This is a genomic window from Staphylococcus caprae (genome assembly GCF_003966625.1).
Taxonomy (GTDB): domain Bacteria; phylum Bacillota; class Bacilli; order Staphylococcales; family Staphylococcaceae; genus Staphylococcus; species Staphylococcus caprae.
In genome coordinates, this window is sequence record NZ_AP018587.1 from 1,557,130 (window position 1) to 1,672,472 (window position 115,343).

The 115,343-nt window shown below is 32.1% G+C and carries 106 protein-coding genes and 4 pseudogenes (1 of these 110 running past the window's edge); 30 read left to right on the forward strand and 80 right to left on the reverse strand.

The genetic code is table 11. The annotated features are described in order from the left end of the window. Positions 1–274 precede the first annotated feature (274 nt). The 8 genes from JMUB898_RS07425 to phoU all read left to right on the forward strand — a co-directional run bounded on the left by JMUB898_RS07425 (position 275) and on the right by phoU (position 7,659). Positions 275–910 carry a DUF443 family protein gene (locus JMUB898_RS07425; protein ID WP_080981438.1) on the forward strand — a complete coding sequence of 212 codons (636 nt, stop codon included), beginning with the start codon at positions 275–277 and terminating at the stop codon, positions 908–910. 119 nt (positions 911–1,029) lie between these two features. Next, positions 1,030–1,674, forward strand: coding sequence for a DUF443 family protein (locus JMUB898_RS07430; protein WP_268748836.1), 645 nt, complete (start codon positions 1,030–1,032; stop codon positions 1,672–1,674). Between the two features lie 13 nt (positions 1,675–1,687). Continuing rightward, positions 1,688–2,347, forward strand: coding sequence for a DUF443 domain-containing protein (locus tag JMUB898_RS07435; RefSeq protein ID WP_044466270.1), 660 nt, complete (start codon positions 1,688–1,690; stop codon positions 2,345–2,347). A gap of 659 nt (positions 2,348–3,006) precedes the next feature. Continuing rightward, on the forward strand, positions 3,007–4,008 hold the full coding sequence (locus tag JMUB898_RS07440; RefSeq protein WP_126501967.1) for a PstS family phosphate ABC transporter substrate-binding protein: 1,002 nt from the start codon (positions 3,007–3,009) through the stop codon (positions 4,006–4,008). A 200-nt stretch (positions 4,009–4,208) separates the two neighbouring features. Next, complete coding sequence (gene pstC / locus JMUB898_RS07445) at positions 4,209–5,135, forward strand: phosphate ABC transporter permease subunit PstC (protein ID WP_002442792.1); 927 nt, start codon at positions 4,209–4,211, stop codon at positions 5,133–5,135. A 1-nt stretch (position 5,136) separates the two neighbouring features. Further along, complete coding sequence (gene pstA / locus JMUB898_RS07450) at positions 5,137–6,042, forward strand: phosphate ABC transporter permease PstA (protein WP_002442790.1); 906 nt, start codon at positions 5,137–5,139, stop codon at positions 6,040–6,042. A gap of 87 nt (positions 6,043–6,129) precedes the next feature. Next, positions 6,130–7,008 carry a phosphate ABC transporter ATP-binding protein PstB gene (gene pstB / locus JMUB898_RS07455; protein ID WP_002442788.1) on the forward strand — a complete coding sequence of 293 codons (879 nt, stop codon included), beginning with the start codon at positions 6,130–6,132 and terminating at the stop codon, positions 7,006–7,008. Between the two features lie 3 nt (positions 7,009–7,011). Continuing rightward, on the forward strand, positions 7,012–7,659 hold the full coding sequence (phoU, locus tag JMUB898_RS07460) for a phosphate signaling complex protein PhoU (RefSeq protein WP_002442786.1): 648 nt from the start codon (positions 7,012–7,014) through the stop codon (positions 7,657–7,659). A gap of 67 nt (positions 7,660–7,726) precedes the next feature. Here phoU and pepF read toward each other — a convergent pair whose 3' ends face one another. Then, positions 7,727–9,535 carry an oligoendopeptidase F gene (pepF, locus tag JMUB898_RS07465; RefSeq protein ID WP_002442784.1) on the reverse strand — a complete coding sequence of 603 codons (1,809 nt, stop codon included), beginning with the start codon at positions 9,533–9,535 and terminating at the stop codon, positions 7,727–7,729. 275 nt (positions 9,536–9,810) lie between these two features. Between pepF and JMUB898_RS07470 the strand changes: the two genes are divergently transcribed. The 5 genes from JMUB898_RS07470 to JMUB898_RS07490 all read left to right on the forward strand — a co-directional run bounded on the left by JMUB898_RS07470 (position 9,811) and on the right by JMUB898_RS07490 (position 13,637). Continuing rightward, entirely contained in the window at positions 9,811–10,161 is a 351-nt protein-coding gene (locus JMUB898_RS07470) for a membrane protein (protein WP_002442782.1), read from the forward strand. Between the two features lie 193 nt (positions 10,162–10,354). Beyond that, on the forward strand, positions 10,355–11,359 hold the full coding sequence (nikB, locus tag JMUB898_RS07475) for a nickel ABC transporter permease (RefSeq protein ID WP_002442781.1): 1,005 nt from the start codon (positions 10,355–10,357) through the stop codon (positions 11,357–11,359). After that, positions 11,349–12,194, forward strand: coding sequence for a nickel transporter permease (gene nikC, locus JMUB898_RS07480; protein ID WP_126514791.1), 846 nt, complete (start codon positions 11,349–11,351; stop codon positions 12,192–12,194). Before nikB ends, nikC begins: the two co-directional genes overlap by 11 nt. Continuing rightward, complete coding sequence (locus tag JMUB898_RS07485; protein ID WP_037541438.1) at positions 12,166–12,939, forward strand: ATP-binding cassette domain-containing protein; 774 nt, start codon at positions 12,166–12,168, stop codon at positions 12,937–12,939. Before nikC ends, JMUB898_RS07485 begins: the two co-directional genes overlap by 29 nt. A gap of 2 nt (positions 12,940–12,941) precedes the next feature. Next, positions 12,942–13,637 carry an ATP-binding cassette domain-containing protein gene (locus JMUB898_RS07490; RefSeq protein WP_044466339.1) on the forward strand — a complete coding sequence of 232 codons (696 nt, stop codon included), beginning with the start codon at positions 12,942–12,944 and terminating at the stop codon, positions 13,635–13,637. Between the two features lie 85 nt (positions 13,638–13,722). On the opposite strand, the gene JMUB898_RS07495 is transcribed toward JMUB898_RS07490, so the two are convergent. The 12 genes from JMUB898_RS07495 to JMUB898_RS07550 all read right to left on the reverse strand — a co-directional run bounded on the left by JMUB898_RS07495 (position 13,723) and on the right by JMUB898_RS07550 (position 26,941). Next, on the reverse strand, positions 13,723–14,499 hold the full coding sequence (locus JMUB898_RS07495; protein WP_002442775.1) for an HAD-IIB family hydrolase: 777 nt from the start codon (positions 14,497–14,499) through the stop codon (positions 13,723–13,725). A 1,048-nt stretch (positions 14,500–15,547) separates the two neighbouring features. Further along, positions 15,548–16,801 carry an aminoacyltransferase gene (locus JMUB898_RS07500; protein ID WP_002442772.1) on the reverse strand — a complete coding sequence of 418 codons (1,254 nt, stop codon included), beginning with the start codon at positions 16,799–16,801 and terminating at the stop codon, positions 15,548–15,550. Positions 16,802–16,829: 28 nt separating this feature from the next. After that, a complete protein-coding gene (locus JMUB898_RS07505; protein ID WP_037541437.1) occupies positions 16,830–18,083 on the reverse strand; it encodes an aminoacyltransferase in 1,254 nt (417 codons plus the stop codon). Positions 18,084–18,353: 270 nt separating this feature from the next. After that, the gene (locus JMUB898_RS07510) at positions 18,354–19,013 is read right to left on the reverse strand and encodes a type 1 glutamine amidotransferase domain-containing protein (protein WP_002442767.1); all 660 of its coding nucleotides are present in this window, start codon (positions 19,011–19,013) and stop codon (positions 18,354–18,356) included. A 92-nt stretch (positions 19,014–19,105) separates the two neighbouring features. Next, on the reverse strand, positions 19,106–19,837 hold the full coding sequence (trpA, locus tag JMUB898_RS07515; protein ID WP_002442765.1) for a tryptophan synthase subunit alpha: 732 nt from the start codon (positions 19,835–19,837) through the stop codon (positions 19,106–19,108). Continuing rightward, positions 19,830–21,038, reverse strand: a complete 1,209-nt coding sequence (trpB, locus tag JMUB898_RS07520) for a tryptophan synthase subunit beta (protein ID WP_037541436.1) — start codon at positions 21,036–21,038, stop codon at positions 19,830–19,832. The genes trpA and trpB overlap by 8 nt, the downstream gene beginning before the upstream one ends. Position 21,039: 1 nt before the next feature. Further along, positions 21,040–21,663 (reverse strand): phosphoribosylanthranilate isomerase, encoded by a 624-nt coding sequence (locus JMUB898_RS07525; protein ID WP_002442762.1) that lies wholly within the window; start codon positions 21,661–21,663, stop codon positions 21,040–21,042. Beyond that, positions 21,660–22,442 (reverse strand): indole-3-glycerol phosphate synthase TrpC, encoded by a 783-nt coding sequence (gene trpC, locus JMUB898_RS07530; RefSeq protein ID WP_002442760.1) that lies wholly within the window; start codon positions 22,440–22,442, stop codon positions 21,660–21,662. The genes JMUB898_RS07525 and trpC overlap by 4 nt, the downstream gene beginning before the upstream one ends. Beyond that, positions 22,439–23,440, reverse strand: coding sequence for an anthranilate phosphoribosyltransferase (gene trpD / locus JMUB898_RS07535; protein ID WP_002442759.1), 1,002 nt, complete (start codon positions 23,438–23,440; stop codon positions 22,439–22,441). Before trpD ends, trpC begins: the two co-directional genes overlap by 4 nt. 2 nt (positions 23,441–23,442) lie before the next feature. After that, positions 23,443–24,009: an anthranilate synthase component II gene (locus tag JMUB898_RS07540; protein ID WP_002442758.1), complete on the reverse strand. Its 567-nt coding sequence runs from the start codon at positions 24,007–24,009 to the stop codon at positions 23,443–23,445. Continuing rightward, on the reverse strand, positions 24,006–25,412 hold the full coding sequence (locus JMUB898_RS07545) for an anthranilate synthase component I (protein WP_002442757.1): 1,407 nt from the start codon (positions 25,410–25,412) through the stop codon (positions 24,006–24,008). Before JMUB898_RS07545 ends, JMUB898_RS07540 begins: the two co-directional genes overlap by 4 nt. Before the next feature lie 491 nt (positions 25,413–25,903). Continuing rightward, on the reverse strand, positions 25,904–26,941 hold the full coding sequence (locus JMUB898_RS07550) for a M42 family metallopeptidase (RefSeq protein ID WP_002442756.1): 1,038 nt from the start codon (positions 26,939–26,941) through the stop codon (positions 25,904–25,906). A gap of 148 nt (positions 26,942–27,089) precedes the next feature. Here JMUB898_RS07550 and JMUB898_RS07555 point away from each other — a divergent pair, with 148 nt between their 5' ends. Continuing rightward, positions 27,090–28,181 (forward strand): prephenate dehydrogenase, encoded by a 1,092-nt coding sequence (locus JMUB898_RS07555; RefSeq protein WP_002442755.1) that lies wholly within the window; start codon positions 27,090–27,092, stop codon positions 28,179–28,181. A gap of 81 nt (positions 28,182–28,262) precedes the next feature. Here JMUB898_RS07555 and JMUB898_RS07560 read toward each other — a convergent pair whose 3' ends face one another. Beyond that, positions 28,263–29,525 (reverse strand): Y-family DNA polymerase, encoded by a 1,263-nt coding sequence (locus JMUB898_RS07560; RefSeq protein ID WP_044466273.1) that lies wholly within the window; start codon positions 29,523–29,525, stop codon positions 28,263–28,265. Between the two features lie 157 nt (positions 29,526–29,682). Here JMUB898_RS07560 and JMUB898_RS07565 point away from each other — a divergent pair, with 157 nt between their 5' ends. Further along, positions 29,683–29,868 (forward strand): 2-hydroxymuconate tautomerase, encoded by a 186-nt coding sequence (locus JMUB898_RS07565; protein ID WP_037541435.1) that lies wholly within the window; start codon positions 29,683–29,685, stop codon positions 29,866–29,868. 96 nt (positions 29,869–29,964) lie between these two features. Here the strand turns inward: JMUB898_RS07565 and JMUB898_RS07570 are convergent, their stop codons facing one another. After that, the gene (locus JMUB898_RS07570) at positions 29,965–30,957 is read right to left on the reverse strand and encodes an LCP family protein (RefSeq protein WP_002442751.1); all 993 of its coding nucleotides are present in this window, start codon (positions 30,955–30,957) and stop codon (positions 29,965–29,967) included. Between the two features lie 136 nt (positions 30,958–31,093). Here JMUB898_RS07570 and msrA point away from each other — a divergent pair, with 136 nt between their 5' ends. After that, entirely contained in the window at positions 31,094–31,597 is a 504-nt protein-coding gene (gene msrA / locus JMUB898_RS07575; protein WP_037541434.1) for a peptide-methionine (S)-S-oxide reductase MsrA, read from the forward strand. A gap of 51 nt (positions 31,598–31,648) precedes the next feature. Here the strand turns inward: msrA and mprF are convergent, their stop codons facing one another. From mprF to parE, 6 genes are all read right to left on the reverse strand, one after another. Continuing rightward, positions 31,649–34,171, reverse strand: a complete 2,523-nt coding sequence (mprF, locus tag JMUB898_RS07580) for a bifunctional lysylphosphatidylglycerol flippase/synthetase MprF (protein WP_002442749.1) — start codon at positions 34,169–34,171, stop codon at positions 31,649–31,651. Between the two features lie 318 nt (positions 34,172–34,489). Beyond that, entirely contained in the window at positions 34,490–35,704 is a 1,215-nt protein-coding gene (locus JMUB898_RS07585) for an AI-2E family transporter (protein ID WP_002442748.1), read from the reverse strand. Positions 35,705–35,866: 162 nt separating this feature from the next. Next, complete coding sequence (gene glcT, locus JMUB898_RS07590) at positions 35,867–36,718, reverse strand: glucose PTS transporter transcription antiterminator GlcT (RefSeq protein WP_126501968.1); 852 nt, start codon at positions 36,716–36,718, stop codon at positions 35,867–35,869. 187 nt (positions 36,719–36,905) lie between these two features. After that, on the reverse strand, positions 36,906–38,369 hold the full coding sequence (locus JMUB898_RS07595; protein WP_002442744.1) for a glutamine transporter AlsT: 1,464 nt from the start codon (positions 38,367–38,369) through the stop codon (positions 36,906–36,908). Positions 38,370–38,585: 216 nt separating this feature from the next. After that, entirely contained in the window at positions 38,586–40,988 is a 2,403-nt protein-coding gene (gene parC / locus JMUB898_RS07600) for a DNA topoisomerase IV subunit A (protein ID WP_126514792.1), read from the reverse strand. Further along, positions 40,985–42,979, reverse strand: coding sequence for a DNA topoisomerase IV subunit B (parE, locus tag JMUB898_RS07605; RefSeq protein WP_044466340.1), 1,995 nt, complete (start codon positions 42,977–42,979; stop codon positions 40,985–40,987). The genes parC and parE overlap by 4 nt, the downstream gene beginning before the upstream one ends. Positions 42,980–43,187: 208 nt before the next feature. On the opposite strand from parE, the gene plsY reads away from it, so the two are divergent. After that, a complete protein-coding gene (gene plsY / locus JMUB898_RS07610) occupies positions 43,188–43,796 on the forward strand; it encodes a glycerol-3-phosphate 1-O-acyltransferase PlsY (protein ID WP_002442738.1) in 609 nt (202 codons plus the stop codon). Positions 43,797–44,000: 204 nt separating this feature from the next. Beyond that, complete coding sequence (locus JMUB898_RS07615) at positions 44,001–44,297, forward strand: HesB/YadR/YfhF family protein (RefSeq protein WP_002442736.1); 297 nt, start codon at positions 44,001–44,003, stop codon at positions 44,295–44,297. 47 nt (positions 44,298–44,344) lie between these two features. On the opposite strand, the gene menI is transcribed toward JMUB898_RS07615, so the two are convergent. From menI to JMUB898_RS07630, 3 genes are all read right to left on the reverse strand, one after another. Continuing rightward, positions 44,345–44,812: a 1,4-dihydroxy-2-naphthoyl-CoA hydrolase MenI gene (menI, locus tag JMUB898_RS07620; protein ID WP_037541430.1), complete on the reverse strand. Its 468-nt coding sequence runs from the start codon at positions 44,810–44,812 to the stop codon at positions 44,345–44,347. Positions 44,813–44,945: 133 nt separating this feature from the next. Then, positions 44,946–47,651, reverse strand: a complete 2,706-nt coding sequence (gene acnA, locus JMUB898_RS07625) for an aconitate hydratase AcnA (protein ID WP_002442733.1) — start codon at positions 47,649–47,651, stop codon at positions 44,946–44,948. Positions 47,652–47,943: 292 nt separating this feature from the next. Continuing rightward, complete coding sequence (locus JMUB898_RS07630) at positions 47,944–49,584, reverse strand: BCCT family transporter (protein WP_002442731.1); 1,641 nt, start codon at positions 49,582–49,584, stop codon at positions 47,944–47,946. Between the two features lie 214 nt (positions 49,585–49,798). Between JMUB898_RS07630 and mscL the strand changes: the two genes are divergently transcribed. After that, positions 49,799–50,155 (forward strand): large conductance mechanosensitive channel protein MscL, encoded by a 357-nt coding sequence (mscL, locus tag JMUB898_RS07635; RefSeq protein ID WP_002442730.1) that lies wholly within the window; start codon positions 49,799–49,801, stop codon positions 50,153–50,155. 53 nt (positions 50,156–50,208) lie between these two features. Here the strand turns inward: mscL and sbcC are convergent, their stop codons facing one another. The 7 genes from sbcC to sosA form a co-directional block, all read right to left on the reverse strand. Further along, complete coding sequence (gene sbcC / locus JMUB898_RS07640) at positions 50,209–53,238, reverse strand: exonuclease subunit SbcC (RefSeq protein ID WP_002442728.1); 3,030 nt, start codon at positions 53,236–53,238, stop codon at positions 50,209–50,211. 3 nt (positions 53,239–53,241) lie between these two features. Further along, the gene (gene sbcD / locus JMUB898_RS07645; protein ID WP_037541429.1) at positions 53,242–54,366 is read right to left on the reverse strand and encodes an exonuclease subunit SbcD; all 1,125 of its coding nucleotides are present in this window, start codon (positions 54,364–54,366) and stop codon (positions 53,242–53,244) included. A 113-nt stretch (positions 54,367–54,479) separates the two neighbouring features. Then, positions 54,480–54,947 (reverse strand): CcdC family protein, encoded by a 468-nt coding sequence (locus JMUB898_RS07650; protein WP_037541428.1) that lies wholly within the window; start codon positions 54,945–54,947, stop codon positions 54,480–54,482. Positions 54,948–55,256: 309 nt separating this feature from the next. After that, positions 55,257–55,493 (reverse strand): YneF family protein, encoded by a 237-nt coding sequence (locus tag JMUB898_RS07655; RefSeq protein WP_037541427.1) that lies wholly within the window; start codon positions 55,491–55,493, stop codon positions 55,257–55,259. 228 nt (positions 55,494–55,721) lie between these two features. After that, entirely contained in the window at positions 55,722–57,710 is a 1,989-nt protein-coding gene (tkt, locus tag JMUB898_RS07660; RefSeq protein WP_002442720.1) for a transketolase, read from the reverse strand. A 124-nt stretch (positions 57,711–57,834) separates the two neighbouring features. Continuing rightward, positions 57,835–58,080, reverse strand: a complete 246-nt coding sequence (locus JMUB898_RS07665) for a DUF896 domain-containing protein (protein WP_002442718.1) — start codon at positions 58,078–58,080, stop codon at positions 57,835–57,837. A gap of 177 nt (positions 58,081–58,257) precedes the next feature. Further along, on the reverse strand, positions 58,258–58,491 hold the full coding sequence (gene sosA / locus JMUB898_RS07670) for a DNA damage-induced cell division inhibitor SosA (protein ID WP_002442716.1): 234 nt from the start codon (positions 58,489–58,491) through the stop codon (positions 58,258–58,260). A 142-nt stretch (positions 58,492–58,633) separates the two neighbouring features. On the opposite strand from sosA, the gene lexA reads away from it, so the two are divergent. Further along, positions 58,634–59,254: a transcriptional repressor LexA gene (lexA, locus tag JMUB898_RS07675; protein WP_002442714.1), complete on the forward strand. Its 621-nt coding sequence runs from the start codon at positions 58,634–58,636 to the stop codon at positions 59,252–59,254. 230 nt (positions 59,255–59,484) lie between these two features. Here lexA and JMUB898_RS07680 read toward each other — a convergent pair whose 3' ends face one another. The 5 genes from JMUB898_RS07680 to JMUB898_RS07700 form a co-directional block, all read right to left on the reverse strand. Next, on the reverse strand, positions 59,485–60,510 hold the full coding sequence (locus JMUB898_RS07680; RefSeq protein WP_002442712.1) for a CAP domain-containing protein: 1,026 nt from the start codon (positions 60,508–60,510) through the stop codon (positions 59,485–59,487). Positions 60,511–60,523: 13 nt separating this feature from the next. After that, the gene (guaC, locus tag JMUB898_RS07685; protein ID WP_002442711.1) at positions 60,524–61,501 is read right to left on the reverse strand and encodes a GMP reductase; all 978 of its coding nucleotides are present in this window, start codon (positions 61,499–61,501) and stop codon (positions 60,524–60,526) included. 160 nt (positions 61,502–61,661) lie between these two features. Next, complete coding sequence (gene rpsN, locus JMUB898_RS07690; RefSeq protein ID WP_002442709.1) at positions 61,662–61,931, reverse strand: 30S ribosomal protein S14; 270 nt, start codon at positions 61,929–61,931, stop codon at positions 61,662–61,664. A 218-nt stretch (positions 61,932–62,149) separates the two neighbouring features. Next, the gene (gene rpmG, locus JMUB898_RS07695; RefSeq protein WP_001831295.1) at positions 62,150–62,299 is read right to left on the reverse strand and encodes a 50S ribosomal protein L33; all 150 of its coding nucleotides are present in this window, start codon (positions 62,297–62,299) and stop codon (positions 62,150–62,152) included. 93 nt (positions 62,300–62,392) lie between these two features. Further along, on the reverse strand, positions 62,393–63,907 hold the full coding sequence (locus JMUB898_RS07700) for a catalase (protein ID WP_126501970.1): 1,515 nt from the start codon (positions 63,905–63,907) through the stop codon (positions 62,393–62,395). A gap of 219 nt (positions 63,908–64,126) precedes the next feature. On the opposite strand from JMUB898_RS07700, the gene JMUB898_RS07705 reads away from it, so the two are divergent. Next, on the forward strand, positions 64,127–65,575 hold the full coding sequence (locus tag JMUB898_RS07705; RefSeq protein WP_002442705.1) for an amino acid permease: 1,449 nt from the start codon (positions 64,127–64,129) through the stop codon (positions 65,573–65,575). Positions 65,576–65,744: 169 nt separating this feature from the next. Continuing rightward, positions 65,745–66,059 (forward strand): hypothetical protein, encoded by a 315-nt coding sequence (locus JMUB898_RS07710; RefSeq protein ID WP_002442704.1) that lies wholly within the window; start codon positions 65,745–65,747, stop codon positions 66,057–66,059. A gap of 119 nt (positions 66,060–66,178) precedes the next feature. On the opposite strand, the gene JMUB898_RS07715 is transcribed toward JMUB898_RS07710, so the two are convergent. The 4 genes from JMUB898_RS07715 to JMUB898_RS07730 form a co-directional block, all read right to left on the reverse strand. Further along, the gene (locus JMUB898_RS07715) at positions 66,179–66,982 is read right to left on the reverse strand and encodes a Cof-type HAD-IIB family hydrolase (protein ID WP_002442702.1); all 804 of its coding nucleotides are present in this window, start codon (positions 66,980–66,982) and stop codon (positions 66,179–66,181) included. A 63-nt stretch (positions 66,983–67,045) separates the two neighbouring features. Continuing rightward, positions 67,046–67,966: a homoserine kinase gene (gene thrB, locus JMUB898_RS07720; RefSeq protein ID WP_044466275.1), complete on the reverse strand. Its 921-nt coding sequence runs from the start codon at positions 67,964–67,966 to the stop codon at positions 67,046–67,048. A 1-nt stretch (position 67,967) separates the two neighbouring features. After that, entirely contained in the window at positions 67,968–69,032 is a 1,065-nt protein-coding gene (gene thrC / locus JMUB898_RS07725; RefSeq protein WP_002442698.1) for a threonine synthase, read from the reverse strand. Between the two features lie 5 nt (positions 69,033–69,037). Then, a complete protein-coding gene (locus JMUB898_RS07730) occupies positions 69,038–70,318 on the reverse strand; it encodes a homoserine dehydrogenase (protein ID WP_002442696.1) in 1,281 nt (426 codons plus the stop codon). A 188-nt stretch (positions 70,319–70,506) separates the two neighbouring features. Between JMUB898_RS07730 and JMUB898_RS07735 the strand changes: the two genes are divergently transcribed. Next, positions 70,507–71,883 carry an aspartate kinase gene (locus JMUB898_RS07735; RefSeq protein ID WP_002442694.1) on the forward strand — a complete coding sequence of 459 codons (1,377 nt, stop codon included), beginning with the start codon at positions 70,507–70,509 and terminating at the stop codon, positions 71,881–71,883. A 76-nt stretch (positions 71,884–71,959) separates the two neighbouring features. Here JMUB898_RS07735 and JMUB898_RS07740 read toward each other — a convergent pair whose 3' ends face one another. Continuing rightward, positions 71,960–72,553: a hypothetical protein gene (locus JMUB898_RS07740; protein ID WP_002442692.1), complete on the reverse strand. Its 594-nt coding sequence runs from the start codon at positions 72,551–72,553 to the stop codon at positions 71,960–71,962. Positions 72,554–72,888: 335 nt separating this feature from the next. Between JMUB898_RS07740 and JMUB898_RS07745 the strand changes: the two genes are divergently transcribed. Next, positions 72,889–73,761, forward strand: coding sequence for an NERD domain-containing protein (locus JMUB898_RS07745; RefSeq protein ID WP_002442690.1), 873 nt, complete (start codon positions 72,889–72,891; stop codon positions 73,759–73,761). Between the two features lie 91 nt (positions 73,762–73,852). Here JMUB898_RS07745 and nucI read toward each other — a convergent pair whose 3' ends face one another. Beyond that, the gene (gene nucI / locus JMUB898_RS07750) at positions 73,853–74,389 is read right to left on the reverse strand and encodes a thermonuclease NucI (protein ID WP_002442688.1); all 537 of its coding nucleotides are present in this window, start codon (positions 74,387–74,389) and stop codon (positions 73,853–73,855) included. A gap of 164 nt (positions 74,390–74,553) precedes the next feature. Between nucI and JMUB898_RS07755 the strand changes: the two genes are divergently transcribed. Together JMUB898_RS07755 and JMUB898_RS07760 are read left to right on the forward strand one after the other, a co-directional pair. After that, entirely contained in the window at positions 74,554–74,742 is a 189-nt protein-coding gene (locus JMUB898_RS07755; protein ID WP_002442686.1) for a hypothetical protein, read from the forward strand. Positions 74,743–74,941: 199 nt separating this feature from the next. Continuing rightward, the gene (locus tag JMUB898_RS07760) at positions 74,942–75,121 is read left to right on the forward strand and encodes a hypothetical protein (protein WP_002442683.1); all 180 of its coding nucleotides are present in this window, start codon (positions 74,942–74,944) and stop codon (positions 75,119–75,121) included. A 31-nt stretch (positions 75,122–75,152) separates the two neighbouring features. On the opposite strand, the gene JMUB898_RS07765 is transcribed toward JMUB898_RS07760, so the two are convergent. From JMUB898_RS07765 to JMUB898_RS07790, 6 genes are all read right to left on the reverse strand, one after another. Continuing rightward, positions 75,153–75,755 carry a response regulator transcription factor gene (locus JMUB898_RS07765; protein WP_002442681.1) on the reverse strand — a complete coding sequence of 201 codons (603 nt, stop codon included), beginning with the start codon at positions 75,753–75,755 and terminating at the stop codon, positions 75,153–75,155. Then, on the reverse strand, positions 75,752–76,852 hold the full coding sequence (locus tag JMUB898_RS07770; protein ID WP_002442680.1) for a sensor histidine kinase: 1,101 nt from the start codon (positions 76,850–76,852) through the stop codon (positions 75,752–75,754). Before JMUB898_RS07770 ends, JMUB898_RS07765 begins: the two co-directional genes overlap by 4 nt. Further along, positions 76,853–77,584, reverse strand: coding sequence for an ABC transporter permease (locus tag JMUB898_RS07775; protein ID WP_002442678.1), 732 nt, complete (start codon positions 77,582–77,584; stop codon positions 76,853–76,855). Then, complete coding sequence (locus JMUB898_RS07780; RefSeq protein WP_037541425.1) at positions 77,578–78,459, reverse strand: ABC transporter ATP-binding protein; 882 nt, start codon at positions 78,457–78,459, stop codon at positions 77,578–77,580. Before JMUB898_RS07780 ends, JMUB898_RS07775 begins: the two co-directional genes overlap by 7 nt. A 178-nt stretch (positions 78,460–78,637) precedes the next feature. After that, positions 78,638–80,110, reverse strand: coding sequence for a cardiolipin synthase (cls, locus tag JMUB898_RS07785; protein WP_002442674.1), 1,473 nt, complete (start codon positions 80,108–80,110; stop codon positions 78,638–78,640). A gap of 60 nt (positions 80,111–80,170) precedes the next feature. After that, positions 80,171–80,368, reverse strand: coding sequence for a hypothetical protein (locus tag JMUB898_RS07790; RefSeq protein WP_037541424.1), 198 nt, complete (start codon positions 80,366–80,368; stop codon positions 80,171–80,173). 321 nt (positions 80,369–80,689) lie between these two features. On the opposite strand from JMUB898_RS07790, the gene JMUB898_RS07795 reads away from it, so the two are divergent. Beyond that, complete coding sequence (locus JMUB898_RS07795; protein WP_002442670.1) at positions 80,690–81,715, forward strand: threonine aldolase family protein; 1,026 nt, start codon at positions 80,690–80,692, stop codon at positions 81,713–81,715. A 321-nt stretch (positions 81,716–82,036) separates the two neighbouring features. Here JMUB898_RS07795 and JMUB898_RS07800 read toward each other — a convergent pair whose 3' ends face one another. The 5 genes and pseudogenes from JMUB898_RS07800 to JMUB898_RS12865 form a co-directional block, all read right to left on the reverse strand. Continuing rightward, positions 82,037–82,315 carry a hypothetical protein gene (locus JMUB898_RS07800; RefSeq protein ID WP_002442668.1) on the reverse strand — a complete coding sequence of 93 codons (279 nt, stop codon included), beginning with the start codon at positions 82,313–82,315 and terminating at the stop codon, positions 82,037–82,039. Between the two features lie 92 nt (positions 82,316–82,407). Beyond that, a complete protein-coding gene (locus JMUB898_RS07805; RefSeq protein WP_002442666.1) occupies positions 82,408–82,794 on the reverse strand; it encodes a capsid assembly scaffolding protein Gp46 family protein in 387 nt (128 codons plus the stop codon). After that, positions 82,782–82,878, reverse strand: a pseudogene (locus JMUB898_RS12780) (hypothetical protein); the annotation flags it as partial. The pseudogene JMUB898_RS12780 and the gene JMUB898_RS07805, both read right to left, overlap by 13 nt. Positions 82,879–82,957: 79 nt before the next feature. Beyond that, positions 82,958–83,209: a hypothetical protein gene (locus JMUB898_RS07810; RefSeq protein WP_037541423.1), complete on the reverse strand. Its 252-nt coding sequence runs from the start codon at positions 83,207–83,209 to the stop codon at positions 82,958–82,960. Positions 83,210–83,300: 91 nt separating this feature from the next. Beyond that, positions 83,301–83,960: pseudogene (locus tag JMUB898_RS12865) on the reverse strand (minor capsid protein); the annotation flags it as partial. Between the two features lie 382 nt (positions 83,961–84,342). On the opposite strand from JMUB898_RS12865, the gene JMUB898_RS12870 reads away from it, so the two are divergent. Continuing rightward, the gene (locus JMUB898_RS12870; RefSeq protein ID WP_080981435.1) at positions 84,343–84,453 is read left to right on the forward strand and encodes an Ltp family lipoprotein; all 111 of its coding nucleotides are present in this window, start codon (positions 84,343–84,345) and stop codon (positions 84,451–84,453) included. 54 nt (positions 84,454–84,507) lie between these two features. Here JMUB898_RS12870 and JMUB898_RS07825 read toward each other — a convergent pair whose 3' ends face one another. The 7 genes and pseudogenes from JMUB898_RS07825 to hflX all read right to left on the reverse strand — a co-directional run bounded on the left by JMUB898_RS07825 (position 84,508) and on the right by hflX (position 90,601). Further along, on the reverse strand, positions 84,508–84,903 hold the full coding sequence (locus JMUB898_RS07825; RefSeq protein ID WP_002442660.1) for a type II toxin-antitoxin system HicB family antitoxin: 396 nt from the start codon (positions 84,901–84,903) through the stop codon (positions 84,508–84,510). A gap of 115 nt (positions 84,904–85,018) precedes the next feature. Then, a pseudogene (locus tag JMUB898_RS07830) lies at positions 85,019–85,229 on the reverse strand (helix-turn-helix domain-containing protein). Positions 85,230–85,534: 305 nt separating this feature from the next. Then, positions 85,535–85,934 (reverse strand): annotated as a pseudogene (locus JMUB898_RS07835) (N-acetylmuramoyl-L-alanine amidase); the annotation flags it as partial. 182 nt (positions 85,935–86,116) lie between these two features. Beyond that, entirely contained in the window at positions 86,117–87,457 is a 1,341-nt protein-coding gene (gene glnA / locus JMUB898_RS07840; RefSeq protein ID WP_037541422.1) for a type I glutamate--ammonia ligase, read from the reverse strand. A 19-nt stretch (positions 87,458–87,476) separates the two neighbouring features. Continuing rightward, complete coding sequence (locus JMUB898_RS07845) at positions 87,477–87,845, reverse strand: MerR family transcriptional regulator (protein WP_161792476.1); 369 nt, start codon at positions 87,843–87,845, stop codon at positions 87,477–87,479. A 262-nt stretch (positions 87,846–88,107) separates the two neighbouring features. Continuing rightward, on the reverse strand, positions 88,108–89,346 hold the full coding sequence (locus JMUB898_RS07850) for a methionine gamma-lyase family protein (RefSeq protein WP_044466342.1): 1,239 nt from the start codon (positions 89,344–89,346) through the stop codon (positions 88,108–88,110). Between the two features lie 16 nt (positions 89,347–89,362). Beyond that, on the reverse strand, positions 89,363–90,601 hold the full coding sequence (gene hflX / locus JMUB898_RS07855) for a GTPase HflX (RefSeq protein WP_044466276.1): 1,239 nt from the start codon (positions 90,599–90,601) through the stop codon (positions 89,363–89,365). A 112-nt stretch (positions 90,602–90,713) separates the two neighbouring features. On the opposite strand from hflX, the gene JMUB898_RS07860 reads away from it, so the two are divergent. Continuing rightward, positions 90,714–91,190 carry a glutathione peroxidase gene (locus JMUB898_RS07860; RefSeq protein WP_037541421.1) on the forward strand — a complete coding sequence of 159 codons (477 nt, stop codon included), beginning with the start codon at positions 90,714–90,716 and terminating at the stop codon, positions 91,188–91,190. Positions 91,191–91,537: 347 nt separating this feature from the next. On the opposite strand, the gene hfq is transcribed toward JMUB898_RS07860, so the two are convergent. The 17 genes from hfq to JMUB898_RS07945 form a co-directional block, all read right to left on the reverse strand. Beyond that, positions 91,538–91,777 (reverse strand): RNA chaperone Hfq, encoded by a 240-nt coding sequence (gene hfq, locus JMUB898_RS07865; RefSeq protein ID WP_002442642.1) that lies wholly within the window; start codon positions 91,775–91,777, stop codon positions 91,538–91,540. After that, positions 91,731–92,729 carry a tRNA (adenosine(37)-N6)-dimethylallyltransferase MiaA gene (gene miaA, locus JMUB898_RS07870; protein ID WP_044466343.1) on the reverse strand — a complete coding sequence of 333 codons (999 nt, stop codon included), beginning with the start codon at positions 92,727–92,729 and terminating at the stop codon, positions 91,731–91,733. Before miaA ends, hfq begins: the two co-directional genes overlap by 47 nt. Positions 92,730–92,733: 4 nt before the next feature. Further along, complete coding sequence (locus JMUB898_RS07875; RefSeq protein ID WP_002442637.1) at positions 92,734–93,669, reverse strand: alpha/beta hydrolase; 936 nt, start codon at positions 93,667–93,669, stop codon at positions 92,734–92,736. 247 nt (positions 93,670–93,916) lie between these two features. Next, positions 93,917–95,590, reverse strand: coding sequence for a glycerol-3-phosphate dehydrogenase/oxidase (locus JMUB898_RS07880; RefSeq protein ID WP_002442634.1), 1,674 nt, complete (start codon positions 95,588–95,590; stop codon positions 93,917–93,919). A gap of 176 nt (positions 95,591–95,766) precedes the next feature. Continuing rightward, positions 95,767–97,266, reverse strand: coding sequence for a glycerol kinase GlpK (glpK, locus tag JMUB898_RS07885; RefSeq protein WP_002442632.1), 1,500 nt, complete (start codon positions 97,264–97,266; stop codon positions 95,767–95,769). Positions 97,267–97,422: 156 nt separating this feature from the next. Continuing rightward, positions 97,423–98,241 carry an MIP/aquaporin family protein gene (locus JMUB898_RS07890; RefSeq protein WP_037541420.1) on the reverse strand — a complete coding sequence of 273 codons (819 nt, stop codon included), beginning with the start codon at positions 98,239–98,241 and terminating at the stop codon, positions 97,423–97,425. A 330-nt stretch (positions 98,242–98,571) separates the two neighbouring features. Continuing rightward, on the reverse strand, positions 98,572–99,105 hold the full coding sequence (locus JMUB898_RS07895) for a glycerol-3-phosphate responsive antiterminator (RefSeq protein WP_037541419.1): 534 nt from the start codon (positions 99,103–99,105) through the stop codon (positions 98,572–98,574). A 13-nt stretch (positions 99,106–99,118) separates the two neighbouring features. Beyond that, positions 99,119–101,089, reverse strand: coding sequence for a DNA mismatch repair endonuclease MutL (gene mutL, locus JMUB898_RS07900; RefSeq protein ID WP_002442626.1), 1,971 nt, complete (start codon positions 101,087–101,089; stop codon positions 99,119–99,121). A 15-nt stretch (positions 101,090–101,104) separates the two neighbouring features. After that, positions 101,105–103,723, reverse strand: a complete 2,619-nt coding sequence (gene mutS / locus JMUB898_RS07905) for a DNA mismatch repair protein MutS (RefSeq protein WP_037541418.1) — start codon at positions 103,721–103,723, stop codon at positions 101,105–101,107. Positions 103,724–103,925: 202 nt separating this feature from the next. Continuing rightward, on the reverse strand, positions 103,926–104,420 hold the full coding sequence (gene thiW / locus JMUB898_RS07910) for an energy coupling factor transporter S component ThiW (RefSeq protein ID WP_002442623.1): 495 nt from the start codon (positions 104,418–104,420) through the stop codon (positions 103,926–103,928). Between the two features lie 23 nt (positions 104,421–104,443). Continuing rightward, a complete protein-coding gene (locus JMUB898_RS07915) occupies positions 104,444–104,809 on the reverse strand; it encodes a YlbF/YmcA family competence regulator (RefSeq protein WP_002442622.1) in 366 nt (121 codons plus the stop codon). 1 nt (position 104,810) lies between these two features. Continuing rightward, entirely contained in the window at positions 104,811–106,355 is a 1,545-nt protein-coding gene (miaB, locus tag JMUB898_RS07920; RefSeq protein WP_002442620.1) for a tRNA (N6-isopentenyl adenosine(37)-C2)-methylthiotransferase MiaB, read from the reverse strand. Positions 106,356–106,556: 201 nt separating this feature from the next. Continuing rightward, entirely contained in the window at positions 106,557–106,853 is a 297-nt protein-coding gene (locus JMUB898_RS07925; protein ID WP_002442618.1) for a thiamine-binding protein, read from the reverse strand. Positions 106,854–106,936: 83 nt separating this feature from the next. Further along, complete coding sequence (locus JMUB898_RS07930) at positions 106,937–107,557, reverse strand: poly-gamma-glutamate hydrolase family protein (protein WP_002442616.1); 621 nt, start codon at positions 107,555–107,557, stop codon at positions 106,937–106,939. Between the two features lie 157 nt (positions 107,558–107,714). Continuing rightward, the gene (locus JMUB898_RS07935) at positions 107,715–108,581 is read right to left on the reverse strand and encodes a 2-oxoacid:ferredoxin oxidoreductase subunit beta (RefSeq protein ID WP_002442615.1); all 867 of its coding nucleotides are present in this window, start codon (positions 108,579–108,581) and stop codon (positions 107,715–107,717) included. Then, positions 108,582–110,342: a 2-oxoacid:acceptor oxidoreductase subunit alpha gene (locus JMUB898_RS07940; protein ID WP_002442613.1), complete on the reverse strand. Its 1,761-nt coding sequence runs from the start codon at positions 110,340–110,342 to the stop codon at positions 108,582–108,584. 134 nt (positions 110,343–110,476) lie between these two features. Next, complete coding sequence (locus JMUB898_RS07945; protein WP_044466279.1) at positions 110,477–111,271, reverse strand: TIGR00282 family metallophosphoesterase; 795 nt, start codon at positions 111,269–111,271, stop codon at positions 110,477–110,479. A gap of 162 nt (positions 111,272–111,433) precedes the next feature. Here JMUB898_RS07945 and JMUB898_RS07950 point away from each other — a divergent pair, with 162 nt between their 5' ends. Beyond that, positions 111,434–111,649 carry a hypothetical protein gene (locus tag JMUB898_RS07950; RefSeq protein ID WP_002442610.1) on the forward strand — a complete coding sequence of 72 codons (216 nt, stop codon included), beginning with the start codon at positions 111,434–111,436 and terminating at the stop codon, positions 111,647–111,649. A gap of 310 nt (positions 111,650–111,959) precedes the next feature. On the opposite strand, the gene rny is transcribed toward JMUB898_RS07950, so the two are convergent. The 3 genes from rny to JMUB898_RS07965 all read right to left on the reverse strand — a co-directional run. Further along, entirely contained in the window at positions 111,960–113,519 is a 1,560-nt protein-coding gene (gene rny, locus JMUB898_RS07955) for a ribonuclease Y (RefSeq protein WP_002442608.1), read from the reverse strand. A 242-nt stretch (positions 113,520–113,761) separates the two neighbouring features. Further along, positions 113,762–114,814, reverse strand: a complete 1,053-nt coding sequence (gene recA, locus JMUB898_RS07960) for a recombinase RecA (RefSeq protein WP_037541417.1) — start codon at positions 114,812–114,814, stop codon at positions 113,762–113,764. A 164-nt stretch (positions 114,815–114,978) separates the two neighbouring features. Then, positions 114,979–115,343: the final stretch of a CinA family nicotinamide mononucleotide deamidase-related protein gene (locus JMUB898_RS07965; protein WP_002442605.1), read on the reverse strand. 787 nt of this gene lie beyond the right edge of the window; only the last 365 of its 1,152 coding nucleotides appear in the window; its start codon lies off the right edge, out of view — the gene reads right to left on this strand; the stop codon is at positions 114,979–114,981.

Here is a 115,343-nt window from a genome sequence, read left to right on the forward strand (position 1 = left end):
GTATCACGTATAATGATTGGTACAATATTTATATAAAATATTATATATACGTTTTACAGGTTTCAATAAAATCAAGATAAATAACAACTAAGTAAAGTAATTTAGGGAGAGCGACTAGTATTTTTACAATAATACAAAGTACTTAGCAAAAGAACTTGAGGATGTTTAAAATTTTTTAACCAATCCGAAAAACAGTGTCATCATCATTTTAAGATAATAAATTTTAATAAGGGGAGAGGAGGATACATGTATTAATAAAATTACTATAGAGACAATAGAGAAAAATAGTAAATACAAAATTATAAATTTTGATAATTCATATTACATTATAAATCTCAATAGAAATAAAATATTCTACATATTTCCGTTGTTGAATTATATTACACGTCAACCACTTATAGAAGTTAATAAAAATGAGTTGAAAGATATAAGGACAGCATTTATTTCTAAAAATGAGAAAAATAAACGTGACTCATTAAATATCTTAGGGGCTGGGGTAGCTGTTTTAATTGCAACTTTAACAAGGTCATTAATTGATTACTTGAACTTTTCTACAAATATTTTAATTAATATTATGTTTGTATTAATCGCAATTATTCCAATTGTCTTAATAAAAAGTATCGTTGATAGAAAAAAGAAAACTAAGTTAGGTATAGAATTAAGTTATGCTGAAAGCAAAGCATTTATACTGCCAAATTCTAAAGTTTTATTTCAAAATATCATTTATAACTTACCTATTACATTTATTTTCATTGCTACAACATATGGATTTCTGTGGTTAAAACAAACAAATATAATATTTGTTTTGGGAATAATGATATTTCTAACTTTTATCCTATTTCAAAATGTTATTTTATATGCGCAAACGACAATTGATGGAAAGATAGGGGAAATCAAATTGAACCGATAGCAGTATGGATTATAGTTAACTCAATTTTATTTTTCTTAAGTTAACTTATTTGAAAGATAATATTGGGGTTGTATTAAACATAGATATAAAAGGGGAGAAAAACAATCAATTCTATAACAATTGAATCTCTTAAAAAGAACAACAAATACAGATTGATACACAATAACGGAAAACACTATATAATAAACTTAAATCGTAATAAACTATCATTTATCTTGCCATTAATCAATTACATAACGCCTCACCCACTAAAAGAAATTAACGAACGGGAACTAAAAGATATAAAAACTGCGAACATTTCAAAGGAAGAAAAAGATAAAAATGATTCACTGATAGGGTGGACTGCTGGGATTGGCTCATTAATCGGAATATTAACTAAATCTATAGGTGATTATATGGATTTTTCAACTAACTTTATCTTAAATTTAGTAATAGTATTGCTAGTTATCGTACCTTTATTAATATTTAAAATTGTCATCAATAAAAAAGATGAAAGAAAAATTGATATTTCAATAGAAAATGCTCAACGAAGTGCATATGTATGGCCTCATTTTTCTATTTTACTAGCAAATATTTTAATTAGTATATCTTTCTCTATTTTTTTACTAGCTATAATTTATGCGTTCTTATTTATGACTATTTCAAACTTTAGTTTTATTTTCTTAATAGCATTTTTATTTTTTATTATTTTATTTCAAAACAACATGCTTTACTCGTATGTTGAAATCCACGGCAAGATGGGGGAAATTAAATGGAAACGATAGTAGGGAATTCATTATGGACAAAAAATTAAAAAGACAAATAGAAATTATAAGCATAAAAGGTAACAGTAAATATAAATTAATTAAATATGAGGGGAAAAACTATGTTATAGATCTCAATTCTAATAAATTGTCGTACATTTTCCCACTGCTAAATTACTTTACTCCTCATAAATTAATAGAAGTATCATTAAATGATATAAATAATGAAAAAAGTATAACTAAAAATGAAGATAAATTAAATGACGCTTTATTAAGCTTAAGTGTTGGTATAACTGTTATTTTAGGAGTTTTATTAAGACCTTTATTTGATTATGGAAACTTTCCATCAAGTAGAATTTTCAACTTATTGATAATTCTACTAACAAATTTTGCTTTAATATTAACGAAATTTATTTTCGACAAAAGAAAACGTGATGTTTTAGCCTTAAGAAATGGAACTAATGTAAAACTTGCATACATTTTACCTAATTTTAAAATCGTTATTAAGAATACGGTACTTTATTTGATACTTTCTTTTCTATATTTGATGTCTTTAATTGCATTTTATTCTATGGAAAATTCTAATATATTTTTCATACTAACAATGATTATATTTTTGTTACTTATTTTATTTCAGAATATTAGACTATATGGAAAAATAAAGATTTACGGAAAGATATCTGAAATAAATTGAATGAGCTAAGTTATATAAACAAGATTTTGTTCACAAAACAAAGAGTGAAAAATAATCCTTATTATTTTTACTTCTTCTATATGAATTTTTATTTTCAAAGATGTCCAACTATTTATACATCTTTGGTATTATCGTATTTTTCTTTATAATATTATTTCAAAATTCTATTCTCTACGGTCAAACTAAAATTGAAGGCACAATGGGAAAAATTAAAGGAAAATGATAGTTAGTACTGTTTATTTAAAAGAAGGTTCTCAAAAATTAATAATTATAAATTTTAAACACCTTATTTTAGTTTAGACTAATTGCCAAAACGCATTGCAGGATTAATGTCTTGTGATGCGTTTTTTCTAACTCGACATAGTTTTCAATTTCCCAAATTTTTGTATAATCCTCTCCTTTATTACTAGTATTTTATTTAACTAACTCCACTCCAAATTCATTAGCTCACGATAGCCATATTTGGTGGTTCCTTTTCAACTAAATCCCATAAATATAAACTCCATCTATATCTCTATAAAACACGTCATATCAACCTTTAAACATTCTTAACAAAAGATTTACAATTACTCTATTTTTAATTAACAAAAGGTATGTATCATAAAAACTGTAAGAAATACATATAACATTAGGGTTATTTATATTAGGAGGATGTATCAATGAAAAAGTGGCAATTAGTCGGTACTACTGTATTAGGAGCTTCGTTCTTACTAGGCGCTTGTGGCGGTAATAATGGAGGTTCTGGAAGTGGAAGCGATCTTAAAGGTTCTGCAAAAGGTGAAGGTTCATCAACAGTAGCTCCAATCGTTGAAAAATTAAACGAAAAATGGGCTAAAGATCATAAAGACGCTAAAATTTCTTCTGGCCAAGCTGGTACAGGTGCTGGATTCCAAAAATTCATTGCTGGCGAAACTGATTTCTCAGACGCTTCAAGACCTATTAAAGATGAAGAAAAGAAAAAATTAGAAGATAAAGGTATTAAATACCACGAATTCAAAATTGCACAAGATGGTGTAACAATTGCAGTTAACAAAGATAACGACTTTGTTAAAGAATTAACTAAATCTCAATTAAAAGAAATTTACTCTGGTAAAGCTAAAACATGGAAAGATGTTAACTCTAAATGGCCAGACAAAAAAATCAATGCCGTATCACCTAACTCAAGTCATGGTACTTACGACTTCTTCGAAGAGGAAGTAATGGACAAACAAGATATCAAAGCTGAGAAAAATGCTGATACAAACGCTATCGTTTCTTCAGTAACTAAAAACAAAGAAGGTATCGGTTACTTCGGTTATAACTTCTACGAACAAAATAAAGATAAATTAAAAGAAGTTAAAATCAAAGACGATAACGGCAAATTAACTGAACCAACTAAGAAAACAATCAAAAATGGTTCATACGCTTTAAGTAGACCATTATTCATCTACGTTAAAGATAAATCATTAAAAGATAACAAAGTAATGTCAGAATTTATGAAATTCGTTCTTAAAGATGAAGGTAAATCAGCTGAAGATGCTGGTTATGTAGCTTCACCTAAGAAAACTTACAAATCTGAGTTAAAAGAATTAAATAAATTCGTAGACAAACACAAAAAATCAGATAAGAAATCTGATAAAAAATCAGATGACAAAAAATCTGACGAAAAAAATAATAAATAACGTACGAATTTTAAAGGGTTGGGAATTTGTGAAGGTATTTGACAAAGCGGTTAATCAACCGCTTTGTCTGTACTATTCAGCTTCAGGGAAGAGAATTGAGTCATTACTAAATGGTAATTTAATTAGTACTCAACAATTCCCTTTAGCAATTCCCAATCTTTTTTTAAATTATTTTGGGAGATTAAGAAAGAGGGTTTTACATGGCTTCACAAACGAATGTTAGAGAAATGATAGCTAAGAATAATGCTAAAAAGGGTGGAGCAAGCGATAAAATCGTTCCAATTATTCTAGGTATTATTTCAGCTATTTCAATCTTAACGACAATTGCTATTTTATTCACTTTGTTAACTGAGACGATTACTTTCTTTACACGCGTACCATTTTCTAAATTCTTTTTATCTGGTACATGGAATCCTACAGGTTCTTCACCAGAATATGGTATTTGGGCTTTAATCATTGGTACCTTAAAAATTACAATCATTGCCACTATCGTTTCTGTTCCTATTGGTTTAGGTGCAGCTATTTACCTTAATGAATATGCAAGCGATAAAGCACGTAGAATTATTAAACCAATTTTGGAAATTTTAGCAGGTATTCCTACAATTGTATTCGGTTTCTTCGCCCTTACATTTGTAACACCGCTTTTAAGAAGTTTTATACCTATATTAGGTGAGTTTAACTCTATCAGTCCTGGAATCGTTGTTGGTATTATGATTGTTCCAGTTATTACAAGTATGAGTGAAGATGCAATGTCTTCAGTGCCAAATAAAATACGTGAGGGTGCTTACGGCTTAGGTGCAACTAAATTTGAAGTTGCTACTAAAGTTGTTTTACCTGCAGCCACTTCAGGAGTTGTTGCATCAATCGTATTAGGGATTTCAAGAGCAATTGGTGAAACAATGATCGTTTCACTAGCGGCTGGTAGTTCGCCAACTTCATCTCTAAGCTTAACAAGTTCAATTCAAACCATGACTGGATACATTGTAGAAGTCGCAACTGGTGATGCACCATTTGGTTCTGATATCTACTACAGTATCTATGCAGTAGGTTTCACTTTATTCATCTTTACTTTACTTATGAACCTACTTTCACAATGGATTTCAAAACGCTTCAGAGAGGAGTATTAATATGACAGCGACAACAAATTCTAATAATAAAACGTTAATCGACAAAAACAAAGTCGACAAAAATATTTCTACTCGAGATACTAAGAATAAAGTTAACAAATGGTTATTCTTCCTCTGTACGTTAATCGGTCTTGTTGTGTTAGTAGCATTATTAGCACAAACCATCATCAAAGGAGCCGGCCATTTAACACCTGAATTCTTTACTAATTTCTCTTCTTCAACACCTGCAGATGCTGGTGTTAAAGGGGCAGTCATTGGTTCAATCTGGTTAATTGTTAGTATCATTCCAATCACTATTATTTTAGGTATTGGCACAGCTATTTATTTAGAGGAATATGCAAAGGACAATATTTTTACAAGCATAGTAAAAATAAGTATTTCAAACTTAGCCGGTGTGCCTTCAATCGTATTTGGTCTTTTAGGTTACACACTTTTCGTTGGAGCAGCTGGAATGGGAAACAGTGTTTTAGCAGCTGCATTAACAATGTCATTACTTATTCTTCCAGTAATTATTGTTTCAAGCCAAGAAGCAATTAGAGCTGTACCCGGTTCTGTAAGAGAAGCTTCATTTGGTTTAGGTGCCAATAAATGGCAAACCATCAGAAAGGTTGTTTTACCAGCAGCACTACCTGGTATCTTAACTGGTTTCATTTTATCTTTATCTCGTGCATTAGGTGAAACGGCACCACTTGTAGTTATTGGTATTCCTACAATTCTATTAGCTACACCAAGTGGACTATTAGATCAATTCTCTGCTTTACCAACTCAAATTTATACTTGGGCTAAAATGCCTCAAGCTGAATTCCAAAATGTGGCATCAGCAGGAATTATCGTATTACTTGTTATCTTATTAGCAATGAATGCAATTGCGATTCTTTTAAGAAATAAATTCAGTAAAAAATATTAATATAGCTTATTGGGAAAATTGTTATTTCAACGAGGAAAAGATTTGTTTCTTTACAACTTTTCCTCTATATAGAAGGAGTTTTTAATTATGGCTAATTCACAAGTCGCAGAAAAAAATAAATTAAGTGAACAAACTGACAAAACGAATGGTTCAGTCTCTACTATCGTGACTACTGAAAATGATAGAAAAGATACAACACCAGATAGTCAAAAGAATATTGTTTATTCAACACAAAATCTAGATTTATGGTATGGTGAAAATCACGCATTACAAAATATTAATTTAGATATCTTAGAAAACAATGTTACAGCGATTATCGGACCATCAGGTTGTGGTAAATCAACATATATCAAAGCACTCAATCGTATGGTTGAACTCGTACCTTCAGTTAAAACTGCAGGAAAAATTTTATATCGAGATCAAAATATCTTTGATCCGAAATACTCTAAAGAAAAGTTAAGAACTAACGTAGGAATGGTCTTCCAACAACCAAACCCATTCCCTAAATCAATTTATGATAATATCACTTATGGTCCTAAAACTCATGGCATTAAAAACAAAAAAGTTTTAGATGAAATCGTAGAAAAATCATTACGTGGCGCGGCAATTTGGGATGAATTAAAAGATAGATTACACACAAATGCATATGGCTTATCAGGGGGGCAACAACAACGTGTTTGTATTGCAAGATGTTTAGCAATCGAACCGGATGTTATTTTAATGGATGAGCCTACATCAGCACTCGATCCAATTTCAACACTAAGAGTTGAAGAATTAGTACAAGAATTAAAAGAAAATTATTCAATTATTATGGTTACACACAACATGCAACAAGCTGCACGTGTATCTGATAAAACTGCTTTCTTCCTTAATGGTTATGTGAACGAATACGACGACACTGATAAAATCTTCTCTAATCCTTCTGATAAACAAACAGAAGATTATATTTCAGGACGTTTCGGATAATATATGGCAATCATTAGACATAAATACGAAGGTCAGCTAGATGAGTTAATTAAAGATTTACGTCGTCTTGGCCTTCGTGTTTATTTTAATATTAAAAATGCATTAGTGTCGTTAAGTGAGGAAAAGAGAACATTCGCTAGAGAAACCATTGAAAAGGATAGAGAGATTAATCAATTAGATTATGAAATAAATGAAAAAGTGATTATGTTAATTACCAAACAGCAACCTATTGCTACGGATTTACGTATGATGATGGCTGCATTAAAAATTTCAACAGACTTTGAAAGAATGGGAGATAATGCTGCGAGTATCGCGCACATTCGTCTAAGGGTTAAAATTAACGATGACTATGTATTTACACGTTTAAAAACGATGGGTAAATTAGCAATGCTCATGTTGGAAGATCTCAATACCGCTGTCAAAACAGAGGATTTAACGCTAATTAAAGAAATTATCGAAAGAGATAAAGATATTGATGACTTATACATCAATATTGTTAACACAACTTATTTAATTGATAATGATCCATTTGTTGCTGGTCAGGCACATTTAGCTGCTCGACATTTAGAACGTATTGGAGACCATATTAGTAATATTGCCGAAAGCGTTTATTACTATTTAACAGGTGAACATTTCGATACATTTGATTAATAACAAATTATCGCCCCCATAGGCTTTAAGTCTATGAGGGCGATTTTTGATTGGAAAAAATTTTTAATTAGCCTGCTTCAATTTGATCTGTAAGAATTTCTAGTTCTTCGACTAATTCTGAAATATATTTAATCGTCGCTTTTAATGGTACTTCCGTTGTTATATCAACACCTGCTATTTGCGCTAATTCAACTGGTGATTTACTTCCGCCAGCTTTAAGTGTTTCTAACCATTGGTCTACAGCTGGTTGTCCCTCATTTTTAATCTTCTGAGAAACCACAGTACCAATTGTTAAACCTGCAGAGTAAGTATATGAGTACAATCCCATATAATAATGAGGTTGACGCATCCAAGTGAGTTCAACACCATCTGTCATCTCAACTGCATTGCCAAAGAATCTTTCATAAACGTCTAACATAATCTTATTAAGTAGTGGGGCAGTGAGTGACTCTCCTTCATCTACTAATCTGTAAACTTCACGTTGATATGCCGCTTCTAACAAGTGAGTTACCATATTATGATAATACGTTCTAGAAAGTATAGAACCAATGACCCAACGTTTAAATTTAGGATCATCACTACTATTGAATAAATAATTTGCCATTAACATTTCATTCATCGTGGATGGCGCTTCGACAAAGTACATAGATGCTTCTGATTCTAATAAATTTTGATGTTTCTGCGCTAAAGTAAAATGACCAGCATGTCCTAGCTCATGAGCAAGCACAAAGGTTTCAGCCATTTTTCCAGTCCAAGAAATAAATACATATGAATGTGTAAAATAAGGACTCGCGCAATAAGCACCTGTGTCTTTTCCTTTATTTTGAGCAAAATCTATCCATCGATTATCATAGGCAGATTCTAACATTTTCACATAATCTTCACCCAAAACATTTAAAGCGCCATAAATGTATTTTTTAGACTCTTCAATTGAAATATCTGGTTCATAACTAGGATCGATAGATATCTTTAAATCTTCAAATCGTATTTTATCAAGTCCGTGGACACGTTGAATTAACTTAGCATATCTTTGCATTACCGGAGCCAAATCACTCATAATAACGTCTATTTGACGATCAAACATGTCGCGTGTCACTTCTTGGTCTTGTAATAAGTAATCGATCACAGAATCATATCCACGCATATCCGCTTCGATTTTTTCTTGTTGAACTTGCATATTATACGTAGCTGCTGTTGTATTTTGATATTTACGAATTGAGTCGCTAAATGCTTTAAAACTCTTTCTTCTAAATTCGGCATCTGGATTATCTTCGTATTCATTTTCAAAAGTGGCATAATCGAGGGGGTAAGTCATACCATTATGCTCAAATGACTCAAAGTCAATGTCTAAACTTTTGGTTGTTCCATATAATTCAAAAGGACTTCTAAGTGTTGGCGTTAGAGTAGCCAATACTTGTTCTACTTCTGTAGATAGTTGATACGGCTTTCTATCTTTCAACTGTTTAATGAAGTGAGGATAATTCGATTGTTGTTGTAATTGATTTAACATGTCCTCAGGTAAGGCTAAGATTTCAGAATCTACGAATGAGAGTAGGCCTGCTATTTTACCAGACATCGTATTCAATTTAGCATTTACTTTTTGCGCTGCTTCGTTAGTGGCATCTACGCTCACTCTTAGTTCGGGATAATTATAAAGACGATCCAATTGAATTAAAATATCTTCATAATCTTTAAGCGCACGTTCAACTGTTTCAATATCTTTAAGTTGATTTTGATATGTAGATTTGAACGCTTTAGAAGATTGGAACACTTGATTAAGAGTTTGATAAAATGCTTCATCATTTTCAAAAAGGTCTTTCAAATCCCATGTTTCTTGAGTAGGGACATCCTTTCTTAAAGGTAAACCTTGTGTCATTGGGAACACTCCTTTGATATGTATTATCTTTATTATACAAAACTCAAGTCAGAATAACATTTGAAGCGTTTAGAGAAGGCAAGTATTCGTTTAGCAAACATAAGAGTAGGGAATAATTAATTTAAGTATGTGAATAGGAGTAGGACAGAAATAATAAATGATGTCCCAATCTCTGAATATTCTTTAGGAACGTTACTACTCTAGACTGAGTGGTTTAATTCAAATAAATAGTATAATAAAATTATTATTAAATAAACTAACAAGGAGATAGTATTATGACAATTTTTGATATGCCTAATTACTTATGGATTACTATCTTAGCAATGGTTTTATTAACAGTATTCTGTACATTAGTTTTACATAGATGGTTGATCGCCGCAGTAATTACATTTGTAGTTTTAGGTTTATTAGCATTCTTTATTCCTAATTTCCAACACATTTCTTATCAGCCGTTATTAGGTTACGCTGCTTTCTTAGCTTTAATGAGTTTAATCATTAGTTTCTTATTATGGTACTTTACACGTAAATGGAGACGAGAACGTAAGAAGAATAAACTTGAAAAAGAAATTCGTAAATATGAAGATGAAGAAGATTTAAAAATGTTAAGAGGGCGCCATCGTAAATAATATTTTGGAACTCAACGCTGTCTATTTAGTTAGATGGCGTTGAGTTTTTTTGTTAAATTGGAGGGCTACATCGCTTATACTATTATTTTTTCAATGTGACTATTATAATAGGTAAATGACGATAAAAATAATTTAATGTAAAATTTTAATATATAAATAATTAATCCATTTAATACAGAAGGATGTTGCGAAGATGTTTAAAACAATCATTTCAAAAATATTGCAAATGATTATCGTGCTTTTTGTTTTAACAACAATCACATTTATTTTAATGAAATTATCACCAGGGAACCCAGTTAATAAAATTCTTCATCTTGATACCTCTCAAGTTTCACAATCTCAAATCAAAGCTACAGAACATCAATTAGGACTGGATCATTCTTTACTCGGTCAATGGTGGCATTGGTTCAGTCAATTATTACATTTAAATTTAGGTACAAGTTATCAAACAGGTGCTCCAGTATCTAAAGAAATCATGAACTATATTGTTCCAACATTAATCATTACTTTTGGAACATTAATTTTATCTATGCTTGTTTCAATACCTTTAGGAGTGATAGCCGCAATAAATTATCACAAAACTTTAGACAAAATGATTCGAGTTTTAACTTCTTTATCTGTGAGCTTACCTTCATTTTTTATTGGTTTAATATTGTTATTTATTTTCAACCAAAAGTTAAATGTATTACCAACATCAGAGGATGGATCAATAGCTGCGTATATATTACCGATTATTACAATGAGTGTGGGTATGTGTGCATATTACATACGTCTTATACGCTCTAATTTATTAGAACAATATCGGAGTCCAGTTGTAGAAGCTTCTCGATTAAGAGGGATGTCAGAACGTTATATTTTATTTCATGATATTTTCAAACCGACTTTCATTCCTATTATTCCCTTATTAGGTCTGTCAGTAGGAAGCTTAATCGGAGGTACCGTCGTGATTGAAAATTTATTCGACATTCCAGGTTTAGGTTACTTTTTAGTCGACAGTATTAAATCTAGAGATTATCCGGTCATTCAAGGTTGCGTACTCTTTATAGGATTTTTCGTTGTAATCATTAATACGATTGCTGATATAACCACTTTATTTATTGATCCTAAACAGCGTTACAATCAATCAGCTAAGACAAATATATTTAATTTTGCACATCTGAGACATTATAAAAAAGAAGGTGATGATGATGAAGTTTAAATTAACAAAGAAGAATCTCATTTTCTATGTGTTTAGTATCTATATATTTATAATTATCGCCCTTCAACTGTTTGTTAGTAATGATGCAGCTTTTAAAGTTAATTTATCAGAAACATTTGAGCCCATAAGTTTACATCACTTTTTAGGAACCGATGACTATGGTCGCGATTTATTTAGTCGACTCATCATAGGCGCACGAACAACTTTATTTGTTACTTTATTGACTTTACTTTTTACTGTTTTAATCGGCGTACCACTTGGTTTACTTTCAGGCTATCAAAAAGGTTGGATCGATTCGATGATCATGAGAATGATAGATATCGGTTTGAGTATACCTGAATTCGTTATTATGATTGCTTTAGCAAGTTTCTTCCATCCAAGCATATGGAATTTAGTGATTGCCATTACTGTTATTAAATGGATGAATTATACAAGGGTAACAAGAGGGATCGTCAATTCAGAAATGAATCTTTCCTATATAAAGATGGCCAAATTATTTAATGTATCAACTTTTAATATTTTATTTAAACATTTATTACCCAAAGTGTTTCCTTCCATTTTAGTTATTATGATTGTTGATTTTGGTAAAATTATTCTTTACATTAGTTCGTTGTCATTTTTAGGATTAGGCGCACAACCACCATCTCCAGAGTGGGGCGCTATGCTTCAAGCAGGACGTAACTTTATCACATCACATCCAATCATGATCATTGCACCAGCGACATTAATCTCGATCACGATATTAATCTTAAACTTAACAGGAGACGCTGTCAGAGATCGATTATTAGAGAAGAGAGGTGTCGAGTTTGACGCTTTTGAAAATAAAAAATCTTAACATTAGCGATTCTAATAATTATAAGTTAGTCCAGAACGTTGATTTAAATATTTATCAAGGAAAACTTAATGTTATTATTGGCGAAAGTGGGGCAGGTAAGAGTCTCACAGCAAGGGCACTTTTGAAATATTTACCAGAAGGATTAAATATGACATATGATGAGTATGATTTTGGAGAAAATGCTACTAATATGAATCATCTTTTAGGTAAACAAATTGGTTATATTTCTCAGAATTATACGCAAAGCTTTAATGAATACTCACGTCTAGATAAACAACTTATTGCAATATATCGAACACACTTTAATGTATCTAAAGAGGAGGCATTAAAGAACATAATCACTGCTTTAACTTGGGTTAATTTAAATGATTCTAGTATTATTAAAAAATACAGTTTTCAACTTTCTGGTGGTCAACTTGAACGTGTTTACATTGCTAGCGTGCTCATGTTGAAACCTCCACTTATCATTGCCGATGAACCTGTAGCATCTTTAGATGTCGTCAATGGTCATCAAATTATGCAAATGCTTAAACATATAGTTAAAGACCATCATCATACAGTATTGTTGATTACTCACAATATGAATCACGTACTTAATTATGGAGATTATTTTAATGTTATGAGAAATGGTAGCCTTGTTGAATCTGGCTCAATTAATAAACTTACTGAAAATGAAATTACACATACGTATACAAAGCAATTATTAAAATACAAAAACACATTAAGAAAGGATGGAAATCTTTGACTATCATAAAATTTGAAAATGTTCATTTTGGATATAGTAAAAACCATTCTGTTCTTAACGGTGTAAACTTTAAAATCGACAAAAATGAAAAAGTAGGGATATTAGGTGAAAGCGGGGCAGGTAAAAGTACCTTAAGTTCTTTAATATTAGGAGAGTTAAATCCTACGCGTGGACAAGTTAATGTCAATTCAAAACGCGTACTTCCCGTATTTCAGCATGCCTTCGAAAGTTTTGATAGACATTATACAATCCAACAATCTCTTGAAGAACCACTCATATTTTATAATAAAATGAAATCTTCAGATATAAAGCCAAAGTTACTAAACTATTTAGAATCATTTGGTTTAACAGAGCATTTGTTGCAAAAATTTCCACGAGAAGTCAGTGGCGGTCAGTTACAAAGATTGAATATCATAAGATCACTCATTTCTCAGCCAGATATATTGATATGTGATGAAATTACATCCAATCTAGATGTTGTAGCTGAGCAAAATGTTATTGATATTATAATAAATGAAGACCACATCAATCCTAAAACCCTACTTGTTATCTCCCACGATCTTTCAGTTATTCAAAGACTGACGCAACGTGTGATTGTGTTAAAAGATGGAGAAGTAGTAGATGATTTTAAGATTGAGGATTTGTTCGATAAATCACGCCATCCGTATTCTCAATTACTCATCAATTCTATGGAATAAAATAGCAAAAGCCTCTTACAACGTGTTTGATAATGTTCAAACCTTAGTTATTGTAAGAGGCTTTTTAATATAGTTCATGTTTAATTTAACCTTTGATAGCTAAAAAGTTATCTAACACTTTACATATTGCATCATTCGAATTATCAATGACTTTGATATTAGGATTTTTCAAAAATGACTGATGTTCAACCAGCGCATTAGCCACAAAATAACCTTGCGAAGCGTTATCTAACATGTGAATATCATTATGATCGTTACCAAATGCAATATAATCTGTATCTGAACCTATTAAATATTGAATTGTCGTATGTTTATCGATACCTTGAGCGGTCACATCAATATAAGATTCATTAAAGTGATAAATAAGCTCAATACCGTCTGATTCTGTTTTCAAAATCTTAGCAATAGTATCGAAGTCATCAGATTTAATGTTCAAAAGAATTGCTTTAATCGGATCCTTAATGTCATCCATATGTAAAGCCTGTGCAGTACGATTAGGATCGATACGTTGATAAATTTCATTATCAGCATTTAAATTCGTTGAATAATTGAATTTATCATCAATAATATACAACAATCCATATTGTTTAATGAGTTGTTTAATGAGGTTAATATCGTGTTCATTGATTTCCGATATGATTTCGATTTGTCCGTTTTTAGATATAATTGAGCCATTACCACCAATTAAAGTATAATCTGCAAATTCAGGAATCACTGGTAGCAAATCTCTTATAGGACGTGCAGATGCAAATATAACTTTATGGTTTTCATCGTTGAGTTGCATAAGACGATTTTTAATAGATTGGTCAATATGATTACCGTCAAAGCAAATCGTACCATCAATATCGAAAATAAAATTCATGAACGTGTCACTCCAAAATGATAATAATGAATCTAGTATAGCATATCGATAATGTCTTGAAACTAAAAATTACTAACGGAATGATTTCAGTTGAATGATGATACGATGTTTGTTCATGATTAAGGATGTATTTGAAACTGATAAGAATTTTTGAAGTGAGAAACACACAAATAATTTAAACGTAGAATAATAAGGATATAATTGATGATAAGAACTCAGCTTAGAATGAGAATGTAAATGAGGCAAATACTAAAGAGGTAAGCCCCCTATAGAACTATGCACAACTTCCTATAATATATATTATGTAAACTAAAATATTCAAAGCTAAATATGTTCCAATATTTAACGTTATTCATCCTCATTATTTAAATATCTATCCTTGAGTGATTTGTAATTTAATCTGCATCACATTTACTAATCTAATTCATTTATGAACATGCGTGTTGAATCAACATAAAACTAATTCTTTAAACTTCATAAAGATACACAACTCCATTTGCTAAAGATACAGTATTACATATCAACATTCATCATTTAAAATTATAGGATGCCCAATTGCGATTTAAATTTAGAAAACACAAGTATTTAGTCGAAACCCTTAGAAACCCTTAACTATATGTTTAATAAATAGTAGACACTCTATAGGTTTACATAATACTTTTATAATCACCTATTTTGCTGCACAAAGGTATATGACATTATATAAATTGCTAATGTAACGTTTTAAAGTTTCATTCCTTATTATTTTTTAAGTATTGTGTGTTGGTTAACATTTACATTATGACTAAGTTTTTATTTCATAAATCAATGACATCATTATACTAATTTAATAAGCTAAGTTATAAAAACATTATTAAAAATTAATCAATAAGTATTATTGTATCATTTTACTCATGTGCTATGATTAATTATGTAGGGTGCAACACGATTTCGACAACTTAGATTTAATATACCTACATTAAGCCATTTAGAGTTTACCAACCCTTCTCTAAACGGCAAAAGAGCATATTGGCTCTATCCCAATATGCTCTACTTTATAAATATATAGTTATTTTTTAATCTTTTTACGTATACGGTTTAATGTCGTGAATAACCAATATTTCACTTTATTAATTGGTTTATAGAAATCTCCAATTAATTCCTCAATTTGAACATTAAATCCTCTCTTGAAGCGATAAACACCATAATCTTCACTATCTTCAGTAAAGTCACCAGATAAACCATAAAAATTATATCTATCGTAGCCATTGTCAAAGCAATAATTAATCATATGCCAATGCATTGCGTAAGGTCCCATGTACTGATTGTACTTTTCTGAAGAACCTCCAGAGAAATAATTGACTTCATAGGCATTAGCAAAGTATACACCTGAAGCTAAATTTAAAATAGATCCATCAGTTTGACGAATTTCACTTGCATTAAGTAATTCTTTTTTATCATGGTCAATCTGTTTATCTAATTCGGCGATTTTTCTTAATTGCTTATCGTTTTTGTTTTCTTTAGCCATCATATCATCACGACGATTTTCTTTGTCATTGAGTGTGTGTTGAACTTTTTCTATGTATTCATCTAAGTCAATATACGCTAATGGCAATAAAACCTTATCACCGTAGTGATTAATAAAGTTATAGAAATACTGATCTGTTTTAGAAACAAATCCAGTTCTAGCTTCAGTTTCACGATATAAATCTAAGAAGATATCAAATTCATCTTTGTCGAGAAATCTCACCTTAATTCCGTAGTTTATCGCTTTATTTATATTTCTTTTACGTTGGCTATCAAATTCTTTTTTCAATGAAGCAGGCGTTTTACCTTCTAAATCAAGCACACCCATCCATCTTACTTGACTAGAAGCATCATACTCTGTAGTGAAACCATGATGTTCATAGCCATGTGATTTTAATAGGTTAACTAAGGCATCATTCTTTTCTGTTAAAGGATTGATGTCTTTATCATACAATTGATACATCCAATAAGGATCTAATTTTACATACAAACATTGATGCTGATGTAAGTATCTTTCTAATTCTCTTAAATAAAAATCAACCAAACCTAAATCTGAATAATCCATGACTGGACCACGGTTAGAATAATATACATAACTTCCCATTGTAGGAATTTTAGAGAAAAGACTTGCTGCGATTACTTTATTATCGTCATCTTTCACACCTAATAATACAACTTGGAACCCATCTGCTTCACGCGTAGCAATATTTTCCTTCACCTGAAAATAATGGCTTTCTAATGATGGATTTTGTACAAAGTTTTCAAATTCTTTTACTGTTAACTCTGTAAATTTCATAATTAGATAATTCCCTTCCTAAAAAAATCTATTTCTTTAACTTTTTAAGTGCGTTGTAGATTGCATACATAGGTTTATTTATTGGTTTGATAAAATCACCTACATATTCAATAACATCAGCGTTATAGCCTTTTTTGAACTTAATTACTCCTACGTCTTCAGCGTTTTCACTGAAGTCCCCACTTATTCCATAAAAATTATAACGATTAATGCCATGTTCTAAAGCGTAGTTAATCATTTTCCATTGAATCGCATAACTACCTGCAAAATGACGGTAACGATTTGAAGTACCACCGGCATAATATACTACTTCAAATGGATTGATTACGAAATAACCAGCTGAGATAGGTAGCTCATTCCCATGTTCTTGCTGTAAATTTTGAGCTTCCTCTATCTTCTGTTGATTTGCATCTAGCTGTTGTTCAAGATTTTCTTTTTTGTTATACGCTTTTTTATTTTCAGGTCGTTTCTCAATATCTTTAAGCGCTTTGTTTAAATCTTTATTTAATACATCTCTCTCAGTATTAAGTTCTTCTAAATATTCATTGAAATCAATATAAGCTAAAGGTACTAATACTCGATCTTTAAAATATTTGAATCTATTGTAATAGAAGCTATCGTCTCTGTCAGTAAACTCTTTTGTTTCTGTCGTATCTTCCATAAATGATCTAAAAATCGGTAATTCTTCTTCAGTTAGAAATCGAACTTTGACTCCATTTTTTTGTACTTTCTTGGTGTTACGTTTTCTTAAACTATCCATTCCATTTAAAACATCTTTTGCTGTTTTATTTTTTAAATCTAAAACAGAATGATATCTCACTTGCAATATAGGATGAAATCCTTTGTGGAACCCTTCATGTTCGTATCCTAAGTCTTCCATTTTATTGAAAAACCAGTCATGTCCTGCATTTTCAATAACTTCACCATCATGGTTTAAATATTGATAAGGAAGATAAGGATCGACTCTTAGATATAGACAGTTATGTTTTTTTACGTATTTACTTAATTCATTAAAGAAGAAGTGAACAAGTTCTTTATTATCATAATCAATTACTGGACCACGGTTAGAATAAAAATATTTGAAAAATTTCATGACTGGTACTGCAGTTAACAAGCAGGCTGCAATTACCTTATTCTCATTATTTTTAATCCCTACAAGATGTGATTCAGTTCCTTCAGCAACTTTGAGCTCATAATTGCCTTCCATCTGAGTAAAATGGCTATAAGGCATTTGATCTGTAAAGTCACCAAATTCTTTGGCTGTTAAATTTGTAAACTTCATTATCATAACTCCCATTTATATCTTTATAACTCTCTTTTTAACTTTTAAGGAATATAGGTCGTTCTCTTGCATATAATATGTAATCATTTTGATTATCCATGTTAACTATATTTCTAATCTAGACAAGTATACAATAGATATTACCAAAACTAAAATATTAACTGATATAAAAATTGTACTTAATTGATAACCAATGCAATATTGAAACTTTTATGTAAAAAATAATATGGACTGAACAAGGTGTCGGTCCATATTATTTTGTGTTCATTTTTATTTTAATGCATTTACGAGTGCTTTACCAATGACTTCACTTGATTGAGGATTTTGACCAGTAATAAATTTACGGTCTTCTTCTAAATGAGATGTAAAGTCATCACTTGCTACGAATCTTGCGCCTTGTTCTTCTAATTTAGATTGAGTTAAAAATGGCACTTTTTCTTCTAATCCCATAGCTTTTTCTTCACTATCTGTAAACGCTGTTAATTGAATACCATCTACTAAATATTTACCATTGCTTCCTTTAACTCCTACAAAAGCACTTGGTCCATGACAAACTGATGAAATAATTTTATCTTTATCTCTGAAGTGTACTAAAATATTTGCAAGCTTTTCATTATTAGCAAAATCAAAGACTGTTCCATGACCACCTGGTAAATAAATTGCATCGTAGTCATCAGCGTTGATGTCATCTATACTTGGTGTATCATTTAAGTGTGATACGAATGTACTATATTGATTTAATAATTCATCTGAAGTTGAATTTGGATCTAAATTAACATGTCCGCCTTTAATAGAAGCTATCTCAACCTCAATGCCTTCTTGAGTTAGAATATCATAAGGTTCGCCTGCTTCTTCTAACCATAAACCCGTTTCAGTACCATCAGGATATTGATTAGTGCTTGTTAGAACGAATAATACTTTTTTACTCATTCTTATTCACCTCTTTATAATTTAATTATGATTTATATTTACCCTGACACGTACTTCATTATTCAATTTATATTGCTATTTTTATTATTGTTTTATAGAGCATCTAAAGTGCGTCTTATACCATTTACATACTGTTTAAATTGATCATCATCATTTTCTGCTAATCTTTTTACAATTTCACTACCAATAACAACACCATCGGCTACTTCTCCTATATCTTTCACATGTTTTTCATTTCTGATACCGAAACCTGCAACAACAGGAACGTCTGCAATGTCTTTTAACATTTGAATTTTATTTTTTAATTCTGGATGGAACTGCCCATTTTCACCTGTTGTAGCATTCATAGTTACAGTATAAATAAAACCTTCTGCTTTTTTCGCAATGGCTTTCATTCTTTCCTTTGAAGTTGTCATAGCAATTAGAGGAATAATTTTAACTTTATGATTTGGAAAATCTTTTTTAAATTTTTCAATAAGTTCAAAAGGTAAATCTGGAATAATTAATCCAAATACACCTGCTTCTACACATTTATCTAAAAATTGTTTCTCTCCATAGGAAGAAATAATATTATAATAAGTCATTAAAATATATTTAGAAGTAATGTCATGACTATGATTGATCAATTCATTAAATATGAAATCTACATTTACGCCTTCTGCTATTGCTTTAGCGCCTGCATTCATAATTGTTGGTCCGTCAGCTACAGGATCCGAAAATGGGACACCTATTTCGACTATATCTGCGCCTGCTTCACTTAATATTTTAAGGTTCTTAATAAAATTCAAATCACCCATGATATATGGAATAAATAATTTACGCATCCTTTTCACCACGACTTTCAATATACGTTCTGATTGTTTCCATATCTTTATCTCCTCTTCCAGAGACTGTCACAACAATTATTTCATTACTTTTCATTTGTGGCGCTAACTTTTCAACATAACTCAGTGCATGAGCGCTCTCAATCGCTGGAATAATTCCTTCAGCTTTTGAAAAACGAATTAATGCTTCCATAGCTTCTTCGTCTGTGGCACTCACGTATTCGACACGTCCTATATCATGATAATATGAATGTTCAGGCCCGATACCAGGATAATCCAAACCAGCTGATATAGAATGTGCTAATTCTATTTGTCCATAATCATCCTGAATAAGATACATTTTAGACCCGTGAAGTACACCTGGTCTTCCCCTACCTATCGCTAATGCATGCTTTTTTGTATTTGCTCCTTCTCCGGCAGCTTCTACTCCAAATAATTCAACATTATCATTAATAAATGGATAAAACGTTCCTATAGAGTTGGAACCACCACCTACGCATGCCACAATTGCATCTGGTAAACGCTCTTCCTTATTTTGTATCTTTGCTTTAATTTCATTTCCAATCACACTTTGAAAGTCTCTTACCATAGTTGGAAATGGATCAGGTCCTAAGGCTGAACCTAATAGATAATGTGTATCATCTACGTGACTCACCCAATATTGTAAAGCTTTATTGACTGCATCTGATAACGTCCCTTGCCCTTCTTCAACTGCAACTACTTTCGCTCCTAGAAGCTCCATTCTAAATACATTCAATTGTTGTCGTTTAATGTCCTCTTTTCCCATAAAAACAATGAGCTCCATATCGAATAATGCTGCTACCGTTGCACTTGCAACACCATGTTGACCTGCGCCTGTTTCAGCGACTAACTTTTTCTTACCCATGCGCTTTGCTAAAAGCGCTTGTCCCAATGCATTATTAATTTTGTGAGCGCCGGTATGATTTAAATCTTCACGTTTAAGATAAATCTTAGCCCCTCCCAATTGTTCTGAATAAGACTTTGCATAAGTAAGAGGTGTTTCTCTTCCAACGTATTCCCTCAGATAATAATCAAGTTCTTCTTGAAAGCTTTGATCTTTTTTGGCTACATGATAGGCTTTCTTAAGCTCAATTATCGCTGGCATAAGTGTTTCGGGCACATATTGTCCCCCATAGTCACCAAAAAATCCTAAATCATCAACTTCTGTTTGAATTTTCATGTCATTCATCCCCTTTTAAGAATTCAATAATTTCCTTCATTTTTGTTAGATCTTTTTTATTATTTGTTTCAATCCCACTCGCAATGTCATAACCCATCTGTCCAAGTTCAATTTGATTAAGTTGTTTTAAGTGTTTGATATCCAGACCTCCAGCAATTAAAAACTTAGTATCTCGAATATGAGTTAACATATTCCAATCAAATACTTTCCCTGTACCACCATAATTCTCTGTGGGTGTGTCTATAATAAATAAGTCCACATTACTCTCGTATTTTTTTATATTTTCATTTAAATGATAATCAGCTGGTAATGCTTTAATTATCTTAATTTCAGAATTTAATTGTTTAATTTGATTGATTAACTTTATACTTTCATTTCCATGTAACTGCATGGTATTGATATCTGTTTCATTTATGATTTCAGTCACTAATTCCAACGTGGGATTTACTACAACTGCTACACGATCGATGCGATGCGGAATAGACTTTGTTAAATGTTTGATTTGATTTATGGATACATGTCTTTTACTTTTAGGAAAATGAATAAAACCTACAGCATCAACGTTCAAATCCTTCACTTTTTCAATATCTTCATCGCTTTTAAAACCACAAAATTTTACTATCATTGGCGTACCTTTTCTAGTTTTAAACTTGGTAAAAATTGACTTAAATCATCACATTTCATTAAAGCTTCTCCAATTAGTAAACCATCTATACCAGAGTTTAAAATGGTCTTAACATCATTGATGCTATGAATCCCGCTTTCAGAAATGTAATGAAAACCACGTCTTTTAGCTTTTAAAATTTCATTTGTGTGTTCCACTTTGGTCACAAATCGTTTTAAATCTCGATTATTGACGCCAATGATTTCTGGTGAAAGTTGATATGCTTTTTTGAGCTCATCTTGATCGTGTACTTCTACTAAAACTTCTAAACCTAATTGTGTTGCATAGTCATATAACTCTTTTAATTCCGTATCTGAAAGAATATTGACAATTAATAAAATAATTGAAGCACCAGCTTTTTTCGCTACATCTATTTGTATTTTATCTATAATAAAATCCTTGCAAAGTACAGGTAATTTGGTTTCTATTGTAAGTTCGGTTAAACGTTCAAAACTCCCTCCAAAGTACTTCTCATCGGTTAAAATAGAAATGGCATTAGCTCCATATAACTCATATTCTCTGACTTGAGTATGCAAATTTCTCTCAGGTAATTGATTTAATGTCGGACTTTTAGACTTTATTTCAGCAATAATAGATAAGTTTTTATCATTCTTCAAAGCGTCTATCAGTTTAGTTTTATTGGTAACATCTACTTGTTTAAGTTCATCCAACTTATGCTTGTAGTAACCTTTATTCAACAATTCTTTTTTATACTCTACTATTTCATTCAGTATCGTCATGATGAGACCCCCATCTTCAAATACTGTTTCATAGCTTGTCCACTATCTATGAGATGACGAGCTAATTTTATACCACTTTGAATATCGTTGACTTTTTCAGCAACATAAAGTGCGAGCGCAGCATTTAGTAATACCACATCTCTTTTACTCGACTTATCATTTCCGTTTAAAATATTTATTGTAATTTTTTTATTCTCTTTCGGCGAACCACCGATTAATGTTTCATTTTCAGCCAAAGCTAAACCATAATCTTTAGCATTTATTGTGTATGTCTTGATAGGTTCACCTTGATTAATTTCATAGATAATATTGTCTCCAGATAGCGTTGCTTCATCCATTCCGTTTGCGCCATGAACTACAATTGCTTTTTTTCTACCTAAATCTTTAATGGTTTGTGCAATCTTATCAATTTGAGTAACATCATATACTCCCATCACTTGATAAGTAAGCTTAAATGGGTTAATTAAGGGACCCACTAAATTAAAAATAGTAGGTGTATGAATACTTTTTCTTACTGGTTGGAGATGTTTCATAATCGGATAAGAGTCAGTTGCGCTGATAAATGAAAGACCTCTGGCGTTTAATTCTTTAACAACTTCGTCTACTTTGCATGTTTGAATGCCCATTTCTTGTAAAACATCTGTACTCCCTGATTGAGACGTAACACTTCTATTTCCATGTTTAACTACTGGCACGCCTGCACTCGCAACGATAAATGCAACCGTAGTTGAAATATTAAAACTATTCGAGCCATCACCACCTGTTCCACATACACACATTGCGCCTTCATAAAACGGTTGAACTGGATACATGGTATGAATGAGATGTTTGACTAAATATGTAAGTTCACTTTGTTGCATTTCCTTTTGAGTATAGGAGGTTAATATTTCAATTTTTCTTTCATTACTCACTTTTGGATTGAGTAACAGATTGATAAATTCTTTCATATCGTCTTCTGTTAAATGTTTATTTTCTTTGATTTCTTCTAATAATTTCATTGTCAGTTTCCTCTCGTTGCAATTTTTATAAAATTATTAATGATTTGTTCTCCATTTTCTGTAGCAAATGATTCTGGATGATATTGAATACCATAGTGCTGTCTATCTCTATGTTGGAATGACTGTATACAATCTTCAGTACGTCCAGTGATTTCTAATTCCTTTGGAAATTGATTAGGATTGCTTATGAGCGAGTGATATCGCATAATTTTAAAATTTGAAGGCAGTTCTTGATATAGTGGCGTTGAACTTATTATTTTTAAATTATCGACCTTACCATGCATAATTTTTGTCCCTTGAATCACTTCACCGCCGTAATAACAAGTTAATGCTTGCGCACCTAAACATACACCTAGAATCGGTTTATTTTCGAAATATTCAATTAATTTAATGAGTAAATTATTGTCTAGAGGGTGCCCTGGCCCAGGTGAAATGATGACAGCTGAAATATTCGTAAGTTTAAAAATATCAACATCATCTGGATATTTAACCACTACTTCAGTTCGTTTAGCTACAATATCTACAAGGTTATAAGTAAATGAATCATAATTATCTATTATTAATATCATGGAGTTACCTCCAAGAGACTTTTTGCTTTTAATTTCGTTTCTTCTAGTTCCTTTTCCGGAATAGAATCATAAACTACGCCACAACCTGCTTCAATATCAACCTGATTCTCATCAATTAACATCGTCCGAATCGCAAGTGCAAAATCTAAATTGTGATTACAATTAATGTAGCCAACGCCCCCACTGTAAATCCCTCTCTTATGCGGATTGGCCTCATATATTCTTTGTATAGCTCTTAATTTTGGCGCTCCAGATACTGTGCCTGTAGGTAATAAACTTGCTATGACACTCATGGGCGATAAGCCTTCTTTTAACTCACCAATAACCTCACTCACGATATGCATCACATGTTCATATTTTTCTATTTCCATTAATTTAGTAATTTTAGAAGTACCTATTTTACTAATTCTATGAATATCATTTCTTCCTAAATCAACGAGCATACTATGTTCACTTCTTTCTTTTTCATCATTCAATAATAACTCACTATTTTTTTCATCTTCTTCTAAGTCCTTTCCTCTCTTGATAGTTCCAGCTATAGGATTCGTATAAACCCAGCCATCTTTTACTTTCACAAAACTTTCTGGTGAACTACCAACAATAATCGGTATATCTTTATTAATGTAAAACATATATGGACTAGGATTCTGTCTCTTTAATTTTTGATAGAGTTGAAAAGTCAGTTGTTGTAAATGATGATGAAAGTGATGTTCATAACTATAAATTCTGGAAGGTACGACTTGGAACATATCTCCTTCAGTAATTTTCTTCTTTAAAGCTTTTATCGTTTCTATAAATTCATCTTCTGGTATATTCACCTTTATTTTTCTGTTTTCAGTGTTAAACTCAATCTTTTCATATACTAAATTTATATGCTTTAAATCTTCAATTCTTTTTTCGACCTCTTCAAATAATTCATCTTTTGATTTATTAGAAAATAGATTGGTTGCTATCACATATAATTCATCTTTGTAGTGATCAAAAACGTAAGTATTTTCAACTAAATAAAATTTCACATCATGATCTCTATGATCTGAAAGCTTTATTTCTTGTAGTTTTTCAAATTCATGTCTCACAAGATCAAAACTACACGTTCCTATAAACCCTGCAATAAATGGTAAGTCTCGCAAGTGTTCATCTTCAATATCTGTATAATATTTGTTCACGAGGCTTTTTAAATAGTCATATGGTTTTTCTGTCACTTCTTTTTCTTCATATTCAGTTTTTATCATTAATTGATGATTATCTAATGTGACTGAGCCAAAATCATCTAACACTACAATAGAATATCTTCCCTTTAATTTATCTTGGTTCGTACTCTCGAAGATAATTTTTGATGTTTTTAATTGCGCTAATGCTTCTGGTGTAATCTGAGCATTTAATTTTCTGTAAGCTATATCCATAGTTATCCTCCTTTTAATAAAAAATCAGCATCCTCAAATAGAAGGACGCTGACGCGTGGTACCACCTTAATTAGTTGACTATTCGAAACACAATCAACTCACTCATTTTATTAATTCACTTTTATCCACAAAACCCAATTTCTCTAAAGAGGGTGTTAGTTTCCATTTACCACTAACTTTCTTATACTACCGATTCTTTAGATACTACCTTTTGCTTATAATTAAAAAACACCACAATAACGCTTATCATCTGTAAGGACGCGTTACCGTGGTGCCACCTTAGTTAACAAATTTTATTGTTCACTTTAAAATATGATATTTAAATTTGAAAGCCCAATTCGTCTATTATACTGTGCTAATTTACATCCACCATTAGCTTTCTGATTTCTACAAAATATAATAGCTACTTTTACAATCAAATTGTCTGATATTTCTAATTATTTAGTATCATACCTAGATAAATCTATTTTGTCAACTTGAATTAATATAATTTATTTATTAATTGGCGATAAACAATACGCATAAAGTAAATTTTGAGTAGCGGTTATTGAATCGATATGCGTTCTTTCCATTGCGTGTGAAGATTCTATTCCAGCTCCAAATAAACCATGGCGTATGTCGACTCCTGCTTTTAAAGCTGCTGATGCGTCAGAACTATAGTAAGGATAAATATCTATCTTATAAGGAATATCGTTTATTTTACACAAATTAACCAAATGATTTTTTAATGCTTTATGATATGGACCAGAACTGTCTTTTGCACATATTGAAACTGTATATTCATCTGAAGACTGCCCTTCTCCAAGTGCTCCCATATCAAGCGCTATAAATTCTACAATACTATCTGAAATCGTAGCATTTGCTCCGTAGCCTATTTCTTCGTTGTTAGAGATATAAAATTGTGTGGTATGTGGCAATTTGGTATTTTCTTCTTTAAGCTTTTTCAATAATTCTATTATAATTCCAACACTAGCTTTATCATCTAGATGTCTAGATTTTATAAAGCCTGAAGAGGTAATGATCGTTCTTGGATCAAATGATATAAAGTCGCCTACTTCAATACCCAAATCTCTTGTTTCTTGTTCAGAACTGGTGATTTCATCAATACGTACTTCCATGTGTTCACTATTTCTTGGTATTTTATGATTATCTTTATAAACGTGGACACTTGTTTCATGAAGACATATCGTACCAGTATACGTTTGCCCTGTTTGTGTCTGAATTTCACAATATTCTCCTTCAATTGCGTTAAAATGAAATCCGCCTATTAAATCTAATGCTAATCTACCGTTCTCTTTGATCTCTTTAACCATTGCTCCTAGTGTATCTACATGAGCTGTGATACATCTTTGCTCACTGTTATTAAGACCATCAACCGTAATAATTAACGCACCTTTATTAGTCAATTCTGTACGGTAACCTAGATTCTCAGCTAAATGTTTCACATAATTGATTGCCTCTTCAGTATTGCCAGATGGACTATTAATTTCGGTTAATTGTTTGATTGTTTCCATAACATGAGTCAACATTATACCCCCTTCTTTAAATTACATTATATTTTAAACTAAATAGTCTATTTAATCTAATAAGTACTAGCCTCTTTAATTATGTTGATTACATTGGCACTCTCATATACAATATTACTATTCTGAAAATTTCGAAATAAGGTGATTTTAGATGCAACAAATCCTATTTGTAGGTCTAGGACTTATTGGTGGTAGTTTAGCGAGCAACTTAAAATATTATAATTCTAACATTAAGCTTTTAGCGTATGATGCTAATGAAACACAATTAGACAAAGCATTGTCCATTGGAATTATCGATGAAAAAATAACTAATTATCAGTATGGCGTAGAAAATGCAGATATCATTATTTATGCTACTCCTGTAGAACAAACCGTTAAGTACCTGAAGGAACTACCTAATTATAAAACTAAGCCTCATTTGATTGTAACTGATACGGGTAGTACAAAATCTACAATCCAAGCTTTTGAAAAAATATTGTTAAATAATAATATTCATCTTATCGGCGGTCATCCTATGGCAGGTAGTCATAAATCTGGCGTATTAAATTCGAAAAAACATCTGTTTGAAAACGCATATTATATCCTGGTGTTTAACGAAAAAGATAATAAAGCGTCAGCTGAATATCTAAAGAAATTATTTAAAACTACATTAGCTAAGTTTATTACTACTAATGCTAATGAACATGATTATGTTACAGGTATAGTAAGTCACGTCCCTCATATTATCGCTTCTAGTTTAGTTCACTTAAGCGCTAATCATGTCAGTCATCATACTTTAGTAGAAAAATTAGCTGCCGGTGGTTTTAGAGATATTACTCGTATAGCTAGTAGTAACGCTCAAATGTGGAAAGATATAACTTTAAATAATCAAAATCATATCTTGTCTTTGCTCCACGAACTAAAATCTCAAATTACCTCTTTCGAAAATATGATTATCTCTAAAAATGCAGAAAATATTTATGATTTTTTCGCAGAGGCAAAACAATATCGTGACGAACTACCCGTTAAACAACGTGGTGCTCTATCTATTGCGTATGATCTATATGTAGATATTCCGGATAAAGCGGGTATGATTAGCCAAGTTACTCATATCTTAAGTTTACATAATATTTCTATAAGCAACTTAAAAATTTTAGAAGTGCGTGAGGATATCTATGGTGCTCTTCAAATTAGTTTTAAAACTCCAGAAGATCGTGAACGTGGCATTGAAGCGTTAAAAGACTTCGATACGTATATTGAATAATATTTATCCCCTAAAATATTGCAGAACTTTTTGCTTGCAACTATTTTTAGGGGATTTTTTAATGTCTCTATTATTCATCACCTACATTTTATGTCCAGCCATGAGACCTAATCGACCATGCTTTGTTCCAGCTTCAGTATAGGAAGTAGCTTTAGAAACAATACCTTTGCCATACTTCAAATGTAAATGGTCAATTGTTTTAGCAAGTTTTTCATCTCTTTTGCGTTCATATTCGTCGATAAATAAATTAAGTTGGCGATCTTGCTCATCAACAAATTGTGTCAAAGATATACTTAACGTTCTATAAAGTGCATTTTTATCACATAATCGATTGGCAAAATAATTAACCACCTTGAAAATATCCCTTTCTAAATTTGTAGGATCTTCCAAAGTATATTGTTTGTGTACGCCTCCTTCATCAGCATAACCAAAGGAAAAATGAATTGTACGTGCTAATTTTTTTTGTGCTCTTAAACGACTTGCTACATCTTCAATAAGTTCTTGCATGACTACTTTCGATTCTTCAAATTGATAATCTCTCATTAAAATTTGACTTTTACATATTGAAGGGTTTGTAACTTTATATTTTTCTCTTACTTTGCTTTGATCAATACCATTAGCATGTAAATGCATATCTACGCCTAACACACCAAAATCTCGTTTCAAATAGCGATATGGATATTTTGCTAAATCTCCAATCGTAAATATGCCCCTTTTGTTCAACTTTGCCTCCGTACGTCTATTAATTCCCCAGAAATCTCTTAAAGGTTGAATTGGCCATAACTTTTCAGGTACATCTTGATAGCGCCACTCCGCAATTCCATCTTTGGTATGCTTTGCCTCTATATCCATAGCTACCTTGCTCAATAGCATGTTGGAGCCTATCCCAACAGTACAATGAATACCTGTCTCTTCTAATATTTCTTTTTTTAATCTTTCACAAAATGCATAAACCGTGGAACTAAATCTATGATAACTATCAGTAATGTCCATAAAGAATTCGTCAATACTATATTGATGTAAATCTTCGGGTGGCACATAACGTAAAGCAATTTTCGAAATAGCAACAGAAACATTCAAATATTTTCTCATACTTGGATTAATAATATAAATATCACTACGATGTGGTATTTCAAAAAGTCTTGAGCCTGTTTTAATCCCAATTTCCTTCAATTTTGGTGTCGCTGCTAATACCACTGAACCTTGTCTTTTAGTATCGGCTACGACTGCCAATTTCGTTTCTAAAGGATCTAACCCCTTTTCCATACACGAAACACTCGCAAAAAAGCTTTTCTGATCAATACATAATACATCTCTATCCTCTAATAGATTATAGTCATACATAACTACGCCTCCCTTACAAAATCCATTATATACGAACGTGAGTTCTCATTCAATAAAAATAGGAACAAATGTTCTGTTTTATTATGAGCAAACCTTCAGATAACTTTCATGCTATACTAAAGAAGAACATTTCAATTCATTAAGGAGGATGTTATATATGCCTATCATCAACGTGAAATTATTAGAAGGACGTACAGATGAACAATTAAAAAATTTAGTGACTGAAGTGACTCATGCTGTTGAGAAAACAACGGGAGCAAACAAAGAAGCGATACATGTGGTCATTGAAGAAATGGAAAAGAGTCACTATGCAGTTGGCGGAGTAAGAAAATCTGATCAATAAAACGCAAAATCCCTGAAACACGAAGCAGGTTATCATATCTACTTCGGTCTCAGGGATTAAATTAATTTTTATCAATTATTTATTTTTCTCATCATCTTAGTTATTATCATCAAAGAACTCTTGGATTGCTTTTTTGTTCTTCTCTTTATCGATTTGCAGTGCACTTCCGTCATTATTCGTATTAATATCTTGATACGTATTCTTAACAGGCACTGTTAAAGATTTAACATCTTTATCTCCTCGAATACCAAAACTTAATCCAGTTTGGAAAATAGCTGAATTAGGCATGTCCGTATTAACATAACCTCTCAAAATACCTGCAACTTTCGGCAGTTTTGCAACTGTATTAAAATTCACTAACTCTTGTTTTAAAGTTTGCATTACTTGTTGCTGGCGTCGAACACGACCGAAATCGCCTTCTGCGTCATGACGGAATCTTGCATAACCTAATAACTCTTTACCATTTAATCTATGATGTCCTTTTTTCAATGATACTCCTATATTGGCAGACATATCCTTTTCTACATCCATAGGAACACCATTAGGTTCTAATTCATCAATCATTTTTTCAAATCCGGTAAAATCTACAACTGCATAATATTCAGGATTGATACCTAAATTTTTATTAAGTGTTTTTCTTAATAGTTCAGGGCCACCCAGTGAGTAAGCAGCGTTAATCTTATATTTGTCATATCCCGGAATATCTGCATAAATGTCTCTCATAACAGACATCATTTTCATTTTTTTATTTACATAATCATATTGCATGACCATGATTGAGTCAGTACGAGATTTCCCGCCTTGTGCTTTATCCGCACCAAGTACAAGCACAGAAATCTTACCATCATTTTTTACGGCGCCATTAAATTTATGCACCTTGACATCTTTTGCATGTTCTTTAGCATATTTCATACCACTATTGTATTGATGTACGATATATACAATGAGTGCAATAAGAATGATGAGGAAAATTAAAATGATAAAAGGTAATTTGCGTAGTCGTTTGTTCTTTCGTCGCCTAGAAGGTGTCGATGTTGTGCCTGTGTGACGTCGATACTCTGTTTCTCTATTATCCTTCTGTTGTGTCATATTTACCTACCTTATATCTTCAAAATTACATACCTATATACTATAATTAATATGTATTAACGTTATAGAAAAAGTATTCAAATTGCAAGAGTTTTTTTAACAAATGGTACTAAGGTCCAATGAAAGGATGTCACAAATGAACATTAATACGGCATACTTTGCTGGTGGCTGTTTTTGGTGTATGACTAAACCTTTTGACACATTTGATGGTATTGAAAAGGTCACTTCTGGTTATATGGGTGGACATACTGAGAATCCTACATACGAAGAAGTAAAAACCGGTACTACTGGCCACTTAGAAACAGTAAAAATAGAATATGATGTAGCTCTTTTTTCATATCATAAACTATTAGAAATATTCTTTTCCGTTATTAATCCATTAGATGAAGGTGGACAATTTCAAGATAGAGGTTCTCAATATCAAACAGCTATCTTCTATTCCAATAAAGATCAAAAGAAATCAGCTGAGGAGTATATTGAAAAACTTCAAGACAGTTTAAACGCCGACAAAGCGATAGCGACTCGAATCTTACCCGCTTCAACATTCTACGAAGCAGAAGCATACCATCAAGATTTCTATAAAAAGAATCCCGAACGCTATGCAAAAGAACAACAAGATAGAGCAAATTACTATAAATAAGATAAATAGCGATTGTAATGAATAAACAAATTCACTACAATCGCTATTGTTTTATTTATGTCTAATGACTCTCATAACTTTTAACATACTTTCCCACAAGGAACTATCCTTTCGATAAACTAAAAATCTTGGTTCCCAGTTAGGTCCATACTTTTCCTTATAACGTCTTAAACCTTGGAATCGATATAATCCATTGAAATGTTCGAACACTCGTCCTGCTAGACGTTCTCTTAAATAAGAGTAATGTAATTGCCCCACATTTGAAAGTGTAGCCATTCCCATATTAAACGCTTTATATCCCTTTTCTTGACCCCATAACAACATATGAAGATAAAGTCCGTCCATTAGAGGCAGATCAAGTTCAGGAAGCCATCTAATTAAATCCACAGAAATAGCATCGTTGAAATGTGTCGGCATCAGACTACAAAATGCAATCATCTTACCATATTGATCTCGCATGACACCAATTGGCGCTTTAGAGAGATAAGGTTGTGTAAATTGTCCTACAGAAAAATGCATTTCATCTCGTCCATCTAACCATCTATCACTGACATATTTAAGTTCATTAAAGAAATCTTGTGAGAACGGTGGTTCAATAATTTCAAAAGAGATATTTAAATCTTCAATTTTGTTTAAAGTTGCCCTAAAGCCTCGACGTTTTTTACCAGAAGTCGTGAAAGTGGTTAAATCAATAATTGCTTCCTCTCCCAATTTGAAAAATTGATTTCCAAAATTGTGATAAAGTGGCATGTGACGATCACTAATTTGATAGAAAATAATATTGTAACCACGATATTCAGCAAATTGATAAAATTTTTCCAATAAAGATTCAAATGTGTTGGGATCTCCAATTGGATCGCCTAGTACTACTAAAGTATTGGATTTATAACGGTACATAAGAAATGCTTTTTCATTTTCATCGATAAAACAATCTTTATCTCCACTATAAACAAGATGACTCAAATAATTTCCACCATATTCATGAATAATCGACTCACAAATTGATACATCAGTCATACGATGAGGTCGCTCGAATTTATAATCGAAAAGCCACGCAATTAAACCAACAATGAGAATTACAATTAAAATCGTAATCCAGAAGTAATATCTTAATAACGACGTATCTACTTCTATGTGATAAATATCTAATGCATAGAGTGTTTCTGCAATTAGAAAATGATTTAAATATAAAACAATTACACTCACTACTAGCATTAAAACTAACTTTCTGAAACGGAAAGGTCGTTTAAGGACTTGCGCACGACGATAAGCTAAAACTAATAATACAAAAATAAGCACAAGCCAAGTTAATAATAAGAACGACGCATACGTGTAAATTGTAGCTGCAACAATTAATATAATAGAAATCATCGCAAAGATAATCGCACGTCGACTCTGTTTAAAAATACCTCTCACGTTCAAGATAAGTAATAAACAAGCACTCGTATGAATGGCTAAAGTGATATAGTAAGCAAAGTGATTATCATCATATAAGCCGTCATAAACAATCGTTAAATTATTAATAAAGAAAATTAAACTTGTTAAAAATACTAACGTTGCTAATGAAAATGAAGGTATTTTAGCTAAAATGTCTTTCTGATAAGATCTTAAAAATGACGTAAAATCTTTCGCAGGAACATAATATTTCGAACCTTCAATATATTTCTTAGCAGTTGTACCAAATTCAAAGGTAGATAGTACAAGTGCAATAAGTACTGGCACAAAATAATACGCAAATCGATAAAGTAGTAAAGCTAAAAGTATTTTTTCTTCAGATACGCCTAAAGATTTAAGACCAAGTAATACAACTAAATCGAAGGCCCCAAATCCACCTGGAATGAAACTGACTAAACCAGATAATGCAGCAATGACGAAAATACCAATAAACGTCATAAATGAGACGTGAATACCAACGATAAGTGCAGCAAAGTAAAGCACTGTAGCTGCCGCCATCCACTCTATACAAGATACAAGTGTACAATAAACACCCATATAGCGATTAGACTTATCCGCTGGTTTAACAATTGTATAAATAATAAATATTGGGAGGAATAACGCCACAATATATAAAATCCAACGTACCCATGTGATTTTATCCATCATGTGTGATGCATTAAATACATGGAGAACGACTAATATGGACAAGAGACTAAGTCCGGTTAACATGGAAATTAATATAATTGAAATATAGTGAACGAGCTTTTTAGTATCATGTGTATAATTTTTATATACGAAAGCTCTAACCCCTGCGCCAATAAAGCCACCGAAACCTACAATCGCATTTAAAGCATTGATAATATAACTTACTCTTAATACTTTCGGTATCGGCATTTGTAATTTTAGTGATTTGACTAAAATGATGTCATACAGTGACAGGAGGATTAATGAAGCACCGCCACCTGCAAATAATAAAACAAGCCACACTCGATTAATTTTGCCAAATTGCATCAAAGTATCCTTAAAGTTTATATGCGATAGCTCACGATACAATGTGAAGATGACAAAAATGAATAACGCTGTGGCAAAGATAAATTTTAATATGGAAAATAATTTACTTTTTAATTCTTGCGTCATTTTTTCACTTCAATTCTAATTTAAATCTATTACATGTCAAAATATATCATAAAGCCAGCCGTTATAGAATATAAATTGATAGATATGTATCTAACAGAATTGTAATGCAAAGTAAGATTACATGAATTTGATGAAAATTTTATGCAAAACAGGTAAGTGAATCCTTTGAAAACAACTTGTTAGACACACAATTTTAATAAAAAAAGAGCGGAACAGAAATATAATTTAACAAAATTATATTCGTCGTCCCGCTCCCAACTTGCACAGCTTTAAGACTAAGATATTAAATGATGTCTCAACCTCGATTAAACACCACAACTAATCAGTAATTTCTTCTTCTTGTTTGATACTATAATCCCCAGCATCTTCCCCATAATAACGGTTATATCTACGTTTAAATAGTAAGAAGATATGAGAAACTAATACTTTTAATACAGCATAAAATGGAATACCAATAATAACACCTACAACACCCATTAAGTTACCTGCACATAGCAAGATAAATATAATTGTTAATGGATGAATTTTTAACGTTTTACCCATTACGTTAGGTGAAATAAAGTGTCCTTCAAAGAATTGAACAAGTGTCCATACAATGGCTAACTTAAGCAACATTAATGGAGATGTAATAATTGCGATAACAATTGCAGGAGAAATAGCAATTGTTGGTCCTAGATATGGAACAACACTTGTTACGGCTGCAATACTTGCTAAAACTAAGGCATATTTTAATCCAATAATGGAATAACCTATAAATAATAAAACACCAATACAGAATGAAACGATAATTTGTCCTTGAATATATGAACCAACTTGAACGCTCATTTTTTCAAGTAAATCATGGAAGTCTTTTCTGAATTTTGGAGGCATAATTTTTGTAGTATAGTCTTTGAAGCGATGACCATCTTTTAACATAAAGAATAAAACGAAAGGTGTCGTTACTATAACTACGCCTACGTTTGCTACAGCCTCTGCAAATGATGCAAGTTTCGAACCAAAGCCATCAAAGTAATCTGATAACATCGATGGAATTTTCTTCTGAGCTGACTCTAACCAATCATTAATTTGGCCCATATAGCCAGATAGAAGTGAATTATTTGTAATCTTATCTACTGATTGAGTGATCTTACTTAAATAATGTGGAGAGTTCTTAATGAAACTCTCTACTTGTGAACCAATTAATGGAATAAGTAAGTTCACTATCAACGTAATAATACCTACTATAGCAACATAGATAATTGTAATACCAAGTAATCTAGGTATTCGATAACGTTCCATTAAATTCACAATTGGATTAAATAAATAGAATAAGACTAATGAAACGATAATAGGTGCAGCAATCGTGTTAAAAACAATTATAAATGGTTCAAACACATAAGACACTTTATCAAAGATAAAAATGACTATACCTAGTAACACAAGTGCAGTTAAACCGTAAATAAGGTCATTGCCACCTAAAAATCTCATAAATCTTGATTCAGAAAAGCTAAAAATATGTTTTTTCTTTTCACTGGACTTATTTTCATTTGTCATTAAATTCACCATACCTTACATTTATAAGTCAATTGATATTGAGATTTGTATTAAGTTAGATTAATAAACGAATTTGTTTAAAAATACAATAATCATCATAACACAAAACAATTAAAGTTAATCATATTTGTTTGAAAATAGTAAAATAAATGAGCCATTCATTCATCGTTTGATATTTATTTGTGCTTCAAAATGATAAATATGTAATGCGAGATATACAATCTCAGATTCATCTATAATGACGTCAAATTGTCTTTGAATCATTTTCAATATTTTATAAGCAGTATTAAAACATTGCGGATAAAGTTGCTTAAGCATAGAAATAAAATTGTCCTGAGCGGCGACATTTTCACCTTTAGTTAATCTATAAATTAAAAATTGTATGTGTCTGATAAAACGCTGATATTGAATTGTAGTTTTATCAATTTCGTGATTTAAATCCGTTTCAATAATTGTCATAATTTTACTTATCAATTTATTAATTACTGATATATCATGCATGGATAAATCTTCAGAATTAGAAGCTATATGCAATGCAATAAAGCCGATTTCATCTTCAGGAAAATATACATCTAATGTCTGGTTCAAATTATTAATCACTTGTTTAGCAATTTGATAAGCATCACTATATAAATGTTGTGTTTCTATTGCAAAAGGATTAGAAATCACTTGGTTTTGTTTTAATCTTTTATATGCGAAAATAATATGATCCGTGAGTGCTACAACTAAACTTTTATCATCAGTTCTAATCGCAGCATCAGAGATAATATTAACTGATTCAATTACTGCTTGTACAACGTGGTCTTCTCCCATTTCAACCAACGTTTGATAGTGTTCTTTTTGTTGTTTTTGTTCTAATTTATAAACCTTTTCAATGGAGGCACTATCATCTAAAGTCATCCCCACTTTCTTATTAAACCCAATCCCTTTACCAATTAAGACAACTTCATGATTATCACTTGTGCATATGATGACGTTGTTATTTAGTGTTTTGGTTATCTCATATCTACTCATCATAATCACCTTTCTATTATCATTAGTAAGATTATAATGCTATTTTTTGAAAATGAAAAGCGACTTATGAAGGCACATATGTATCATTCATAAATTGAAATTGTACAACAAAATGTATCATTCGATATTAAACAAAAAGAACGACTTGATAAGCATATGAATGCCTCAAGTCGTTACGTTTACTTCATTATTTGTGATTACGAGGTATCTTACCTTGTTGTCCCCATGATTCAATGCCAAATAAGTTGATTTCTAAATTTTCAGGTTTAAATACAGGTTTCTTACCTTCTTTACGTTGTTGCTGATAATCTTTCATCACAGCGAAGGCTATATTAGATAATCCGATAATCGAAATAATATTTACGATAGCCATTAATCCCATAAATAAGTCGGCAGTGCTCCAAACCGTTTCAGTTTTCGCAACTGCACCAATAAATACTAAAAGAACAACTAAACATCTAAAGATAAATAATACTGCTTTATTTTTAGATAAAAATTCGATGTTTGATTGACCATAATAGTAGTTACCAACTACAGATGAGAATGCGAATAAAGTAATTGCAACTGTTAAGAAAATACCGCCAGCAGAACCTAAATGTTCATTTAGTGCTGATTGTGTAACAGCCACACCTTGAGGTGCATTTTCTCCAAATTTCAAGCCAGAATATAACAGAATCATAATGGCTGTAGCTGTACAAACTAACATTGTATCAAAGAACACACCTAATGATTGAATTAAACCTTGTTTAACTGGATGCGGTACAGCAGCTGTTGCTGCAGCATTTGGCGCAGAACCCATACCAGCTTCATTTGAGAATAAACCACGTTTAATCCCTTGAAGTATAGCTGCACCTACAGCACCACCAGTGACTTGTTGTATACCAAATGCACTTTTAATAATAGTGCCAATCATTGGAACGATTTGATCAATATTTAATAATAAAATAACGAGTACCATTCCTATGTAAATGATTGCCATGATAGGTACGATGAGTGATGATAATGTTGCAATGCTTCGTACACCACCAAAAATGATAATAGCAGTGATAACCGCTAAGATAATACCAGTTATAACTGGACTCACATGGTATTGCGTATTTAGAGACTCTGCGATTGTATTAGATTGCACTGTATTAAATACAAACGCAAATGTAACCGTGATTAATGTCGCAAAGACAATACCTAACCATTTTTGGTTCAACCCTTTTGTAATGTAATAGGCTGGACCACCACGGAAACCGCCCTCTTTATCATGCACTTTATAAACCTGTGCTAATGTTGCTTCCATAAATGCACTTGCTGCACCAATAAATGCGATAATCCACATCCAAAATACTGCACCAGGTCCACCTAAAACGATCGCCGTAGCTACACCGGCAATATTACCAGTACCTACACGTGAACCAGCACTAATCGCAAATGCTTGGAAAGGTGATATTCCTTTTTTACCACTACTTAATGTCTCAGGTTTCTCAGTGAGTGCTCTAAACATTTCAGGCAACATTCTTAATTGGACAAATTTAGAACTAATTGTAAAGAAAAATCCTGCTGTTAATAGTAATCCAATAAGATATTGCGACCAAATCAAATCATTCCCGACTTGAACAAAAGATTTAAACCAGCCAGGAATCAAATTATCGAAATCTTGCAAATCGAATCCCTCTCATCCTCTTAAATTTATTCTCTTAAACGCACCAAGAGATTTATGCTACTTTTTTATCATCAAAAAAGTTTTACTAGTACTGAATCAGTACCGTATACCTAACTTTTTGAATCCTCAAATTAAACATAAATCCCTTGTGAATTTTTTAGTTAAGATTATTAAGAATAATTTTATCATTTTATTATGCGATTGCATATACTTTTTTTATTCTAAAACCATACTTACAACTTGTCCAAATTCATCTACATCGATGATAAATGAACCATTCGTATATTGTTCAGACAGATGAACATCAGTAATACTGCCCGATTCTTCATTACTATTTGAGAAAATTGTGTACGTTTCTTGATTTTCTCTCACTACAGCTGCATCGACAATGCGGTGTGGATTTTTCTTCAGCTCTTTTAATAAAGTAATACCGCGTTGAGCACGTTTCGCTGCTTGAAGCACTTTATAGCTAATACGTTTAATAGCGCCACGTTGTGTAACCATAATGATTGAATCAGATTCATTTACCTCTTCAGTCATCACCACATAATCTTCATCTTTAAGATTAATAGATTTAACACCTGCTGCTCTTAGACCTGTGTCTGATAATTCGGCTGTAGAATATGTAAGTGACATACCTTTATTAGTAATTACCGTGATAAGCTGATCCGATTCTAAACGTACCACATTGATTATTTCATCTTTGTCTTTCACTTTCATACCTACAAGTGGCTTATTGAATCTTGTTGTTTTAAATTGAGAGACACTACTCTTCTTAATCATTCCATTTCTTGTTGCCATTACATAGAAAGCATCATGATTAAAATCTTTTTCATTATAAACATTAATCACTTGCTCATCTTCGTCGATAGGAACAATTTGTGAAACGTGTTGACCTAATTCTTTCCAACGAATATCAGCTAACTTGTGTACTGGAATAAATAGATAACGTCCTTTGTTAGTAAATACTAATACTGTATCTTGAGTATTTACTTCTTGATATTTTAACAATCTGTCTCCGTCTTTTAATCCAATTTCAGTCACACCGCTCGCGTTAAAACTACGAGTAGATGTACGTTTGATATAACCGTGACGAGTAATACTTAAAATGACTTCCTCACTAGGAACCATAACCTCTTTATCGATTTTAATTTCAGAAATCTCAGCTTCAATTGCTGATAAACGATCTACTTTGAATTTTTTCTTAATCTCATTGAGTTCGTCTTTGATAACTGTTAATAACGCGTCATGGTCATCTAAAATATTTCTTAATTTTTTAATTAATGCTTCTAATTCGTCATGTTCTTCTTCTAGTGCCACGATATCCGTATTAGTTAATCTATACAATTGTAGCATGACGATGGCTTCTGCTTGTGCTTCAGTAAAATCAAACTCAGCGACTAAATTATCTTTAGCATCTTTTTTGTTCTTAGAATTACGAATTAAAGCAATCACTTCGTCTAAAATAGATAAAGCTTTCATTAAACCTTCAACGATATGCATACGTTTTTCTGCATGATCTAAATCATAACGAGTTCGATTAGTGACAACTTCTATTTGATGATTTAAATAGCTTTCAATAATTTCTCGTAATCCCATTAATTTAGGTCTACCATCACTAATAGCGACCATATTGAAATTATAAGAAATTTGAAGATCAGAATTTTTATATAAATAGTTTTTAATCGATTCACTATTTACATCTTTCTTCAATTCGATAGCAATACGTAAACCAGTTCTATCTGTTTCATCTCGAACTTCTACAATACCGTCAACTTTTTTATCTGCACGAAGTTCATCAATGCGTTTAACTAAACTACTTTTATTTACTTCATAAGGTATTTCAGTAACAATAAGTTGCTTTCGTCCACTTCTTAACTCTTCTTCATCTACACGTGAACGAACGACTATTTTACCTTTACCAGATTCATAAGCTTTCTTAATACCATCAACACCCTGTATGATGCCACCTGTAGGAAAGTCAGGACCTTTAATATATTTCATTAATTGACTCACAGTGATATCAGGGTTATCTATGTATTTCAAAGTAGCTTGAATGACCTCTGCTAAATTATGAGGTGGAATATCTGTAGCATAACCAGATGAAATACCAGTAGAACCATTAACTAGAAGATTCGGGAATCTTGAAGGTAATACCATTGGTTCTAAAGTTGTATCATCATAGTTTGGAATGAAAGATACAGTTTCCTTATTAATATCGCGTAGTAATTCTTCAGATAACTGGCTTAATTTAGCTTCTGTATAACGCATAGCTGCAGGCGGATCGTTATCAATACTACCGTTATTACCATGCATTTCAATAAGTACGTGACGTAGTTTCCAATCTTGGCTTAAACGTACCATTGCATAATATACTGAAGAGTCGCCATGAGGGTGATATTGTCCAATAACATCCCCGACTGTTTTAGCACTTTTACGGAAATTCTTATCAAATGTATTACCACTTGAATACATTGCAAATAAAATTCGACGTTGTACTGGCTTTAATCCGTCTCGTACATCGGGTAATGCACGCTCTTGAATAATGTATTTACTATAACGACCAAAACGGTCACCGATAACATCTTCAAGTGACAAGTCTTGAATTATCTCACTCAATTCGTTTCCTCCTCAACATATTCTTCGTTCTCTAATACTTGAACTTCTTTATTATCTAAGATACTTTGATCTTCTTGCATACCAAACTCTACATGGCTTTCAATCCATTCACGACGTGGTGCAACTTTGTCGCCCATTAGTGTCGTTACACGTTTAGATGAGCGCACTTCATCTTCAACCTGTACACGTATTAATGTACGCGTCTCTGGGTTCATTGTTGTTTCCCATAGTTGTTCCGGATTCATCTCACCTAAACCTTTATATCTTTGTAATGTAAAGCCTTTACCCAATTGCTTTTGTAATTTTTCTAATTCATCATCCGTCCATGCGTATTCTACTTTTTTAGATTTACCTTTTCCTTTTTCCAATTTATATAAAGGAGGCAACGCTATAAAGACACGACCTGCTTGTACAAGTGGCTTCATGTATTTAAAGAAGAATGTTAATAGTAATACTTGGATGTGCGCACCATCTGTATCCGCATCGGTCATAATAATTATACGATTGTAATTACTATCTTCAATTTTAAACTCATTACCTACACCAGCACCAATTGTGTGAATGATTGTGTTAATTTCTTCATTCTTGAAGATATCTTCAAGACGTGCCTTTTCTGTATTAATAACTTTACCACGAAGCGGTAAAATAGCTTGGAATTTACGGTCACGCCCTAGTTTAGCAGAGCCACCAGCAGAATCGCCCTCTACAAGATAGAGCTCATTTTTATCAGTGTTTTTACTTTGAGCAGGTGTTAATTTACCAGATAGTAATGTATCTTTGCGCTTGTTCTTTTTCCCAGAACGTGCATCTTCACGTGCTTTACGTGCAGCCTCTCGAGCTTGTTGCGCTTTAATAGCTTTTTTAACTAATGATTTAGAAAGTTGTCCTTTTTCCTCTAAGTAGAATGGCAATTTCTCAGATACAACTGAATCAACAGCACTTCTAGCTTCAGAAGTACCTAATTTAGATTTAGTTTGGCCTTCAAACTGTAGTAATTCTTCAGGGATACGTACAGAAATGATTGCAGTCAATCCTTCACGTATATCATTACCATCTAAGTTTTTATCTTTTTCTTTTAATTCATTAATACGACGCGCGTAGTCGTTGAACACACGTGTCATCGCAGTTTTAAACCCAACTTCATGTGTTCCGCCGTCTTTCGTACGAACGTTATTTACGAAACTTAGAATACTCTCAGAATATTGATCGTTATACTGGAAAGCAACATCTACTTCAATATTGTTCGCTAATCCTGAAAAAGTAGTAACGTCATGTAGTACTTCTTTACCTTCATTGACATAACTAACAAATTCTTTAATACCTTCTTCGTAATGGTAAACTTCTTCACGTTCTTTACCACTACGTAAATCAGTAAGCGTGATTTTTAAATTTTTTAATAAAAACGCAGATTCTTGTAAGCGTTCACTTAAAACATCAAAATTAAATGACGTTGTCGCCTTAAATATCTCTGGATCAGGTTTAAAAGTGACTTTCGTACCCGTCTTTTTAGTTTTTCCTTTTTTATTCAAACCTGTCGCAGGCATTCCACCATCTTTAAAACTTTGAGTATAAATATTTCCATCTCTATGTATTTCAACTTCTAACCATTCACTCAAGGCATTAACAACTGAGGCACCTACACCATGAAGACCACCTGATGTTTTGTAGCCGCCTTGACCAAATTTACCCCCAGCATGCAAAATCGTGAAAATGACTTCAACAGTTGGTTTACCAGAGGCATGGATACCTGTAGGCATCCCACGTCCATTATCTTCAATTGAAATACTGTCATCTTTATTAATAGTTACAGTAATTTCATCACCATAACCGTTTAATACTTCATCGACGGAGTTATCGACAACTTCATATACGAGATGATGTAATCCACGTTTATCAGTTGATCCTATGTACATACCAGGTCTCTTTCTAACAGCCTCAAGGCCTTCAAGCACCTGTATAGAATCATCTGAATAAGTATTTTGTTTATTCATTGCCAATGATTTCGCCCTCCTACAAACGTACGTTCGTTTTTAAAACTATACAATAGTTATTCTTATATAAATTGGCTTAAATTGCAAGTATCATTTATATAATCAAGTTGTTTTGATTGCAGTAATTCAATAAATTGAATTATCAATGTTCTAATTGTTTATGAATATGGTAAAATGAAGCTAAGTCACTAAAGGATGTGTAAGTTTTATGATGATTGTCGTCATGTTAGTTTTAAGTTATCTTATCGGTGCATTTCCAAGTGGATTAGTAATTGGAAAGTTATTCTTTAAAAAGGATATTAGACAATATGGGAGTGGCAACACTGGAGCAACAAATAGCTTTCGTGTTTTAGGGAGGCCAGCTGGTTTTGTAGTAACATTTCTAGATATTTTCAAAGGATTTATTACAGTCTTTTTCCCATTATGGTTCCCAGTACATGCGGACGGAGTGATTAGTACTTTCTTCACTAACGGGTTGATTGTAGGGTTATTTGCAATTTTAGGCCATGTGTACCCTATCTACCTTAAATTTAATGGTGGCAAGGCTGTAGCTACAAGTGCTGGAGTAGTACTTGGCGTTAATCCAATTCTACTCTTAGTCTTAGCAATTATATTTTTCAGTGTTTTGAAGATATTCAAATATGTTTCATTATCTAGCATTATCGCTGCTATTAGCTGTGTCATCGGCTCTCTTATTATACATGACTATATATTGCTCGGAATGAGTGGACTTGTATCAATTATACTCATTATTCGACATAGAACAAATATTGTTAGAATTTTTAAAGGTGAAGAACCTAAAATTAAATGGATGTAACTTAAAATTTGAAATTCAACACTAGAGGTATACTTACTTCTAGTGTTTTTATTTTCAAAAATTATAGAACGGCTAAACTCAGTGTTTTTTAATACGCTTGTAGGCTGTATAAATTATCTTTACATTTGTGATGTGCTATAATGCGAATATTATTAAGAATTTAAATTACATTTTAAATATAATTAATACTGAAGGGGTGAAAAAATGAATATTGAACTTACAGATGAAGCGGTTAATTGGTTCAAAGATGAACTTGATTTGCCAGAAGCTAATAAAGTACTTCAATTTTATGTAAGATATGGTGGAGAATTTCAACTTAAACAAGGATTTAGCCCTGCGTTTAATGTCGAGCAACGAGAAGATATAGAAATAGGTTTTGAAAAGAGCTACAATGGTTTAAATGTTGTTGTAGCTGAAAAAGACTTATGGTACTTCCAAGATGATGAAATCAAGGTAGATGTTGTGAATCATGAAGATGAAATATCATATAGTAAAAAGTAAAAAAACGACCCGCTTTTGAATCACCCAGAAGCGGGTCAATTTAATATTTATAAATTTTCGATGCCATGTTTTACTTCTGCATCTTTACCTTCTTGATTTAATTCGGAAACTTTACTATAAGTTTCATGCCATTCAGGGAAATAACGATCTAGACGAATAGGTCTAAAATTATCAGCTTTCATACAAATTAATTCAGTTGATCCTGTAGTTGCCAGTTCACCTTTTTCATTGTAAACCTCATAACAATATAAAGAACGTAGTCTTGAATACTTTTCAACCCACGTTTTAATCGTTACTTTTTCAGGATAAAAAATAGATTTCTTATACTTGATATTTAAATCAGTTACAGGAGAAATGATACCTTCTTTCTCCATATCAGCATAGCTAAATCCCAGTTTTCTTATGTAGTCTGTTCGAGCAACCTCAAACCATGTAGCATAGTTCCCATGATAAATAACTCCCATTTTATCTGTTTCTTGGTACCTCGCTTCAATTTCAGTCAAACTATAAATCATATTAATAAGTCCTTCTTTCAGCTTTTGTTTCTTAGTTATATTGTAAGCATAACACAAAGAAGCCGTGCCAACATAAACGTTAACACGGCAAGTGGTTCAACTTAACACATACTTAAATTATTATGAAATAAGATTATTGTGCTAATTTATTTCTTAGTACCATTTGTAAGATACCACCATGACGATAGTAATCTAATTCTACTAATGAGTCGAAACGTACGATAGCTTCAAAGTCTACAACATCGCCATTTTCTTTTTTAGCATGAACTTTAACTAAGTCATGTGGTTGAACATCTTCAGTAATATCGACTGAGATTTCTTCTTTACCATCTAAACCTAATGACTCTGCAGAATCACCTTGTTGGAATTGTAATGGTAAAACACCCATCATTACTAAGTTTGAACGGTGAATACGTTCGTAACTTTGAGCAATAACAGTTTTAACACCTAATAAGTTAGTACCTTTAGCTGCCCAGTCACGAGAAGATCCCATACCATAATCATTACCTGCTAATACAGCTAATCCAGTACCATCTTCTTTATATTTCATTGCAGCATCATATATAGGCATAATTTCTTCAGTTGGCCAATAAGTTGTGAAGCCACCTTCAGTACCTGGAGCTAATTGGTTTTTAATACGAATATTTGCAAATGTACCTCTTACCATTACTTCGTGGTTACCACGACGTGAACCATATGAGTTAAAGTCACGAATAGGTACATCATGATCTAATAGGTATTTACCTGCTGGTGTATCTTTACCGATAGCACCTGCTGGAGAAATATGGTCAGTTGTAACTGAATCACCAAATTTACCCATCACACGTAAGTCTTTAAGTGGTTCAATAGTTCCTGGTTCTTTAGATAAACCTTGGAAGAATGTTGGATTTTGAATGTATGTTGAATTTGGATCGAAATCATATAATGGTTCATCAGTAACATCGATTTCATTCCACATTTCATTATTATTATATACATTTTTGTATTCTTCTAAGAATAATTCTGGAGTAACGACACTATCAACAGTATCTGAAACTTCTTTAATTGAAGGCCAGATATCTTGTAAATAAACATCTTCTCCATCTTTACCTTTTCCAATTGGTTCATTTTGTAAATCGATATCTACCGTACCAGCTAATGCATAAGCAACAACCAATTGAGGTGAAGCTAAGTAGTTAGCTTTTACTAATGGATGGATACGACCTTCGAAGTTACGGTTACCAGATAATACTGAAGTTACTAATAAATCTTCGTCCGCAACTGCTTTTTCAATTTCTGGTAATAAAGGACCTGAGTTACCGATACATGTAGTACAGCCATAACCTACTAGGTTGAATCCTAAATCATCTAAGTATTCTTGTAAGCCAGAATCTCTTAAATAACCTGTAACAACTTTTGAACCTGGTGCTAATGAAGTTTTAACGAATTCAGGTACTTTAAGACCTTTTTCAACTGCCTTTTTAGCAACTAAACCTGCACCTAACATAACGTAAGGGTTAGACGTATTTGTACAAGATGTAATTGCAGCAATTGCAATGTCACCAGTTTTCATTGTTGAAGTTGAACCATCATTGAATTTAATTTCTGCTTTTTTATCAAATTCACTGTCATCTAAACCATGACCTTGGTTGCCTGCAGGAGCAGTAACAGATTTTTCAAATTCAGTCTTCATGTCACTTAAGAAAATTAAATCTTGAGGACGTTTAGGACCAGATAATGAAGCTTCAACTGTAGATAAATCTAAGTCAATAACATCAGTATATTCTGGGTCTTCTTTTTCAACATCAAAGAACATATTATTTTGTTGTAAATATTCTTTAACTAATTCAATATGGTCATCTTTACGACCAGTTAATTTCATGTATTTAAGTGATTCTTCATCTACTGGGAAGAAACCACAAGTTGCACCATACTCAGGCGCCATGTTAGCAATTGTAGCACGGTCAGCTAATGGTAAATGTTGTACACCAGGACCGAAGAATTCTACAAATTTACCGACAACACCTTTTTTACGTAACTCTTCAGTAACACGTAAAGCTAAGTCAGTTGCTGTAGAACCTTGTGGTAAAGAATTAGTTAAACGTACACCGATTACTTCTGGAATTGGGAAGTAAGATGGTTGACCTAACATACCAGCTTCAGCTTCGATACCACCAACACCCCAACCTAATACGCCGATACCATTGATCATTGTAGTATGAGAGTCAGTACCTACTAAAGTATCTGGGAATGCAGTTTGTTCACCATCAACGTCACGCACGTGGACAACATTAGCTAAATACTCTAAGTTTACTTGGTGTACGATACCTGTTGCAGGTGGTACAGCGTTATAATTATCAAAAGCTTTAGTAGCCCAGTTTAAAAATTGATAACGTTCATAGTTACGTTCAAATTCTAATTTCATATTTCGTTCTAAAGCATCAGGGTTTGCATAGCTATCTACTTGTACTGAATGGTCAATAACTAAATCAACTGGTACTTCAGGGTTAATTTTATTAATATCTCCACCCACATCATTCATAGCTTTACGTAATGATGCCAAATCTACTACTGCTGGCACCCCTGTAAAGTCTTGCAAGATTACTCGAGATGGTTTGAAAGGTACCTCACCTTCGTTACCTTCTTTACCAAATTCACTTAATGATTTAATGTGATCGTCAGTAATTACAAAGTCGTCTTCTTGACGTAATACAGATTCTAACAAAACACGAATTGAGTAAGGTAATTTTGAAATTTTAGTTAAACCTTTTTCTTCTAATGTCTTTAAATCATAGTAAGTGTATGACTGGCCATTTAATTGGAAATGTTTCTTTGCTTGTTCTTTAAAATTAGAAGCCATTTAATATCCCCCTTGATATTTCTATATATTTATATTCCGTTAATTAAATTGTATTATTATATGTTTATCAAAACAACTGTGTAACATCATAAAAGACACTATTTACGTTTCGCATTTTTAATCAGGTAGTATAAGTAAAAGTTATCATTGACTGTTAGTGCAATAAGTAAATATTATTAATTGAGAATGGTTATCAATCCCAATTAAAATGAACCTTTTTGCTTTTCAAAAAATTTAATAATAAAAAAACCTATAGTATGAATTAATTTTCATACTATAGGCTAAAATTTAACTATTCTTCTTTTTCTTTATTTCTTCTAGCTTCTCTTTTTTCAAGAATATCTGACTCATAATCTTCTTGTTGATATTTAACATAATCTTGTAAACGATGTTTATTTGGAGTCAGTGTTAAACCAAGGAACTTACGCTCTTGATTGGCATCTTTATAGAAACTAATCATCATCATTATGACGACGAACGAGAATGGGAAGGCACTAATAATCGCAGCACTTTGAATAGAATTCAACGCTTTTGAACCATCACCGCCACCAGCTAGTAACAGTACGAATGCAATTAGAGCTTGTGCAATACCCCATGTAACTTTAACTAAACTACTTGGATTTAGAGAACCAAATGTTGTTTGCATACCTAAAACGAAAGTAGCTGAGTCGGCAGAAGTAATAAAGAATGAAGCAATTAATAATAATGCAATGATAGATAGTATCGTACCTATTGGCATATGATTGAATACACCGAATAGTTGCGTTTCTGGTGACATTTTGAATAATTCAGGATGTTTTTTACCTGTTTCAATACCTAGTACACCAAATACACTGAACCATACAAAGCTTACTAAAGCTGGAACTAATAATACACCTGAAATAAATTCTCGGATTGAGCGTCCTTTTGATACACGGGCAATAAATACACCAACAAATGGACTCCAACTTAGCCACCAACCCCAATAGTATAGTGTCCAAGTAGACATCCAATCACGTTTTTGGCCATTTAAAGCTGCAGTATCAAAACTGTTGAATAAGAATGTATTAAGTAAATTACCAGTTGAACTAGTTAACATATTGAGTATTAAAACTGTAGGCCCAATAATTAATGTAATAATCATTAATATAGCACCTAAACCAATATTTAAGTTACTTAAATATTGAATACCTCTACTTAAACCAGACCATGCACTTGCGATGAATAAAATAGTAACAACTACAATAATAATCCCTTGAACTAATGTATTGTTAGGAACTTTAAATAGGTAATTTAATCCGCCATTAATTTGTAAAGCTCCCATACCTAAGGAAACTGCTACGCCGACTAAAGTAGCAAAGACAGAGAGAACGTCGATGAATGTCCCAATAGGTCCTTCAACTTTATCTCCTAAAATCGGACGTAATGTTCTAGAAATCAACCCAGGTTCATCTTTACGGAATTGTGCATATGCTAAAGCTAATGCAACCACACCGTATATAGCCCATGCATGGAATCCCCAATGGAAGAATGTTGATCTTAAAGCTTCAGTATAAGCTTGAGTTGTTTTAGGATCAGCTGTTGGGGGTGCAGCAAAATCGGCCATTGGTTCAGCAGCACCATAGAAAACTAATCCTATTCCCATACCAGCACTGAATAACATTGCGAACCATGAAATTGAGTTGAATTCAGGTTTGTCATGAGGTTTACCTAACTTAAGTTTGCCGATTGGGCTGAAAATTAGGAAGATACAAAAGAAAACAATAATCGTAGTAAGAATTAAGTAATACCAACCTAATTTATTAGTAATCCACATTTTAATAGCATTTGTAATGCCATCAAACTTCTCAGGCCAGATTGCACCTATGAGTACGACTATAGCTACTATAATCGAACTATAGATGAATACAGAAGAAAACTTCTTATTCCCTCTTTTTTGAGAAGAAGAATTCATAATTAATTACTCCCTTCATCCAAATATTTAATTTTCAAAGTAGTAAAATTAAATAATTATATTTTTATCTTAAAAAATTTAACTTTACTAATACACTTCTACTAGGATATCAAACGTCTTTTTCATAATCAAATTTGCATAAATATAGTATTTGCTAAATTTATTATATGTTGTATAATTAGTCTTACATTTTACATAGAAAGGGACTATACATATGTTAAAGGAATTTAAAGAGTTCGCCCTTAAAGGTAATGTATTAGATTTAGCAGTTGCCGTAGTAATGGGCGCAGCATTCAATAAAATTGTCACTTCATTAGTTCAGTTCATCATTATGCCTTTAATAGGTAAAATCTTCGGTTCAGTAGATTTTGCTAAAGATTGGTCTTTCTGGGGCATAAAATATGGTCTTTTCATACAATCAATCATTGACTTTATAATTGTTGCTTTTGCTCTTTTCATCTTTGTAAAAATTGCTAATACAATTATGAAAAAAGAAGAAGAAGAGGAAGAAGTAGAAGAAAATACAGTTTTATTAACTGAAATCAGAGACCTATTAAGAGAAAAAAATTAATAAACATTTAGCCGCTATGGTTGGTTTACTTCATAGCGGCTATTTTTTGTCTTCTAATTTCTCTTAAATTGTGTGTTGCTTTGGTATTGATTACTTGAAACCTCTAGTATTAATGGTATCCTTTGTTTTAATTCACTAACGTGAGAGATTATTCCTACCATTCTCCCCGACGATCTTAAATTGATAAGTGTATCAAGTGCTGTTTCCAACGTTTCTTGATCTAATGTGCCGAACCCTTCATCAATAAACATTGATTCTAAAGTAATACCTCCTGATTCTTGTTGCACGATTTCGCTTAATCCTAAAGCTAAAGCAAGAGAAGCTTGAAATGTTTCTCCGCCGGATAAAGAACTGATATGTCTAGATTTATTAGAATGAAAATCAAATACATCAATCTCTAAACCGCTAAACCCTTGTGAAATTGCTTCTCTCCTAACTAATTGGTATCTATTACCACTCATTTGTAATAGTCTTTGATTAGCTTGGAAGATAATTTTCTCTAAATAGTAAATCAGTACATAGTTCTCTAAAGTTAATTTGTGACTATTTTTACCAGAAAGTATTTCAGTTAACAGAAATATCTCTTGTTGTTCTTTTAATTCATCATTGAGAATCGAAATAAGTTCTTTGATTTGTTTGATATTCTTAAGATTAGTTTCATTTTTATAATCTATCGTTGCAATTTCTGAATTAATCTCATCTAGTTCTTGTTTTTTATTAATCAATTGAGCTTCAATATCTTCTATATTTGATAATTCTTTGCCGTTAACAAGTTTTTCCAAGCGTTTTATTTCAAATTCATAGTTTTGATATTCAATATTATACTTATTTATCTCTTCTTCAATCGTTTGCTTTTGATTACTTAACTCAATTGTCTCTTCTATTTGTTCATAAGTTTCAAAGCCAATACGCTTCATTTCTTTTTCAATATTATTTTCAAGTTCTGTTTTTTCATTGTTTCTTTTTTCTAAATTATTATTAAAGTTCTCCACATTATTTAATTCAATGGTTAAATTACTTTTATTTTCAGTCAATTGATTTTTAATGTCTTCTAAATGAGTATTGAACGAATGTAATTCTTCTTTTCTCTTTTCATAGTAGTCTTTAAATGTACTAACCTTTTCAAATTCTGTACTAGCTTCAAAATCATTGAGTCTAATATTAATTTGTTCAAGTTGAGCTTTCTTATTATTTATCTCTAAATCTAATTCGTGACGACTTTTATCAAGATCTTTTTCTTTCTCATTAATCGATTCTAAAAATTTATTTTCTTCTTGTTGTTTACTTTTAACATCTTCTATGTGTGCTAACTTAGTTTTGAGTGTCTCTATATCTTGTGTTTCTTGAACCTGAAAATCTAACTCACTTTCTCTATTTTTTAATTCTTCTCTTCTACTTTCTAATCGAATTAATGTTTCTTTTAATGCGGTTTTATTATTTTCAAGTTCTTCAATCTGTTCTTTCTTTTTAGCAATTGACTCAAAATCAATATGTTCACCTAAAGATTGAATTTCATTACCACAAATTGGACAAGTGTCACCTATAGAAAGAGCTGATTTGATTTCTTCAATAAATGTTTGTTTATCATTGAGATCAACATTTGTAGCATCCACTTTAGCGATTAAAGACTTAATATTACTATATTTCTCATTCACTTCTTTAATTTTTTCATTATTTTCCTGTCTGTCTCGTTGAATTTTCTTAAATTGTTTTTCTTTTTCTAAATATTTTTCTATGTCCTCTATTGATTTTTTAAGTTCAACTATTTGTTGAGAGTATTGATCTATTATTTCATAATCTCTCGTCTTCCCATTAGATTGGTTTAATAAATTTTCTTTTTCAGTTTTAAAATGTTTATGCTTTTCTTCAAGTTTGCCTATTTCTTCAATTAATTCCGGTTTTCGGTTATAACTTTTTATGAAGGTATCGGCATTATTATAAAAATTAGCATTCAATTTAAGATAATCATTAATTTTTTCAAACTCTTTTTCTTTAGGCTGTAAAGTATTAAATTCATTTTCTAGATTTCTAATCTTCTTTTTAAAATTTTCCGCCTTAATCTCAGCTTTTTCTATCGCTAATTTTAATTCTTCGATTTCACTATTCACTACTTGTTCTCTCTTAAAAGAAGTGATTAGAATATTTGATTCATTTATTTTATTTAGTTCAACCTTTAGTTCTTTTATTTTGTCTTGTTCTTTCTTTAAATTTTCAAATTGTTCTTTTTGTTGGTTTAAAGCTTCAATATTTTGCTTCAACTCTTTATTTAAATTATATTTATTAGATATTTCTTCTACTTCTTTATTAACTGATATCTTCTTATCTTTATAATCTGATAATAACTGTTTACCATATTCAATAAAATCTGATGTCTTTTGAATAATTTTATCAGTTTGAGAGCTATCTATTTCTTTTAACTTTGATAAATTATCATTTTCATACGTAGCGAGACTGTTCCATAAATGATTGATTTGATTATATCTGTTTTCAATTTGAAGTTTTTCATTTTTAACACTATCCATTAAATAACTTCTTATTTCCTCAAAACGTTCACTATTAAATAATGTTCTAAGAATAGATTGCTTATCTTTACTATTTGATTGAAGAAATTTTTTAAATTCACCTTGAGGTAATATAAAGAGTTGACGGAATTGCTCAGCATTCACTCCCATTAATTGAACAATAAATTGATTTCCAGCATTCACTCTACTTTCTTTCAATTCATATTGATGATCAATTTGTTCATAAATATCAAGTTTTGCGTGCGTCTTTGTGGTGTTTCCTTCCTTTATAAAAGGTGCTTCTCTATGAACTTTAAAAATCTGATTATGAAGTTTAAACTCATAAGTCACGCTCATAGGTGATTTACCATCAGCAAAATGACTTCTTAAGTCATCTTCTTTTCTATTTTCAGTAGAAGCTTTACCAAATAAAGCATATACAATGGCATCAAAAATCATAGTTTTACCAGAGCCTGTTTTACCACTAATTAAAAATAACTGATTATTTTCAATTTGGCTAAAGTCTATTGTCTCATTAAGGAAAGGACCAAAGTTATTTAATTGGAGTTTGATTGGTTTCATAATTTAAACTTCCTTTCCCATAATTTGATTTAAAATATCTGCAACTTTTTTTGACTGGTTTTCACTCATAGTTTCATTCGTCATCGTTTCATAAAAATTTTTAATAATCGATTGGTCGTCTTGTTTTTTTATCTCTATATTTCTATATTCTTCATTAATTTCAAAAGTTTTATTAGTTAGCGCTAATGTATTTGGATATATTTGCTTTAATTTCATCATAGGATCATTGATGTGAGACATATTCGAGAGTTTAAAATGTATATAATTATCTTTATTTTTGATTGGTAAACGCTCTTGAATGACATCATCATAATCTCCTTCTATGACTTCTAACTCACGTAAAGGTTTTATTGGTACAAATGTATCTTCAATATCCTGCTTCTCTTTAATACGAACAATTCGGTAACCTTTCGCTTGATTAATTTCAGAAAATGAATATTGTAACAATGAACCACTATACTTAATCGTATTATCATTAATACTAAAAGGATGATGTAGATGACCAAGCATAACGTAATCAAATTGTTTAAAAGATTGTTTCTCTACCGATTCAACAGTTCCTATAGTTAGAGGTCTTTCGGATTCAGAAGTTTTACCACCTTGAATAGTTAAATGACCAATAAGAATGTTAACTTTGTTACGATCTATACTTTGACTCATATATTCTAAACAGCTATTCAAAGCTTCTTGATGCGTTGATATGTCCTTATCTTTGAAAAAGTCTTGTACTTCACTCACAGTAGCAAATGGTAATGTGAAAAATTGAATACCATTAATCTCAATAGGCTTATGAATATCTTCTAATTTCGTCCTTATGTATAAATGATTGCTTTCAAACCACGATGCACCATAATTCAATCTTTCTTTTCCATCATGGTTTCCACTAATAATTATGATAGGTAAGTGAAGTTTGATATTCAATTCCGCAATTGTATCTTCAAGTAAACCCATTGTCTCCTTACTAGGATAAGATGTATCGTACAAGTCACCTGCAATAACTATAACGTCAGGTTTCTCCACTTTCATTTGATTTACAAACTGAGTTAACACGTATTTTTGATCTTCTAACAGTTGTTTACCATTTAATATTTTCCCAAGATGCCAATCAGCCGTATGTATGATTTTCATATTCATCCTCCTAATAAGAACGTTTGTTCGTATTTTTATTGTATAATCTTTTTATCATACTTTCAAGTAAAAAAGCCACTTATCAAATCTGATGACAAGTGGCTTTTCCCCCATTATTTAACTAATGATTTTTTTAATTTTTTATACTTATAAAACATTGCTAATCTCCAAGGCACAATCATACAAAATGCTAATAAGAAAAACATACCAGCAATTTCTCCAGGATCAATTTCGTTACTAATAAAAATTTTGATGACTGTTCTTATGATTAATAAAGAAATTAAGATAACAGGAAAAGCTTTAGAGCGTTTCATATAAATTTCGCTACCTTTTACTTCAAATCTAGATGTCCAAATTAAAACCGTAGAGAAGAGTACGCCTAAAATTAGCGATTCCAACATTTCCATTCCAGTTAGTCTGAAATATGGAATTATATACATTAAAGCTCCTGTCGCCATAAAAAATGGAGGTAAAATGATTTTCTTTTCATTAACAGGAAACTTTTGAGCTTTCATTCTGATTACAATTACTACTGCACCCATTAAAAACGCGACTACAATAGAAAATATTAGATAAGCCAATTTGACACCTTCTTATGACATAAACTTAATACTCTTAATTCATCACATGATAGTATATCACTATCACTATATCAATGACTACTTTAAACTTTCTAAAAATTAAAAAGTTGAATGATTTAATTTGTAAAAATTGCTTATGGAAACGCTAGGATTGAGAGAAACTTGTATTAGTACACTTTCAATTCTGAGAACTCTCCCCAATGCGTTAAATGCGACTGAAAAATTAAATGATATCCCAACTTCTTAGAAAAATAAAAAATCGGACGTCACAATGCTATATATACACTGCAACGTCCGTCATAGTAAATTTTATTTACCTTTCATGTTTTGATCCATGTTTTTATTCATCATTGTCATCATTTGATTAATTTTCTTTTGTGATGGTTTTTGACCCATTTGCATCATCATCATACGTAGCATTTCTTCATTGATAGGTGGGTTTTTTTTGAGGTAATCCATCATATATTTTCTTGCTAGGAAGAAACCACCGATTAATCCTATGATAAGTGCTAAAATGATTAAAATTATTGCTAACCAAGTTGCCATTGTTTCACCCACTTTCTTTATCCTACTGAATTTTACTAAATTCACTTAGTTATTTCAAGAGCTTCTTTAAGACTCGTATATGCTATTCCAAAAGTTATGATAACAAATTACAGTTTTACAACACAATACAATCATCAATAATAAAATAAAAAGGTTACTAACTAATAAACTTTAGCTAGTAACCCAAATATAATATTGTTTATTTTACAATTCTAAGTATTTATTTACTTAAAATGTACGAATTTGATTTAAAATATTTTCTTTAGTGAAGCCATATTTTTCAACGACTAAATCTCCTGGAGCACTTGCGCCAAAGCCATCAATACCGATAACTTTACCTTCAGTACCTACATATTTATGCCAACCAAGTGGAGAAGCCATTTCTATAGCCACACGTTTAGTAATAGAAGCTGGTATCACTGATTCTTTATATTCATCAGATTGTTGTTCAAATGCAAACCAGTTTGGCATAGATACAACTCTAACACCTTTCCCTTGTTTGTCTAAGTCTTTGGCAGCTTCTACTGCTAAACTTACTTCTGAACCAGATGCTAATAATAAGTATTCAGGTTCTTTTTCAGTTTCAAATACTACATATGCACCTTTACGAACTCCTGCTTCAACAGTACCTTCTGCAATATCTAATGTAGGAAGATTTTGACGAGTTAATACTAAAGAAGTTGGTGTATTTTCAGATTCAAGTGCAACTTCCCATGCAACACGTGTTTCATTACCATCAGCAGGACGAATAACGTTCATATTAGGAATTGCACGTAAACCAGCTAATTGTTCAATAGGTTCATGAGTTGGGCCATCTTCACCTACTGCAATCGAATCATGAGTGAATATAAATGTTGAATTAAGACCCATTATAGCTGACAATCTTAAGGCAGGTTTCAGATAGTCACTGAATACAAAGAACGTTGCTCCATATGGATGTAAACCACCATGAGCGGCCATTCCATTTACTGCTGCACCCATGGCAAATTCACGTACACCAAACCATATGTTTTTACCTTCAGGTGTTTCTTTGTCATAATCTTTGGCTTCTTTAACATTTGATTTATTTGAACCTGCTAAATCGGCAGAGCCACCGAAGAATGATGGTACAGTTTGACTAAGTTTTTGAATAATCTCTCCAGAATCTGCTCTAGAAGCTCCTTTATGATCTAAATCATATTTTGGTAATTCTTTTTCGTAATTTTGAGGTAATTTACCACTGATAGCTAACTTAAATTCTTCAGCTAATTCAGGGTATTCTTTACTGTAGTCCTCTAATTTAGCTTTCCAAGCATCTTCATTTTCATTTGCACGTTTTAGCATTGTAGTTTGGAAAATTTCATATACTTCATCTGGCACGTTGAAACGTTTTTCAGGATCTAAACCATATGCTTCAAAAGTAAGTTTTCTTTCATCTTCTCCTAATGGTGCACCGTGAACACCATTTGAACCAGCTTTATTAGGTGAACCAAAGCCAATTACAGTTTTTACTTCAATAATTGTTGGACCTTGTTGTGATTTAGCTTTATTAATAGCATTATCTATTTCTTCCAAGTCATTGCCATCTTTCACTAAGATGTAATTCCAACCATATGCTTCAAATCTAGATTTTGTGTTTTCAGAGAAAGATTTATTTAAATCTCCGTCTAAAGAAATATCATTAGAATCATATAACACAATTAACTTATCTAACTGGTTATGACCAGCAAATGACGCTGCTTCATGTGAAATTCCTTCCATTAAATCTCCATCTGAAGCTAACACATAAGTATAATGATTAACCATATCATAATTGTCTTTGTTGAATTTACCAGCCAAATGATTTTCAGCTAAAGCCATTCCGACTGACATTGCAAAACCTTGTCCAAGAGGGCCAGTTGTAACTTCTACGCCATCTGTATGTCTGAATTCTGGGTGACCTGGCGTCTTAGAACCCCATTGTCTAAATTGTTTAAGTTCTTCTAATTCTAGACTGCCAGATACGTGTAATAAACTATATAGTAAAGCAGACCCGTGACCTGCTGATAAGATAAATCTATCTCTATTAAAATAATCTTTAGATTGAGGATTAAAATTCAGATGACGTGTCCATAGTGTATATGCCATAGGAGCTGCTCCCATAGGTAAACCAGGGTGTCCTGAATTTGCTTTCTCGATAGCATCTATACTAAGCGCACGTATCGTATCGATAGCTAATTGGTCTTTTTCATTAAACATCGTTGTGTCTTCCCTTCTTCAAATAATATCTATATTTAATTATAACTTATTTTAAATTAAAATGATAAAGAAAAATCAGATAAATTCACTCACATCATATGATGAATAAACAATATCAATTCATTTAATCTTTTCCTTTATTTTCTCTTTCGGCCTGTATTTTCTTAAGTTTTTCAGGTGTTACATCATTACCTTCAGGGTCTATTACTTTAGTATTTTCGATTTGTTGTTTGAATCCCTTTCTAAATGAATCTAAATATTGTTTTCTTAGCTTTGATTGTTCTTTAGCCTCTGCTTCAGTTAAACCTTTTTCCTTCTTTTTCTTAGCTAATTCATTAATTCTGTCTATATTCAAATCTTCCTTAGACATATATTGCAACTCCTTTTTAATCAAATTACTTATTAAAGATGCTTATTTAATATTTTACGATGAGTTTCTATAAATATTATAGAAGTAAAATTCTTGAATAGAATATATCAAAAAAATGAGCATAACCAAATCGTTACGCTCATTTCATCCATCTTAATTCATTCTTTTATAATAGCTTTAATTAACTAATGCGAACACTGAAGTGTCATTTTGTTCGCTATTTTGTTTATATTCAACTTTATCATTAGTTTTATTATTATCTTTTTGATGAATTTCATGATCCGTCATTTCGTACGTTTGTTCTGAATGGGCGCTTTGATTCACACTTAAAAAGAATGTTAGAAATACCATGCAAGAGACGAGTACTACAGCTATATATATTAAAAACTTTTGTTTTGTATTAGTTAACATCAATCTCACTCCTAGAACGTTTGTTTGTATATTTAATTTACCAGAACGAATGTTCTCTGTCAACAACAAAACGAACAAACGTTTGTTTTTATTGTAGATTAATGCTATAATCAAATTAAATAAAATTAGGGAGTGCCTATATATGAGAGAACTAACTAAACGACAAAGTGAGATTTATGATTACATTAAACATATTGTTCAAACAAAGGGTTATCCACCTAGTGTTAGAGAAATTGGTGAAGCAGTTGGCTTGGCATCTAGTTCCACAGTACATGGACATTTATCAAGACTAGAAGAAAAGGGCTATATTAGAAGAGACCCTACAAAACCAAGAGCCATTGAGATAGTTAGCGAACAATTAGATGAAGTAAATGTAGAAGAAACCATTCACGTTCCGGTAATTGGTAAAGTTACAGCGGGTATGCCAATCACAGCAGTAGAAAATATTGAAGAATATTTCCCATTACCAGAACATTTAACTTCAACGCATAACAGTGATATCTTTATTTTAAATGTAGTGGGCGACAGTATGATTGAAGCTGGAATTCTAGATGGCGATAAAGTGATTGTTCGAAGCCAAACGATTGCTGAGAATGGTGATATCATTGTTGCAATGACAGAAGATGAAGAAGCTACAGTAAAACGTTTTTATAAAGAAAAGAATCGTTATCGTTTACAACCTGAAAATAGTACTATGGAACCTATTTATTTAGATAATGTCATAGTAATTGGAAAAGTTATTGGATTATACAGAGAAATGTAGTGATTAATTACTATTCTCTCTAATAAGACCTCCTTTATCATATATAACTCATATAACATGTAAAAAGACTAGGCAGTTTATTTATCGAACTACCTAGTCTTTTGTTTAGAACCTTTTTTTAAAATATCTTTGACTTTATCCAATACATCGGGTTGTTTTTCATTTTTAGTTGTCATATATATCTACATCCTTACAACATACAAATACCCCTATATCTTTTAGATAAACGTTTATCCGGTATAATCTTCGGTCCAAAATGGTTGTTTATCTTCATTAAAGTCAACACCTAAACCTAAATTCTTATAATGCGTATTGAGTATATTCTTTCTATGACCTAAGGAATTCATGAGTCCCTCGTGAGCATATATACTACTTACTTGCCCGTAGGCCAGGTTTTCTCCTGCTGCATTAAAATCTATATGGTCCATTTTCAATCTATCAAATGGAGAGTTCCCTTGTTTATCGGTATGATCGAAAAAGTGATCTTCAGACATATTGACACTGTGCTTTCTAGCAGTATTAGAAATTGCGCTTGAATATTTCAAAGTATTTAATCCATGTTGTTTACGTTCTGAATTAACTAAATCAAAATCTTGTAATTCAAAACTCTTTTCAAGTGATTTAGAAGGAGCTCCATATTGATTTCGTAAACGATTCTCCATATTTTCACTTACTTGCAACAATGAGGTTACCCCATTACTTTCATGTTTATCATAGAACACCGTCGTGTATACATGATCTTTGTGGAACACATCGTACTCTTTATTTTTAACTTCGAAACGATATCTCCCTTTATTAATATATTGAATGGGGTTTCCTAACCGAGATCTAACAGTTTTTTTAGGTGTTGCATATTTTATCTTTGATTTTGAAGAAATTAAGTTCTGATTTGTATACATCGCATTAACTCGATTTTTAATATAGCTAATCATAATAAAGTTATTATAATCTTTGTCGTAATACGTATACCAATTTGTTCCATACTCATTGGAAGTCACACGCTTTTGATGACCTGATTTATTTTCAACATCTTTTTTAGTCATATTCATTTGAATATTGTTAATTGCAAATTCTTGTTTATTTGGTATAGCTAAAGCATTTTCACTACTGTTTGTATCATCATTTAACCAAATGTCTACTTGGTGTCGAACCTCATTTTGAAAATGAACCAAAGGCGCTATTTCTTTAATCGGAGTGAATATAACAACACATAATAAAACTACAAAAAATAATAGAAACCTTTTAATTATTTCCACCTACTACTTCATATTAGTCTCTATCACCATTAAAAATAGAGTTTCTCACAATGACATAGTCAACAGTTCTTAGTGATTTCAAGTCTTTACCACCTGCATATGAAATTGAACTTTGTAAATCTTGTTGCATCTCAGTTAAAGTATCTTTAAGTGAACCTTTATGTTCTACAAACATCTTTTTACCTTCAACATTTTTATGTTCACCTTTTTGGAATTCTGAAGCACTACCAAAATACTCTTTATATTTTTTACCTTCAAGTTCAACTGTTTCACCTGGAGACTCTTCGTGCGCCGCAAATAGTGAACCAATCATAACCATTGATGCTCCAAATCGAATGGATTTGGCAATATCACCATGTGTTCTTAATCCACCGTCAGCTATAATAGGTTTTCGTGCTGCTTTACTGCAGATATTAAGTGCAGCTAATTGCCAACCACCTGTACCAAATCCTGTTTTAATTTTAGTGATACAAACACGTCCTGGTCCAATACCTACTTTAGTGGCATCAGCACCTGCATTCTCAAGCTCTCTAACGCCTTCAGGTGTGCCAACATTACCAGCAATCACAAAGCTTTCTGGTAAATATGTTTTGATATGTTTAATCATATTAATTACAGAGTCTGAATGACCATGTGCAATATCGATTGTAATATACTCAGGAACTAGAGATTCTGAAGCGAGTTCTTCTACAAATTTAAATTCATTATCTTTCACGCCAACAGAAATTGAAGCAAATAGCCCTTCATTTTGCATCTTTTTAATGAAAGGAATACGTGCTTTCTCATCGAAACGATGCATAATGTAGAAATAGTCATTTTTAGCAAACCATTGAGCTAATTCTTCATTCATTACAGTTTGCATATTTGCAGGTACCACAGGTAATTTAAAAGAACGTGGTCCGAACTTTATAGAAGTATCACATTCTGAACGACTATTAACGATACATTTATTTGGTATTAATTGTATATCTTCATAATCAAAAATCTTCATTTTTTTCTTTTCCCCTTACAATAGAAAATTTTAAATAGGATTAATTTATTAAAACCGAATAATCTCATTAAAAATACTTATATTATTCAGTTATTTATATCCTTATTAACTGTACATTGTTTTTCGACTATTGTAAATGGACTAAAGACTTATATTAAAATTACCAGCTAGATTTTTTAACGCCAGGAATTTGACCCTTGTGCGCATGTTCTCTAAAAGCAATTCTAGACATTTCAAATTTACGTAAAACGCCTCTTGGTCTACCAGTGACTTTACATCTTCTAGTAAGTCTTGTAGGAGAAGAATCTCTTGGGAGTTTTCTTAAAGCTTCGTAATCACCTTTTGCTTTTAATTCTTTACGCAACTCATAATATTTTTCTACAAGTTCTTGTCTTTTTTGTTCTTTTACTACTTTAGATTTCTTAGCCATTAAAATAACCTCTTTTCTATAAATCGTAATTATTACGTTTTATAGAATAACATAAATTCTCATTTATACAAGTAAAAAATTTCTTTTAACAATCATCATACATGTCTTCTAATTTACCCGTCTGTCATTAAAAACTATTTAAGCAACAAAAAAGTCTCTTCCATAAATTACAGAAGAGACTATCAATTTCAAATTGTCGTATTTGAAAGATAAGAAAATTATTTAGTTTCACGATGTAACGTATATTTATTTAATCTAGGGCAGTATTTTTTCATTTCAATACGTTCTGGATTATTACGTTTATTTTTAGTAGTAATATAGTTACGATCGCCACATTCAGTGCAAGCTAATGTAATATTTACGCGCACGTTAAACACCCTTTCTAATGTTGTTAGGAATTCTTACGATTTAAAATTCTACCATATTATATGAAGGTGTGCAATCTAATCATTTCAAATTAATTATTTAAAATTTTCATAAGTTTCGTCTTTTTCAGTTTCTAAATCAATTTGGTTGATATCGATGTCTAATGCTTTAGCTACACCTTTACCATATTCTGGATCAGCTTTATAACAATGACGTATATGACGAATTTTCACATCTTCAGTCACCCCGTCCATCGCATTTGCAGTATTAGTAAAGATACGTTCTTTCGCATCATCTGATTGTAAACGGAATAACTTACCTGGTTGTTCAAAATAATTATCATCATCTTGACGGAAGTTATATTCATAACCATCGCCATCAGTTGGGAATGGCGGTTTCTTGAATTCAGGTTGTGAATCATAAACACCTTGGTTATTAGGATAATAGTGCGGCCCTCCACCTTGGTTATCATCTAAGAAACGCATTTGACCATCACGACTAAATGGGCATAAGTTCTCTACGCCAACAGCTTTAGGTTGATTAACAGGAATTTGCCAGTGGTTAACTCCTAATCTATAACGTTGTGCGTCACCGTATGAGAATAATCGACCTTGTAACACTTTATCAGGTGAAAAGTCTAATCCAGGTACAATATTTGTAGGTGCAAATGCGGCTTGTTCTACATCCATAAAATAGTTCTCAGGATTGCGGTTTAATTCAAACTCTCCGACTTCTATTAATGGATAATCACCTTTGTACCATACTTTAGTTAAATCAAATGGATTGTCTGGATGATTTTTAGCTTGTTCTTCTGTCATAACTTGGATATACATTTTCCATTTAGGATAATCCCCTTTTTCAATGGCATTGTATAAATCTCTTTGAGAAGAATCTCTATCCATTCCCACGATTTCAGCCGCTTCTTCATCAGTATAGTTTTCAATACCTTGTTGCGTTCTAAAATGGTATTTTACCCAAACGCGTTCAACTTCGTCATTATACATTGAATACGTATGGGAACCGAATCCATGCATATTACGGAACCCTTTAGGCATACCACGATCTGACATTAAGATTGTAACTTGGTGTAATGATTCAGGGACCCCTGTCCAGAAATCCCAGTTGTTTTGAGGACTTCTCATATTTGTTCGAGGATCACGCTTCACAGCACGGTTTAAACTAATAAATAATTTTGGGTCTCTAAAGAAGAATACAGGTGTATTATTTCCTACTAAATCCCAGTTACCATCTTCAGTGTAGAATTTTAAAGCAAATCCTCTAATATCACGTTCTAAATCTGCAGCCCCTCTTTCACCAGATACTGTTGAGAAACGTGCAAACATTTCAGTTTGTTTTCCAACTTCAGAAAAGATTTTAGCGTTCGTATATTTTGTTATATCGTTTGTCACTGTGAAAGTACCGAAAGCCCCAGAACCTTTTGCATGCATACGACGTTCTGGAATAACCTCGCGATCAAAATGTGACATTTGTTCTAAATAATAAATGTCTTGCATCAATAAAGGACCACGTGGACCAGCTGTCATACTATTTTCTCTATCTGATACTGGTGCACCAAATAAGCCCGTTAATTTCCCATCTTGTTTTGACATTATAAGTTCCCCCTCTTATTACTTTTAATAATAATTACAATGTAATATACATTTTAATTAAACCCGTTTTAATAAGCAATTAAACACAAATTCACTACGTATTAGAATTTTCACAGAAATTTTAAATATTTTTTCACTTTAAAGTGATAAAAAGTTATTGAATACTCTATCTAAAACGATTAAAATGGTGGATATATTTAATTAGATGGGAGACACCATATGGAAGATAACAATATGAAACGAAGTCTCAATTCGAGACATATATCTATGATTGCAATTGGTGGCGCTATCGGTACAGGTCTATTTGTAGCAACCGGCAGTGTAATTTCACAAGCTGGGCCTGGCGGTGCAATATTAGCCTACATACTTATTGGAGTTATGCTTTACTTTTTAATGTCATCTATTGGTGAATTAGCGACATTTTACCCAGTTTCAGGTTCTTTTAGTTCCTATTCTACCCGCTTCGTTGACCCTTCTTTAGGTTTTACTATGGGTTGGCTTTATTGGGGAATGTGGTCGCTTGTAACAAGCGTGGACGTCATTGTAGCTTCAAATGTTTTGCAATTCTGGGATGTATTTAAAGTATTAAGTCCTTTAACTTGGAGTTTGATATTTCTAACATTCATTTTCTTAATCAATATATTTTCAGTAAAAGCCTTTGGTGAAACTGAATTCTGGCTATCACTTATTAAAGTCATTACGATTATTGTTTTTATAATATTTGGTATATTAATGATTTTCGGTATATTAGGTGGCCATTCTTATGGTTTTGAAAATTATACTAAAGGACAAGCACCATTTGTTGGAGGTATATCAGGAATATTGAGTGTGTTACTTGTAGCCGGATTCTCTGTTGGAGGTACCGAAGTTGTTGCAGTAACTGCTGGAGAGTCTAATAATCCTCAGAAATCTATGCCTAAAGCGATTAAACAAGTTTTCTGGAGAATTCTTTTATTCTATGTTTTATCTATCGCAGTTATCGCGGCAATTATTCCATATACAGATCCTTTGTTACTCAATAAACACGAATCTGTTTCTCAAAGTCCGTTTACAATCGTATTTGATAGGATTGGCATTGCGTTTGCGGCATCAGTGATTAATGCTGTTATTTTAACTTCATTGTTATCAGCTGCGAACTCTGGTATCTATACAACGAGTAGAATGCTATTTTCATTAAGTGCAAATGGTCAAGCTCCTAAATTTTTCGGTAAGTTAAATGACAAAACTAAATTACCAATGCGTGCGTTAGTTACAACTTATGTATTAATTGTGCTTGTCATTATATACGCAAATTTTAATGCTAACGCAGTGTTTAATCTTCTTAATATCATTGGTTCAATGGTTATAGTTGTATGGGGATCAAGTATATGGTCTCAAATTAGATTACGTAGAGCTATTAAACGCCAAGGTAAGAATCCAAATGAATTACTGCCTTATAAAGCACCATTTTATCCAGTTGGTCCAATTATAGTGATTATTACATTGTTATTTTTACTATTAGGTAACTCGTTCGGAAGTATTATTTCAGGCGATTTCTTAAGCGTATTAAGAAACTTTATGCCGATCATCATACTTGCAATTATTTATTTTGTTCATAAAGTTATTAAACGTACACACTTTGTTAAATTAGAAGCGATGGACTTAACACCACACAATTATAAAGATTAATTTTTAAAAGCGATGATTCATTTTTGAATCATCGTTTTTTTATTACAATATTCAAATTTTCTTATTCAAATTTTTGAAAACAAACTTTTCTAGCGCTAACTTTCAATATTTTATGTTTATAAGTAATCATGTATAATATAAGTAATAAAACGGTTTAGAGGTGGATAACATGGTTGGACAAACTAACTTATTTGATGATGTTATGAAACAGGATGAACGCTTTGTTATCGTCGTACAAGCACTAGAAGAAAAAAACGGTAAGTTATTGAAACGTACATTAAGAGAATATCCTAGTTTAGAACATAATCAAATGAACGATTTATTTACGCATCTAAAAGAAGTATTCTTAGATGAACCTTTTGAAGAAAACCAATCAGCCTTTAGCATTACTGTATATACAAACCTAGATTATGCTGCTGATCAAGTTTATGCTCATGTGAAACGATATAAAGGTAAACATGATTGGACGCACACAGCTAAATAAAAATAAAAAAACAGACTTAGGTTATTTGATAAAAGTGTACCCTTTGGGTTAGAATTTCAGTCTAACTTTTAAGGTTCAGAGCACTTCTTTTCAAACTTTACCTAAGTCTTATTTATATTTTAAAGCAATGTCTTTAATAAATGTGGAATTCCATTCGAATTATTATCTAATGTAACTTCATCAGCTAGAGCTTTCAGTTCATCACTTGCATTACCCATAGCAACTGAATAACCAGCAACTTCAAACATAGATTGGTCATTCAAACTATCACCAAATGCAATCACTTCTTCTAAACCTATATTCATTTTATTACAGAGCGCTTTGATTGCATTCCCTTTCGACACATCTTTCGCCATGAACTCTAAGAAGAATGGCTTACTAGTTGTAACATCAATGTCTTCGTTGAAGAAACCATTTAAATCAATACGTGCTTCAGTGATATTACCTACATAATCGACACCCATAACTTTTGGGACATCATGTTTAATGTAAGTCTTAATGTCATCAACGCGTTTCATTGGCAAGCCAGTTAATTCAGATTCAATATTCATATACTCATGATCACTATCATGAATAATATAGCCATTATCATAGGTTAAAACTAAAAATCCTCTATCTCTACAGTAATCAACAATTAAATCAAAGTTTTCCTTAGAAACTGTTTTGCTCACTTCAACTTCTTCGTCAAACATTCTGATCGTTTTCCCACCATTATAACTAATAATAAAACTTTCATTGTGGTTTAACTTTAAATCTTTAGCTACTGGAATCATACCTTCTGTAGGACGGCCAGAAGCTAAAACGACACTGTATCCTTTTTCTTGAATATCAATTAAATAGGATTTAGTTTCAGGTGAAACTTGATTCTCACCATTCATTAGTGTGTCATCCATGTCTAATACTATCATTTTATATTTACTCATATAGCAATAGAACTCCTTCCATGACATAGTCAAAACTCTTTCTTAACTATATTTTACAACAGTTTAAGACTTTTGGTACACTACTTCATCTATCACGCCTACTTCGTTAATTGTAACGAGTTCAGATATGCAATTTGTCACTTTATCGCGCAATGTTCTTACTAATTCTCCACTATATTCTCTAGGACTCAATGTTAAAATTGTAGGACCTGCTCCACTTATGACAGTAGCATATGCATCGTGTTCTCTTGATATTTGTCGTACCTGTTCAAACTCCGGAATAAGATGCTGTCTATATGGCTCATGAAAACCATCTTGTTCCATCATTTTACCTGCCAATTTATATTTATGTTGAATTAACGCACATATCATTGTATTACTTATAGCACTATTTTGAACCGCAGCCTTATGTGAAAAAGTTTCTGGCAATGCATTTCTAGAGTCTTCCGTTTTTAGTTCATAAGGTGGAATTGTTATAATAATGTCAACTTTTGGTACATCAATGCGTGCCACATCTGTAACTTTAGTATCAGGATTGTAATAACCAGATATAAGTCCACCGTAAATCGTAGGCGCCACATTATCAGGGTGACCTTCAATTTCTGTCGCCAACTGTAATAACTCATATTGCGACAATTGAATATTCCCAAAGTAATTAGCGATATATAAAGCGCCCACTAGCGCTGAAGCAGAAGAACCAAGTCCTCTAGCTAGTGGGATATCACTTCTCATTTCAATTTGTAAACATGGCAAAGTTACATTAAATTTTTGAGCAACTTCTTGTGCTACTTTATATATATAATTACTTTCATCTTTTGGAAGGGACTCTAATTCTGGACTATAATATAAAAATTCCCAATCTCTACCTTCTATTCTTCTAATAGACATATAGAGATATTTATCTAATGCCATTCCAATAGAATCGAAACCTACACCTAAATTAGCAGTTGATGCCGGAATTTTAAGTTTTAAAACTTCTTCCATATCAAATTGCCCCTTTAATATAACTAATAATACTATCCTTATCATTTGGTAACGGTTGAATTGGATTGTCTAATAATGAGATGGCTGTATCAGGGTCTTTTAAGCCATTACCAGTGAGTACAGCTACGACTTTCTTACCTTTAGGCAACTTACCTTTTCTATGAAGTTTGATTAATCCTGCAATAGATGCATTACTTGCTGGTTCACTAAATACCCCTTCATTCGTCGTCATTAATTGATATGCTTCTAAAATTTCTTCATCAGTCACACTATCAATTAACCCATTTGATTCATCTAAAGCTTTAACTGCTTTTTGCCAGCTTGCTGGGTTACCAATTCGAATAGCTGTTGCAATTGTTTCAGGGTTTTTCACAACTTTGTTTTGAACAATTGGAGAAGCACCTTCTGCTTGGAATCCAAATAGTTGTGGTAATTGCGTCTTTTTCTTGTCATGATATTCAACGAATCCTTTCCAGTAAGCAGTGATATTTCCAGCGTTACCTACTGGAATTGCTAAAACATCAGGAGCTTCACCATCAAGTTGTTCGACTACCTCGAATGCACCTGTTTTTTGACCTTCTATTCTAAAAGGATTGACTGAGTTCACCAGTTCAATTTCTTTGTTTTCTGCAGCAATTTCTTTCACTATTTCTAAAGCTTCATCGAAATTACCCTCAATTGAAACAATTTCAGCACCATACATTACTGCTTGCGATAACTTTCCTAAAGCGATTTTACCTTCTGGAATCACTACAATTGCTTTTAAACCAGCACGTGCTGCATAAGCTGCTGCTGAAGCAGAAGTATTTCCCGTAGAAGCACAAATAACTACTTTCTTGCCTTGTTCTTTTGCCTTAGTTACCGCCATTACCATTCCACGATCTTTAAAAGAACCAGTAGGATTTGCACCTTCATATTTCACATATAATTCGATATCTAATTTTTTTGAAAGTTTTTCACAATAAATGAGCGGTGTACTACCTTCATTTAATGTAAGTTGTGGTGTTTCCTCATTGACTGGTAAATATTCGCTAAATTCTTTAACTAAACCTTGCCATCTTTTCATATTTATTAAACTCCTTCTACAGGATAAATTTTTTCAACATTGAATCCTGCTTTATTTAACACATTCTCTGGAGATTGATCTAGACCAATAACGATAATTGCTACTGTTTGATCATCTCGTTCAACCATCTGTAATGATTTATGGAATGGTAATTGTGCTTTAATTTCATTTTCAAGTTTATCTATAGCTAAGTTGTTACGTTGCAATACTATGTAATAATTTAACTTCTCTTTAATTGCTACAGGTTCTTCACCATCCATCATTTCCCTTGTTTCATCCGTTTTTAATTCAAAATGTGGTGGTAAAGTGTGAAGATTTGACTCAAAGAATAATGCTACATTGAGTAAATCACTTACTACGGCACTACCTGTAGCTAAACTACCAGCACCTTTACCATAAAACATTGTGTCTCCAACGGCATCTCCAATTACATAAATAGCATTATATTCATTCTCAACAGACGCAAGTTGATGTGTTTTGTGAATGAGTGTAGGTTCGACAGATGCGTTAACTCGTCCATTTTCATAAGTCCCTTTACCAATTAATTTAATTTTATATCCTAAGTCATTAGCTGCATTAATATCTGATAAAGTTGTGCCGCTAATACCTGTTAATTTAACGTCATTCAATTTAATCACTTGGTTAAATGATAGATAAGATGTGATGACTACTTTCCTAGCTGCATCTACACCTTCTACGTCATCAGTAGGGTCCGCTTCGGCAAAACCTAAACGCTGTGCTTCGTCTAATGCTTCTTCAAATGACGTTTGCTCACGTGTCATTTTAGAGAGAATAAAATTAGAAGTTCCGTTAAGAATACCCATAAATTTAGAAATATTGTTAGCATTTAATCCATTATTAATAGCATTAACAATAGGAATTCCACCTGCGACACTAGCTTCAAATTTTAATGCTACATGATTTTGTTCTGCTAAATCTTCTAAAAGTTTTAAATGAACTGCCAACAAGTCTTTATTCGCGGTGATGACATGCTTTTTCCTTTTTAATGCTGTTCTTAACCAGTCTACGGTTGGTTCTATACCTCCCATCACCTCAACTACAATATCAATTGATTCATCTTCTAATATCTCATTAATATCTTCTGTTAGATGATATTGACTAATATTTAACGGACGCTTTTTAGTTGTGTCGCGCACTAAAATATGCTTAATGACGATATCCTTGTTGATGGTGTCTTTAATTTGTTGCCTATTCTCCTCAATGATTTTTACAACACCTGATCCGACAGTTCCCAAACCAAGTAATGCAATATTCAATTCTCTCATATATCATACCTCCGTTTGTGCTTTCGAGAAAAACAATTGTACTGTTGAAAAATACTAGATAATGGTTTAGTATAAAATCATTCTTAATTTTTGTAAAGTTCTTAATATTGAAAATACAAATCTATAGTACCATGCTTAATCAGAAAACTGAATAGAATTTTCTGATTTTTTAGAAAGGTTGATAACTCATGAAAGTTGCAAAATTCGGAGGTAGCTCTGTCTCCAATGCCAAACAAATTAAAAAAGTATTAAAAATTGTAAACGAAGATCCTGAACGAAAGATTATCATTGTCTCTGCGCCAGGTAAAAGAAGTAAAGATGATATTAAAACAACTGATTTACTCATCCGTTTATATGAAAAGGTATTAAACGGAATTAATTATCAGGATAAGAAGAAAGAAATTATTCAACGATACGCTGATATTGTTGAAGATTTAAAAATGGACGATGAGATATTAACCACTATTGATGAAACGTTAGAACTTTACATTAGTCAACTTTCAGATAAACCTTCTCGTCTTTACGATGCTTTAGTTTCTTGCGGTGAAGATTTTAATGCGCAATTAATTGCTAATTATAATAACAATCAAGGGATACCAACACGTTATATTTCTCCTAAAGAAGCAGGTTTAATAGTGACTGATTTACCACAACAAGCTCAAATTTTAGATTCTTCATATGAACATATCTATAAATTACGTGATTATAAAGAAAAACTTATTATTCCAGGTTTCTTCGGTATTTCTAAACAAAATGACATTGTTACATTTCCTCGAGGAGGTTCTGATATTACAGGTGCAATTATTGCTAGAGGTGTGAAAGCCTCTATTTATGAAAACTTCACTGACGTTTCGGGTATTTTCAAAGCAAATCCTACAATTATTGATCAACCAGAATTAATTGAAGAAATTACTTATAGAGAAATGCGAGAATTGTCATACGCAGGATTTGGAGTGTTTCATGACGAAGCTTTGCAACCGCTCTATAAAGACCGAATTCCAGTTGTTATTAAGAATACGAATCGCCCAAACGATAAAGGAACATATATCAGACATGACAGAGAAATTAATTCAGACAATGTTATTAGTGGTATTAGCTGTGACAAAGGATTTACAGTCATTAACATCAAAAAATATCTAATGAATAGACAAGTTGGCTTTACAAGAAAGATTTTAGAAGTATTAGAACAATTTAATATTTCATTTGACCATATGCCATCAGGAATCGACAATATCAGTATTATTATGCGGAGCAATCAACTTAAAGGAAAAGAAAGTCAAGTGTTAAATGAAATACGTAAACGTTGTGAGGTTGATGAGTTGAGTGTCGATCATGATTTAGCAATACTGATGATTGTCGGAGAAGGAATGAACCAAGTTGTTGGTACTGCAAGTAAAATCACTCATGCACTTTCAGAATCCAATATTAATTTAAAGATGATTAACCAAGGTGCCTCTGAAATCTCAATGATGTTCGGTATTCGTGAAGAAGATGCAGAGAAGGCTGTGCTTTCTACTTATGAATTTTGCTATCACGGTGTCTGTTTAAAAAATTTATGTTCTTAAAATAAAAAAAGATTTCTACAAAACATATACTACTTCACTCTATAATCTAAAAAGTGTGTATGTCGTAGAAATCTTTTTATGATGTCTTTCTATTATTAATAACCGCTTCTTCAATACGCTTTTCCCCTACTACTAATTTCAAGATATAAAATTGGTAGTAACTCAATGCATCTATAACTGCTTTATAATTTGAAAATTGATGATACTCTTGATTATCCATCAAATCATACATTAAAACTATTTCTGGTTTAATATAATCTACGTTCCAATTTAATGAATGAAAATATATATTATTCTTCGGTAAACGAATACTACTATCTAACCTAAAAATCCACTCATCATTTACCACATCGTAAACAAAAATATTAAGTACGATATTGTTATCTTTAAGTATCTCAACGTGTGCAACTTCTGATAGCGAAGGTCTCTCAGTTTGATGTGGAGAATGACCTTTCCCATAATATTGTATTGAAAAGTCTTTAGGAATCACTTTAATAATTTCAATTAATTTTTTACGTTCCACACATATATCAACTTTGGACGGCAATTTAAACTCATCATTTAAAAATAATTGCATAGCAACAACACCATGAAATTTAAATGAGTGCGAGGACGTTTGCATCAAAATTTGAACAAGGTCATCTACAGCATTTCGCTCTTCTAATTTCATTCAACCACCTCCTAAGCAAGCGCTTTCATAACTTTAATTATACATTTGAAGTACTTAATAATCAAACGCAGATTTGTGAACATTTAGTAAATTAAAATTAAACTATTTGTAAAAAGTAAAAATTGAATCTTTATCACATATCATAAAGATTTGAATAAACAATTATTTGTATTCTGATAACAATTTTATAATTCTTAAAATTTTGTAAACATTTGTCCTACTCACTATTTAATTAATCATATTCTCTTCTCATTTTTATTGAACTCAAATTTTAAGACGTTTATAATTTATTTTGGCAATTAGAATTTAAAATTTAAAGATTCGGGTGAATATTTATGTCTGTAACGGTCATTTTATCTGTAATTATCATTATTTTAGTAATAGCTCTATTCCTAAATCAAAGATACATGAAAGATAGAGTTGAGACGGAAGAATATGCTAGAAATCAATTAATTGCAAAAAATTCTATATTAAGCGAGGAAAATTTATCATTAAAGAATCAAATGTTGAGTTCAAATAATGATGTTGGCCATCACGCTTTTAAAAATGCGAAACGTGAATTACAAAAGATTTTAGATCGTTTTATAGAACAGGGTCGACTAAAATCATATACAATTATTCCTACAAGTAATTTAGCTATTAAACATCCATTATTTGAATATGCGCGTTCCTTTGATTTCATAATCATTACAGAAGTTGGTCTGATTAACGTAGATGTTAAAAATTGGAATCAAAAAACATTCTATCACTTTGATGTACCAGACAAACACGCTGAAGAAGGAAGCAATCAATATAGCACTGATAAAGTAGTAGGTCATTACATCAGTAGTAGATATCACAGCCAATTTAACACAACTCGTAGTGGTGTTTATACATTCACTGAAATTCTTCAAGATAATCGCGTGATATATGAATTCTATGACCATGATCCATATCAACAAGCTGCAAACAATGCTAAGGCATTGAAAGATCAAATTGAAAAGGATTACCAGTTTAAAATACAAAGTATCGGTGTGATTTACTTCAGTGATGGAAGTGTAAATATCATTGAAGGTTCTGACGAAAGTGATAAATATGTAGATACAGTCTCTACGCGTTCTTCACTTGAAAAAGTCATAGACGAAGCTGTGCAACTTTCTAAACATCCACTTAACGATAATCAAATTGAAGAAATATCTAACAGTTTCAAACAACATATGAATAACTAAATAAAGTTGCATTCTTAAATCCTAAATAATGAAGTACAATAGTTAAGCCTAGAAGCATTCGTTTGAAATCTTCTAGGCTTTTTCAATTAACTTAACTCCATAAGTTCACTTTATTCTGTTTTGCCTTGTTTTGAGCTTTAATCAATACATCTCGATATTTACCATTAGGCGAGTAATATTTTTCTCTAGCTAGACCTTTTTCAACCAATTCTTCATTGAACATCCTTTTATCGCTTATCCATACATATGCTAAAGTTCGTCCATATCTATCATTTTTTTCTTTATCATACTCTAAATAAACATTCTGATGCGTTAAAGCTTTCTTCGTATAATTTGAAGCCTCTTTCCCATAAGGTTGAACAGGCGTATTGGGTTTAACGGTTTCAGGGGTATCCATACCTATCATTCTCACCTTGATTTCTTTGCCATCTTTATTGGCTACAAAAGTATCCCCATCCACTACTCGTTCGACATACACTTTGTCTTTACCTTTTAAATCAGTACTTTGGTTCTGTTGATTTGTTCCAATTTTACTAAAAGGACCGGAATGATTGATCAATTGGAACATTATTACAATTATCGCAATAAGTGCAAGAACAATCAGCGATAATGATTTTTTCGATTTCATAGTTGTCACCTTACTTCACTTTATATACTGATTAATGTTAATTAAAAATACTTTCACAGTCAATATTGATAAAATAAAAAATATTGATTGAAAACGCTTGTTATAAACTTATTTTTTCAAATGAGAAGTGCATGGTATAATACAATACGTTAGGAGTGAAATAGATGGATTCATCTAATGAAAGTAAAATATCTTTAATCGCAATTATCGTAGCTATTATTGTTGGCGTTATATTACAAATAGTCTTTAAGTTACCAATTATAGTAAGTGTAGTTGTAGCAATATTACTAGGTATCTTAGTCGGTTTTATCGTGTACCTTATTCAATCTACGCTTAATAAAAGAAAAAAATAGAATTTCAAATTAATTAAATATCTCGAAAATAAACACCTTCAAAAGATTATTCAAACTATCTTTTGAAGGCGTTTTTAACTTTTTCAGCAATTTCCCTATTATATTCTTGAAATCAAGAGTAAGTAATCTCAATAGTGGTATAGTTACATCATACTAAAGTGGCCACTTTACAACTTATTCAAATAGGAGGTACAACATAATGGAAATTCTTGATTGCGTGATTGATACAAATTCAGCAATTTATATAGTGAAAACGACAGGCGGTAATGTGTTTCATCATACATTAAGTACTGATACACCCACTAAAAAAGTAATAGAAATTCTAACTCTTTTATCAGATCATATTGATAAATCGAATCAAACCAAGCTTAAAATATAAATAATCAAATTTAAATATATATTTTAACGAACTATATCCAACCTTTCGCCGTAGCTTTTTTCCATGCATCAAACCGATTGTCAGAATATAATTTATCGATAATTGTACTTGTGTAATTTCGAACTGTGCCATCAGAAAGATATAATTTTTCAGCAATTTCTTTGCTACTTAAACCATTTCCTATTTCCCTCAGAACGACTTGTTCTTTATGTGTCAATGGATTGGATTCTTTAAATAGAGAGGTCATTAATGATGTACTGTACTCTTTTTCACCATTCATTACGTTATAAATTGTACTGACCAAGTCTTCTACTGAACGTTCTTTAAGTACATAGGCATCCACACCATTGGCGACAGCTTTCTCAAAATAACCTGGTCGCTTAAACGTCGTCACAATAATCACTTTCGTATTTAATCCTTTAGCCCTTATTTGTGCCAAAATTTCTAATCCTGTCATGCCAGGTATCTCAATATCTAAAATAGCCACATCTGGTTTTTCATTTTCAATAAATTGAAGTGCTTCCTTGCCGTTTTCAACATCTTTCAAAACCTTCATTTCCTCATTTAACTCAATAAGCTGAACCATCGCTTTTCTAAGCATAAGTTGATCTTCTGCAATAATTAGTGAAATCACATTAATTCACCCCTTGGTATCGTCACGACCACGGTTGTTCCATTTTCAGATTTAACAGCCACCTTGCCATTTAAATATTCAGCTCGTTCTTTAATACTTCTTAAATGACATGCTTCTTTATCTTTTATGCCAACGCCGTTATCTTGTACGATTAATTTAATTTGCTGATGTTCTTCAACCAGTTGCCCTATGACTTCTGTAGCATGGGCGTGTTTAATCACATTATTAATTGCCTCTTTTAATATCATGGATAATATTGACTGCTTAGCAGGGTTTAATGACTTTGCTACGCCTTTATTTTTGAAAATAAACTTCAAATTCGCATCACGTAAAATCGTCTCTACCGAAGACACTTCCTCCTCGAAAGATTGTACCTTTAAATCATCAACAATTGAACGAACTTTATTAAGCGTTTCTCTAGAAAGTTGATTGATAGCCATCATTTCTTTCTTAGCGGATTCTTTATCAGTATCTATGAGTTTCGCAGCTAATTCAGACTTTAAAGTCAAACTTGCAAAGACATGTCCGAGTGTATCATGTAAATCTTGACCAATACGATTACGTTCTTGTTCCGCAATTAACACATTAATATAGCGGTTCTTTTCTTCAAGCTCTTTTCGAACTTTGCGATCCTTTCTAACTTGAAAATTTCCAAACATAATCATTAAAATGACGACATAATATATAATCATCATATAAACTTGATCATGATGCATAATATAAATAAACAAAACACAAATAATCATTGTGATGATATAGCTTATAAATTCTTTTGATTTCAATCCCACATCGAAAATGAAGGGCAATGCAAAGGCACTATAAAAGAAAAACATACTTAGTAATGGTTCATAAGCATAAACGAAATACATAATACATACATAATGGATAAGCAGTAAGATATATAGATGATTTTTATTCAACTTAGTGTGCAGCAGAACGAGCATTAAATATGAAACCGTAAAAATGGATAAAGCGATAAAATATATCGACTTATTAAATATATGTTCAGAATCAAATAAACCAAAAATCGGAAATATTAAATAAACTAGTGAAGAAATTTCTCCCATTTTAACTCCGAAACTACGTTTTACGTTCATCTATGACACATCTTTCTTTTTATTAATCAATAAAGCAATACTCAAAAAAATTATACTATAAAGAATTAAAAAGCCAAATGACGTAAAGTTAATACCTTTATCCTTCCCTAGATCTAGTGCTATTTGTTTTAAATGATACGTTGGCATCTTTTTCGAAATGACTTGTAACCAATTGGGAAAGGTATTGACTGGAAACCATAAGCCACCTACAATGGCCATCGCTATATTGAGTAAATTTGCAACACTACTTGCCTTCTGAATATCATTAAATTGAGCTATAACTAAACCAAATGTTAAGAACAAACTCGCTCCTATCCATAAAACAACACTTGATAATATCCAATTTATGAACTCCATATTTACATTTTTATAAAAATGAGCAACCATAAAAATAATAATAATTGCCACTAAAAATTGGCACATCGTCTTTAAAACTTTAGCTAAGTAATAATGAACAGGTTTCAAAGGCGTAGACATTAAATGTTTATACCAACCATTGTTTCTTTCTTCTATCATATCTAAAGGGAACGACATCATACAAAAATTCATCAAACTAAAAACTGTCATACTATACATATATTCTTTATAAAACGGTTTTTTAGCTTCCTCTGGTAAATCTAATAACGAGGTAAACAGTAAGTAAAATGCGACAGGTAGGAAAATAGACATAAATAGATATAATTTTTTCCTAAACATGATTTTAATTTCTGTTTTTAAAAATGTATCTAACATTCGGTCATCACTCCTTTTTGATTCTCAATACCTGAAAACACGATTTCCAATAATGACAATTTATGAATCTCTATTTTGTTTAAATCGAACTTATACTCTATTAATTTCTGGATGACTGCTTCAACTTGATTCGTTTTTATCTCATAATGATTTTTTAACTTTTTAATATTGAACGCATTCTTTAGGTCATTAAATAATCCTTCATCAAGAATTGGAAGTACGATGATTGAGTTATTTTGAGTGTTTTTAATATGTTCAGGAGAATCGTCGAGTTGAATTTGACCCTGATCAAGAAGAACTACTTGGTCAGCCATTCTTTCGACTTCTTCAATGTAATGAGAAGTATAAAGAATGGTGACATGCGCTTGCTTAAGCTTTTCTATGATACTCCAAAAATGTTCTCTTGTTTCAATATCCATCCCTGACGTTGGCTCATCAAGTATCAAAAATTCAGGTTGACCTACTAATGTTAAGGCGAAATCTAGTATCCTCTTCTGACCTCCAGACAACTGACTCGTCATTTGGTTCATCTGCTTGTTATTAAATTGTGTAATATTGATAAATTGCGGAAGCGAAATAGGATTTTTATAAAATGATTGATGCAAGTGAAACAATTCCTTTACTTTGAACAATTTAGGAAAATTCGTTTTTTGATATAACACACCCATATGATTTGTATCAATCATCTTCGATTCATCAACAATATGCCCTACATCACTCTGTATGTTGCCAATCAGGATATCGATAAGTGTTGTTTTCCCTGCTCCATTTTTCCCTATTAATGCCGTACACGTATTTTCTTTTAACTTAAGACTGATATCATTAAGAACTTTGTTGTTATTAAAGGACTTTGCTAAGTTTTGTAACTTTATCACCACATGTCACACCTTTGCTATAAGATAATTCTAATTTAGCATTGAGTCGTTATGATATTTAGTTCATTTTGTCACGATTTGTATGTGACATTTGTCATGAAAATTCTGTTAAGTTTACATAATATTTCTATGTACAACAAAAAATTCCCGCTAATAGAAAGCAGGAATTCTAAGTATTTTATAAAATTGGAGAAACTAATTTAGCTAAATCTTCCTTAAATTTAATTGATAACGGACGTTGATCATATTTTTCTTTAGTAAGTAATTTAGATTTTTTAATATCTTCTTCAAAAGCTTGTCGCAATTGTTGCGCAATCTCCCTATCATAGACGAATGCATTGATTTCAAAGTTCAACTCGAAACTTCTAAAGTCCATATTCGCACTACCTATTGAAGATACTTCATCATCAATCATAAGAATTTTGGAATGAATGAAACCATTCTGATAGGTATAAACATTCACGCCACTATCTAATAAATCTGCCGCATTTGAGAATGTAGCCCAATAAACAAATGGATGGTCAGGTTTACATGGAATCATTAAATTAACTTCAACACCACTATTTGCAGCCATTTTCAGCGCATTAATATAAGATTGATCCGGTATAAAATACGGACTTTGAAGATAAATTGACTTTCTAGCGCTCATAATCATTTTCGTATAACCGTATTCAATTTGATGTAAGTCGAACGCAGGCCCACTTGAGGCAATTTGTAATGCTTTGTCACCTTTTTCGCCTGTCTTTTTAGGGAAATACTTTTGATCATATTCAAACTGTGGACGATGTGCTTGAGAGTTCCAATCTAAAATAAATCTTAATTGTAACGCATCCACACTATCACCTTGAACACGTAAATGTGTATCTCTCCAATAGCCAAGCTTACCTAAACCTAAATAATCGTCACCGATATTGAATCCACCAATATAACCTATTTGGCCATCAATAATAATGATCTTTCTGTGATTTCGATTATTCATTCGAAAATTGACAAGTGGAAATTTTGATGCAAAGAATGCTTCAACTTCTCCACCTAAAGATTTGAATTGCTTAAATTTAGCCATATTGACTTTTTTAGAACCCACATCATCATATAATAATTTAACTTCTAAACCTTCTTTAAGTTTAGTTTCAAGCGCATCTATAATCTTTTTCCCTAAACCGTCAAGTTCGAAAGTGTAATACTCTAAATGAATGTAGTCTTTCGCATTATAAATATCTTCTATTACTTTGTCATATAGTTTATGACCATCTGTAAATAAGTCAATTTTATTATTTTCAGTTAGAAAAGCATCTTGTTTCATTAATAACATACGAATTAAATCGTGATGTTTCTCAACTTGGTCATTCGTAGATTCAAAATTTAATTTTTCGAAACTATCAGCTTGAGCTTTTACTAAATCTTGAAAGGCATCTAACTCTTTACCATTATTTTTTTCCATTTTCTTTTTAGAAACGGTTCTGCCTAAGAATAGATATAGAATGAAACCGATAATCGGTAGTATGAAGAGAACAAATAACCAAGCCCAAGTGGAACTTGCACTTCTTCGATCTTTCTCTAGAAAAATAATGACAAACGCAAGTACTAGATTAATAATAAATCCGAGTACTAATATGATTGTTAATATAGTACCTAAATATCCAAAATCCATGAAATTGTACTCCTATATGTATTTCCACTCAAAATGATTCAAGTGGATAATTTAATTTTACTACTCTTGAGTGACTAATGTTAACACAGCGTTATAGTCTTCTTCTATATTTGGAAACTTACGTTCCTCAACTTGCTTAATCGAAATATTTAATAATTTGTATGAACTCCCATCATCAGAACGAAGGAAATCGTTAACACTTTTTTCTAATCTTTCTAAAGAGTCTTCAGTAAATGTTTTAAATTTAATTTGTTGCATAAGGTTCATTCCCCTTTCTCTATGTTGATTAAATGATAGAACTTTTCATACAAAAATTCAATTATTATTAAGACAATCAGATGTGATGAAATGAACTTTAATAGGTTGTACGGAATATATTTGAATTTAAGGTATTATGATGTATAATAACAACATTCGATTAAATATTCAGAATTATCTATCTTTTACTATAATTTATTAGTTTATATTTTCTTGATAACTACCTCTTATTTATAAAGAATTTATTTTCTAATAAAAGTTAGAGCATGAAGATAAGTTGGAAAATATTGCAACATGGATTTAACTTAGGAGGGAAAGTTAATGATTTCATTTGAAAATGACTACCTAGAAGGTGCACATGAACAAGTCTTAAAACGATTAGTTGAAACAAACAGAATTCAAGCTGCTGGATACGGATTTGATGACTTCTCAGCACAAGCAGCTGACAAAATTAGAGAAACAATACAATGTCCTGATGCAACGATCAGATTTTTAGTTGGCGGAACTCAGACGAACCAAGTTGTCATCAATTCAATGTTAAAAAGTTATGAAGGTGTTATTTCAGCAGATACTGGACATGTCGCTGTTCATGAAGGCGGCGCAATTGAATTTAGTGGGCACAAAGTGTTAGCTATACCATCAAGTGAAGGTAAAATATCTGCCGAGGGTGTTGAAGCGTACTTAGATACTTTCTATAGTGATTTTAAAAGAGAGCACATGGTCTTTCCAGGAATGGTTTATATTTCACACCCAACTGAATATGGAACATTGTATACCAAAGATGAATTGAAAAGTTTGGCAAAGGTTTGCAAAAAACACGAGATTCCTTTATTTATGGATGGCGCAAGACTCGGTTATGGTTTAATGAGCGAGAATACCGATGTCACAATAAAAGACGTCGCAAATTACTGTGACATCTTTTACATAGGTGGTACTAAAATTGGTGCATTATGTGGTGAAGCCATTGTATTTACTAAAAACAATGAACCTAAGAATTTCACAACAATTATTAAACATCATGGTGCGTTATTAGCTAAAGGTCGCTTAACTGGCATACAATTTTTAGAATTATTTACAGATGATTTATATTTTAAAATTAGTAAACATGCCATCGATATGGCTAAGAAAGTTAAAAAAGGATTTTTAGATAAAGGATATCAGTTATATTTTGACTCCCCTACGAATCAGCAATTCTTTGTGATAAGTAACGATAAAATTAAAGAATTAGAACAAAAAGTTAAATTTGCAATTTGGGAGAAGTATGACGATAATCACCGCGTTGTAAGATTTGCGACAAGCTGGGCAACTACCGAAGAAAATGTAGAAGAGTTATTGAAGTTAATTTAATATATCGTTTTTAAATTTGAAGCTATTATATCGAATGGAAGTTTGTGTTAAAAAGATTTCGTCTATTCTTAGTTTACTTTGAACGTAAAATATAGTAATAAAAAGTAAACGTTTTAAATATTATAAGAATTCGACGAAATCTTTTTTATTATGTTTGTTTTCTATTTCAATATTTATTTTTAATAAATATATAAAGTAAAGTCATAATTGCAATTCCATTTAAAAATTCTAATTTTTCTTAAATTGTAGTTTCTCTGATTTTAATTTTCATAGTAATACCTTTCTAAGTGAATTATTTTTATTAATTTGATAAATACAATCTTAGTTACTTATTCTTGTTATTACTTGTTGATATGCTTCAAGTACTTGAGGATATAGATAAATTACCCTAGATCCAATGCGACGAGTTATTTTCACTATTTCTGGTTCACAGACTATTTTATTTTGAAGTGTTGATTTACTAAGTCCTGTTATCATTACCAAATCTTTAATATCTACCGAAGCATATTGTCTTTTATAATTTTGTAGTATTTTTTCTAATTTATCTTCAACTAATTTATGCATAAATTGATCATCTATATGAATAGTTATATTACTCATGCTGTATCACTCCAATGTTATAATTTTAATTGAATATTTTATATTATCAATATCACTTATAAACGCAGATGTTACTTTAACAATCACATTATCTATTGCTGGCATGATTTGACTAATACATTAACAATTTGATCATCAAAATTTTGCACACCAAATTCATTAAGCATTGTACGCGTTTCATTCTTCATTTGAGATAAAGCTTTTTCTGCTTTTAGTTCTTCATTTTCTTTTAACAGCTTTTCCAACTCATATTGATTCTTTTGGTCTTTATTCATCTTGGCTAGTTTTTCAGCTTCCTGAATTGCATCTTTCATACGTTCTTCAGATTTTCTTCTTTCTCTAGCTAGACGGTCTTTAATCATTTGAGACACTTCTTCTTGAGAGAATGTTTTCTCATTTTGTTGTGCTTGTTCATCATTATTTTCTAAATTCGTATTGCTCTTTGTTTCTTCAGTAATATTACTTTGATTGTTTTCCATGAGATATACCTCCGTTTATAGTCTGTCGACTGCTTATTCCATACTTGCTTTTATAACGTCATCAGCACGTTTTGGACATAAAAAATAACCTTCCGTAGAAGGTTAAAAAAGTGTATAAAAATAGCACCACTTTCTATTTATATGGGTAGAAAGGATGCTATTTTTAATACCACGCATATAAATATTTAATAGGAAATTTATCTTCCTCAATAAAATCTAAGATTGCAAGAAACGATTTATTTCTATAAGTTAAAATATTTTTTTTAATTTCTAATTTAGACAAACTATATTCTTTTACTTCTGAACTTAATTTATTAACAGCTATCTCGCCTTTACCGTTTTTGATGTCATCTTGTGGTACATATTCATATCTAATAATTTGTTCATCTTCATATAATTTTCTTAATATAAGCACCTGTTTCACCTTACTTATTCAATATATCTTGAGTAATCATATTTTCTTTCCACAATTTTATGAGCGTCTATATACTTATAATTATACTTATTCAATAATGTTCAAAGGCTTCATGACGTAATAGAACCAAGTCTTGCTCTTTAATATTTTTACCTTCTCTCAAACGCTGCCAACTTACAGTAATATAATAATCTGGATGAAATCTATTAATACCACCATCTAAACTATATTTGTTTATAAAAAGATGCTCATATGCTCTTTTCACTAAATTTTTATTTAATTTGGTATTTCTAGAAATAATATCAATTTCTATTTTCTTATTTCTTCGTCGTACTGACTGATAATATGCATTAGCATGCTTATTTCTCTTTTTTTGATAAGGATCATTTGTATCATTTAACGCTCCTGAAGGTTTTGGTATTCTTTCTATTTGTTCTACCTGATACTTATATGTATTTTCTTTATAGAATTTATCTCGCCAGTTTCCCACATGTGGTACTGTAGTACTCCTACACCAAGGATGCATTGGTGGAGCATTAATACCAGGTATCATATCTTTAACTTTAAATACTTTGCCATTTAAAGAGTGACATATTTTAGATGTTTTTTTGTCTATTTTAGCCACATATTTATATTCGCCATCTTCACCTAATTCTTTTAGATAAGTTAGCTTCTGTGATTCAGTTTGAAGACTGGCTGAATCAGTAACTAATAATCTACTAAAATTATAAGTTGTGGTATTTGTTTGCCTCATCGCTAAATTCTCTACGCTTCACATATTTAGTAACTAAATATGCAAATCAAGCGGTCAATCAAATTTCATTCTTTTGATACTGAATAATAGAATCTTACTTCAATGCTTTTTAATTATTTAATTTTTCTTACTGTTCTTTTATTGAGTCTGATAATAACTAGTGTAATAATGAGTGCTAATGTAATATGAGTAATCCTATTGCCCAAAAAGATATTTAACCAAAATAATAAAACTAAAATTATAGCGAGTCTTTTCATTTCCTTCACCTACTAAAAATAATATTTCATTCACATAGAAATCTCTTTCAAAATAGCTTCACTCTATCCATACTTTAATATGATCTATTTTTCAAAATGTAACTGACCAAAAGGATATCATCATGTCAACTCAAGCCATTTATAATCAACTCGCATCCGATTATGGAGAAGGCTTTACTATAGACGAATCCCAATATTCAACTCCGAAATTAAACTTTACTATCTACGTTTAATTTCGGGGTTTGTTATATAATGAGTACCAGTTGCTAGAGATAAATCTTTAACTATTACAAATTTAATTCTTCTTTTAATGCTCTTTGTAATGTTTGACTAAAATTAATTCCTTGTTTTTTTCCAATAACAACTAAATAGTTTGGTAATGTTACCATTTTATTTACTGTTTTATTTTCTTCTTTTATTCGGACTAGATTAGTATCCACACTAATTAATTGCAATTGGTCATCTTCATCTATCATCTTATATAAATCTTTATGTGTTGAAGGATTAGGAATAATGTCGCCATCATCTTCCATTACTAATAAATGACCTTCAAGAGCATCTGTAGCCATTTCTATTGCTTCTTCTATCCCCTTACCATAAGTCAAAGCTCCAGGTAAATCTGGGAATGAAACGTTATAATCAGATCCTTCTTTTTGCAATAAAGCATAAAAATGATATTTCATATTTTATACCTCCTTTATCATAAGAAGTTAGAGCTTAGGACATAATTCCCAAGCTCATCTTTATTTTGTAAAAGAAAAATTCTATCCCATATGTAGCAAGATATAGATCTTTATTTTATCTTTCATCACTTTGTTCTAATTCTTTTTGATAATTATAAAGTTTTTCGGCAGTTTCTAGAGTTAAATTTTTAACTTTGCTTTTACCATTTCTCAACTCACTTATACCGCCATAGGAAATGTCAGTATCTCTTTTAATTTTATAATTCGATATTTCTTTATTGTTTAGCAATTTTTCTATAACTATATATATCATTAAACTGATTCATAATTTAAATAGGAAATGAAATGAATATTCTATTATTTACTTCTTATTATATTTATGATGAGCAAAATTAAAGTCACTACATTAATATAAAAGGTTAACTTTCTTCTCAATTCTCTTGTCATAAACCTCACCTCCATATATATAATGAGGTAATGGATTTTTAGCCCTATACCTTTTAATGAACGATTTGATAAAATTAAGTATTTGAATTATTAAGCCAGCTACATCTATTCGATACTTTAATTTTTCAATTCGTTCTTTTTAACTTCTTTTTCATTTCCTTCTCCTTTCCTTGTGGTCAACTTACCATGACGGTAAAAGTACAGCGTTAATTCTTGCAAAATTATCTAATGCTTTAAGTGATCGTTCTCTAGCATCAGGGAAATAATATAATTCTTCACCAAATGCACCATCATTTGCGACATCTCCAAAATAATAGTTATCTTTAGGCGTATCATAAATCACGTGCCATGCTTTTTTCACCTAAAGGAATACAGATAATGCATTCTTTATCATCAACAAAGAAGTGTGCTGAAGCAGTTGAAGTCCAATCTTGAATGTAAGTTTTTTTATAGTTAACATTCTGTTAAGTCGTACTGTTTGGATTGCCAGTATCATGGTACACTGCAAAAATTGGGCTACCTGTGTCTAATGGTTGACCTGTTTGTCTTGTTCCATATGGTAATAAGTCTTTATAAACTGGAATTCTATTTTAATCACATAAAAATCTCTTTCAAAATAGCTTCACTCTATCTATACTTTAATATGATCGGTTTTTTAAAAAGTAACTGATCAAAAGGATATCTTTTCACAACGCAAAAAAAGAGCCAAGACAATTGTGTCTCAGCTCTTACCCCTTATTGTGTTTCCCCTGTTTTGTTTAGCGCTTTAGTATTGTTTCATGTACTGCTCGCGTTCCCATTCAGAAACTTGAGTTCTGTAGTAATCCCATTCAATGGATTTAGAGTTAATAAATTGATTGTAAATGTGATTACCTAAAGCGTTTTTGATTGAAGTATTTTCACGCATTGCTTTTAATGCAGTATATAATGTTGAAGGTAAGTCTTGGATGCCAACTGCCTCACGTTCTTCACGATTCATTTCGTAAATATTTTGGTTTACTGGTTTTGGTACTTCTAGTTTGTTTTTAATTCCATCTAATCCTGCTTCTAAAATTGCTGCTAAAGCCATATAAGGGTTAGCTGCTGGGTCAACTGAACGTACTTCGATACGAGTTGATAAACCTCTTGAAGAAGGTACACGTACTAATGGAGAACGGTTTTTACCGCTCCATGCAATGTAACATGGTGCTTCATAACCTGGTACTAAACGTTTGTATGAGTTTACTAATGGGTTACATACTGCAGTGAATCCACGTGCATTTTTAAGCACACCTGCTGTAAATTGGTAAGCCGTATCAGTTAATTGCATTTCACCTTCTGGATCGTAGAATGCATTTTCTTTACCTTTGAATAATGAAACATTAAAGTGCATTCCGCTTCCGTTTACACCGAATAATGGTTTTGGCATAAATGTCGCATGTAAGTTATGCTTACGTGCGATTGTTTTAACAACAAGTTTAAATGTTTGAATGTTATCACAAGCTGTAACAGCATCAGCATATTTAAAGTCAATTTCATGTTGTCCAGGTGCAACTTCGTGGTGACTTGCTTCGATATCGAATCCCATATCTTCTAATTCTAATACGATGTCGCGACGGCAATTCTCACCTAAGTCTGTTGGTGCTAAGTCGAAGTAACCTCCATCGTCATTTAATTCTAATGTAGGTTCACCTTTTTCATCTAATTTGAATAAGAAGAATTCTGGTTCAGGCCCTAAGTTGAAATCTGTGAAGCCCATATCTTCCATTTCTTTTAAGACACGTTTTAAGTTAGCACGAGGGTCACCTTCAAATGGTGTACCATCTGTTTTAAATACGTCACAGATTAAACGCGCAACTTTACCTTGACCTGCTGTCCATGGGAAAATCACCCAAGTATCTAAATCTGGTTGTAAATACATATCAGATTCTTCAATACGTACGAAACCTTCGATAGATGAACCATCGAACATCATTTCATTGTCTAAAACTTTTTCTAATTGGCTTACAGGAACTTCTACGTTTTTAATTGTTCCTAAAATATCAGTGAATTGTAATCTTAAATATCTTACGTTTTCCTCTTCAGCAAACTTACGAATATCGTCTTTTGTAAAACTACGTTTTGGCATGGTTTGAATCCTCCAAATTTTATTTAATAAATCTTGATAAGTCACCACGATTTATTGGTAATGTTTCGCTACGCGGTTTCTGCGTTGCATCTACAATCATTCTTTTTCTAGTCTCTTGTTCGTCTGTAGTTAAGTGATCTTGGTCATCAAATATGATTTGTTTAATACCTTTGATATTAAATCCTTTCTCAATTAAACTCTTAATTTCTAAAAGGCGGTCCAAATCATTCATTGAAAATAACCTTTTGTTTCCTTGAGTTCTTTCTGGTGTAATGAGTTCATGTGTTTCATAATAACGAATTTGTCTTGGGCTTAATTCAGTTAGTTTGCTCACAACACTCATAGAGAATACGGCCATGTTTCGTCTGATGGAATCGTTAGACTGCACTTGTACCTCTCCTCTACTTTTGAACTTGACACTAATTTAGCATAGATTTACTTATAATACAAAAGTATGTCAGGTTTTCTTACATAAATACTTGAAACCTTATCATATCAACATTTCAAACCAATGTTCCAATTGAAAAATGAGTTAAATTTCAAACAACATCTTATAATTTCTAAATTAATTTTATAATTTTCTGACAAAAACTTCAAATAAATACAAAACTCTCTAAATGTCTTATCATCTAGAGAGTTAAAGTCCTACTTTATATTAAATTTTGCTCATTTAATTGAATGACTGCACGAGTTACAGCTAATTTGACATGTTCATATGTTAAACCGCCTTGCACATAAGCTTCATAAGGAGGTCGTATCGGTCCATCCGCAGATAGTTCAATGGATGATCCTTGTACAAAAGTTCCTGCTGCCATAATTACATCATCTTCATACCCTGGCATATAACTTGGCTCAGGACTAAAATGTGCATTAATAGGCGAAGCATGTTGAATACTTTGACAGAAAGATATCATTTGTTCTTTCGTATCAAATTGTACAGTTTGTATTAAATCTGTACGCTTCACATCATATTTAGGTGTCGTTTTCATATTTAATTTTTCAAGAAGGAGGCTAGTAAATAAAGCACCTTTCAAACTCTGGCTCACTACATGCGGTGCCAAGAAAAATCCTTGATACATCTCTTGTAAGGAATTTAAAGACGCACCCGCTTCTTTACCAATACCTGGCGCAGTTAAACGATAGCCACAACGCTCAATTAAATCCTTACGTCCTGCAATATAACCACCGATTTTAGCAAGACCACCACCGGGATTCTTAATTAGCGAACCGGCAATTAAGTCAGCACCAACTTCGATTGGTTCTTTATCTTCAACAAATTCTCCATAACAATTATCAACGAAAATAATAACATCTGGATATTTGGCTTTAACTGCTTCGATTGCTTCTTGAATTTCATCTATTGGAATTGATGGACGTTGATCATACCCCTTAGAACGTTGAATGGCTACCACTTTAGTTTTTTCATTAATCGCTTCAAGTACATTGGGTATATCAATCTTGCCATTATTTAATTTCACTTCATTATAATGAACACCATGTTCTTTTAAACTTTCAATTCCATTTCCATTCACACCAATAACTTCTAACAACGTGTCATAAGGACTTCCGGTGATATATAATAATTCATCATCATATTTCAAATTACTTTGGAGCGCTAATGTAATTGCATGTGTACCTGAAATGATTTGAGGTCTTACTAGCGCATCTTCAGCTTTAAATGTATGTGCGTAAATCTCTTCTAAATGGTCCCTTCCAAAGTCATCATATCCATATCCCGTGGATCCTTGAAGATCACTTTCTGTCGCTTTGACATGATGAAAGGCGTTAAGCACTTTTTCTTGATTGATTAAGGCATTATTTTCAATTTCTTTGAAATATGGTGCCAAGGTCATCTCAACCTCTTCAATCAATTGAGTCATTTCTTCCATATTTTTTCTTCCTTTATCATTTTTTGTAGCCTTTAACGCTATACGTTTCATTCTCCTCATTAAAATAAAGCTCACTCACTAAGGTATGCTGCTTTAAGAAATATAATCTGTCCGCATTAACGCTATCCACAGTTTCCTCATAATATTCTAAATTGCGTTTAATCTCATCAATCATTAGTGATTTCACTTTTTCTTTATCGTTTTCATTTCTGCTTGATACAAAGACATGTGGAGATTTAGAAACAGGTACTTCTGTATCTTCACCACATAAATCCTTTTTATTGAAAATTACAGCTTGAGGAATTTGATCCATATCTAAATCATTAATTAGCTGATTAACTGTATCATATTGTGAGCGATATTCAGGATGACTCGCATCGACAACATGTAATAATAGGTCAGCACCTTTCGCTTCTTCAAGTGTTGATTTAAATGCTGCTACTAATGTCGTTGGAAGTTTCTGAATAAATCCTACAGTATCTGAAATAATCAGATTAAATCCTTCATTAATTTGAATTTGGCGTGTTTTAGGATCTAATGTTGCAAATAATAAGTTCTTTTCATATGTTTCCTCATTAGCTAGGACATTGAACCATGAGGATTTACCAGCATTTGTATAACCAACTAAAGCAATCTGGAAAACTTGATTCTGCTCACGTTTATTTCTATATCTTTCACGATGTTCAACTACAGTTTGTAATTGATGTTTAATTTCATTCATACGGGTTCTAATATGACGACGATCCATTTCTAATTTCGTTTCACCAGGACCTCTAGTACCTATGCCGCCACCTAAACGAGAAAGGCTCTTACCATGCCCTTGTAATCTTGGTAAAAGATAATCAAGTTGAGCTAATTCAACCTGTAATTTACCTTCTCTACTTCGTGCTCTTAAAGCAAATATTTCTAAAATTAATTGGGTTCTATCGATGATTTTAATGCCCAAATTATCATTTAATGTTTTAGATTGTGCAGTTGTCAATTCATCATTCGTCACAACAACATCTATATCATGAAATTCGATAAAAGCTTTAATTTCTTCAATTTTACCTTTACCTACATAATATTTATGATCAAATTGTTCTCTGTTTTGAGTGATTTGACCTTTAACATTTAATTGGCAAGTTTGAGATAAAGCTTCTAACTCTTCCATCGTTGAATCAAAATTAAATTGATTATCCGTTTGAGCATGTACACCGACTAATACAGCAGTTTCTAATCTCTTCTTTGTATCATGAGTTGATTGCTGTGCCATGATATACATCTCCTCTATAAAAAGTTACTCAAAACATTCTATCATAGACTTTGAACAAAGACTATAGAGTCAAATTATGTTAAATTTGAAGTATATCGAAAGGGTGATAAATATGGAAACGATTTATGATTTTGTAGTGCAAAAAAATAACGGTGAAAATTATAAATTAGAACAATATAAAGGCGATGTAATGCTCATCGTTAATACTGCTAGTGAATGTGGTTTCACCCCACAATTTGAAGGTTTACAAAAATTGTATGATGAATACAAAGATAAAGGTTTCGTTATTTTAGGTTTCCCTTGTAATCAATTTGGTGGTCAAGAACCTGGGTCAGGAGAAGAAGCAGCTCAAAATTGTAAAATCAATTATGGCGTAACCTTCCCTATCCATGAAAAAGTAGACGTAAAAGGTGAGAATCAACATCCATTATTCCGCTATCTCACTGACGCAGCAAAAGGTATGTTAAATGAAAAAATTAAATGGAATTTTACTAAATTCTTAGTCGACCGTGAAGGTAACGTTGTTAAACGTTTCTCTCCACAGAAAAAACCTGATCAAATTAAAAGTGAAATTGAAAAATTATTATAATCAGACTGTAGATTAACACTTCTACTCATTATCGCGTTATGTACATTTAGCTCATTTAAAAGTAATTTCTATTTGTGTATAACGATTATAGAAAATATATTAAATTTCAATAAAATAGAAAAATGCTTCATGTAATGTATGACTAACGAAATCAATCGTAGATTTCAAGCTATACATTGCATGAAGCATATTTTTTATTACAAACATTTCCTTGGTTTGTTCTAAAGTGCTAGGCGTGTTATACCATTATCTTCAATACTTAAATGTAATTCACTGATAAACTTCATGAATCATACACTTCCGCTTATCAATGAAAATGCAAAATTAATGCACTTTGATTACAACTCTTATTCTTCACTTTTTTCTTCAGCTGATTCTTCAGATTCATTATCAACTGTAAAAGTGCTGATCGCATGTTTGTAAATCAGATGTTGTTTGCCTTGAGAAACTAAACTTACAACATATTTGTCAAAGTCTTCAATAACACCTTTCATTTGAAAGCCATTTAAAAAGAATACAGTGACTTCAGTTTTTTCTGCTTTAAAGTTCTCTAGTGCTTGATCTTGGATGTTTTCGTTTGCAATCATGTCTAGAACTCCTTTTATTTATTTGGGTTGTAATCTCATCTAACATCATCTGAAGTGACATCGTTTCTTTATTTAACCAGTGAACATTCATTTTATTCTTAAACCAAGTCAGTTGGCGTTTAGCATATTGTCGTGAATGCTGTTTGAGTTTCTCAACAGCGTCATCCATTTTCATGTTGCCTTTGACTACAGGTACAAGTTCTTTATAACCAATCGCTTGCATGCTTTGGCTTGTTTCAAATCCTTGTTCCACGAGTTGTTGCACTTCTTTAAATAATCCGTGACCCAACATAATATCGACACGTTTATTTATTTTAAAATATAATGTTTCGCGCGACATTTCAATCCCTATTAATAATGTATCATAATTTTCAGTAAATTGTTGTACTTTCTTTCGAGAACTTAAAAGTTTTTTTGTTTTTAAATAATATTCTATCGCTCGCAATACTCTTTTTCGGTTATTAGGATGTATATTCTCTGCTGATTCACTATCAAACGAAGCTAAATAATGATGTAGCTCCTCATTGTTATATTGTTCGAGTTCTGCAAGTTGCGCATGAACAATTTGCATTTTTTCAGGGGAGACTGTTTCATCTTCGAAAGCATAGTTGTAAAGCAAAGATTGTATGTAAAGTCCTGTGCCTCCAGCGATGATAGGTAATTTCCCTCTATTGATAATATCTTCAATACAAGCTTCTGCTCTTTTTTTAAATTCATACGCTGAAAATGATTCATCAGGCTCTAATATATCTATCATGTGATGCGGAATGCCATCCATTTCATCACGAGTCACTTTAGCAGTTCCAATATCCATATGTTTATACACTTGCATGGAATCTCCACTAATCACTTCACCATTGAATTTTTTAGCAATTTCAATGCTTAATTCAGTTTTACCTGAGGCAGTTGGACCTACAATTACAACAAGAAATGGCTTGTTTTGATTCGTCATTTCATTATTCACTCGCTTTATTTTTCTTTAAAATTTGTTTTTCTATCCATTCAAACATATGTTGCCAAGTCATTTGATAATCATCTTCAAATAAAATTTCATGTCTTTTATTTTTATATAACTGCACAGTGACATGATTTATACCTGATTTCTTATACAATTTACCCAATTGTCGAATGCCCTTTCCATAATCACCAAATGGATCTTCTTTACCTGAAATGAGTAAGATAGGCAAATGTTTGTTTAATTTCTCAAGAGATTTACGTTCTGTTGTCAGCATCATATACTTCACAGTTTGATAAATGAGCTGATTCGACACTCTGAATCCACAATATTCGTCTTGGACAAATTTATCTACTTCATCGCGCTTTGTTGAAATCCAATCACTCTCAGTTTCAGGATTCTCGATACGCTTGTTAAATGATTTATTGACTAAATTATTCACCCATTTCACACGTCGACGCTTACCTAATATTACCGTAATAAGTTTTAAGGCGAATGTTGCCGGAATACCTTTCCACTTCGGAAACATTCCTGTACCAGTTAAGATTAATCCATTCGCAAATTCTGGATATCTGACTACAAATAATCTTGCTATGATAGACCCCATAGAATGTCCTAATACAATATAAGGGATTGAAAGTTGTGAACCGTAAAGTGTTTCCACTATTTCATAAGCATCATCAACAATCTGCGACATATTATCAAAGTGGCCTCGCTCTACCTCATCAATATCCTTACCATGTCCACGGTGATTATGTCTCAACACATCATATCCCTGTAAATTTAGGGCATAAACTAATTCGTCATAACGGTCCATATGTTCAGCCATTCCATGAAAAAGATGAACAATTCCTATGGTACTTTTCTTAGCCTTATCCACTTTAACCTCAATCATTGTCCCATCTTCAACAGTGATTTTAAACTGACTTTGACTCATAACATATGCCCCCTAACCTTCCTAATTCACTTTAATTCAATATTAGCTTAAAACTATTTTATAAATAATATACCGTGTGAGTGATATGTAATCAAATCGTATGCATAGCGTTTCTTCGGTCATTTTACTTTTATTTTCGAAAAATAAATTAAATAAAAATTAAAAAACTACTTGCAGAAAATGGAATATCCAAAAATCTACAAGTAGTTAGATTTAAATATCAATTGATACTCATAAATAATATCATTTATTCTTTAACAGCTGGTTGGTCGTTACCTGTGCGAGCTTGGTCAATCGCTTCTTCAACTTCTTTAGTGTAAGTTTCTTTCTGAGCGTCAGTATAGTTCAACATATCAGCCATGACGTTAATTACTGCATCTTTATAATCTAAAACATCTTGAATATTGAAATATAATTTACCTGAACGACGTACTAAGAAATCTGTAGGTTTATAAACCATTTCTTGTTGGATACCATAAACTAATTCTACATAAATTTCTAATGGTAAATTACTTTCGTGATATTGTGCAGTTTGTGCAATATTGAATAAATGATCGACGTTTGAACCATATTTACTAGCTAACCGACGCGCAACATCTTCATCGATGCCGAAACCTTTTGCTGCATCAACTTTTTGGTCGACGAAGTGTTTAAAGTTTTTACTTCCGCCTACGTCACCGCCAGAAATTTTAAGATACTTAGTTGCACATGGTTCAAATTTAAGACCGTATTCTTGTTTTAAGCGTTTCGCTAATAGGTCAACAATATCTAATGCCATGTGACGGTAACCAGTTAATTTACCACCAGCGATTGTTAATAGACCAGATTCACCTTCCCAAACTTCATCTTTACGTGAAATTTCAGATGGGTCTTTACCTTCTTCTAAGATTAATGGACGGACACCTGCCCAAGTAGATTCAATATCTTCATCTTTAACATCAACACTTGGGAACATATAGTTAATTGCATCGATGAGATAATCTCTATCCTCTTGAGTTGTTAATGGTGTTGCTTTCTCATTGTCGTAGAACGTATCAGTTGTACCTACATATGCTTTACCTTCACGAGGAATAGCGAAAATCATACGACCATCTTTTTCAGTATCGAAATAAACAGCTTGGCCTAATGGGAATTTAGATTGATCGATAACCACGTGTACACCTTTAGTTAAACGTAGTTGTTTATTATTACGAGCGTAGTCACCACTTCTAACTTCATCTACCCATGGACCAGAAGCATTGATGACTTTTTTAGCTTTAATACCATAAGTTTCGCCGTCAATCATATCTAGCACTTCGATACCATTTACTTTTTTATTTGAATCATAAGTGAAATGTTCAGAACGTGTATAGTTAATGATTTCAGCGCCTTTTTCGGCAGCTTTTTTCATAACTTCAATAGTTAAACGTGCGTCATCAGTACGGTATTCAACGTAATAACCGCCACCTTTTAAGCCATCTTGTTTTACTAATGGTTCTTTATTTAAAGTATCTTGTCTAGATAACATTTTTTTACGTTCAGATTTTTTAACGCCCGCTAATCTATCATACATTGTTAAACCGATTGCAGTTGAGAATTTACCAAATGTACCACCTTTGTGCATTGGTAAAAGCATCCACTCTGGTGTTGTTACATGTGGACCATTTTCGTAAACAATGGCACGTTCTTTACCAGTTTCAGCTACAACGCCAACTTGTAATTGTTTCAAATATCTTAATCCACCGTGTACAAGTTTAGTTGATCTTGAACTTGTACCTTGAGCGAAGTCTTGCATTTCTACTAAAGCTACTTTCATACCACGGTTACTAGCATCTAAGGCAATACCTGCACCTGTAATACCACCGCCGACGATAACAACGTCATATTCGTTTTCTCTTAAATTCTTTTTAATATGATCCCTTTTCAATGTAGATAATGCCATTATCTAACGCCTCCTAAAAATAAATAAAAAACGAGACACCTATCCCACAAAAACATTTAATTGTTTTGTACGAACAGATCTCTCGTTTCTCGATTTTCTTATTAACTTAAATTCAGTATAACACACTTAAGAAAATCAAGTCCATTTAATGCTCACGCTTACTTCAAAATTTTTGCTTAATCTTCTAATTTGAATACTTGTGTTGCTTCTACAGCTTTTTTCCAGCCTTTATATAACTTAGTACGTTGTTCTTCTTCCATTTTTGGTTCAAACTCGGTTTCAAGTTTCCAACGTTCTCTGATATCTTCTTTATTGTCCCAGAATCCTACTGCTAATCCTGCTAAATAAGCAGCACCTAATGCTGTAGTCTCTTGAATTTCTGGTCTTTCAACTGCTGAATTTACGATATCAGCTTGGAATTGCATTAAGAAGTTATTTTTAACTGCGCCACCATCGACACGTAAGTTTTGAACTTCAATACCTGAGTCTTTAGACATTGCTTCCATAACATCACGAGTTTGATAGCATAGTGATTCTAATGTTGCGCGGATGAAATGTTCTTTTTCAGTACCACGTGTTAAACCAAAGAAGGCACCTCTTGCATCTGAATCCCAATATGGCGTACCTAAACCAACAAATGCTGGAACCATATAGACACCTTCAGTTGAATCTACACGTGAAGCATAATTTTCGGTTTGAGGTGCAGAATTGATCATTCTTAAACCATCACGCAACCATTGAATTGCTGAGCCTGAAACGAAGATTGAACCTTCAAGCGCATAATTGACTTTGCCATCAAGACCATATGCAATTGTTGTCAATAAACCACTTTCAGATTTAACCGCTTCTTCACCAGTATTCATTAACATGAATCCACCAGTGCCGTAAGTGTTTTTCACGTCACCGCGGTCGAAACAAGCTTGACCAAATAATGCTGCTTGTTGGTCACCTGCAATACCTGCAATAGGAACTTCTTGTCCAAAGAAGTGATAATCGATAGTTTTGGCGTAAATTTCACTAGATTCTTTAACTTCTGGAAGCATTTGTTTTGGAACATCTAAAATTTCTAATAGTTCATCGTCCCATTTTAAATCATGAATATTAAACATTAATGTACGACTTGCATTTGTATAATCAGTAATATGTGCTTCTTTACCAGATAATTTCCATACTAACCAAGAATCAATTGTTCCAAATAGTAAATCGCCATTTTCAGCTTTTTCTCTTGCACCGTCAACATGGTCAAGAATCCACTTCACTTTAGTACCTGCAAAGTATGGATCTAACAATAGACCAGTCTTATCTCTAAATGTTTCTTCGTATCCTTGGTCTTTCAATTCTGTACAAATATCTTGTGTTTGACGAGATTGCCATACGATTGCATGATAAATTGGACGTCCTGTATTCTTATCCCAAACAACAGTCGTTTCACGTTGATTTGTAATACCAATCCCTTCAATTTGGTTAGCTTGAATGTCATTTTCATTCATTACTTCAGCCATCACTGACAGCACAGAAGTCCAAATTTCATTTGCATCATGTTCTACCCAACCTGATTGTGGAAAATGTTGTTTAAACTCACGTTGAGAAACACCTTTAATTTCTCCATCTTTGTTGAAAAGAATCGCACGTGAACTTGTAGTTCCCTGATCGATTGATAAAATATATTTTTCCATAGGTTTTGACTCCTTTTGATGTAATTAATAATAAGTAATAAAGTAAAGTTGGTATTTAAAATTTCATTAAAAAAGTATCAACCATTACATCTATACACAAAATTGAGGTAATTTAATCCCGATATTTTAAAATTATCCTTCAATTATCCCTATCAATTAGTAAATAGATTCGATGTCACCTTTTTTAGAGGATTTATTAATAATTAATCCTAATACTAAAGTAATAACAACTAAGACGATTCCAACTGCACAACTCACGTTAAATGTTTGTTTATAAAACACTTCGTAAACCACAGCGCCCAGCATACCACCAGCAATTGGACCTAATACAGGCACAATAGCGTATGACCAGTTAGAATGACCTTTACCTGCGATAGGTAAAATAGCATGTGCAATACGAGGACCTAAATCTCGAGCAGGGTTAATCGCATAACCTGTAGGTCCCCCTAAACTTAAACCAATTGCTACAATTAAAGCACCTACAATAAGTGGATTTAATCCATCAGCAATTTTATTAACACCGATGAATAATATGCCTAAAGTTAGAGCCATTGTACCAATAATTTCACTTAAGAAGTTAGCAAAATAGTTTTTAATTCCAGGTGCTGTAGAGAACACGCCTAATTTGACTTCTGGCTCTTCAGTAGCTTTCCAATGTGGTAAATACATTAACCACACAAGTGCACCACCGACGATACCACCTAACATTTGGCAAACAATATAACCAGGAACTTGTGCCCAACTGAATCCGCCATCCATTGCAAGTGCAATTGTAACAGCTGGATTTAAATGTGCGCCAGAGAATTTACCTACGGCATATACGCCCATTGATACGGCTAGACCCCAACCTGCAGCGATTACAATCCAATCTGCATTGTTGCCAGCACTTCTTTTCAAATTAACGTTTGCACAAACGCCACCTCCGAAAAGAATTAAAATTGCAGTACCTAAAAATTCTGCTAAATATGCATTCATATCATTTCCTCCCAAAAAACAGAGAGACCCCTACGTTAGCGATATTAAGCTTGTAGAAATCTCCCAGTCTCTGTTCTATTATTAACTTTTAAACTTGATATAATTTTACTATCGACTTGTAAGCGTTGTCAATGACTTTGTAAAAAATTTGTCATAATTAGTATTTAGAATTATAAATATAGCTAGCATTTATTTATATCCTAGTAACTAAATTTTCGAGAAATTTATATTTTTGATTTTAAATTTTAAAGTAAAAAAAGAATGTGCGATATTTAAAATGAGTAGATCCTTTCAAATATCACACACTCTCACCTTTTTGGTTATTATCATTTACCAAAGTTTTTGATAGCTTGTGGTTACATATTTCGCACCACTTGAAACGGCTTCTTGTACTTCATTTTCATCATTAATTAAACCGCCTGCAATTACCGGTGTTGAAGTTTCTTTTTGAATTTGGTTCACTGCTTTACTTGCAATACCGGGTAACACTTCTACGAAATCAGGCTCAACTTTCTTGATTAATTCAATACTTCTCGTTAACGCCTGACTATCTATAATAAATACTCTAAAGATTGTTAAGGTATTTAGAGATTTGGCTTTTCTAATAACCTTTGTTTTAGTTGAAACAATACCTTTGGGCTTATATTGTTGAATGATATATTCACACGCAAATTCATCATGACTTAAACCTTTTATTAAATCAATATGAATATAGCATGCTATACCTTGACGTTTTAATAGTTCCATTATACTTTTCAAATGGCCAATGTGCATATCTAATAATACACAAGCTTTATAATCTGTCTTTGTTAATCTTTCAAGATCTCTCATATTTCTGATCGCTGGCAAAATATTTTCTTTCAAGATAGCAGCTCCTCTACATCACTCGTTTAAATAGTTTTTCGAGTTCATAATTTGAAAAATTGATAATAATCGGTCTGCCATGAGGACAAGTAAATGGATCTTCAGCTTCTCTAAGTTGATCAATTAAATCTGACATTTCATTATTTTTTAAGTAATGATTTGCTTTAATAGACTTTTTACAAGACATCATGATTGCAACTTCTTCTCGTATTTTTTTAACGTCTACTTTTTTATGTTCTAATACTAAATTAATCATATCTTTAATAATTTCTTCAGCATCGCCTTTAGGGAACCAGACAGGATAACTATTTACAATATAATCATGTCCGCCAAAGTGTTCTAGATGTACACCAACTCTATCTAATTCGTCTTGATATTGATCGATAATCATTTGCTCATCTTTTGAAAAATGGAACGTAAGCGGAATCAATAGATTTTGGACTTCATTGGTAACTTCGCCAATTTTCTCTCTAAAGTATTCGTACTTAATTCTTTCTTGTGCTGCGTGTTGGTCAATCATAAACATTCCATTTTCGTTTTGAGCAATGATATATGTGCCATGTACTTGTCCGACAACTTCCATATAAGGAACACGGCGATGAGGCGATTTACTTATAGTGCCTTTAATATCATCTTCTTTTGCAAATGATGAATCTAATTCATTGTATTGATCATTTTCAATTTCATTTAGAATATCTTTTTGATTTTGGAAGTAATTATCTTCACTCGTACGTTGTATATAGTGAGAGGAATCAGAATTAGAATTTTCTACATCAATCGTCGAATTGTCATATTCATATTTTTGGCCCGAATCTTCATTTACTACCGAATTATCGCTATCCGAACGATATCCATTTTCAGAAGATTGATATGATGAAGCTGATTGATTAGACGCACTAGAATTATTTCTTTTTTCAAAATCCATTTTCTGCTGTTCAAATGATTCAAGAACTTTATTCTTTTTAGGTGAACGGTCAAAATCATTTTGAGGAATTAATATTCTGTCTTTAAACGCCTCTCTAATTTTTTCTACAATTAGAGCAAATAGCTGTTCTTCTTTAGATAAACGTACTTCAAGTTTAGTAGGATGTACATTGACATCCACTAATATAGGGTCCATTTGAATATTAATGTAGCAAATCGGATATCTCCCAATTGTCAGTAACGTATGGTAACCCTCGATAATAGCTTTATTTAGCAAGAAATTTTTAATGTACCGACCATTGATAAAAATTGAAATATAATGCTTATTGCTTCTTGAATGTTCAGGTTTAGCTACGAAACCTTCAAGATGATAATCGCTTGTGTCTCCAGAAATGTGAACTAAGTCTTTAGCAACTTTCATACCGTAAATTTCTGCCATCACTTCATTTGTACGCCCTGATCCATTCGTGCTTATTAAAGTTTTACCATCTGACACTAAAGAAATTCTAATATCAGGATGACTCATCGCCATTCTATTTACTATATCTGTGATCTTTCCTAATTCGGTATATAGACTTTTAATGTATTTCAGACGTGCTGGCGTATTATAGAATAAAGATTCTACTAGAATATCTGTTCCTTTTTTAGCTTTAGCAGGCTTACTGTTAATAATTTCTCCATTCTCTGCATATACTTCGAAGCCATTTTCATTATCAGTACACGTTTTCAATGTAACTTTAGCCACTGAAGAAATACTTGCTAAAGCTTCGCCACGAAATCCTAATGTTCTGATATGAAATAAATCATCATCAGCATCTATTTTACTAGTTGCATGTCGATGGAAAACTAAGCCTAAATCATCTTGTTCAATACCAGTCCCATTATCTACTACTCTAATTGAAGCAACACCTGATTGTTCCACTTCAACATTAATTTCAGTAGATTCAGCATCTATGGCATTTTCTAACAATTCTTTAACTACAGAACTTGGTCTTTCCACGACTTCTCCAGCTGCGATTTTATTAGCCAAAGAGGTTTGTAGTTCTTTTATTTTTCCCATTGTTTACACCTACCTCTATCTTAATTGTTTCTGTAAATCACTTAATTTCACAAGTGCTTCTATAGGCGTCATATTGGATAAGTTTAAATTTTTAATTTCTAATTCAATTTCACTTTGTTGATCGTTATTTTCAAATAAATCAAATGAGGCTTGTTCAAAATCATTTTTAGAATTTATTGTTTTTTCGGCATTAATAGAATTATTACTTTCATTAGTAGAAAGACGACCTTCATGATTATCTTGAGATAATTCATTAGGCATGATTTGACCTGAAGGTTTTTGTTCAAATTCATCGAGTATAATTTGAGCTCTATTAATCACTTCTTCTGGTAAATCAGCAAGTTTCGCAACTTGAATACCGTAACTGTCATCTACCGCACCATCTTTAACTTTATGCAAGAAAATGAGTTCTCCCTTATATTCGTTAGCAGCCACGTGCACGTTCTTTAAACATGGAAGCATCTGATCTAAGGAGGTCAATTCGTGATAATGCGTTGAAAATAGTGTTTTAGCATGAGAAGTTTGAGCGACGTATTCAATCATGGCTTGAGCTAGAGCTAGCCCATCATATGTAGAAGTCCCTCTACCAATCTCATCAAAAATAATTAGACTATTCTCAGTAGCATAAGTTAAAGCCTTTTGCGCCTCTAACATTTCTACCATGAAGGTACTTTTACCTGATACTAAATCGTCTGCAGCACCAATCCTAGTGAAGATTTGATCAAATACAGGTAATACAGCAGAATCACATGGTACATAGGCACCCATTTGAGCCATGATACTAATAATAGCAACCTGTCTCATATACGTAGATTTTCCAGACATATTTGGCCCTGTAATAAGATAAATGAATGTGTCATTGTCTAGATTGCAATCATTTGGCACATAATCATTATGATCCATCACGCGCTCTACAACCGGATGTCTAGAGTTTTCTAATTTTAAAGTTTTATCATCACTAAACGAAGGTCGTACATAATTATATTTTTGAGCAATTTCTGCGAAACTTTGCAAACAATCTAATTCAGAAATAATTTTTGCTTGTTTTTGTAGTCTTTCAGTATACGTTTTAATATGTTCTCTTAATTTAACAAATAATTGATATTCTAATTCAATTGCTTTGTCTTCTGCTCCTAAAATAATGTCTTCTTTTTCTTTAAGTTCATCCGTTATAAATCGTTCGGCGTTGGACAATGTTTGTTTGCGATTATAACCAAATTCACTAGGTTCAAACCCTTGTAGATTTGCACGAGTAATTTCAATAAAGTATCCAAAAACTTTATTAAAACTAATTTTTAAAGACTTAATTCCTGTGCGAGCACGTTCTTTCGCTTGTAACTCTGCTAACCAAGTTTTACCATTCTTAGAAGCTTCTAAATACTCATCTAATTGCTCATTAAATCCAGTCTTAAATAGACCACCATCTTTGACTGAAATAGGTGGTTCTTCAACTAAACTTTCCTCTAAAAGTTCTAAAAGATCATCGAGGGGTTCTAATTCACTAAATTGTGATGTGGTCTGAGCATCTAATTCGTTGAGCAATGCTTTAATATTAGGAATTTCTGAAATCGAATGTTTGAGTTGTATCAAGTCTCTTGCATTCACATTACCATAACTGACTCTGCCGACTAATCGTTCAATGTCATAAACTTGATTTAAATAATTGCGTAGTGTATCTCTCTCAATAAAACGATTGATAAATTCCTCTACGATGTTCAATCTTTCGTTAATTTGATTTTTGTTAATTAAAGGTCGATCAACCCATTGCTTCAGTCGTCTTGCACCCATTGGCGTTTTTGTTTCATCCATTAACCAAAGTAATGTACCTTTTTTCGATTTAAGTCTAATGCTTTCAGTTAGCTCTAAATTTCGCTTAGCATAGAAATCCATTTTCATAAAATCAATTGCCGCGTATTCAGCTACTTCTTCAATATGTGATAAATCTCTTTTTTGAGTATGATGTATATAATCTAACAATAATTGTGTGGACTTGAACATTTGATTATGAGTTAACTTGTTAGTGTTATACTGCATTTCTGAAATATTCTCACGTACTGTAACTGTTTCAGTTGTCATGCTTATTTGACGTTTTAATTCTTCTGGCAATTCTTCATTTACAACTATCTCATTAGGATTAATTGTCGTAATTTCATTCAGTAATGTTGCTTCATCTTGAAAATGAGTAGCCTTAAGTTCTCCGGTAGAAACATCACAATAACTTAATGCATACACTTCATCTTTAACAAAACTTAGAATATAATTGTTTTGCTTTTCGTCCACGCCGCCTTGTTCCATCACTGTACCCGGCGTGACAATTCTAACAACTTCTCTTTTTACCATGCCTTTAGTCTGTTTAGGGTCTTCCATTTGTTCACATATTGCAACTTTATAACCATTGTTGATTAATGTCTCAATATAGCTATCAGCCGAATGATAAGGTACGCCACACATAGGGATAGGATTTTCTTTTTTAGCATCTCTCTTTGTTAAAGTAATTTCAAGAACTCTTGAAGCTTCTTTCGCATCTTCAAAGAACATTTCATAGAAATCGCCGAGTCTAAAAAATAATAAACAATCGTCATATTCAGATTTTATTTTTAAATATTGTTGCATCATTGGTGTTACATTAGCCATTTCTATTTTCACAACCCTTATTTATAAATATTTTTCTTATTTTAATTTTTTTTACATACGCTTTTAACTCATACATTTTAACATATATAAATACAACTCGCTTAACCAAAAAAGTGTATAAAAAAGTACGCTTTAACATGAGACAAAATTGTTTTAACCCCAATATTTAACCCCTCACTAATAAAGCGTACCTGTAAATAAATCATTTCTTATTAAATTTATCCAATAGACCACGTCTTTTCAAAACAATAAGTAATATATAACTTATTAAAGAACCTATAACACTTGAAACTATAAATGCTATCATTAATGGTCTAACTAAAAAGTTATCAAAATTCATAAACCATGCTAAAGGAATACACATTAAACTTCCTATTACTCCGGTTCCCAATACTTCTCCCACAGCTGCCATAAAGATATGTTTTCTATACATATAAAATAAACTAGAAAGGAATACCCCAATCATGCTTCCCGGGAATGCAAACACACTACCTGTGCCAAAACTCACTCTGAAAATTGAGGAAATAAATGCTTGAGCTAAGCCATACCATGGTCCAACAAAGACTGCACATAATACATTAATAAAATGTTGAACGGGTGCTGCTTTAATCGGTCCTAATGGTATTACGATAAGACTACTAAGTACTATATTAATAGCTATCAAAATTGCGGTTATAGTCAATTTCCTTACTTTCATAGCATTTACTCCTCATTTAGAATTTACTCTTTATGTTCTCGTTCATTATGTTCATTAAGTCGGTCTTCCATTGTTTTAATCATCATCTGTAGCAAATCATTGGCATCATATTGTGCTGACCTGAATTCTTCAACTATTGGCAATTGATTAATTTCATCTTCAATATGATGAATTTGATTCTCTGATTGCTGAAATGCGTTATCTTTACCATAATTTTGAAAATTAACGGATTGTTTTTGTTGCTTTTTAAGATTTTTCATCTTATTTTCAATTGTTTTATTATTATGGATTTGCTTTTCAATAGTTTGGTAATCTTTAACAATCTCCAAATTATTAATTCGATTTGCAAGGGTATCAGCATGTTTTAAGATATCCTCTTTTGAATACATACTATTGAACCACCATCTCACTTTGATGTTCTCCAACAAAAGTTCCATTTAATGAGTACTGTTTGGCTTCATCAATTTTCACATCAACAAGTTTTCCAATCATTTCTTTTGGAGCTTTAAAGTTTACTAGTTTATTCTTAGCAGTGTATCCAGCTAATACAGTATCATCTTTTTTACTTGAACCTTCACATAGTACTGTGACAATTTCACCTTCATATTGGCTCATTGCTTTTTGAGAGTACTCTCCAACTTTTTTATTTAATCTTTGTAGACGTTCCTTTTTAACTTCAGTTGGAACGTTATCTTTCATTTTTGCAGCTGGTGTACCGTCTCTTTGTGAATACAGATAAGTATATGCATGTTCAAATTCAACTTCATCATATAGTGATAATGTTTCTTCAAATTGTTCTTCTGTTTCATTTGGATAACCTACGATGATATCTGTGGTTAGAGCAATATCAGGAATAGCATTTTTTATTCTACTTACTAAGTCAAGATAACTTTCTCTAGTATATTTGCGTCCCATAATTTTTAAAACAGCGTTATTACCAGATTGAACTGGCAAGTGAATATGTGGAACGATATTACCACCATTAGCAATGACTTCAATCATCCGATCTGTAAAGTCCCAAGGATGGCTTGTAGTAAAACGTACTCTAGGAATATCAATTTTAGAGATGTCCTCTAATAAGTCACCCAAACCATAATCTAATCCTTCAATATCTTTACCATAAGAGTTAACGTTTTGTCCTAGTAAAGTGATTTCTTGATAACCTTCCCTAGCTAATTCTCTCACTTCATTAATAATATCTTCAGGACGACGACTACGTTCCTTACCTCTTGTAAATGGAACAATACAATATGTACAGAATTTATCGCAACCATACATGATATTCACCCAAGCTTTGATGCTACCTTCACGTACTTTAGGTAAGTTTTCAATTACATCGCCCTCTTTAGACCACACTTCAACTACCATAGCTTTTGATAGATAAGCTTCTTCTAAAATTTCAGGCAAATGATGAATATTATGTGTACCAAAAATCATATCTACATTTTGATAAGATTTCAAAATCTTATTCACTACGGATTCTTCTTGAGACATACAACCACAAACGCCAATTAGGCACTCAGGGCGTTCTTTTTTAAGATGTTTTAAATTCCCAATCTCACTAAACACTTTGTTTTCTGCATTTTCACGAATCGCACAAGTATTAATTAATATAACGTCAGCTTGATTAATATCTGAAGTCGCACTATAACCTAAAGCTTTCAATATCCCCGCCATGACTTCGGTATCATGTGCATTCATTTGGCAACCATACGTTTTAATTAAAAATGTTCGTCCGTTACCCATACCTTTATATTTTTCATCAATGTGGAAATCTCTGTTATATTGTACTTCTTGTTTCCCACGTTTCTTTGCTTCTTTCAAACTTGGCGGTTGATACACTTGTTCAAAGTATTTGCTATAGTCTTTTTCAGCTTTGCGATCACGTTCAGCTAAAATATTTATCGTACCAGCTTTTCTTTGTTCTTCATTCACTTTGAAAAATCCTTTCTATATGCCCATAATCATTATTTCATTATATTAAATTTAAGATTAAAGTGCAAAAAGACGCTGACATATGCTTTTGAAAAATTTTATAAAAAAAGAGCGCGAAATCAAACTTAAAAAAGATTAATTCCATGCTCTCGCCACAAATTTATTATATTTATTCATTTTCAATCTACTAATTGAAAAACTTTATTCTTGATCATATTTACCTGTTAACGTTTCTATCTCAATACCTTCAGGCACGTGATAGAATTTAACTTGACTAATAATACTTGGACATTCTAGTTCAACCATTCTTTCATTAAGTTTTTGAATTAAGATTAAACATTCGCTCATATCACCTTGAACTGTCGTTTCTAATGGTCCAACTCTATAATGCAAACCTGATTCATCAATAATTTTTATTGCTTCATCAACATATGGAATCACATCTTGGTTGTTAGGCGTTCGCGGAACAATTTGTACGCTCATCAATGTATCATTCATTATACAAACACTCCTCTTCGTTAAAATATTAATACAATCCTATTTTAACATGATGAAAGCAAGTATCATTTTTTATTAACTTTTCATTGTACTTGCTGAATTGCTTTAGAAGTTGCGTCAGCAAAATCATACATTAAATCTCCCCAATTATCACGATTTTCTCTACTTTTACGCGAACTTTTATGATTAACGAATAATGATTTTCTTAGTTCAGAAGTTAATTCTAATTGTACACCTGCATCATTTTTAGTTTGGTTTGTGATATTTCTATTTTGAGTCCCAGCCATTGTATGCGGCGCCCCTTCGACTTTAATACCTATATCTTGTAAAGTTTCACTTAAAATATCAATAAGTTGATAATCATCGCCACCTATATATACTACGCTCTCTTCACCCTTACATCCATGAACTGTTATTGCTCTTTCACTTTTTTTCACTAAATCTAAAGCTTGTTGGTTGTCATAATGGGTGGATGTGACATGTAATTCATTATTACCTTTACTACGGATACCTTTGAATGAAAAGTAATTATACCCACCTTTTTCAGCAATAACTTGAGCCAATTCAGTTGTACCAGGTTCAATTCCGCCCCCATGAATAGCTAATATTGAAACATCACTGTCTTTATCTTCAATTTCAATCTCCCAATCTTCATTTTCAATTGTCTTTTTTTCCAATATTTTCATTGATTTAAATTTGTCCATAGTAGCCTCCCTACAACAACTTTTACGTTATCCATTCCCCTAATTTTCAGTTTGAAAAGTGATTTACATAATCTAAACGCTTTTAATTGATTTTTTAAAATCTCAAAATTGGTGTAAAAAAACTGAGCGCACAAAAAGCACTCAGTTAACTTATAATTTATACGAATTGCGCAGTTAAATCATTAAATGTCTCTTCAGATATATGAATATCCTTTTTAGCGAGAGCTTCATCTTCTAATTCGTCAATTTGTGATTCATAAGATGGTGTTTCAGTATCTTGGTATACAATACCTTTAACTAATGATTCATGTTCTAAAACAGTTTTCATAGCTAATTGCTTATCTGATGTATCATAGTTCTCAATATCATCAATATTAGTTAAATGTTCTTTGAACCAATCATATGTGTTTACTTTGTTATACGTTACACATGGTGAAAAGACATTTACAAATGAAAATCCATCATGATTAATAGCATCTTCAATCAATTTCGTTAATGCTTTAATATCACTTGAGAAACCTTGTGCTACAAAAGTTGCTCCAGAGGACAACGCTAATTCAAGTGGTGCAACGTTTTTCTCAATATTTCCTTTAGGTGTAGTTTTAGTTACAAATCCTACTGCTGATGATGGTGATGTTTGTCCTTTAGTTAAACCATAAATTTGGTTATCCATAACGATGTAAGTCATATTCATGTTACGTCTTAATGCATGAATCGTATGTCCCATACCGATGGCATAGCCGTCGCCATCTCCGCCTGAAGCAATTACTGTTAAATCTTTATTAGCCATTTTAACGCCTTGGGCAAGAGGGAGTGCACGTCCATGAATTGCATGAACGCCATATGATTTAATATAACCTGATAACCTACCAGAACAACCTATACCAGTTATAATTGCAACCTCTTCTGGTTCTAGGCCTACATTGGCTGCAGCTTTTTGTATCGCAGCTTGTACTGAGAAATCACCACATCCTGGGCACCAATTTGGCTTAACATTGTTTCTAAAATCTTTAAATGTAGCCAATTAAACCAACTCCTTAATTTCCTTAACTATTTCTAAACCTTTTGTTTCAATTTCATGAGGTAAGAACGGTGTACCGTCATATTTAGTTTGATTAACTAATTTATCTTGTAATTGGATATTCATTTTTAAAATACTGGATAATTGTCCTTGGTAGTTATGCTCGGCTACAACTACTTTAGAGGCTTTATCAATAGATTGTTGAATCGTATCTTTAGGGAAAGGATGTAATTGTCTAATTTGTAAAGTATTCACTTTAATGCCTTGTTCTTCAAGACGTTCGGAACCTTCCATAATCGCTCCTTTACTAGAAATAAATCCAATATAAAGAATGTCGGCATGTTCATGTCTTTCATTTGATTCAACAGGTTTTTCGATAACTAGATTTTCAGTTTTACGCATACGTTTTTCCATTTGAGCTTGGCGATTAGAAGCCGCTTCACTAGGCTTACCTTCTTCATTGTGTTCAACCCCAGTTATATGGTGGATACCGCCTTTAACTCCTGGAATTGGACGAGGAGAAATACCGCTTCCAGTTAATGCGTATCTTCTGAAGTAACTCTTATCATCTTCCTCACGTTCAATATCAGACTGAAGTAATTCACCACGTTTAATTTCAATCTTATTGTAATCAAGCGCTTTAACAGTTTGTTTACCTAAAGAAAGTTGTAAGTCACTGAGAATAATAACAGGACATTGATATTCTTCAGCTAAATTAAACGCCTCTACAGTAAGATAAAATGCATCTTCAGCATCTGTAGGCGCAACAACTATTTTAGGAATATCACCATGTGTACCATAAATCATTTGCATTAAGTCAGATTGTTCTTGTTTAGTTGGTAGACCAGTTGAAGGACCTCCACGTTGTGTATTAACAATAACGAATGGTGTTTCAGTCATACCAGATAACCCTATTGATTCCATCATTAGTGATAATCCCGGACCAGAACTAGCAGTAAATCCTCTCACACCAGCATAATTGGAACCAATAGCCATTGTTGCAGCTGCAATTTCATCCTCTGTTTGTATGACAGTACCACCTACTTTAGGTAAATTAGCAATCATATACTCCATAATTTCAGACGCAGGTGTAATTGGATAAGCAGCCATAAATTTAGAGCCTGCTGAAATAGCACCTAAACCAATAGCATCATTTCCTACCATGTATAAATGAGGATTTTCATTATTTTCCTCTAGTTCAAAATCACCTTCAATAGCATTTAATTGCGCTTGCATTAAACGATATCCTTCATTTAATGCTTGGATATTCATTTCAACTACTTTTTCTCCTTTTTTAGAGAACATATTAGTAATTAATTCTTCAAAAGTTGAAGTATCTAAGTTCATCAATGCTGAAGTAGCACCTATAGCGACCATATTTTTCATGAGAGCTGTACCAAGTTCTTTTGCAGTACTCGTAAATGGTAAATCAATAAGTTGTGCTTTGCAGTCTTCCGGCTTTTCAGGTTTAGCTTTAGAATCAGCAATGATAATACTATCGTTTCTCATTTCATGATGATTGAGCTCAATCGTTTCTTGGTCAAATGCAACTAAAATATCTAAATCATCACTTATTGCATGAACAGGCGAAGTTGAAACTCTTATTTTATTATTCGTATGGCCACCTTTAATACGGCTTGAAAAGTGTCTATAACCGTATAAAAAGTATCCCTTTCTATTCATTGCGGTGGCAAAGATTTCACCAGTGGATTCGATCCCTTCACCTTGTTGTCCGCCCACTTTCCATGATATTTGTGATTTCATATCACATGCCTCCTGTGGTTATAATTCATAATTAATTTTAACAAAAGAAACCACCGTTTTACTATGTAAACAGTGGTACAAAATTAAATTCATACTAATGGACGATAACCTATAAACGTTGTAATCATAGGCTTTTATCCTTGGAAAGGATGATCGTCATTAATTAATATTCTTTCAATTTGAGTTGTCTTTCCTTCTTTATCTATATCAATAATTACTCCAGACAATACGCTACGGCCTTCATCTGGAACGACATGTCTTTGTGGTAAGCTCGTGATAAATCGATGAATGACTTCGTCACGATTAATTCCTAATATACCATCATAGTACCCTGTCATACCTACATCAGTAATGTAACCTGTTCCCTTAGGTAAAACACGGTTATCAGAAGTTTGTATATGTGTATGCGTACCCACGACTGCACTAACTCTTCCATCTAAATACCATCCCATAGCATTTTTCTCGGAAGTCGTTTCGGCATGAAAGTCTACGAAGATATAAGGTGTCACTTGTCTTGCTTCTTCGATAAGTTGATCAGCTTTCTTAAATGGATCATCAATATCTTGCATAAATGTACGCCCTTGTAAATTAATAATTGCTAATTTAATTTCATTGATTTGAATAAAACGCATGCCAACTCCTGGTGCTTCTTCCGGAAAATTAGCAGGCCTTACCATGCGATTCGCATTATCAATAAATTCGTAAATCTCTCTTTGACCATATGTATGATTACCCATCGTCATGAAATCTACGCCTTCTCTTAACAATTGCTTATATATTTTCTCAGTGAGTCCTTTTCCATGTGCTGCATTTTCAGCATTTACAATGGATACTGTCGGGTGATAGCTTTGTTTGATTTTAGGTAGATAAGTGGAAATCGCATTTCTGCCGATTTTACCAACGATATCCCCGATAAACAATATTCTCATAAATCGTTCATCCTCTCATAAAAATAGTTTAATAGATACCACCGTATAATTAAAGTATTCAGTACAAATTAATTATTCTGAATATTAAAAGACTTTTCTTTTTCGAATTTATTAATTATGTTAGTATGAAGTTAATAAAATTCTAGGAGTTGTATATAACACATGTCTATTAATATTGATCCTGAAAAATTTGCAGAATTAGTAGTAAGTTCTAATCCAGCTAAATCAGATGAGCCTGAAGATATCGCTAAAGAAAGTTTAACTTTATATATTAACGCTTACCGTTTAGCTGAGAGATACTCTAACATAGCTACTAATTGTTATGACACAGCTGAAATCATTAGAGAAATTAATGATGCAGATTTACAATTAAAATAATTTCAAAATTGATATATCAACTATAAACATTGTAATTTAAAATCAACCTGTCAGTAATGTCTTTTTCGACTTTATTGGCAGATTTTTTATGTATTTTTTAATTTTAATTTTTTTAAGACTCATACATATCCTTAAGTATTTGTCTGAAATTGAAATTAAAATTAAATGTCACTCACTTCATTATACTTGAATCTGCGCTTTAAGCATAAGAGCCACTAACCGATGAATCGGTAAGCTTTTGGTAATACTTGAATCTACGCTTCATGCATAAGAGCCACTAACCGATGAATCGGTAAGTGGCTCTAATAAATTATTTTGCATATTCTACTGCTCTAGTCTCACGAACAACTGTCACTTTGATGTGACCAGGATATTGTAATTCTTCTTCGATTTGATTTTTGATATCTCTAGCCAATCTATATGATTTTAAATCATCAATTTCTTCAGGTGAGACAACGACTCTTATTTCTCTACCTGCTTGAATTGCAAATGCTTTCTCAACTCCATCATAACTTTCTGATAACGCTTCTAGTCTTTCTAATCTTCTAATATAGTTTTCAAGTGTTTCTTTACGTGCACCTGGTCGAGCTGCTGATAAAGCATCAGCCGCCGCAACTAATATAGAAATTATAGAAGTCGGTTCTACATCGCCATGATGTGAGTGTATCGCATTAATTACTGTTTCATTTTCACCGTATTTCTTAGCTAATTCAACACCTATTTCTACGTGACTTCCCTCTACTTCGTGGTCAATTGCTTTACCAACATCATGAAGTAAACCAGCACGTTTGGCTAAAGTGATATCTTCATCTAACTCAGCTGCTAACATGCCAGAGAGATGCGCCACTTCAATAGAATGTTTAAGAACATTTTGACCGTAACTAGTACGGTAATTTAATCTACCAAGTATTTTAACTAAATCCGGATGCATATTATGAACATTTATTTCGAATGTAGCTTGTTCACCAGCATCTCTAATGATATCGTCAACTTCTTTTCTAGCTTTTTCGACCATATCTTCAATACGTCCAGGATGGATACGACCATCTGAAACTAAATTCACTAACGCTGTTCTAGCTATTTCACGTCGTATTGGATCAAAGCCTGATAAAATAACCGCTTCTGGAGTATCATCAATAATTAAATCTATACCAGTAAGCGTTTCTAATGTACGAATATTTCGACCTTCTCTACCAATAATTCGACCTTTCATCTCATCATTAGGTAAATTAACAACTGAAACGGTTGACTCAGTTGTATGATCGGCTGCTAATCTTTGTACTGTAGTGGCAAGTAATTCTTTTGCTGTTTTATCTACTTTTTCTTTCGCTTCTTTTTCTTTTTCTTTAACAAGTATTGCAATATCTTGTGACAGTTCTTCTTCAACTCTGTGAAGTTGTTCGTTTACAGCTTCTTCTTGAGTGAGACCGGAGATGCGTTCTAATTCTTGTTCATGCTTCATTATTAATGTTTGAACACTACTCTCTTTTGCATCTACTTGTTGTTGTCTTTCTTCAAGTTTTGATTCTTTCTGTTCTAAAATCTCATCTTTTTTATCTAATAGATCAGATTTTCGATCCAAGTTCTCTTCTTTTTGAAGAAGTCGGGTTTCTTGTCTTTGAAGTTCACCACGTCTTTCACGCAGTTCACTTTCTGCTTGTTCTCTTAAAATTTGGTTTTCTTCTTTTGCCTCTAGTAATTTTTCTTTCTTAATATTGTCAGCTTCTTTATTAGCATGATTGACAATATCTTCGGCAGTTTGTCTCGATTGAACTTGTTTTTGGTGTAATAAATTTCGGGCAACGACATACCCTACAACAACGCCTAGAATAATCCCCAGCAAAATGAGTAGGAGGCTTAATAAATTCACATAAACACCTCCTTTATCTAGGGTTTGCTCTGTATATCAAAATCAATATGATTATATGAAATTATATAAGAATCATACACACTAATTGTACGTTTTTCGACAGAGAAGTGTCAAGATATGAAATTGCACTATAACTCATTTGAAACCTTCATAGTTAATATTAGAATTAACCAATTTTTAATATAAAAAATGGACAGCTATTTAGCCATCCATTTCAACGTTTTCTATGTTATGTGAATAGATTACTCTTCATCAAATAAAGTTTTAGGCGTATCTTCTTCAGATTCAGTTTCTTCAACATCTCCATCAAAGATACCTAATTTTTCACGTAGTTTGCGATCAATTTCTTCTTTAATTTGAGGATTTTCTTTTAAGTAGTTTTTAACATTTTCCTTACCTTGGCCCATTCTTTCCCCATTATATGAGTACCATGCACCAGATTTATCTACAATGTCGTTTTCGACACCTAAGTCAATTAATTCTCCTTCTTTAGAGATACCTTGACCATACATGATATCAACTTCTGCCACTCTGAAAGGTGGTGCAACTTTATTTTTAACAACTTTAATTTTTGTTCTGTTACCTACAATATCTTGACCTTGTTTTAATTGTTCTGCTCTTCTTACTTCTAAACGTACAGAACTATAGAATTTTAATGCACGACCGCCTGGTGTTGTTTCAGGGTTACCGAACATAACACCAACTTTCTCACGAATTTGGTTAATAAAGATTGCAGTTGTATTAGATTTAGAAATTGCACCTGATAATTTTCTTAACGCTTGAGACATTAATCTTGCTTGTAAGCCGACATGCGTATCTCCCATTTCACCTTCAATTTCAGCTTTCGGTGTTAAGGCAGCTACAGAATCGACAACTACAATATCAACGGCACCGCTTCGAACAAAAGCTTCAGCAATTTCTAGACCTTGTTCACCGTGATCAGGTTGAGATAAATATAGATTATCAATATCTACACCTAATGCTTGAGCATAAACAGGGTCAAGCGCATGTTCAGCATCAATGAAAGCTGCTACGCCTCCATTTTTTTGTACTTCTGCAATTGCATGTAATGCTACAGTTGTTTTACCTGAACTTTCAGGTCCATATATTTCAATAATTCTTCCTTTAGGATAACCACCTACTCCTAGTGCGTTATCCACTGTGACAGAACCACTTGATGTGCTTGAGACTCTGCGACCTTTATTATCGCCTAATTTCATTACTGCACCTTTACCAAATGATTTCTCCATATTTTTTATTACTGTATCTAAAGCTTTTTGACGTTCATTATCCAAAGCGAGACCTCCTAATTCAGAAAGTAATCTGTTTAATATCTTACCCTTACTATACAAGCTATCAAATCAAAACACAAGCATTTTGCGAATATTTGTTCGTGTAATTTGTGATTTTACCAGAACAGAAACGAACAAACGTACTTATATTTTGCACTAAAAATGAATTATTCTTGTTGTTCGAACCATTTTAATAATCTTATCATCGCATAATTTTGACTTCTGTTTCTTAATAAATTTCGACTTTGAGCCATTTTGAAGGTATCTATATTCAAGTTTTCACCATCATATATCGCTAAATATACCTCTCCGTCTTTATTTAATAACACAATACCCAATTCTGTTTGATATAAATCTCTTACATATTGAGCTGCACTTAAAAGCTGAGCATGTATGTTTTCATCATTTTCTACAAAAACAGAACTATGCGGTAAAATGCCTTTAAGTAAATTGTCTGTATCTACATTTTTCAGCCTTGTATATAGCGCACCATTGGTTACACCATCGTATATTGCGAATGTACGTTTCACCT

Excerpts from the sequence above, each read along its gene's own strand:
- JMUB898_RS07435 (WP_044466270.1), top strand. The coding sequence starts at position 1,688 with ATGGACAAAAAATTAAAAAGACAAATAGAAATTATAAGCATAAAAGGT.
- JMUB898_RS07950 (WP_002442610.1), top strand. The coding sequence starts at position 111,434 with ATGTCTATTAATATTGATCCTGAAAAATTTGCAGAATTAGTAGTAAGT.
- nikB (WP_002442781.1), top strand. The coding sequence starts at position 10,355 with ATGTTTAAAACAATCATTTCAAAAATATTGCAAATGATTATCGTGCTT.
- JMUB898_RS07545 (WP_002442757.1), bottom strand. The coding sequence starts at position 25,412 with ATGGATATAGCTTACAGAAAATTAAATGCTCAGATTACACCAGAAGCA.
- JMUB898_RS07700 (WP_126501970.1), bottom strand. The coding sequence starts at position 63,907 with ATGTCAAAACAAGATGGGAAATTAACGGGCTTATTTGGTGCACCAGTA.
- JMUB898_RS07715 (WP_002442702.1), bottom strand. The coding sequence starts at position 66,982 with ATGAGTAAATATAAAATGATAGTATTAGACATGGATGACACACTAATG.
- JMUB898_RS07540 (WP_002442758.1), bottom strand. The coding sequence starts at position 24,009 with ATGATATTAATAATAGATAATTATGATTCATTTACTTATAACCTTGTA.
- JMUB898_RS07510 (WP_002442767.1), bottom strand. The coding sequence starts at position 19,013 with ATGAGTAAAAAAGTATTATTCGTTCTAACAAGCACTAATCAATATCCT.
- pepF (WP_002442784.1), bottom strand. The coding sequence starts at position 9,535 with ATGACACAAGGTTTACCTTTAAGAAAGGATGTCCCTACTCAAGAAACA.
- lexA (WP_002442714.1), top strand. The coding sequence starts at position 58,634 with ATGAGAGAACTAACTAAACGACAAAGTGAGATTTATGATTACATTAAA.
- JMUB898_RS07775 (WP_002442678.1), bottom strand. The coding sequence starts at position 77,584 with ATGTTAGATACATTTTTAAAAACAGAAATTAAAATCATGTTTAGGAAA.
- JMUB898_RS07565 (WP_037541435.1), top strand. The coding sequence starts at position 29,683 with ATGCCTATCATCAACGTGAAATTATTAGAAGGACGTACAGATGAACAA.
- pstA (WP_002442790.1), top strand. The coding sequence starts at position 5,137 with ATGACAGCGACAACAAATTCTAATAATAAAACGTTAATCGACAAAAAC.
- JMUB898_RS07890 (WP_037541420.1), bottom strand. The coding sequence starts at position 98,241 with ATGAATGCATATTTAGCAGAATTTTTAGGTACTGCAATTTTAATTCTT.
- JMUB898_RS07710 (WP_002442704.1), top strand. The coding sequence starts at position 65,745 with ATGGTTGGACAAACTAACTTATTTGATGATGTTATGAAACAGGATGAA.
- JMUB898_RS07655 (WP_037541427.1), bottom strand. The coding sequence starts at position 55,493 with ATGGCAACTTGGTTAGCAATAATTTTAATCATTTTAGCACTTATCATA.
- JMUB898_RS07825 (WP_002442660.1), bottom strand. The coding sequence starts at position 84,903 with ATGAAATATCATTTTTATGCTTTATTGCAAAAAGAAGGATCTGATTAT.
- mutS (WP_037541418.1), bottom strand. The coding sequence starts at position 103,723 with ATGGCTAATGTAACACCAATGATGCAACAATATTTAAAAATAAAATCT.
- sbcC (WP_002442728.1), bottom strand. The coding sequence starts at position 53,238 with ATGAAACCAATCAAACTCCAATTAAATAACTTTGGTCCTTTCCTTAAT.
- parE (WP_044466340.1), bottom strand. The coding sequence starts at position 42,979 with ATGAATAAACAAAATACTTATTCAGATGATTCTATACAGGTGCTTGAA.
- JMUB898_RS07735 (WP_002442694.1), top strand. The coding sequence starts at position 70,507 with ATGAAAGTTGCAAAATTCGGAGGTAGCTCTGTCTCCAATGCCAAACAA.
- JMUB898_RS07925 (WP_002442618.1), bottom strand. The coding sequence starts at position 106,853 with ATGAATGATACATTGATGAGCGTACAAATTGTTCCGCGAACGCCTAAC.
- JMUB898_RS07795 (WP_002442670.1), top strand. The coding sequence starts at position 80,690 with ATGATTTCATTTGAAAATGACTACCTAGAAGGTGCACATGAACAAGTC.
- JMUB898_RS07665 (WP_002442718.1), bottom strand. The coding sequence starts at position 58,080 with ATGTCTAAGGAAGATTTGAATATAGACAGAATTAATGAATTAGCTAAG.
- menI (WP_037541430.1), bottom strand. The coding sequence starts at position 44,812 with ATGATTTATAGTTTGACTGAAATTGAAGCGAGGTACCAAGAAACAGAT.
- pstB (WP_002442788.1), top strand. The coding sequence starts at position 6,130 with ATGGCTAATTCACAAGTCGCAGAAAAAAATAAATTAAGTGAACAAACT.
- JMUB898_RS07940 (WP_002442613.1), bottom strand. The coding sequence starts at position 110,342 with ATGAAATCACAAATATCATGGAAAGTGGGCGGACAACAAGGTGAAGGG.
- JMUB898_RS07550 (WP_002442756.1), bottom strand. The coding sequence starts at position 26,941 with ATGTTGACTCATGTTATGGAAACAATCAAACAATTAACCGAAATTAAT.
- trpD (WP_002442759.1), bottom strand. The coding sequence starts at position 23,440 with ATGAAATTATTAGAAGAAATCAAAGAAAATAAACATTTAACAGAAGAC.
- sosA (WP_002442716.1), bottom strand. The coding sequence starts at position 58,491 with ATGTTAACTAATACAAAACAAAAGTTTTTAATATATATAGCTGTAGTA.
- JMUB898_RS07945 (WP_044466279.1), bottom strand. The coding sequence starts at position 111,271 with ATGAGAATATTGTTTATCGGGGATATCGTTGGTAAAATCGGCAGAAAT.
- JMUB898_RS07860 (WP_037541421.1), top strand. The coding sequence starts at position 90,714 with ATGGAAACGATTTATGATTTTGTAGTGCAAAAAAATAACGGTGAAAAT.
- thrC (WP_002442698.1), bottom strand. The coding sequence starts at position 69,032 with ATGAAAAGATGGCAAGGTTTAGTTAAAGAATTTAGCGAATATTTACCA.
- thrB (WP_044466275.1), bottom strand. The coding sequence starts at position 67,966 with ATGGAAGAAGTTTTAAAACTTAAAATTCCGGCATCAACTGCTAATTTA.
- JMUB898_RS07740 (WP_002442692.1), bottom strand. The coding sequence starts at position 72,553 with ATGAAATTAGAAGAGCGAAATGCTGTAGATGACCTTGTTCAAATTTTG.
- msrA (WP_037541434.1), top strand. The coding sequence starts at position 31,094 with ATGAACATTAATACGGCATACTTTGCTGGTGGCTGTTTTTGGTGTATG.
- glpK (WP_002442632.1), bottom strand. The coding sequence starts at position 97,266 with ATGGAAAAATATATTTTATCAATCGATCAGGGAACTACAAGTTCACGT.
- rpsN (WP_002442709.1), bottom strand. The coding sequence starts at position 61,931 with ATGGCTAAGAAATCTAAAGTAGTAAAAGAACAAAAAAGACAAGAACTT.
- JMUB898_RS07560 (WP_044466273.1), bottom strand. The coding sequence starts at position 29,525 with ATGTATGACTATAATCTATTAGAGGATAGAGATGTATTATGTATTGAT.
- trpA (WP_002442765.1), bottom strand. The coding sequence starts at position 19,837 with ATGCGTAAATTATTTATTCCATATATCATGGGTGATTTGAATTTTATT.
- JMUB898_RS07800 (WP_002442668.1), bottom strand. The coding sequence starts at position 82,315 with ATGAGTAATATAACTATTCATATAGATGATCAATTTATGCATAAATTA.
- trpB (WP_037541436.1), bottom strand. The coding sequence starts at position 21,038 with ATGAAAATTCAAACAGAAGTTGATGATTTAGGATTTTTTGGTGACTAT.
- JMUB898_RS07495 (WP_002442775.1), bottom strand. The coding sequence starts at position 14,499 with ATGAATTTTATTTTCGATATTGATGGTACGATTTGCTTTGACGGTAAT.
- JMUB898_RS07930 (WP_002442616.1), bottom strand. The coding sequence starts at position 107,557 with ATGGACAAATTTAAATCAATGAAAATATTGGAAAAAAAGACAATTGAA.
- JMUB898_RS07760 (WP_002442683.1), top strand. The coding sequence starts at position 74,942 with ATGGAAATTCTTGATTGCGTGATTGATACAAATTCAGCAATTTATATA.
- miaA (WP_044466343.1), bottom strand. The coding sequence starts at position 92,729 with ATGACGAATCAAAACAAGCCATTTCTTGTTGTAATTGTAGGTCCAACT.
- JMUB898_RS07525 (WP_002442762.1), bottom strand. The coding sequence starts at position 21,663 with ATGATAGTAAAATTTTGTGGTTTTAAAAGCGATGAAGATATTGAAAAA.
- JMUB898_RS07505 (WP_037541437.1), bottom strand. The coding sequence starts at position 18,083 with ATGAAGTTTACAAATTTAACAGCCAAAGAATTTGGTGACTTTACAGAT.
- phoU (WP_002442786.1), top strand. The coding sequence starts at position 7,012 with ATGGCAATCATTAGACATAAATACGAAGGTCAGCTAGATGAGTTAATT.
- JMUB898_RS07790 (WP_037541424.1), bottom strand. The coding sequence starts at position 80,368 with ATGCAACAAATTAAATTTAAAACATTTACTGAAGACTCTTTAGAAAGA.
- JMUB898_RS07770 (WP_002442680.1), bottom strand. The coding sequence starts at position 76,852 with ATGAACGTAAAACGTAGTTTCGGAGTTAAAATGGGAGAAATTTCTTCA.
- glnA (WP_037541422.1), bottom strand. The coding sequence starts at position 87,457 with ATGCCAAAACGTAGTTTTACAAAAGACGATATTCGTAAGTTTGCTGAA.
- JMUB898_RS07585 (WP_002442748.1), bottom strand. The coding sequence starts at position 35,704 with ATGACAAATGAAAATAAGTCCAGTGAAAAGAAAAAACATATTTTTAGC.
- mutL (WP_002442626.1), bottom strand. The coding sequence starts at position 101,089 with ATGGGAAAAATAAAAGAACTACAAACCTCTTTGGCTAATAAAATCGCA.
- JMUB898_RS07850 (WP_044466342.1), bottom strand. The coding sequence starts at position 89,346 with ATGGAAGAAATGACTCAATTGATTGAAGAGGTTGAGATGACCTTGGCA.
- JMUB898_RS07615 (WP_002442736.1), top strand. The coding sequence starts at position 44,001 with ATGAATATTGAACTTACAGATGAAGCGGTTAATTGGTTCAAAGATGAA.
- JMUB898_RS07440 (WP_126501967.1), top strand. The coding sequence starts at position 3,007 with ATGAAAAAGTGGCAATTAGTCGGTACTACTGTATTAGGAGCTTCGTTC.
- guaC (WP_002442711.1), bottom strand. The coding sequence starts at position 61,501 with ATGAAGATTTTTGATTATGAAGATATACAATTAATACCAAATAAATGT.
- JMUB898_RS07705 (WP_002442705.1), top strand. The coding sequence starts at position 64,127 with ATGGAAGATAACAATATGAAACGAAGTCTCAATTCGAGACATATATCT.
- acnA (WP_002442733.1), bottom strand. The coding sequence starts at position 47,651 with ATGGCTTCTAATTTTAAAGAACAAGCAAAGAAACATTTCCAATTAAAT.
- hflX (WP_044466276.1), bottom strand. The coding sequence starts at position 90,601 with ATGGCACAGCAATCAACTCATGATACAAAGAAGAGATTAGAAACTGCT.
- JMUB898_RS07880 (WP_002442634.1), bottom strand. The coding sequence starts at position 95,590 with ATGGCATTATCTACATTGAAAAGGGATCATATTAAAAAGAATTTAAGA.
- mprF (WP_002442749.1), bottom strand. The coding sequence starts at position 34,171 with ATGACGCAAGAATTAAAAAGTAAATTATTTTCCATATTAAAATTTATC.
- JMUB898_RS07630 (WP_002442731.1), bottom strand. The coding sequence starts at position 49,584 with ATGAATTCTTCTTCTCAAAAAAGAGGGAATAAGAAGTTTTCTTCTGTA.
- glcT (WP_126501968.1), bottom strand. The coding sequence starts at position 36,718 with ATGAGTAGATATGAGATAACCAAAACACTAAATAACAACGTCATCATA.
- JMUB898_RS07570 (WP_002442751.1), bottom strand. The coding sequence starts at position 30,957 with ATGACACAACAGAAGGATAATAGAGAAACAGAGTATCGACGTCACACA.
- nucI (WP_002442688.1), bottom strand. The coding sequence starts at position 74,389 with ATGAAATCGAAAAAATCATTATCGCTGATTGTTCTTGCACTTATTGCG.
- JMUB898_RS07470 (WP_002442782.1), top strand. The coding sequence starts at position 9,811 with ATGACAATTTTTGATATGCCTAATTACTTATGGATTACTATCTTAGCA.
- JMUB898_RS07555 (WP_002442755.1), top strand. The coding sequence starts at position 27,090 with ATGCAACAAATCCTATTTGTAGGTCTAGGACTTATTGGTGGTAGTTTA.
- plsY (WP_002442738.1), top strand. The coding sequence starts at position 43,188 with ATGATGATTGTCGTCATGTTAGTTTTAAGTTATCTTATCGGTGCATTT.
- pstC (WP_002442792.1), top strand. The coding sequence starts at position 4,209 with ATGGCTTCACAAACGAATGTTAGAGAAATGATAGCTAAGAATAATGCT.
- JMUB898_RS07875 (WP_002442637.1), bottom strand. The coding sequence starts at position 93,669 with ATGAGTCAAAGTCAGTTTAAAATCACTGTTGAAGATGGGACAATGATT.
- trpC (WP_002442760.1), bottom strand. The coding sequence starts at position 22,442 with ATGACGATACTGAATGAAATAGTAGAGTATAAAAAAGAATTGTTGAAT.
- JMUB898_RS07915 (WP_002442622.1), bottom strand. The coding sequence starts at position 104,809 with ATGTATTCAAAAGAGGATATCTTAAAACATGCTGATACCCTTGCAAAT.
- tkt (WP_002442720.1), bottom strand. The coding sequence starts at position 57,710 with ATGTTTAATGAAAAAGACCAATTAGCTATCGATACGATACGTGCGCTT.
- cls (WP_002442674.1), bottom strand. The coding sequence starts at position 80,110 with ATGGATTTTGGATATTTAGGTACTATATTAACAATCATATTAGTACTC.
- JMUB898_RS07500 (WP_002442772.1), bottom strand. The coding sequence starts at position 16,801 with ATGAAATTTACAGAGTTAACAGTAAAAGAATTTGAAAACTTTGTACAA.
- thiW (WP_002442623.1), bottom strand. The coding sequence starts at position 104,420 with ATGAAAGTAAGGAAATTGACTATAACCGCAATTTTGATAGCTATTAAT.
- nikC (WP_126514791.1), top strand. The coding sequence starts at position 11,349 with ATGAAGTTTAAATTAACAAAGAAGAATCTCATTTTCTATGTGTTTAGT.
- JMUB898_RS07730 (WP_002442696.1), bottom strand. The coding sequence starts at position 70,318 with ATGAGAGAATTGAATATTGCATTACTTGGTTTGGGAACTGTCGGATCA.
- sbcD (WP_037541429.1), bottom strand. The coding sequence starts at position 54,366 with ATGAAAATCATACATACGGCTGATTGGCATCTTGGGAAAATATTAAAT.
- JMUB898_RS07755 (WP_002442686.1), top strand. The coding sequence starts at position 74,554 with ATGGATTCATCTAATGAAAGTAAAATATCTTTAATCGCAATTATCGTA.
- mscL (WP_002442730.1), top strand. The coding sequence starts at position 49,799 with ATGTTAAAGGAATTTAAAGAGTTCGCCCTTAAAGGTAATGTATTAGAT.
- hfq (WP_002442642.1), bottom strand. The coding sequence starts at position 91,777 with ATGATTGCAAACGAAAACATCCAAGATCAAGCACTAGAGAACTTTAAA.
- JMUB898_RS07745 (WP_002442690.1), top strand. The coding sequence starts at position 72,889 with ATGTCTGTAACGGTCATTTTATCTGTAATTATCATTATTTTAGTAATA.
- JMUB898_RS07805 (WP_002442666.1), bottom strand. The coding sequence starts at position 82,794 with ATGGAAAACAATCAAAGTAATATTACTGAAGAAACAAAGAGCAATACG.
- JMUB898_RS12870 (WP_080981435.1), top strand. The coding sequence starts at position 84,343 with ATGTCAACTCAAGCCATTTATAATCAACTCGCATCCGATTATGGAGAA.